Genomic DNA, 115343 nt, shown 5'->3' on the forward strand with positions numbered 1-115343 from the left:
GCAATGCTGATATCGAAGTAGTTGTGGTACACCACGTCAGTGCCGTCAATGGAAGCGTTCACTTCCGGGAAGCGTTTCAGCGCTTCAACCACCGCTTTGATGTAGAAGGACATGAAGCCCAGACGTACACCGTGGCGTTTTTCGAAGGCTTCACCGTACTGCTTGCGCAGGTCCATGATCGGCTGCATGTTGATTTCGTTGAAGGTAGTCAGCATCGCAGTGCTGTTCTTCGCTTCCAACAGGCGCTCAGCCACGCGCTTGCGCAGACGGGTCATCGGTACGCGTTTTTCACTGCGGTTGCTCAGACCTGGCTGCGGTGCGGCTTCAACTGCTGCTGCGGCCGGCTTGTCGGCTTTCTTGCCGTTAGCCAGATGCGCTTCCACGTCTTCGCGAGTGATGCGGCCACCCACGCCGCTGCCTTTGATGGCTGCAGCGTCGAGATCGTGTTCAGCAATCAGGCGACGGATCGCCGGGCTGAGTGCATCGTTGCTCTCTTCTTCCAGGCTGGCGGTTGCGCGCTGTGCCGGAGTGGCTTCTTTAGCCTGGTTTTTCTCTTCGGTCGGTTTGCCAGAGCTATCGCCCGGGCGAATACGGCCGAGGATCTGGCGAGAAAGCACGGTTGCGCCCTCTTCTTCCACGATCGCATCAAGAATACCTGCTTCGCTGGCCGGCACTTCCAACACAACTTTGTCAGTTTCGATTTCAACCAGAACTTCGTCACGCTGGACGCTGTCGCCTGGTTTCTTGTGCCAGGTGGCTACGGTCGCATCGGCAACCGATTCAGGAAGGTCAGGAACCAGAATATCTACGCTACTCATTTAGCTTTCCCTTAATCTTTATTCAATATTCAGCGCGTCATTAACCAGAGCCTGTTGCTGCTTCTGGTGTACGGACATATAACCGACCGCCGGCGAGGCGGAGGCTGGACGTCCGGCGTAACGTAAAGAAGCCCCGAACGGCACGACTTCACGGAAATTGTGTTGGCTGCAGTACCAGGCACCCTGGTTCAGCGGCTCTTCCTGACACCAGACGAAATCATGCACGTGAGCATACTTCTCCAGCACGGCCTGAACGGCCTGGTGCGGGAACGGGTACAGCTGCTCGATACGTACGATGGCCACGTCTTTCTGGTCGTTCTTGCGGCGCTGTTCCAGCAGGTCGTAATACACCTTGCCGGAGCACATCACCACGCGTTTGACCGCTTTCGGATCCAGCTCGTCGATCTCGCCGATCGCCGGCAGGAAGGTGCCGTTAGCCAATTCTTCCAGGGAAGAAATCGCCAGCGGATGACGCAGCAGGGATTTCGGTGACATCACCACCAACGGACGGCGCATACCGCGCAGCGCCTGACGACGCAGCATATGGTAAACCTGTGCCGGGGTGGACGGGATGCACACCTGCATATTCTGTTCTGCACACAGCTGCAGGTAACGCTCCAGACGCGCGGAGGAGTGCTCCGGACCCTGGCCTTCGTAACCGTGCGGCAACAGCATCACCAGGCCGCACATACGGCCCCATTTCTGCTCGCCGGAGCTGATGAACTGATCGATCACCACCTGAGCGCCGTTGGCGAAGTCGCCGAACTGCGCTTCCCAGATGGTCAGGGTGCGCGGTTCCGCAGTAGCGTAGCCGTATTCGAACGCCAGCACCGCTTCTTCAGACAACACGGAGTCCCAGACTTTAAACTCGCCCTGCCCGCTGTGCACATTCGCCAGAGGAACGTAGACCGAACCGTTTTTCTGGTTATGCACCACCGCATGACGGTGGAAGAAGGTTCCGCGCCCGGCATCTTCACCGGAGATACGAATCGGAATGCCTTCATCGACCATAGTGGCGTAGGCCAGCGTTTCAGCCGCGCCCCAGTCGAACGCTTTGTTGCCTGCGGCCATCTCTGCACGGTCGCCGTAGATTTTCGCTACGCGCGACTGCATTTCGATCGCTTCCGGTACGGTGCTGATGCGACGCGCCAGTTCCTGCAAGCGCTTCATCTCAACCTTGCTTGGGTACTCTTCGTCCCACTCGTGGTTCAGGTACGGCGACCAGGTAAAGGAATGCAGATTCATTGGACGCCACTCTTCAACCACGCAATCGCCACGATCGAGCGCATCGCGATACAGGTTGACCATTTCCGTGGCATCTTCCAGGCTCGCGACTTTCTGTTCGGTAAGAACGTCAGCATAAAGCTTGCGCGGCGTCGGGTGTTTTTTGATCTTCTGATACATCACCGGCTGGGTTGCACTTGGCTCGTCGGCCTCGTTATGCCCATGACGACGGTAGCAGACCAGATCGATCATCACATCGCGTTTGAAGGTGTTACGGAAATCCAGCGCCAGGCGGGTAACGAACGCCACCGCTTCCGGATCGTCAGCATTAACGTGGAAGATCGGCGACTGCACCATTTTGGCGATATCGGTACAGTATTGGGTCGAGCGCGCATCCAGCGGGTTGGAGGTGGTGAAACCAACCTGGTTGTTGATGACGATACGCACCGTGCCGCCCACTTCGTAACCGCGTGCCTGCGACATGTTCAGGGTTTCCTGAACCACGCCCTGGCCGGTAATGGCGGCGTCACCGTGAATGGTGATTGGCAGCACCATGTTGCTGCGCGCTTCGTCCAGACGATCGCGGCGGGCGCGTACGGAGCCCATAACCACCGGGCTGACGATCTCCAGGTGCGACGGGTTGAACGCCAGCGCCAGGTGAACCATGCCGCCTTCGGTTTCGACGTCGGAGGAGAAGCCCTGGTGATATTTTACATCACCGGTACCGAGGTGTTCTTTATGCTTGCCGGCAAACTCGTCGAACAGGTCGGCGGGCTTTTTACCCAGCACGTTGATCAACACGTTCAGACGGCCGCGGTGAGCCATACCCAGCACCACTTCGCGCGTGCCGTTCTTGCCGGCGTGGCGAACCATCTCTTTCAGCATGGGCACCAACGCGTCGCCACCTTCCAGCGAGAAGCGTTTCGCTCCCGGGAATTTAGCGCCGAGATAGCGTTCCAGACCTTCCGCTGCGGTCAGCTCGTTCAGGAAACGGCGTTTCTCTTCGTTAGTAAAGCTGGCGCGCCCCGCTACCGATTCGATGCGCTGTTGGATCCAGCGTTTCTCTTCGGTATTGGTGATGTGCATGTATTCCGCACCGATCGAACCGCAGTAAGTCTGTTTCAACGCGGCATACAGATCGCCCAGCTTCATGGTTTCTTTGCCGATGGCAAATGAACCCACGTTGAAGGTTTCCTGGAAGTCGGCTTCGGTCAGATTGTGGTAAGCGGGATCGAGATCAGCAACGGTCTCTTGTTGCCACAGGCCGAGCGGATCGAGGTTGGCATGCTGATGTCCGCGGAAACGGAAGGCGTTGATCAGCTGCAGTACCTTGACCTGTTTGGCGTCGGTGTCTGGATCGTTGATGGTGGTGTTGTAACGCGCAGAGTCTTTCGCCAGGCGGCGGAAGTAGTCGCGCGTTTGAGAGTGAAGCTGATCGGGTTTAACACCCGCGGTTGGTAGCTGTTGAAAAATGGAACGCCAGCTATCTTCAACGGAGCCCGGATCGGTTAAGAAGTCTTCATAGAGCTGTTCTATGTAAGACTGGTTCGCGCCCGCCAGATAGGAGGAATCCAGCCAGGCCTTCATTGCGCCGTTCTGCATCATGATCCCTTAAGCTTTGAAGCTTTAGTTTTCGCCGTGGTTAACATAATTACCGTGATGGATACGGTTTGCCGTAGAAACGGTTCACTCGACGTACTTAATACCCGTCGCCTTTCAAGCCGCAGCGTTGTTGCCTGCGTTCGCTCCCCCCAGTTACTTACTGAAGTAAGCGCCTGGGGACTCACGAACTGGTCGCCTAGCTGCAACTCGAAAGTCATAGGGTATGCCATTATGGCCTGATACGTTTTGTTATGGACCTTGCGGCCCCTTACAAGGAACCTCTAAAAACCGGCGGGCGAACCAGGCTGCATAGCGCCGCAGCCGCGGGTCAGTTTTTAGAGGTTCCCTCCTTTGTGATGTGCGCCGGGACCTGCCCGGCGCAGCATCTCGTTCCGCTTATGCGCCGCGTTGCAGCAGCATAGACTTGATATGACCGATCGCACGCGTCGGGTTCAAGCCTTTAGGGCATACACTGACACAATTCATAATGCTATGGCAGCGGAAAACACTGAAAGCGTCGTCCAGATCGTCTAAACGTTCTTGCGTTTCCGTGTCACGGCTGTCGATCAGGAAGCGGTACGCTGCCAACAGGCCGGCCGGCCCCACGAACTTGTCAGGATTCCACCAGAACGATGGGCAAGACGTCGAGCAACAGGCACACAGGATACATTCATACAAACCATCCAGTTTAGCCCGTTGTTCCGGCGATTGCAGGTGTTCACGCGCCGGAGGATTCTTGCCGTCGTTCAGCAGGTAAGGCTTGATCTTTTCATACTGGGTATAGAACTGGCCCATATCCACCACCAGATCCCGTACCACCGGCAAACCCGGCAGCGGGCGGATCACAATCTTGTTGTTGCCTTTGCGCAACGCCGAGATGGGGGTAATGCACGCCAGACCGTTTTTCCCGTTCATGTTCAGACCATCGGAACCGCACACGCCTTCACGGCACGAACGGCGGAACGACAGGGTCGGATCTTTTTCTTTCAGCTGGATTAACGCATCCAGCAGCATCATGTCCCGGCCTTCTTCCGCTTCCAGGGTGTAATCCTGCATATGCGGAGCGTCATCAACATCCGGGTTATAGCGATATATTGAGAATTCGAGTTTCATCAATCGATCTCCGCGATCAGTAGGAACGCACTTTCGGTGGGAATGCCGGGCGCAGCTTCGGTTGCATGTTCACTTCACGACGCGTCATGCTTTCCGATTGCGGCTGATACAGCGAGTGGCACAGCCAGTTGGCGTCATCGCGCTCCGGGAAGTCGAAGCGGCTGTGCGCCCCACGGCTTTCGGTACGGAAGTTGGCCGACACGGCGGTGGAAAACGCGGTCTCCATCAGGTTATCCAACTCCAGGCATTCGATGCGCTGGGTGTTGAATTCGCTGGAGGTATCGTCCAGGCGTGCGTTCTTCAGACGTTCACGGATCTCTTTCAACTCTTCCAGCCCTTTCGCCATGGCATCACCTTCACGGAATACCGAGAAGTTGTGCTGCATACAGGCTTGCAGCGCCTTGCGAATTTCAACCGGATCTTCACCCGAACGGGTGTTGTTCCAGCGATTCAGACGCTCCAGCGACGCATCCACATCCGATTCGCTGGCGTCACGGCTTTCGCCCTGCTCCGCGAGTGACTCCTGCAAATGCATGCCGGCAGCACGCCCGAACACCACCAGATCAAGCAGCGAGTTGCCGCCCAGGCGGTTGGCGCCGTGTACCGATACGCAGGCGATTTCGCCCACGGCAAACAGACCCGGGATCACCACGTCTTCGCCTTTCTCGTTCACGGTCAGTGCCTGGCCGGTCACCTTGGTCGGAATACCGCCCATCATGTAGTGGCAGGTCGGAATAACCGGGATCGGTTCTTTCACCGGATCGACGTGCGCGAAGGTGCGCGACAGTTCCAGAATGCCCGGCAGGCGGGATTCCAGTACCTCTTTACCCAGGTGATCCAGCTTCAGCTTGACGTGCGGGCCCCACGGGCCGTCACAGCCGCGGCCTTCGCGGATTTCAATCATGATCGAACGGGCAACCACATCACGGCCCGCCAGGTCTTTGGCGTTCGGCGCATAGCGCTCCATGAAACGCTCGCCGTGTTTGTTCAGCAGATAACCGCCTTCACCACGGCAACCTTCCGTCACCAATACCCCGGCGCCGGCGATGCCGGTCGGGTGGAACTGCCACATTTCCATGTCCTGCACCGGCACGCCGGCGCGCAGCGCCATGCCGACACCGTCACCGGTGTTAATATGCGCGTTGGTGGTGGACTGGTAAATACGGCCTGCACCGCCGGTCGCCAGCACGGTGGCTTTGGCTTTGAAGTACACGACTTCACCGGTTTCGATGCAGATAGCCGTGGTGCCTACCACCGCGCCATCCTGGTTTTTCACCAGATCCAGCGCATACCACTCGGAGAAAATAGTGGTGTGGTTTTTCAGGTTCTGTTGATACAGGGTGTGCAATAGGGCGTGACCGGTACGGTCAGCCGCCGCCGCGGTGCGTGCCGCCTGCTCGCCGCCAAAGTTCAGTGACTGGCCGCCGAACGGGCGCTGATAGATGCGGCCTTCATCCGTACGGGAGAACGGCAACCCCATGTGCTCCAGCTCCAGAACCGCTTCCGGGCCGGTTTTACACATATATTCAATGGCGTCCTGGTCACCGATATAATCGGAACCTTTCACCGTGTCATACATATGCCATTCCCAGTTATCTTCGTGGTTATTGCCCAAGGCTACGGTAATGCCGCCCTGCGCAGACACGGTATGGGAACGGGTCGGGAATACTTTGGATAGCAGGGCACACGTGGAGCCCGCTTGAGAAATTTGCAATGCCGCGCGCATACCTGCACCGCCAGCACCGATAACTACAGCATCAAACTCTCTGACCGGCAGTTTCATTTACACACCCCACACTACGATTGTTCCGTACAGTAAATAGACCAGCAACACGACAACGATCGCCAGTTGCAACACCAGACGCACCGCCAGCGGTTTGACGTAATCCGTCAGCACCTGCCACAAACCGACCCAGGCGTGAACCAGAATCGACAGCAGCGTCAGCAGCGTGAACACTTTCGTAATAGAGGTGGCGAAGAAGCCGCGCCAGATTTCATAGGTGAGATCCGGAGCCGTGACGAAGAAGCCCAGGATATACAACACGTACAGGGTGATGACGATAGCGGAAGCACGCAGTAACAACCAATCGTGTACGCCATTGCGGCCTAATGCAGAAACATTGTTTACCATACGAGGACTCCAGCCAGAACTGACAGCACGACGGTCAGACCGATCGCCACTTGGGCAGAACGGGTACCGGCGGCTAAACTCTCTTCGATATAGCCAAAATCCATTAACAAGTGACGGATGCCACCGCAAATGTGATAGGCCAACGCCGTGAGGATGCCCCAGAATATGAATTTGACGATGAAGCTATTCATGATGGCGGCAGCCTGCATGAAACCCTCTTGGGAAGAGAGAGACAGGCCCAGCAGCCAGAGGAGGATACCCACGGCAACGAAGGTAATTACGCCAGAGACTCGGTGTAAAATGGACGCTATCGCAGTTACGGGAAACTGAATCGTTTGCAGATCCAGGTTGACAGGTCTTTGTTTTTTCACGTTTTTGCCCACACAGCTCTTATTATTTTCCTTCCTCCGGGCCTGGGTGGGGATCAGACAGCGTTAAGAGCCAAAACCCTTACACGTCACGCGCTCAAACATCAACATCCTCTGTGCTTAAACGGCGCGCATTTATAACGCTGGGTGCTCCTACTTCAGGGTAATCCGGAGACCTGGCGGCAGTATAGGAGGATCACATTCTGATTACAATTCCCATACAATCTGTTTGGTAACATTTCCCCCGAACAGTGATTTAGATCACGGATTTCACAATTAGCACAAAATTAATTATCTGATTTGACAAGAGATCAACATTTCCATTACATATAGGGGCACAAACGGTCCTATGATGCGCTATAGGTCAGCGGATACACTTCCCCCAGTGTTCAAGATATGCAACAGTGTATTTGGCAGAACCTATCCCAATAACCGTTTTTGCCGGTCATGTTTGCAACAAATCACCGCAGGTAAAAGCAAATAAGACAAATAAAACAACTTATTGGGATAGGTTCATAAAACCCCCGAACACGTCGTAGGTACGATTAACAGAATATAACGAATTCCGATGAATCGTTAACAACTGGTCACCCGCCTCGTTCGCCTGGTTAGCACTCTGTACCCTACCCGCGCAATTGCGCAGTCGCTCACAGAGTTAGCGTCCGCTCCATTTTTTGCGGGCAACCTGCGGAGAATTAAGGTATTTCAGTTGTTAGAGGTTTTTAAAATAAGGCGCTAAGGAGACAGTAAATGACTGATAAGAAAGCGACGCTAACCATTAACGATGGTGAAGCTCCGATCGAACTGGGCGTATTATCCCCGACACTGGGCCCCGATGTCCTCGATGTCCGCGCTCTGGGCTCCAAAGGTTATTTCACATTTGATCCCGGCTTTACTTCTACCGCTTCCTGCGAATCCAAAATCACCTTTATCGACGGTGACAAAGGCGTACTGCTGCACCGTGGCTTCCCGATCGAACAGCTGGCGAAAGAGTCTTCCTATCTGGAAGTGTGCTACATCCTGCTGTACGGCGAGACCCCGACCGCAGAAGAGTTCGAGACCTTCAAAACGACCGTGACCCGCCACACCATGATCCACGACCAGATCACCCATCTGTTCCGTGGCTTCCGTCGCGACTCGCACCCGATGGCGGTGCTGTGCGGCGTAACCGGTGCGCTGGCGGCGTTCTACCACGACGCGCTGGATGTGAACAACGAGCGTCACCGCGAGATCACCGCGTTCCGCCTGCTGTCCAAAATGCCTACCGTGGCGGCGATGTGTTACAAATATTCCCTGGGCCAGCCGTTCGTTTACCCACGTAACGATCTGTCCTATGCCGGCAACTTCCTGCACATGATGTTCGCTACCCCGTGTGAAGAATACGTGGTGAACCCGGTGCTGGAACGCGCAATGGATCGCATCCTGATCCTGCACGCCGACCACGAGCAAAACGCGTCCACGTCTACCGTACGTACCGCAGGCTCTTCAGGCGCTAACCCGTTTGCCTGTATCGCGGCCGGTATCGCCTCCCTGTGGGGGCCGGCGCACGGCGGTGCCAACGAAGCCGCGCTGAAGATGCTCGAAGAGATCAAAACCGTTGAACACATCCCAGAGTTCATCAAGCGCGCGAAAGACAAGAACGATTCTTTCCGTCTGATGGGCTTCGGCCACCGCGTGTACAAGAACTACGATCCGCGTGCCACCGTGATGCGCGAAACCTGTCACGAAGTGCTGAAAGAACTGAACAAGAAGGACGACAACCTGTTGGAAGTGGCGATGGAGCTGGAACACATTGCGCTGAACGACCCGTACTTCATCGAGAAGAAACTGTACCCGAACGTCGACTTCTACTCAGGTATCATCCTGAAAGCGATGGGTATCCCTTCTTCCATGTTCACCGTTATCTTTGCCATCGCCCGTACCATCGGCTGGATTGCGCACTGGAACGAAATGCATGACGAAGGCATCAAAATTGCCCGTCCGCGTCAGCTGTATACCGGCTATGCCGAGCGTGATTTCAAATCCCAGCTGAAAAACAAATAACGCCGCTTTACCCTACATAAAGCAGCATAACGCCGCCCGATTGGGCGGCGTTTTTTTTGCTATTTTTGGCAACCGGGGCACCAATAAAACGGCCGCGACGACAGTTGGGTTCTGACAATCATCGCGCCGCAGCGCACGCAAGGGTCACCGCTGCGATGGAACACCTTAAAGCGGAACAGCGCGCCGTGATGACGATTCTCATCCACCAACCCACGCGTCTGGTAAGACAAGCGCGGCACCGCCAACAGAGCCTCCGCCAGCCGCTGTAACACTTCCGGTGCCAAATCCTGCGGCCGGTGCTGCGGCGCCAGTTCCGCCTGCCAAAGAATTTCGGCACGCAGGTAATTGCCCAAACCGGCAAGAAACGCCTGATCGAGCAGCATCCCTCCCAATTGCCGGCGGCGAAACGCCGGCGACAACAGCCGTTGTTCCACCGTTGTCGCCGTCAGCGACATATCCAGCACATCGGGCCCAATACGTTGCAGAAACGGGTGCTGCTCAATCTCTTCGCGTGGCCCCAGAGTGATCTCCGAGGCGCTGTACAATAAAATCGCCCGCTCCGCCGTTTCCAGCCGTACGCGCAAATCGCGCTTGGTATCTGGCGTATCCCCCGCCCTGACCACTTTCCACACGCCATACAACTGGTTATGGCTGTACATCGTCAGCCCGTTGGAAAAATGGGTCAACAGCGCCTTGCCGCGTGGCTCGATAGCAATAATGCGTTCACCGATTAACCGATCGCGGTAATGTTTAAGCTGGGGAAACGCAAACTCGACCTCGGTCAGCGGCCGATCGATCACCGCCGTAGCCAGCGCATCCGCCGCCCGGCGAATTTCCGGTCCTTCCGGCATGTCGCAACTCCTTGATTAACCGGGCCGCCGCGGGGGCGCCCCGGTAAAAAACACCAGTTAATGCGTCGCGCCACCCACGACTTTCATATCGTGCTCCACCTGCAATGCGACAGAGATCGCCAGTTCCAGAGCAAACAGCACCGTCTGGGACGCCATGCTGGGCGCACCAGGATGCGCGGCGGCCTGTTCCGGCAGGTAAGGGATATGAATAAACCCGCCCTTGATCTCTTGCTGGCCACTTAACCGGTGCAACAGGCCATACATCACATGGTTGCAAACGTAAGTCCCGGCGGTTTGCGATACCGAAGCGGGAATGCCGGCTTCACGCATCGAGTTGACCATCGCTTTGATCGGCAAGGTACTGAAATAGGCCGTCGGCCCGGTTTCAAGGATAGGTTCGTCGATCGGTTGCCGGCCCTGATTATCAGGAATGCGCGCATCATCAACGTTGATCGCCACCCGTTCGAGGGTAATATCGGTACGCCCACCGGCCTGGCCGATGGCCAGTACCATCACTGGCTGCACTTCATCAATCGCTGCGTTCAACGCCTCAAGCGCCACGCCAAATACGCAAGGCAGCTGGCGCGCAATAATGCGCGCGCCGACAAACTCCCTATCGTTCAGTTGCTTTACCACTTCCCACGAAGGATTAACTCGTTCTCCGCCAAAGGGCTCAAAGCCCGTGATCAATACCTTTTGCATGAGTTCTCCTACAGGAACATCAGGAAATACAGCAGGAACACGTTAACCAACAGCAACAGCACCCCGGTCGGCACCTGTGCCTTGATCACCGCATTCTTGTCCGGCAATTCCAGTAACGCCGCCGGCACAATATTAAAGTTAGCAGCCATTGGCGTCATCAGCGTGCCGCAATAGCCGGAAAACATGCCGATTGCCGCCATGACCGCCGGATTACCGCCATGTTGCAGCACCAGGATCGGGATGCCGATACCGGCAGTGACGATTGGGAAGGCGGCGAAGGCGTTACCCATCACCATGGTCAGCAGCGCCATGCCGATGGCGTAAACCGCCACGGCGATAAAGCGGTTGTCGACCGCCAGGTATTCCTGGGTCAGATGGGAAATCGCGGTACCGACGCCGGCAGCAGTGAACAGCAGCCCCAGCGTGGCCAGAATCTGCGGCAAAATAAACGCCCAGCCGACCGAATCCAACAGACGACGCGCTTCCTGTATCGGCTGCGAAAGAGTTTCGCGAGTCATTCGCACCGCAATAATGCCGCCCAGCACCACACCCAGCGCCATCGAGAACAGCGTAATCAACGTGGCGTGATTGCCGCTGCCGAACACCGCCTGCTGCAGAGCCGGAATATTGTTGAACAGCAACACGCCGGCTACCGTCACCACAGGAATAGCCAGTGCAGGAATAAACAGCCGGTTCCCCAACCGTTTGGCACTTTCTTCACGCTGCTGCGGAGTACGTTGATGGTAACTGCCAAGCCGCATCCCGCCGAAGCCGGCGATCAATGCCATCACTATCACCACTACGCCGACGATGATATGCAGCATGCGTTTCTCATTGCTGCCCTCGCCCAACACCTCACCCAGCAGGCTGTAGGTCCAGTCGCCGACCAAAAAAACCAGGCCGTACAGCGCCCAAAACAGCCCGGTGGTGATGCGGCGCGGGTTGGCGCGATCGCGGAACGACATCACCGCCACGATCAACAGCACCGCGCCGGCCAACCAGTAGAGATATTGTTGTTGAAAATTCATTGGACATCTCCTTTGGCCCGCAACGCCGCCTGGTTAAGCTGCGCCAGCTCGGCGCTGAGCTGTTTGTCCATCCGGTAAAGCCGGAAGGCATGGATCAGGAAAGCGAAAATGGCGGTCGGAATGCCCCATAAAGCGATATGCAACGGCTCGGTCTGGATACCGCCTGACTCCAGCATAAAGTTATGCATGAAAATGATCGCACCAAAGGCCACGAAGATGTCCTCGCCAAAGAACAACCCGACGTTATCGGTGGCGGCGGACATGGCACGCAGGCGATGCCGCGTGCGTTCCGGCAGCTCGCCGTAGCGGTTTTCGGTTGCCCCTTCCGCCATCGGCGCCAACAGCGGACGCACCATTTGCGGGTGCCCCCCCAGACTGGTCAGCCCCATGGCGGCAGTGATTTCACGCACAAACAGATAGACGATCAGCAACCGCCCTGCGGTGGCGCTCTTGATCTTGGCGATCCACGCCTGCGCGCGTTCTTTCAACCCGTGACGCTCCAGCAGACCGATCACCGCCAGCGGCAACAGCAGGATCAGCGGCAGATTCCGGGTATTGAGGAAGCCTTCACCCAGTTTTTCCAGAATGACATCCAGCGGCATCAGAGCCGCCAACCCGGTGATGATGCCGGCGGCAATGACCACCAGCACCGGGTTAAAACGCAAAACAAATCCAACCACGATGGCGGCAATGCCAATCAATGGCCAGAGATTAATGGCCTGTTCCATAATCTTCCCTCAGTAGTTTCTAATCGTTTTTTTATGAATGATGTTGTGTGTACTGCTATCAGTCTGCGCTGACGTTAATGCCTTCTACGGCGAAACGTTCGCGCAGCGTACGCGCGAAGCTCAACGCATGTTCACCGTCGCCGTGCAGGCAGACGGTTTCGGCCTGCACCGCAGCCCAAGTGCCTTCCAGAGTGCGAACCCGATGATGTCGCACCATTTCCAACGTTTGCTCCAGCGCCTGTTCGTCGCTGGTGATCAACGCACCCGGCTGTCCGCGCGGCACCAGCGTACCGTCAGCCTGATAGCCGCGATCGGCGAACACTTCCTGCCGTGTCGCCAACCCCAATTTTTCACCGGCGCGGATAAGCTCGCTGCCCGCCAATCCCACCAGCCGCAGAGCGGGATCGACCGCCTTCACCGCCCGGGCAATGGCCTCAGCCAATGCCGGTTCAACCGCGGCCTGGTTGTACAACATGCCGTGTGGCTTCACATGCACCATCACCCCGCCTTCGGCGCGGGCCATCGCTGCCACCGCCCCCAGCTGATACACCATCTGCGCATACACCGTTTCCGGCGGCAGTTGCATGCGGGTGCGGCCAAAGTTCTCGCGATCGGGGAAGCTGGGGTGCGCGCCAATCGCCACGCCATATTGCAGTGCCCAACGGATCGACTGACGCAGGGTTTGCGCATCACCGGCATGAAAACCGCAGGCAATATTGGCCGAACTGACCAGTTGCAGCAGCGCCTCGTCGTTGGCGCAGCCTTCGCCGAGATCGGCATTCAGATCAATGAGCATCTAACCCCCAGGCAATTTGTTGGATAAAGTGATCCTGCTCTGCCTTGGCGCGTTGCGCTTCCGCCAGGGTGCAGGGAACAAAGTGGATGGCCTCGCCCAGACGGATCTGCGCCAAATGGTAGAGATCGGCCTCGATCACACAGGCAATGCGCGGGTAACCGCCGGTAGTTTGCGCGTCGGCCATCAGCACGATCGGCTGGCCGTTATGCGGCACCTGCACCACGCCCGGCAGCAGGCCGTGCGACAGCATTTCGCGGTCGGTGGTTCGGCCCAGCGCATTGCCGCCGTGCAGGCGATATCCCATACGGTTGCTCTGCGGGCTGAGCTGCCAGGCGGTACGCCAGAAGGCTTCCTGCGCCTCGGGGCTGAACTCGGCATATTCCGGTCCCGGCAAGGCGCGGATGCGATTATTGAACAGCAGTTGCTTTACGCCACGGCTGTTTTGCGGCAGGGAACCCGGTTTGCCCAACGGCAGGCTGTCGCCGTCTTTCAGGTTGCGCCCTTCCAGCCCGCCAAAGGCAGCTTTGATATCCGTGCTGCGCGAGCCGAGCATTTCGGGCACGGCGATACCCCCGGAGAACGCCAGATAGCTGCGCATACCGCGTTTAGGCATGTTCATGATCAGTTGCTGGCCCGCTTTAACCGGGTAACGCCAGCCGGTCCACAGCGGTTTTTCGTCCAGTTTTGCATCGCAACCGGCCCCGGTCAGAGCGATCCATCCCGCCTGGGTGAATTCGACGCTGAATTGACCCAAGGTGATTTCCAACCCGGCGGCATCCGCTGAATTACCCACCAGCAGGTTAGCAATTTTCAGCGCCGGCAGGTCGAGCGCACCGCCCTGGCTAACGCCCAGACGGCGGAAACCATGACGGCCCGCATCCTGTACCGTGGTGTAAATGCCCGCACGCAGGATCTTCAACATACGCCCTCCTTCTGCGGCACGAAGCGCACGTTATCGCCAGGGCGCAGCAGCGTCGGCGGCATGTCATGTGGATTGAATAACGACAGCGGCGTGCGGCCAATCAACTGCCAGCCCCCCGGCGTGATCAGCGGATAAATGCCGGTCTGGCTGCCGCCGATGCCGACGGAGCCTGCGGCCACCGCCAGGCGCGGTTCGGCACGGCGCGGCGTCGCCAATTTTTCCGGCATGCCGCCCATATAAGAAAAGCCCGGCTGGAAACCAAGGAAATAAACCACATAGGCCGCAGAAGAATGGCATTCCACCACCTGCTGCGGCGTCATGCCGGTATGGCGCGCTACCTCGTCCAGATCCGGCCCATATTCGCCACCGTAGATCACCGGAATATCCACCTCGCGCAATTCCGGCACCAGGCTTTCCTCGCTGTCCCAGCCCTGCTGCAACAGTGCCAGCATCGCTTCGGCGTCAGCCTGCGGCGTATTCAGCAACAGCGTAAGATTGTTCATTCCCGGCACCACTTCCAGCACATCGGGATGATGATTCAGTTTTTCGGCCAGCGCCCAAATCCGCTGCTGACTTGGCAGCGTCACCGGTGGCGACAGCTCAAGCACTACCGCTCTTTCACCCAACAGGTAATATCGCGCTTGTTGCACCCTTATTCTCCTTATAACCCCCGTCTTTCAAGCCGCAGCGTTCTGCCCAACTCACCAGGGAGCGGCATGCAACGCCCCTACAATATTTGGGTATCAACGAACGGGTCGCCTGGCCACAACTTGAAATGCATAGGTATATTATTATTTGTAATAACACAGTTATGCGCGACGCAGCTCCGGCTGTCAATAAAACGCAACCATTGGGAAAATAAGGAATTAGCGACGTAGCAGGATTCAGCCGACATGTGAGCCGGGCTGAATCCCAGAAAGAAATCAGGCGGGGTTCGGGATATCGATAAAGGTCACTTCAAAGCCATGTTGCTGCGCCAACCATTCGCCCAGCGCCTTCACGCCGCCACGCTCGGTGGCATGATGACCGGCAGCGAAGAAGTGAACGCCCATTTCCCGTGCGGTGTGAATGGTTTGTTCCGATACCTCGCCGCTGATAAAGGCGTCTACACCGAAACGCGCCGCGCTATCGATGAAACCCTGGCCGCCGCCGGTACACCAGGCCACGCGGCGAATGTGCGCCGGCGCGTTATCGCCACAGTGCAGCACTGCACGGCCCAGGCGGCTCTCAATGCGCTGCTGCAGTTCAACGCCGGTCAGCGGTTGTTCAAACTCGCCGTGCGGCACCAGCGGCTCCACTTCGCCAATCACGCGAATGCCAAGCAAACGCGCCAGTTGCGCATTGTTGCCCAGCACCGGGTGGGCATCCAGCGGCAGATGATAGCCGTACAGGTTGATGTCATTGGTCAACAACGTTTTCAGCCGATTGCGCTTCATGCCGCGCACCGCCGGCGCTTCGTTTTTCCAGAAATACCCGTGATGCACCAGGATAGCGTCCGCCTGCTGCTCCACCGCCGCATCCAGCAGCGCCTGACAGGCCGTCACACCGGTGACGATGCGCTTTACGTGCGACCGCCCTTCTACCTGCAGGCCATTCGGCGCATAGTCCTGAAACGCGGCGGTGTTCAGTTCGTTGTTGATCAGATTTTCCAGATCGAGGTTACGCATAGTCTTCTCTCTTCAATTCAAAATGTCTGCCGGTCGCCCTGTTCCATCAGGATAAACTTCACGCCCAGATCGTTGCCCTGATCCAACTGCTGTTTAATGGTAGCGCGCACGTTCTCGCCCTGCTTCAGGCTGGGTTTGATGTGGCTGATCACTACCGGAAAATCTTTCAGCGAACCTTCGCCGCCGCTGTACCGGGCCAGATTTTTCAGCTCTTTCAGCAGCCACGCCGGCGTCAGGTGGCCGTACAGGTTTTTATCTTCAACGCCATTGGGATAAGAGGTTTCAATAATCATCCCCTTCAATTTTTTCTGTTCAATCAACGGCCCCAGTGCGCGCCAGGCGGTATCCAGATTGCGCGACTGCTCGAGTGCATCCGGCCCGGTGTCGCCGAAATAGGCGAAAGATCCGCTGCGATCGGACACCAGCAGCATCGAGGAAGGATAACGATCGTGGCTAAGCGGATACATTACGCCGCTCAGGCCGGTGACGCCCAGGGTAAAGCGCTGCTGCGGCCGCACCGTTTGCAACCGATAAGTGCCCAGCCGCGACCCGTTACCGGCGTCGGTGAAGTTTGGCCAGGCCTTCCAGTTAAAGTAATGATTACGCAAGGTCAGGATGGTATCGGCCTGGGCATAAATATTTTTCTTGCCGTCCTCCGGCGAACCGATAATCAACCCGGCCACGTGGTCCAGATGGCCGTGACTGATAAAGTAACCGCCGATCAGTTGCCGGAACACATAGCCCTGCGGGGTGTATGGCGCAGCCAGTTCGGGAGTCACCTGCGGGAAACTGCCTTTTTCCAGCCCTTTGGCAATGCCCGGCAACAGTGAGCCGGCATCGAGCGCCAGATACTGCGGCTGGTTGTCGCTGCGGATCAGATAAGATGTCAGATTACCGTCGCTGACGCCGCCGTCAACGCCGAGCGCCACGACGTCAAAACCGGCCAGCGCCAGGGCTGAATAGCCGCTCAGGCACAGGGCCAGCACCTTGTTCATCATTCTTTCGCTCCTTGCTGTTGCCTTAATAGTCCCCCCGCCTGGCCGCTTCAAAGGCCGCCAGCGTCTCCAACCGGGCCTGCTTGTGATCGACAATCGGCAGCGGGTAATCCAGCGTGCGTTGCTGTTTTTCCGCCCAGCGATGGGGTTGATGGAGAGCATTGTCCGGTACATCCGCCAGCTCGGGCAACCATTTACGGATAAAAGTGCCTTGCGGATCAAAACGTTCGCCCTGGGTGGTCGGGTTAAAGATGCGGAAATACGGCGCGGCGTCGGTGCCGGTTGAGGCCGCCCACTGCCAACCGCCGTTATTCGCCGCCAGATCGCCGTCCAACAGTTGCGACATGAAATAGCGTTCGCCGGCGCGCCAGTCGATCAGCAGGTCTTTCACCAAAAAGCTGGCGCTGATCATGCGTAACCTGTTGTGCATCCAGCCGGTTTTATTCAACTGACGCATGGCGGCATCGACGATCGGATAGCCGGTCTCGCCTTGTTGCCAGGCCAGTAACAGTGCGTCGTTATCCCGCCAGCGTACCTTATCCGTCCACTCGATAAAGGGACGGCGCCTGCATAACGCAGGATAGGCCACCATCAGATGCCGGTAAAATTCGCGCCAGACCAATTCGTTCAGCCAGCCAAAGGCGCCGCTGTCGCTGTTTTCCAGCACCTGCGGGCATTCGGCGCGCAGGCGGTTAAAACACTGGCGCGGCGACAGTACGCCAATCGCCAGATACGGCGACAGGCTGCTGGTGCCGGCAATAGCGGGAAAATCACGTTGTTGCAGGTAATCTTGCACCTGTTCACGGCAGAAAGCGCGCAGCCGTTGCAACGCCGCCTCTTCCCCGGCCGGAAAATCTGCGCCTACCTCGAACGATGGGTAATCGAACGCCGCCGGCGCAGCTGACACCGGCAACGCGCCGCCTTCGCGAGATTGGGGCGCCGGCAGGGAACGTACGTCGGATTCGGTCAGCCGCTGAATAAAAGCCTTGCGGAACGGCGTGTAAATTTTGTACATCTCTCCGCCACCGGTTTGTACGCTGCCCGGCGGCAACAGCAGGCTGTCATCGAAGCTTTGGCAAATCACCTGTCCGGATAAACGCCGCTCTGCCTGTCGGTCACGCTTTAGTTCATTGATCTCGTACTGGCGGTTATAAAACAGCGCATCCACCCGCTCTTGCGCGCAGTACGCCACCAGCCAGTCAACAGCGGCGGAAAAATCATCGCACTGATGGCAGACCAGCGGAATACCGCGATCCGCCAGCGCCTGCCGAACCCGCAGCAGGTTGGCATGAATAAACGCCGCCTGACGCGGTGCCATCTCATGCTGTCGCCACTGCCCAGGAGTAGCGATAAACACCGCCAGCACGCGGGCGGCGGGATCGCAACAGGCGGCGTGCAGCGCTTTGTTATCGGTTATACGCAGATCGTTACGCAACCAGACCAGATGAGTGGTCATAAAATTCCTCGTCGGTTAGTGGCCGTAACGCAGGCGCAACGCTTCGGGATAGGGTTCGAAATAACGTTGTTCGGCCAGATAGCTATCCGGGTATTCGGCCATGTAATGTTTGAGCAGGGTGATCGGCGCCAACAGCGGCTGCATTCCCTGGCGATAGCGGTCAATCAGTTGCGCCAACTCCTGCCGCTGAGCCGAACTGAGCTGGCGGCGGAAATAACCCTGCACGTGCATCAGCACATTGGTGTGATTGCGGCGCGTAGCCTTGTGCGCCAGCAACCTCATCAGGCGGCTGCGGTATTCAATGGCGAATGCCTCCAGCGACGCCCACTTTTCGATACCGGCGACAAAACGGCCCAGTTCGCGGTATTCCGGCTGCGAATGCGCCAGCAGAGAAAGCTTATAACGGCTGTGGAAAGCGATCAGCCCGCCACGGGTCAACCCTTTACGCCACAGCATATTCAGTTCATACAATGCATAAACCCGCTCGACAAAGTTTTCCCGCAGGGTGGCATCGTTCAGCCGCCCGTCTTCTTCTACCGGTAGCCACGGCATCTGGCGCAGCAGTTCGGCAGTGAATAGCCCGACGCCGTTTTTGCGCGACTCTTTTCCGTTTTCGCTGTAAACCCGCACTCGCTCCATGCCGCAGCTCGGGGACTTGGCGCAGACGATATAGCCGCACAGATGCCCCAGCTCCGCGACGCGTTGCTCTGAGAACTGCTGCATTTTGTCGGTCACGTCGACGCTGTCGTCGTTGCTGAAGCGCATTGCCGGCGACGGATGTGGCTGTTTGCTCAACCGCAGTGCCGGGCGTGGGGTGGGCAAGCCGATCGCCATTTCCGGGCACACCGATTCAAAACGCACATAGGGCGCCAGTTGCTCCACCGCAAAGGCCAGGCGTTTATGGCCGCCATCAAAACGCACCGCGTCGCCCAACAGGCAAGCACTGATCCCGACCGGAATTTTGTCACTCATGATGTGCCCCCATAATCCTCGATGATGCTAAAAGTGTAGAGGAATTCAGCCCGGGAAACGACAGTTAGCTGGGCAATGACCGGGCTGCGCACATAAAAAAACCCCCGCCGCGAGGCGAGGGTTTCAGGGGACGCTGGCGGCGATCAGTAAAAATCGCAGGACGCCAGTTCTGCCTGTTGCAACCAGACCGGCTTATCGCTGGTTTTAGACCAGACGCGGTGCAGATAGCTGTAAAAACGTGCCCGGTCGCTGCGGAACAACATAACCGGTAAAGCCAAAGTTCCTGCCAGGATCACTGCGCTGCGGCGCAGGAGAATCCGATGCAATGAATAAGCGTGATAAATAGACATGCGAACCTCCTCAAAAACGCCCGGCCGTTGATTTTCTTGAAACAGCGCTGGCGTAGACAATGTAAATGCGACAATTTGGTAACTGAACAAAATTTTAGCGCAACTGATGAAAGTTTACTACTCATCCGACCACTAAATCGTACAAAAAATCGCAAATAAATGCGCCATCCCGTAATTTTGTTACAACAAGGTTAATGGATAACTAACCATTGGTTATATTGTGGTTATTTACAGCCTGTTTACGCCCACCGCCTTCTCAGACAGGGCTGAACACAAGCTGAAACGCGCCACTCGCTCACAAAACCGCCGTTAAAAAGCCATTTTTTGCTGTAATTTCAGCCATTTTTATACTTTTTTTACACCGGCTCGCGCTATTTTTTCATCTTCTTTTTATTGCCCTCCCTACACTCGCAGTATCAAAAACTACACCTCTGGAGGTGTCCTGTGAGTATCAGCGTTATTGGTGGTGCGCTGTTGGTTCTGCTGCTATTGGGCTATCTGGTTTATGCCCTGTTCAACGCGGAGGATTTCTGATGGCGGCTTCAGCCTTTTTACTGATTGCCAGCTTCCTGCTGGTGCTTGTGCTGCTGGCCCGGCCTTTGGGCAGCTTTTTGGCACGCCTGATCGAAGGCGAACCGCTGCCCGCCCTGCGCCAGGTGGAAGCCACCGTCTGGCGCTGCTGTGGCAATGACACCGCCGAGATGAATTGGTGGCAATACGCGCTGGCGATCCTGTGGTTCAACCTGCTGGGTCTGGCACTGCTGTTCGCACTGCTGATGGGCCAGGGCTCGTTGCCGCTTAACCCGCAGGGTTTCCCTGGGCTGTCGTGGGATTTGGCGTTCAATACCGCCGTCAGCTTTGTCACCAATACCAACTGGCAGGCTTACAGCGGCGAAAGCGCCCTCAGTTACCTCAGCCAGATGGCCGGGCTGGCAGTGCAAAACTTCTTGTCCGCCGCCACCGGCATCGCAGTGGCCTTTGCGCTGATCCGTGCCTTCACCCGCCGCTCCAGCGCCACCATAGGTAACGCCTGGCTCGATATTTTCCGCGTGACGCTGTACGTATTGCTGCCGATTTCACTGCTGATCGCGCTGTTCTTCGTCAGCCAGGGCACGCTGCAAAATTTCCTGCCTTATCTGCACACCACTACGCTGGAAGGCGCGCAGCAGACGCTGCCGATGGGGCCGGTAGCCTCGCAGGAAGCGATCAAGATGCTCGGTACCAACGGCGGCGGCTTCTTTGGCGCCAACTCGGCGCATCCGTTCGAGAACCCGACCGTCCTGACCAACTTTGTCCAGATGCTGGCGATCTTCCTGATCCCTTGCGCACTGTGCTTCGCCTTCGGTCAGGTTGCCGGTGAGAACCGCCAGGGCCACGCGCTGATCTGGGCGATGGCGCTGATCTTCGTGGTGGCGGTGGTCGTGGTGATGTTCGCCGAACTGGCGGGTAACCCGCATCTGGGCGAACTGGGCAGCGCCAGTAACATCAATATGGAAGGCAAGGAATCACGCTTTGGCATTCTCGCCACCAGCCTGTTCTCTGTGGTGACTACCGCCGCCTCCTGCGGCGCGGTCAACGCGATGCACGACTCCTTCACCGCGTTGGGCGGCATGGTGCCGATGTGGCTGATGCAGATTGGCGAGGTGGTGTTCGGCGGCGTGGGTTCCGGTCTGTACGGCATGCTGCTGTTCGTGCTGCTGACGGTGTTTATCGCCGGGCTGATGATTGGCCGCACGCCAGAGTACCTGGGCAAAAAGATCGACGTCTATGACATGAAAATGACCGCGCTGGCGATCCTGGTCACGCCGACCCTGGTGTTGCTGGGCACGGCGCTGGCCATCGCCACCGACGCAGGCCGCGCCGGCATCCTTAACCCGGGCGCACACGGCTTCAGCGAAGTGCTGTATGCCCTGTCCTCTGCCGCCAACAACAACGGCAGCGCCTTTGCCGGCTTGAGCGTCAACACGCCGTTCTACAACCTGTTGCTGGCTTTTGCCATGTTCGTCGGCCGCTTCGGGGTGATCCTGCCGGTGCTGGCCATTGCCGGTTCGCTGTGCGCGAAAAAACGTCAGCCTGCAGGCAACGGCACCCTGCCGACCTACGGGCCGCTGTTTATCGGTCTGCTGATCGGCACAGTGTTGCTGGTAGGCGCATTAACCTTCGTACCGGCGTTGGCGCTGGGACCGGTAGCCGAGCACCTGCAGCTCTGGTTGGCAAACTAACAGACGTCATAGAGAGAGAATAAAAGATGACTCGCAAACAACGCGCACTGTTTGAACCGGCATTGGTCCGCACCGCGCTGATCGATGCGGTGAAAAAACTGGATCCGCGCACCCAATGGCGTAACCCGGTCATGTTCGTGGTGTATATCGGCAGTATTTTGACCACCGTCATCTGGCTGGCGATCCTGGCCGGCAAGACCGACGGCAGCGCTGCCTTTACCGGCAGCATCGCCCTGTGGCTGTGGTTCACCGTGCTGTTCGCCAACGTTGCCGAAGCGCTGGCCGAGGGGCGCAGCAAAGCGCAGGCAGAAAGCCTGAGGGGCACCAAGAAAACCAGTTGGGCGAAGAAACTGGCCGGGCCAGGTCGCGAGGGCGTTACCGAAAAAGTATCCGCCGAGAGCCTGCGCAAGGGGGACGTGGTGCTGGTGGAAGCCGGCGATACCATCCCTTGTGACGGTGAGGTGCTTGAAGGCGGCGCGTCAGTAGATGAAAGCGCCATTACCGGTGAGTCTGCGCCGGTGATCCGCGAATCCGGCGGCGACTTCTCGTCGGTGACCGGCGGCACCCGCGTGCTGTCCGACTGGCTGGTGGTACAGTGCAGCGTCAACCCGGGCGAAACCTTCCTCGATCGGATGATCGCCATGGTGGAAGGCGCCAAACGGCGTAAAACCCCGAACGAGGTGGCGTTGACCATTCTGCTGGTGGCGCTGACCATCGTGTTCGTGCTGGCGACCGCTACGCTGTTCCCGTTCTCGCAGTACAGCGTGGATGCCGCCAAAGGCGGCTCGGTGGTCAGCATCACCGTGTTGGTGGCGCTGTTGGTCTGCCTGATCCCAACGACTATCGGTGGCCTGCTGTCCGCCATCGGCGTGGCGGGGATGAGCCGGATGCTGGGCGCTAACGTGATCGCCACCAGCGGCCGTGCGGTGGAAGCTGCCGGCGACGTTGACGTGTTGCTGCTGGACAAAACCGGCACCATCACGCTGGGTAACCGTCAGGCCTCCGAGTTTTTGCCTGCACCTGGCGTGAAGGAGCAGGATCTGGCCGATGCGGCGCAGTTGTCTTCCCTGGCCGATGAAACGCCGGAAGGCCGCAGCATAGTAGTGCTGGCCAAGCAGCGCTTTAACCTGCGCGAACGCGACCTGCAGGCGCTGAACGCCACCTTCGTGCCCTTCTCCGCCCAGACGCGCATGAGCGGCGTCAACGTGCAGGACCGCATGATCCGTAAAGGGGCGGTGGATGCCATTCGCCGTCACGTGGAATCCAATCAGGGCCACTTCCCGCAGGCGGTGGACGATCTGGTGGCTAGCGTCGCGCGCACCGGCGGTACGCCGCTGGTGGTGGCCGAAGGGCCACGGGTGCTGGGCGTGGTGGCGCTGAAAGATATCGTCAAGGGCGGCATTAAAGAGCGCTTCGCCGAGCTGCGTAAAATGGGCATCAAAACGGTGATGATCACCGGCGATAACCCGTTGACCGCTGCGGCGATCGCCGCCGAGGCCGGGGTGGATGACTTCCTGTCGGAAGCCACGCCGGAAGCCAAACTGGCCTTAATCCGCCAGTACCAGGCAGAAGGCCGACTGGTGGCGATGACCGGCGACGGCACCAACGATGCGCCGGCACTGGCGCAGGCCGACGTGGCGGTGGCGATGAACTCGGGCACCCAGGCCGCCAAAGAGGCCGGCAACATGGTCGATCTGGACTCCAACCCGACCAAACTGATTGAAGTGGTGCATATCGGTAAACAGATGCTGATGACGCGCGGTTCTCTGACTACCTTCAGTATCGCCAACGACGTGGCGAAATATTTCGCCATTATCCCGGCGGCGTTCGCGGCAACCTATCCGCAGTTGAACGCGCTGAACGTCATGCACCTGCACTCCCCCGCTTCCGCCATTATGTCGGCGGTCATTTTCAACGCCCTGGTGATCGTATTCCTGATCCCGCTGGCGCTGAAAGGGGTGAGCTATAAACCCATGAGCGCTGCTGCGCTGCTGCGCCGCAACCTGTGGATGTATGGTGTGGGTGGTCTGCTGGTGCCCTTTGTCGGCATCAAGCTGATCGATCTGGTCCTGGTCGCCTTGCATATCGCCGGTTAAGAATTAAGAGGAAATGAACATGTCTTATTTACGACCTTCGCTGGTAATGCTGATTCTGCTGACGTTGATTACCGGCATTGTCTATCCGCTGCTGACCACCGGGCTGTCGCAGTTGCTGTTTTCCGGCGCGGCCAACGGCTCGCTGCTGTATCAGGGCGACAAGGTGATCGGGTCGGCGCTGATCGGCCAAAACTTTACCAAGCCGGAGTATTTCTGGGGTCGCCCTTCTGCCACCGGTGATTCAGCCTATAATGCCATGGCGTCCGCCGGCAGCAATCTGGCCGCCACCAACCCGGCGCTGGATAAGGCCATCGCCGAACGTGCAGCACAACTGCGGCAGGCCAATCCGGCGATGAAAGGCCCGATCCCGGTCGATCTGCTGACCGCCTCCGGCAGCGGGCTGGATCCGCAGATTTCCATCGCTGCGGCGCAATATCAACTGGCCAGAGTTGCCGCAGCGCGCCAACTGCCGCAGGAGCAAATCGCCAGGCTGATTGACGAAAACACCGATCAGGCAACCCCCAACTTTATGGGCGAATCGGTGGTTAACGTGCTGAAATTGAACCTGGCGCTCGACGCATTGCGATAATACGCCGCATTCAGCATAGTGAGAGGGTTCGGCGTGCCGAACCCATTTTTGCTTTGTTACGCAAGGAATTGTAATGGTCGAAGAAGAACAGCAGCGCCCCGATCCTGACAGCCTGCTGGCGGTAGCCAATGAAAAACCGCGCGGCCGGCTGAAGGTGTTCTTCGGCGCCTGCGCCGGGGTGGGCAAAACCTACGCCATGCTGCAAGAAGCGCAGCGCCTGCGCGGCCAGGGGCTGGACGTGCTGGTCGGCGTAGTAGAAACCCACGGACGCTGCGAAACCGCTGCGCTGTTGACCGGCCTGGACGTGCTGGCGAAAAAGCGTATCCAGTATCGCGGCCGGCTGGTGCAGGAGTTTGATCTCGATGCCGCGCTGGCGTGCCATCCGGCGTTGGTGCTGATGGACGAACTGGCGCACAGCAACGCCCAGGGTTCACGCCACCCGAAACGCTGGCAGGATGTGGAGGAGCTGCTGGACGCCGGTATCGACGTGCTCACTACCGTGAACGTGCAGCATCTGGAGAGCCTGAACGACGTGGTCGGCGGCGTAACCGGAGTGCGGGTGCGTGAGACCGTGCCCGACCACGTATTCGACGAAGCCACCGAAGTGGTGCTGGTCGATCTGCCGCCGGACGATCTCCGCCAGCGGCTAAATGAAGGCAAGGTGTATCTCCCCGGTCAGGCCGAACGCGCCATCGAGCACTTTTTCCGCAAGGGTAACCTGATCGCCCTGCGCGAGCTGGCGCTGCGCCGCACCGCCGATCGGGTCGATGACCAAATGCGCGCCTTTCGCGACACTCAGGGCCGAGAGAAAGTATGGCACACCCGCGACAGCATTTTACTGTGCGTCGGCCACAACAGCGGCAACGAAAAACTGGTGCGCATCGCCGCCCGACTGGCGGCGCGGCTGGGTTGCCACTGGCATGCGGTATATGTGGAAACGCCGAAGCTGCACCGGCTGCCGGAAAACCGACGCCGGGCAATACTGCGGGCGCTGCGGCTGGCGCAGGAGCTGGGTGCCGAAACCGCCACCCTGTCCGACCCTTCCGAAGAACGTGCGGTGCTGCGCTACGCCCGCGAGCATAACCTGGGCAAAATCATTATCGGCCGGCGTGGCGAGCAGCGCTGGAAACTGCGCGGCAGCTTCGCCGATCGTCTTGGCCGCTTGGGGCCGGATCTCGATTTGGTGATCGTCGCGCTGGAAAACGACAGCTTCCCGCAGCCCGGCAAAGAGCATGACAACCGCAACTTTACGGAGAAGTGGCGCATGCAATTGCGCGGCTGTGCCGTCGCCGTGGCGCTGTGCGCCCTGATCACCCTGCTCTCGCAATGGCTGCTGCCGGGTTTTGACCAGGCCAACCTGGTGATGGTGTATCTGCTCGGCGTGGCGATCGTCGCGCTGTTCTTCGGCCGCTGGCCGTCGGTGCTGGCGGCGGTGATCAACGTCGCCAGCTTTGACCTGTTCTTCGTTCAACCCGAATGGTCGTTTGCCGTCAGCGATATGCAATATCTGCTGACCTTCGGCGTCATGTTGATCGTCGGCATCACCATCGGTAACCTGACCGCGGGGGTGCGTTACCAGGCCCGGGTCGCACGCTATCGCGAACAGCGAGCCCGCCACTTGTATGAGATCTCACGCGGCCTGAGTCAGGCGCTGACCCCTGAAGATATCGCCAAGACCAGCCGCCATTTTCTCTCCAGCAGCTTCCAGGCCAAAACCGTGCTGCTGCTGCCCCAGGAGGATGGCAGGCTGCAACAGATGGTCGGCGAGACCGGCGGGCTGTTGTCGGTGGATGAGGCCATTGCCCGCTGGAGCTTTGACAAGGGTATGCCGGCCGGTGCCGGTACCGACACCCTGCCCGGCGTGCCTTATCAACTCCTGCCGTTAACCACGTCAAAGCAAACCTTCGGCCTGCTGGCTATCGAACCCAGTAACCTGCGCCAACTGATGGTGCCGGAACAACAGCGCTTGCTGCAAACCTTTACGGTGCTGATCGCCAGCGCGCTGGAGCGGTTGTACCTGGCGCGCAGCGCCCAGGAAGCCAAGCTGGACGCCGAGCGTGAACAACTGCGTAACTCTTTGTTGGCGGCACTGTCCCACGATTTACGCACCCCGTTGACGGTGCTGTTCGGTCAGGCGGAAATTCTGACGCTCGATCTGGCGGCCGAAGGCTCCAGCCATGCGCCGCAGGCCAGCCAGATCCGACAGCAAGTGCTGAGCACCACCCGGCTGGTGAATAACCTGCTGGATATGGCGCGTATTCAGTCCGGCGGCTTTAACCTGCGTAAAGAGTGGCAATCGCTGGAAGAGATCGTCGGCGCATCGCTGCACATGCTGGAACCGTTGCTGACCCAACACCAGATCAAGGTTGAGCTGCCGCCTGAGCTGGTGCTGGTCAATTGCGACGGCAGCCTGCTGGAACGCGTCTTCACTAACCTGTTGGAAAACGCCAATAAATACGCCGGCATCGATGCTATTATCGGCATTCGCGCCCATACTCTGCCGGAGTGGCTGGAAGTCGAAGTCTGGGACAATGGCCCCGGCATTCCCGAGGGGAAAAAACAGCTGATTTTCGATAAATTCTCTCGCGGCAATAAAGAGTCGGCAATCCCCGGCGTGGGGTTGGGGTTAGCGATTTGCCGTGCCATTATTGAAGTGCACGGCGGGCGCATCTGGGCGGAAAATGGCGCCAACGGCGGTGCCAGTTTCCGTTTTGTCCTGCCGCTGGAGAAACCGCCCGAAATTGACGGCGAATCCTTTGATCTGTAATCAAACCCTGGGAGCACTGTGAGCAGCACGCCAACCAATATTCTGATTGTCGAAGATGAGAAAGAGATCCGGCGTTTCGTGCGCATCGCATTGGAGAGCGAAGGTCTGCGGGTGTTTGAAAGCGAGACACTGCAACGCGGGCTGATTGAAGCCGGCACGCGTAAACCGGATCTGATTATTCTCGATTTAGGGTTGCCGGACGGCGACGGGCTGAACTATATCCGCGATCTGCGGCAGTGGAGCGCCATTCCGGTGATCGTCCTCTCGGCGCGCAATGCCGAAGAAGACAAGGTCGCCGCACTGGACGCCGGGGCAGACGACTATCTCAGCAAGCCGTTTGGCATCGGCGAGTTGCTGGCGCGGGTGCGGGTTGCCTTGCGCCGCCACTCCGGTAGCCAGCAGGAGAGCCCGCTGATCAGCTTTTCCGAAATCACCGTCGATCTGATCAACCGCCGCGTGCTGCGCAATGGCGAAGACTTGCACCTGACGCCGATCGAGTTTCGTCTGCTGGCCGAGTTGCTGGCCAACTCCGGCAAAGTGATCACCCAACGTCAGTTGCTGAGCCACGTCTGGGGGCCGAACTACGTCGAACACAGCCACTATCTGCGCATTTATATGGGACACCTGCGGCAGAAGCTGGAGGCCGACCCGGCGCGGCCGAAACACCTGCTGACCGAGACCGGCGTCGGGTATCGATTTATGCCTTGACGTTATGGGTGCCGCATGTGATTTAGCGAGCGCCACATGCGGCCTGAGCGGTTATTCCACCCCAATGAGAAACGCGCCTCTTTCCGGCCCGGCACCGACTACCAGCACGGCAATATCCTCACCGGAATGGAGTTTTTTCTCTTTCAAATCATCGTGAATAAGTTTTAGCGTACTCGGGATCACCAGGTTGCCATAACGCCGGGCGTGAGTACTGAATTTACCCTGCTCCACCTGGGTCTCATGACAGTATTGCTCAATATAGCTTTCGACCATATTAGGGCTGGCCTGATGGGTATAAATTCGCGCTACCTCATTGTAATAATTGCTATTATATTGAGCCAACCCCAGGTGATTCAATTTCATCCCTTTTGCATAGTAACGTTTGGTTTGATCGCCCGCCATCGCATAGCAAGCCAGTTCATCATTACGCTCCACACCGGGAGGATTCAATCCGCCGCCGCCGGGATAATGAATGAGCGGATCCTCAAACCCCGCTTCATCACCGAAGGACAGCGAGTCCCGGCTATAAAGACTGTAGCCTTGCGCATCGTCATGGTGTCTTAATACGATCGCCGCTATGCCGTCCGAAAATAGCGCCGGCGAAGCCCATAGCGAATCGCGCAACGGGTGCGCGCTGTTATAACGGTAAATGGGTGAAACCATGTACAGGCTCGAGATTTCATACGTCACTACCAGGATATTTTTCGCCTGCAAACGGGCGGCTAAAGACAGCGCTCGCCCCATACCGGCACAGCCGGCAGCCAATTGTAATGGCGGAATATGATCGGGGATCCCCAGCGCTCGCATCAGGCGAAAAGAGTCGTAATCCAGTTGAACCTCATACGGGGTGCTGCTGGCTACCATCACGACGTCAATATCGTTCGGGCCAAGCCCCGCTCCCTGCATCGCCTCTTTCGCTACACTGACGACATGAGTGAAATCGCGAAATAAATCCGGATCCCAGCTTTTGGACTCCACGGGGCCAATGATTTTTTGGATGTCCTTGCCGCTTAAGTATTGCCCCGGTTTTTTCCGGTGTGGAATTTTAAACGATTCAGCCCATTCATCCATTGATACCACCTGGCCAATCAACGTAGAGATGCCCGCCAGTTTATATTTGAAGGTCTGCCCTTGCTGCTCACCGTTCATATGCGCCTCACTTGATGTTTGTAGGATGAATTGCTGCGGAACTCTTTTGAGAAACCTGCTGGCGTCCAATGTGTTCCAGGATCCGATCGGCGCAGGTCAGCAACGGCGTACCAGGGCCAAAAATATCGGCCACACCGCAATCGAAGAGAAACGGGTAATCGGCAACAGGCAACACCCCGCCAACGAACACGGTGATGTCCTCTTTACCGGCCGCCGCCAGGGCCGCCATTAATGCCGGCACCAGCGTTTTATGCCCAGCCACCAGCGATGAGACGCCAATAGCATGGCAGTGGCTTGCGCCAGCCTGTTGCACCACTTCTTCCGGGGTCTGGAATAACGCGCCCAATACAACGTCAAAGCCCATGTCATGCAGACCGGCGGCCACCACCTTTGCCCCCCGATCGTGTCCGTCCTGCCCCATTTTTGCGATCAGCAATTTTGGCCTCTGGCCCAGTTGCCGGGTGAACGCGCCAATCTGCGCTTGCACTCTTTGCCATTGCGGGTCGTGCTTGAGCTCCTCGCCATAAACATGGGTGACAAACTGCGGCTTTGCCTGATAGCGCCCCCATACCTGCTCGAGCGCGGCGGTCACTTCACCGACCGTGGCCCGCAGACGCATTGCGTCGACTGCCGCAGCCAATAAATTGCCATCGCCCTCGGCACTGCGCGTCAATGCCGCCAATGCATGAGCCACCTGGGTGTCATTGCGTCGCTGGCGCAGCGACGCCAGCCGAGCTATTTGCTGAGCCCGCACTTTGCTGTTGTCAATAAAGCGAACCTCAAGCGGCCGCTCTCCAGGTAACTGATACTTATTGACGCCAACAATCACTTTTCTGCCGGAATCAATCTGCGCCTGGGTAATGGCCGAACAATGTTCAATTTGTTGTTTCACCCAGCCTTTTTCCAGAGCGGCCAGCATTCCACCCATGGCACTGATGTCGTTCATGATGTTTTGCGCCCCTTCCGCCATCGCCATCGTCAGCGTTTCCATCATGTAAGAGCCGGCCCAGGGATCGACCACGTCACAGATGGCGGTCTCCTCCTGCAAAATGAGTTGGGTATTGCGGGCGAGCCTGGCGGAGTTATCGGTTGGCAACCCCATGGCTTCATCGAATGCATTGGTGTGCAGAGACTGGGTCCCGCCGAAAACGGCGGCCATTGCTTCAATGGTGGTGCGTACCACATTGTTCAGCGGATCTTGCTCCGTCAGCGACCAGCCCGAAGTCTGGCAATGCGTACGCAGCAACAATGAGTTGGGCTTACTGGCGCCAAATGACTGCATGATTTGGCACCATAGCAGGCGGGCGGCACGCAGCTTGGCGATGTTGGCATAGAACTGCATGCCCATGCCGAAAAAGAAACTCAGCCGGCCGGCAAAATCATCGATTTTCAATCCGCGATCCAGAGCCGCCTGAACATAGGCTTTGCCATTAGCCAGCGTCAGCGCCAACTCCAGTACGTCAGGCGCGCCGGCCTCTTGCATGTGGTAACCCGAAATGGACAGTGCGTTGAATTTCGGCATGAACTCTGCGGTGTAAGCGAGAATATCGGTGACAATACGCATTGAAGGTACGGGAGGATAAATATAGGTATTACGAACCATGAACTCTTTCAAAATATCATTTTGCAGAGTTCCTTTAAGCTGTTCTGGCGCTACGCCGCTTTCTTCCGCGGCAACAATGTAGGCTGCCATAATCGGCAAAACGGCGCCGTTCATCGTCATCGATACCGAAACCTGATCGAGCGGGATACCGTCAAACAGGGCTTTCATATCCTCTGCGGAATCAATGGCGACGCCAGCCTTGCCGACATCGCCTTCTACACGAGGGTGGTCCGAGTCATACCCACGGTGCGTAGCCAGATCAAAAGCCACGGAAATCCCCTGCATTCCCCCCGCCAGCGCTTTACGGTAAAAAGCATTGGACTCTTGACTGGTAGAAAACCCGGCATATTGTCTTATGGTCCAGGGTTTTACCGTATACATCGTCGCATTAGGTCCACGAATATAAGGCGGCATTCCCGGCAAGGCATCCACGTAGGGAAATGGAGTGATATCTTCACGGCTATAAACCGCTTTTAGCGGAAAGTCATAATAATAACGGGGATTTTCCTCTGCCGGCACATTAGAATAAACTGCGTAATCAAAAGCATCGTTTTTTTTATTACTGCTAACGGATGTTTTTCTCATCACTCCCCCTTTCATGATAAAGCAGGCGCAGTACGGCTCGGCGTGAATTCATTTTCGAACCCACACCTAAAAGCAATCCTTTGAATATCAAGAAACTTTATCACCATCAATATAATGGCGGTAAGGGGAAATAAATAATGCCATTGTTAGCATTTAATTAATTAGGGTAATTATTATTTACTGTAGTTAATTACTGCAGAACAACTGATTTTATGGATTTTTTTAGTTTCAACAATCTTGAAATATCTATTAAATAGAATGGCAACCTATTACTTTGATAAAATGACCAGAGTTAATGATAGTTGCCATTGTGTTAAACGCAAACCCACTTCACGGGGCCTGTGCGACGCATCTATGAATGCGGCCCTTTCTTCAACCCCATCATGAATTCCTTGAACGCCTCGCGCAGAGGAGCGAAAACAGGATGCTTGCGGTTCTCGATCATCACTTCCGAGAACAGCTTCAAGCCGACGGCAAAGGCCGCACTTTTATCTTCGCCAAAATTCAGATCTTCACGCGCTTTGATTCGCTCGACGATGCCAAGAATATCGTCGTGATTTTCCACTTCAAAACTCAACGGCGCTTTATCGACCGGGTCGCCTTTGCGATCGTTAAGGGCTTCAACGGTGATACGGAAACGGTGGCCTGGCATCAGTCGTTCTCCTGCGCTGCTGGGCGAATGTTCATTTCGCTTTCGATAGTCGCCACTGCGGTGAGCAACGCCTGATTGATGCGTTCAACCTGCCGGGGAGAGAGATCGGCGCGCATCACGTTACCGCGCAGCAAACTGCGCAGGCGGTTCATGGCTTCGGAAATACCCTCCGCCAAATTGCCGTGATGGTGATGGCTGCGGCCGGCACCGGCTAAACGAGCAAGGATCAGCTCGACCGTGGCCTGGTGCTTTTGCAGTTCACTCTGGCCAAGCGCGGTGATTTGGTAGCTCTTGCGGCCGTTACCGGTGGTGATCGGTTCGAGGAAGTCTTGCTCTTCCAACAGCGTCAGAGTCGGATAAATAACGCCTGGACTTGGCACGTACAAGCCGGAGGAAGCCTCGTCGATCGCCTTGATCAGCTCATAGCCGTGACTCGGCTTGCGCGCCACCAGCGCCAGCAGCACCAACCGCAAATCGCCATGTTCAAACATGCGGTGACGCCCGCCACGGCCGCCGCGTCCATGTTCTTCGTCGCGCTCGCCGCCAAAGTGGTGGCGCCCGCCGCGCCGACGATGCTCGTGCCCTTCTTCGCCGTCATGGTGGCAACCGTGCAGGCGGTGTAAACCTAATCGATGGAACATAGGGTTTTACCTCTCAATGAATAGTCAGTCGACGAGGTGATTTAGATATATCTAATCCACTTCGATATATCTAATCTAGATCGATATATCTAAATGCGCAAACGGCCTTTGTAAATAGATATATCTAAATTACAGACATAAAAAAAGCGCTGTAAAAACAGCGCTTTTCATCAGGAAGAGGAGAGATTATTTGGCAGAAGCCAGCACTTCGCTGACGATCTCCACCGCTTCATGCTCGATTTTTTCGCGGTGTTCGGCGCCCAGGAAGCTTTCACAATAGATTTTGTAGGCTTCTTCGGTACCTGAAGGACGCGCAGCAAACCAGCCGTTGTCGGTCATCACTTTCAGGCCGCCGATAGAGGCTCCGTTACCCGGAGCCGCCGTCAGACGAGCAGTGATCGGGTCACCCGCCAACGTGTTGGCCTTGACCATTTCCGGCGACAGCTTGGCCAATGCGGCTTTCTGCGCATGGGTAGCCGGTGCCTGAATACGGTTATAGCTCGGTGCGCCGAAACGCTTGGCCAGATCTTCGTAATGATTCTGCGGGTTTTCACCCGTCACTGCGGTGATTTCCGCCGCCAGCAGGCACATGATGATGCCGTCTTTGTCGGTCGACCACGGAGTGCCATTGAAACGCAGGAACGAAGCCCCGGCGCTCTCTTCACCGCCAAAACCGAAGCTGCCGTCGAACAGACCGTCAACAAACCATTTGAAACCGACCGGCACTTCCACCAGCTTGCGGCCCAGATCGGCCACCACGCGGTCAATCATCGCGCTGGAAACCAGCGTTTTGCCCACGGCCACATCGGCGCCCCACTGCGGGCGATGCTGGAACAGGTAGTTAATGGCAACGGCCAGATAGTGGTTCGGGTTCATCAGGCCTTTAGGCGTCACGATACCGTGGCGATCGTAGTCCGGGTCATTGGCGAACGCCAGATCGAACTTGTCGCGCAGCGCCAGCAGGCCGGCCATCGCAGATTCTGACGAGCAGTCCATACGGATAATGCCGTCGTGGTCCAGGTGCATAAAGCGGAAGGTCTGATCGATGGAGTCGTTGACTAGCGTCAGATCCAGCTTGTAATGCTCGGCTATGCGCTGCCAGTAGGCAATACCTGAGCCGCCAAGCGGATCAACGCCCAGCTTCAGGCCGGCACGCTGAATGGCGGGCATATCAACCACGTCCACCAGCCCTTCCACATAAGGTTGCACCAAATCCTGCGCGTGCAGATGACCGCTGTTCCAGGCTTTGTCCAGCGACTGGCGCTGAACGCCTTTCAGCTGCTGCGCCAGCAGTTCGTTGGCGCGCTTTTCAATCACTGAGGTCAGGTTGGTGTCGGCCGGGCCGCCGTTGGTCGGGTTATACTTGATGCCGCCGTCTTCAGGCGGGTTGTGCGAAGGGGTAATGACGATGCCGTCGGCCAGCGCCCCGCCGTTGCGGTTGTGGCACAAAATGGCATGAGATATCGCAGGGGTTGGCGTAAAGCCGTTATTTTCCTGCACGATCACGTCTACGCCGTTGGCGGTCAGGACTTCCAGCACAGAAATAAAGGCCGGTTCCGACAGCGCGTGGGTGTCTTTACCGACGTAGCAAGGGCCGGTAACCCCTTGCTGGCGACGCACTTCTGCAATCGCCTGAGCGATAGCGAGGATATGGGCTTCATTGAAGCTGTGACGCAGGGCGCTGCCGCGATGCCCTGAAGTACCGAACTTCACCGCGTGTGCGGCGTTGCCCGCTTCCGGCTGCAGTACATAGTACTGCGACGTCAGCTGGGCCACGTTGATCAAATCGCTTTGCTGAGCCGGCTGCCCGGCACGTGGGTTGTTCGCCATCGACATATCTCCCTAATCCCTGTCCGGCAGCCGGGCAATATGTCGCTCACGGCCACCATGACGGGCTGTTCGCTAAATTAGATAGTGCCGCAAACTTTATCTGTCAGTTCCGCAGGGAACTGCATAGCCTGCATGATATGTTCAACCATGCTGCGTTTACGACCGGTGTTGGTATTGGTGATCACCCAGTAAGGCGTTCCCGGAACGTGCTTTGGCTTGGTATGCGTTCCGTTCGCCAGCAGGGTTTGCTGATCGCCGGCAAAATAGGTGCGGGTGCGGCCATGCAATGCATCGGTAGCTGCGGCAAAGCCCGCCGCATCGAGAGTATACAAGGTCGAAAGTACCAGCATAAAACGATTAACCGCTCTGCTCTGTTCGGCATATTCGTCCGACAGCAACAGCTCGCGCACCGCGCGTACACGATCGCGAGGACGCTGCGCGGCGACGGCTTTATCCTGCTCGGCGCTCTGAGCACTGGTGACAGGCGCGACGCGCAATGGCTGGCCTGCGGTAAACTTCAACATACGGCGCAAAATATCGGACGCGCTCTCACCAATATGTTGCGTGTGGCTGGCAATATAACGGTAAAGCTCTTCGTCGACTTCAATAGTTTTCATCTTTATCCAGTACTGTTTTTTTCTACTTAGAACCTGAAGCCAGATCCTGCATTCAAGCCATGGGATTATAAGGTTAAAAACGCAAGAGCGAACACAACTATGTGTCTGCGGGCGGAAAATGCAGACTAATACCTATAGTCGGCGCTGCCAAGCCCGAACCTCGAGAAATCCGCGTTATACCCTCCGGATTGCAAGTTGCCGCTAACAACGCTGCTGCTTGAAAGGCGACGGGCATATTCGTCGTGTGTTTTAATCATGATACCCTAATCTGAATCTCTCTCAGTATGAACTTCGCCATGAAATTACATTATCAACTGCTGGCCACCGAGTCCGCCGCCCTGCCGGTAGTGCTGATCCACGGGCTGTTCGGCAATCTGGACAATCTGGGCGTGCTGGCGCGCGATCTGAATCAACAGCACAGCGTGATTAAAGTCGATCTGCGCAACCACGGCCTTTCGCCGCGTTCTGCGGTAATGACCTATCCCGAGATGGCGCAGGACCTGCTGGCTCTGCTCGATGAGTTGCAGTTGGAGAAGGCGATTGTGATCGGCCACTCCATGGGCGGTAAAGCCGCGATGGCGCTGACGGCGATCGCCCCGGAACGGGTTGAAAAGTTGATCGTTATCGACGTGGCGCCGGTGGATTACCGCACTCGTCGCCACGACGAGATTTTCGCCGCCTTGACAGCGGTGAGCGCGGCCGGCATCACCCAACGCCAGCAGGCGGCGGAATTGATGCGCGACTACCTGCAGGAAGAAGGCGTGATCCAGTTTCTGCTGAAGTCCTTTCATCAGGGCGAGTGGCGCTTTAATCTGCCGGTGCTGATCGACCAATACGAAAACGTCACCGGCTGGCAGGACGTTCCCGCATGGCCGCACCCGACGCTGTTTATCCGCGGCGGCCTGTCACCCTATGTTCAGGACAGCTACCGTGAAGATATCGCGCGTCAGTTCCCGCAGGCGCGAGCGCACGTGGTTGCCGGCACAGGCCACTGGGTTCACGCGGAAAAACCGGAGGCGGTACTGCGCGCCATCCACCGTTTTCTCGACGAAGCCTGAACAAAAACCACCCGCTGGCGAAAAAACGCGCTAAAGATAACGGCTTAGCGCGTTTTCGGTTCAGTTAAACATTGTCGTTGCTCTATCTGCTGGGGTAATATGGCGCGCTATAATTTTACCGCCCTGCTCAGCGTGTTTAGTAACGTCAGGCTGGGGGTGAATTTGGGTTAGGGTTTATTGGCCCGAAGTGTGTTAACCGAACCGTCCGGAAGCGTATACGCTTTTTGATGCAAACTCCCTTGCAGTACCGCTACCTATGGCAAAAGAACAAACGGATCGCACGACGCTGGATCTGTTCGCAGATGAACGCCGTCCGGGGCGCCCGAAAACCAACCCGCTATCCCGAGATGAACAGCTTAGAATCAATAAGCGTAATCAGCTTCGACGCGATAAAGTCCGTGGCTTACGGCGTGTGGAACTGAAAATCAACGCGGATGCGGTGGACGCCCTGAACAAACTGGCGGAACAGCGTAATATCAGCCGCAGCGAGCTTATTGAGCAAATGCTGCTGGCACAACTGGCGGATGAACAGCCGGAACATTGATCTTTGCAGCCGCACATGCGGCACGGTGTTATGGATGACACCCAACACCGTTTTATTCCTCCCGGCATCGCATAAACGCGATAAAACCCCGGGGTAAATCTCTGGCATGATACGCACTTACCGGTAAGAGGCAGATTCTTGCCATGTCATCATTTTAATCGGTGTTATCGCGTTCAGCGCTAACATCGTGCAATGCAATTAATTGAATTTAAAGGTTATACGCGATATGGCTAATGTAGGCATTTTCTTTGGCAGCGACACTGGCAATACCGAAAACATTGCCAAGATGATCCAGAAAATTCTTCAGCAGCAGTTTGGTCCAGAGGTGTCGGAAATCCGCGACATCGCCAAAAGCAGCAAAGAGGACCTAGAAGCTTTCGACATCCTGCTGTTGGGTATTCCTACCTGGTACTACGGCGAAGCCCAGTGCGATTGGGATGATTTCTTCCCGACGCTGGAAGAAATCGATTTCAACGGCAAGCTGGTTGCGCTGTTCGGTTGCGGCGATCAGGAAGACTACGCGGAATATTTCTGTGATGCGATGGGCACCATCCGCGACATCATTGAGCCACGCGGCGCCGCGATTGTCGGTCACTGGCCGACCAAGGGTTACCACTTCGAAGCATCGAAAGGTTTGGCGGATGACAATTTCTTCATCGGCCTGGCGATTGACGAAGATCGTCAACCGGAATTGACCAACGATCGCGTCGCAGCCTGGGTGAAGCAGATCAGCGAAGAACTGAGCCTGGCCGATATCGTCGGCTAACCCGCAAAGGTTGAACAAAAGCCCTGCAAAGTGCATAGTGTTGCCAGCAGGGCCGTTCATCGGTAGCACGGATTTCTGCAATAGAAGCTACATGTTTGTAACTTCCCACATCGTCAAGGTAGACTGAGATATCGGTTTATCCCATCCATCAAGACGTTGCGTGTGTAACATGCAATTGTGCCATGATATCTTTGTTAACAACCGGCGGTTTCCATTTAGGGCAACCGGTTCTATAATGACACGCAATTAACTCTTTGTGCCGACCGATGCCACAGGCAAGAATGCCTCAACTTGATTAGCATAGTAACAGGACTGAATCCGCATGACTGACAACAACACCGCATTGAAGAAGGCCGGCCTAAAAGTCACGCTTCCGCGACTCAAAATCCTGGAAGTACTGCAAAATCCGGAATGCCATCACGTCAGTGCGGAAGATTTGTACAAAAAACTGATCGACATGGGCGAAGAAATTGGCCTGGCGACAGTTTACCGCGTACTGAACCAGTTTGATGATGCCGGCATTGTGACCCGTCACAACTTCGAAGGCGGCAAGTCCGTGTTCGAATTGACCCAACAGCATCACCACGATCACCTGATTTGCCTGGACTGCGGCAAAGTGATCGAATTCAGCGATGAGTCTATCGAAGTGCGTCAGCGTGATATCGCCAAGCAACACGGCATCAAGCTCACCAACCACAGCCTGTACCTGTATGGTCACTGTGAAATCGGTGATTGCCGTGAAGACGACACCTTGCACGACAAAAAATAATGCCCTAAACCGGCATTGAGAACCGCCTTAACGGCGGTTTTTTTATGCATCAAATAAGGGACAAAAAAATCCCCGGACAGGCCCGGGGAAAATCACATCTGAAAGACAACAATTGCAGCGGCACTTCTCCGCGGTACTTCTCTCACTACCCACTTACACTCACTTCACCGTCAACTCACCCGCCGACACGCGGATGGGTAAACTCGTCACAATACATATTCAAGAAACAGCAGCCGATCGAAGAAAATCGGCCAGGCATAGTCGAAAACGCCGCGAACGCGGAACCCTTTGTTCAGGTAGATTTGGCAGGCATCGCTGCTTTGCCATGCGCACAGCACGATATGTTTTGCCCGCCGCTGCTGTGCGCGCTGCTTAATAAGGGAAAACAACGGGTTAAAATAGCCCTGTCCGCGGAACCGGCTCTCGATGGCCAGGCTGCAGATAAAGTAATCGTCCTCCATGCTTTGTGTTCGCACAAAATCGTCGTAGGCCTCATCAAGCGGCTTTATTTCATCGCGATACAGATAACTCGCCTCAACGCCATACAATTCGTCAACGCTCGCCGCAGTGAAAAATCCGACAAACGCCCCGCACCGATCGTAAGCCAGGGTGATCAGGTCCAGATAGGGGTCGATATTTTGCGCCTGCTGCAGAGACACCAGATCCATCCCGGCCGGGTTGCCGACAGAACAATATTCCAGATAGCTGGTGGCAAAAATCAGCTTCGCCATGCGGGTCTTGTCCGCTTCGTCCGCCTGCCGCCCCGGCAGAAAATGCAGCCCCCTCTGCGCTAGCGGCAATCCCCTATCGACCGCTCCGACGGTTGGCCGCCAGTAATTGCCTTCGTCGATCTGCCGTCGGTTATCGGCTATCAGATACTCGCCGAAAAGCTGGTTCACTCGATCCAGCGCGCGATCATGGGACAGCACCGAATAGTAATGGTAGTGATCGATATCGGACCTTATCTGCGCCGGGTAGGCCATGCGCGGCACCTCATCGACGGTAAATATTTCCGCATGCCGCGCCAGTTCAGCCGGTTGCTCAAGCTGCCAATCCACCCGCTCCAGCCGACTAATGCATTGCCGATAGCTGTGCAGTTCGTCCTCCCCCAGCGGCAACGTCTCATTGGTGATCACATCTTCCAACAGGCGCATACCGCGGATACCGCAGGTCACCGCCTGCGGAACAGCGTCATAATGAACCCCGTGATCCTTGCAGAAACTATCGTGGCTGAGGAGAGTCCTGCCGATGTGGCGGCTCCACAACAGATAAAACTCATCGAACAACTTTCTTTCATAAACAGGGTTTTTATCCGGCACTTCACCGGTTTGCGCCGCATAGATCTGATCCAGACCCGCCAATATTTCGCACAACGACCTATCGCCGCTGCAACCAACGATCATCCCGGTTTCATCAAGAAACAAATTCAACCCGCTGACGTGACTGACTTCGCCATTAGGCAGGAGCTGAAGGTAATCCGGCACTTCCGGCTTCAGCAGAAAAAACGTCGCTGAACGGTGCGGAAGGGTGTCGATATCCATATACATTCCCCCCATTTCGATCAGGATCAAAAAGCGAAAGTAGTCAGAAAGCGTGGCGTAATAGCGCTTATCATGGAGTGCGTGGATAAAACCCAGGTTGCCGCCGACCCTTTTTTGCGCCAGCTCGCTCAGCGAATGCACCTGCAACCGGTGGTTGCCGGCATCGAACTCCCCCAAAAGCCCACCTTTCACTTCCGCCGCTGGGGTAAAATACGCCTCGTTTCTGAGTTGCCGCGCATCCCATACCCAGAGTATCCCGACCCATTCGTCGGCGGTTGCATGGTGAACAGCCTGCTGCGCATCTCCCCATTGGGAGATAACCTCTCTGGCATCGTCTGGAATGGCGCCGCCCAGCCAGATGCGGTGCAGCAATTTTTGCTGCGCGGCCAACTGGCGCGTAGGAACGCAGAATAATGAGGAGCACTGCGCGGCATCGAATAAACGCCCCTGATCAGCCAGCCACGCTCTCAGCTGGCTAACCCCTCGCTGGTACTGCCCCAGTAATGCCGGGGAAAGCTGGCGCTGATATTTCACGAACGCTAACTTCAGGTTATTAATCCAGGCCTCATAGTCGGCGCGAAACAGGTCGCGCTGCATCAATTCCAAACGCTCGTCGTTAAGTTTCACGTCACCCCCCCACCAGCGGTGCACAAGATCCGTATCCCTGTGGATTTTTGCTCTGCCAATGCCAGGCGTCGCGAACCATTTTTTCCAGGCTTCTTTTGGCTTGCCAACCTAATTTTTCCGCCGCCAGCGTCGGATCGGACCAACACTCGGCAATATCTCCCGCACGGCGCGGGTTAATTTGATAGGCGATTTTAAATCCGCAGGCGCGCTCAAATGCCTGGATAATCTCCAGTACCGAATAGCCTTTGCCGGTGCCCAGGTTATACACATTAAAACCCGGCCGCAGATTATCCAGCGCTTTCAAATGCCCTTCGGCCAGATCCATAACGTGAATGTAATCCCGCACCCCAGTGCCATCGCTGGTGGGATAGTCATTGCCATACACCGGCAACACCGCAAGTTTGCCAATAGCCACCTGTGCCAGGTAAGCCAGAAGATTATTGGGAATGCCTGCGGGATCTTCACCGATCAACCCCGACTCGTGCGCCCCGGCCGGGTTAAAGTAACGTAGCGCGGTGATCGCCATCTGCGGCGCGGTTCTGGCAAACTCCGCCAGGATTTGCTCCACAATCAGCTTGGAAGTGCCGTAAGGATTCGTCGTCTGCCCGACGCGGCAACTCTCCGTCAGCGGGGTATATTCCGCCGGCCCGTAAACGGTGGCTGAAGAGCTGAAAATAAATTGCCGCACACCGGCATGTCGCATTCTGTCCAGCACGATCAGCGAACCGGAAATGTTATTTTGATAATACTTCAGTGGCTCTTCAGTAGACTCTCGAACCGACTTTAACCCGGCAAGATGAATAACCGCATGAATATCATGCTGGCGAAAGAGATGATCCAGTAAATGATGCTCTTGAATATCCCCCTGATAAAAGATCACTTTTTTACCGGTCAGCCTCTCCACCCGAAAAAGCGATTCCGGTGAACTGTTGGACAAGTTGTCTAACACGACAACGCCCTCTCCCCTTTCCAGTAATGCCAATACGGTATGCGAACCGATATAACCGGCACCGCCCGTCACTAATATAGCCATCATGTATCCTTGTTTGTGTTTAAAAATAAACGACTCACTCAGAAACCACTAAACTTCCCGAACTTTACACCCCACGGGCAAAGCAATTAAAAGCAGTAACACGGCTAACAGATAAACGGAGGAATGCGGCCCGAACTCGGTCAGAACCCCTTGTAATATACCGGCCAGGATCACGCCGGTTGAAATACTGTTGGTAAACAACGTGGTGGCCATTCCGGCTCGATCCGGCATCAGATCCTGAAAATAGAGCATGCCGACGGTGGCGATAATGCCGATAAATATCGCGTTAAACGCCTGCAGAGCCAGCAACCCGCCAGCGGTGGTAAACCACAGCATGCCGGCATAAAACAGTATGCCGGCCACGATTGCGCCCGCCATCATCGGGCGCTTGCCCACTCGGTTCACATAACGACCGGCCAGAATCATGATCGGGATCTCGATCGCGGCGGCAACGCCCATGATCCAACCGGTCAGGCTCTGCGACAACCCCAACTCGGCGCTGATATACAGCGGCACATCGATCAGATACAGGGCGCTGCAGGTCCACATCAATACCGATGCGCAAAACAGCAGGCCAACGTCTTTATCGAAGGCCCCTTTTTGCCGCAACGGCGGATCAATAGCAACGTTGCCATCTTCGGTTCGCACCACGCAGGGCAATACCCGCCAGGCCAACAGCGTGACCAACAGGAATATCCCAGCGGCAAACATAAACATTGCCGTAAAGCCGTAATTCATCACCAGCATAAAGGCCAATGGCGGACCAAATACCCAGGCAAGCGAAAGCTGGGCGCGCATAATCGCGCTGAACATCGCCACGTTATGCGATGTTTTCTCCCCATACTCGCGCGCGAGCGCAAATAATTGCGGTATCGCCGTATTGGCGATGGCGGTTAACAGCACGCCCGCCGTAATTAACGTCAAATAATTGCGGTTAAACGCAAACAGCAGACAGTTGCCCGCAGCCAATAAATAACAGCTTATAATCAGATTGCGCCGATCACGCTGGCGATCGGATTTTTTTGCCAGCAAGAAACTGACCGCGATGCCCGTCCCGGCGTTAACCGCATAAAAAAAACCGACCCATAACGACGTGACCTGCACTTCAGTAGTAAGGAACAGGCTCAGCGTCGGTATTTGCAGTGCGCCGGCAATACCGGAGCAAAAAGCGACCACCATAAACGTCAGCCGTATCGAATTCATGATTGATTACCGCCGAACGTTACCGTTGAAAAAAATGGCCCGCCTGCAATCAGACGGGCCACGGTTAAGGCTTACACTTTCTCTGCACGGCTATAACGCTTGCCATCCGGGCTTACTGCCCGGATGTGTACGTCGCCGGTTACCGCAGGTTTGGCTTTGGCGTCATACCGCTGCCAATGTTTGCCGCCATCGACGGAATACTCAATGCCCAGGCCCGGCAGCGAGATATTGGCTTCCAGCTTGCCGCTCACCACACGAGCGCCCGGAACCGGCAAGCGATAGCTCACCCCGCCCTTGTCCAGTTTCGCCAATTCGCGCTGCCCCAGAATATTGGCAAAGCGCAGCCAGTCCTGATCCAGTTTCTTGCTGTCGACAAAGTGGGTTTCCCCGCCTTTATACTCACGCCCCGCCTGGTAATCCTGTTCCCAGCCGGCGCGGTGCCATGCGCGTTCAGCCACCGACAACGAGCGTGGGAAGATCATGTATTCCATTTGCGGATCGGTGCGTTGGGTTTCACTCCACATCTGCGCAGAGATGCCGTAAGCCCCCGGCCAGAGTTTGTCGCTCTTGGCGGTAAAATGGTTGCCGTCGCGGTCAACCGAGGTTTCGGCGTTCTGAGGCAGGTTATTCGGTGCGAAACTGAACATTTTCCGTTCGTCGCTGAAGCGTGTCCCCCAGTAGTAGCCGCGCTCGTCCGGGTTCACCTCATACGGGAAGTCCATGTAAACGTAATCCGGGTTGGAAAGGATAACTTCGTAGCCTTTGTTCGCCCAATCGTTCGCGCTATCAAAACCGCCCCAATACAGGGTATCCCAGAAGTTCACCCCAACGCGTTGCGTGGCGAATGCCTTGGCGTCTTTCGCATCTTTCAGACCATCCTGCCAAGCCTGCATTCTGTCAATGCCGTGCGCCTTCACCAGTTGGCTGACCTCCAGCCCGAAGTAGCTTGGCAAGTGCTCCATATCGGCCACTTTGCCTTCTTTAATCATCGCTTGGCACACCTGAGATTTCGCCCAAGGTTTGTCTTCCTTGCTCTGATCGATGATACCTTTTCCCGCCTCCGGCTTGGTCAAATTGGTATAGCCCGCACCCAGACGAATGTTTTTCGCTTCATCGCCGCCAAAGTGCCAGGTGCGCAGCGGTTGCCCGGCCTCTTTGTGCATCTGGGCAATTTCGCCGATCACCTTATCGACAAAGCGCCTGGATGAATCCAGACAGGGGTTCAGGTAGCTTTGACGGTTAAAGTACTGCACCGAAGTGGTGTTCGAGGTATCTGTCGGGTCCACCAGACGGAACTCGTCCGCCTCTTTCTCTTTCCCGGCGGCATGCAGCTTTTTGTAGCGCGCCTCCATCGATACCACCGCCGCACGGGCATGCGCCGGCATGTCGATTTCCGGGATCACCTCAATCTGGCGCGCCTGGGCATATTTGATAATGTCGATGTAATCCTGACGCGAGAAGAACCCGCCGTACACGTCAGGCCCCTGACCGTATTGCGGCAGCAGGCAGGTGGTTTCGCTCAGGTCGTGACAACGTTGCCCCCCGACTTCGGTCAACTCCGGCAGGCCCGGGATTTCAATGCGCCAGCCTTCGTCATCGCTCAGGTGGAAGTGAAATTTATTGAGTTTGTAAGCCGCCATCTGATCCAGCAGGCGCAGCACCGCATCTTTCTGGTGGAAATTGCGCGCCACGTCCAGGAAGATGCCGCGATACTGGAAGCGCGGTGCATCTTTCACGTCCAGCGTGGCGATGTTGGCGCTGCCGTCTGTCGGGACAAGCGACAAAATAGACTGCAGGCCATAGAACACCCCGGCCTGATCGAAGCCGATAACCCGCGCTTCCTTATTGCCAATCTTCAGCTCATAAGCGCCCGGCACCGCCAGCTCTCCTTTAAATTTACCCGGTTGGATATCGGTTTTTATTGGATAGCCGCCCGCATTCTTGGTCACCCCCAGCAGCGCAAAGCGTTCAGCTGCCGCGTCGGCAGCCGGCTTGCTCAACGCGCTCAGTTCAAGCGCCACGCCTTTGCTCAGATCCACATCCTGCGGGTGCACTTTCACTTCCAGCGGCGTCGGCACGATTTGACCTCGCAGCGACGCGGCCGGTAAGGTTTTCAGCTCGGCGTTTTTAGTGAAACGAGAGGCCGGGGTCATCAGGATATTGTTGTCATCCTTGGTGCGCTTCCACTGATCACCGGTAAAGGGCGCAACAAACCGGTTTAGATCTTCGGTATCGGTATTGAGCAGAATTTTTGGCTTGGCATCGCCGGAGGTCGCGTACCAGCGCGGTACGAAGTCGGTTTTAAACAGTTGCCAGTATTCCGCAATAATCGGAATTTCCACCGTTTTACCGGCAGGGAACCCGGTAAATTTATCGGTCGGCGCCAGTTTGTACAGATCCCCGGTCAAATGAGAGACGGTAAACTGGTCGTTATCCACTCTCATAGTCTGGCGGGCACTGTGAAAATAGATCGCCCAGTCTTGGCCGTTAATATCCTGATTATCGTTGGTCAGGCCGATCAGGACTTTATTGCAGGCTGCCCAATCGGCGCCCAACTTGCCGCAATCCAGGCCGCTGTCGGCCGCGCGGTTGTCCACCATCTTTAAATTCAATTTTAACTGGCTCAGTTGATCCACCAGCTGTTGATCGGCCATTACGTTCCCCACGCCGCCAAACAATCCAACGGTCGCCGTCAGGACGGCAAGCGCGTTCAATTTAAATTTGTTCATCGTTAACATCGTCCTTAATTAATTGTTATTTTCGCGGATCTCTTTCCAAATCTTGCCGCATTTGGCGTCGTAGGCCTGGCCGTTACCGCTGTGGGCTGCCTGAATGCAGCTTTGATAATCCATCACGCGCACCGATTCCTGCGCGGCAAACTGTTGGTGCTGCTTTTCTTGCCGCAGCACGTTCAGCACCGCCTGGCACGACTGCAGTTTTTCCGGCGAACCTTCCGCAGTGTTAATGCAGGCGCTGTACGCCTGTTTCAATTTGGTATCTTCCGGCGGTGCGGGAGGTTGCACACAGGCATTCAGCGCGACGACGGCGGCCAACGTCAGCATCATTTTTTTCATTGTCATGTCCCTTTTAAGCTTCCCCGGCGTCATCGCCGGGGAGGGCATCAGAAGATGGTGAATGGCGCGATAACCATGAATTTGACGTCTTTCTCATCCTGGAAGATGTTGCCGTAACCGCCGCTCCAGCTTGGGATGTTGGTGTGATTGTCATACTGGGTGTAATGCAGTTTCAGCAAGGTGCCTTTGGCGCGGCCTTCCTGCACGGTGTACATGGCGTCCAGGCTCCAGGCGCTCTCTTTCAGACGCTGGCCCTGATCGTAGATCGGGTTGGTGCTGGGTTTGGCATCCCAGGCATACACGTAAGAACCGCCCACCGCCATGCCCGGAATATTCCAGTTGCTCAGGTCGTACATCACGCCGGCATAAACGGCTTTCTCGCCGTTGGCGTTGAAGTCGGAGCGGTTATCCCACCACACGTCGAGGCGACCATTGGAAGAGGCGTAGGTTGGCGTCATACGCTGCAGGAAGAAGCCCTGATTGCCTTCGGCTTTCACCATGGTGCCTTCCAACCGCCAGTTGAACTGACCGGTGGTGTAGCCGAAGGTCAACGCCTGCAGCCAGGCCAGACCGTCGTAAATGCTGTTGGCATCGTTTTTGTCGCTGATGCGGTCTTCCGCACCGTAGAACTGGTAGCTGGTAGTTAACGGGTTACCCAACAGATCGAACTTATAAGACGCCTTGGTGAAGTACTGATTTACATAGCCCTGGGCCTGGCCGAACGCCGCTTCCAGCACCAGATCATTTTTGAAGTCGTACTTGGCGCCTAATGAGTGCAGGTAGGACACGCCGGTTTTTTTATCGTTTTGGCGGAAGTCGTCCATCTCGATATGCCAAGGCGCCTTGTACTTGTTGGTCCACATGTAGGAGAAGCTCAACGCGCCGGCATCGCCGTAGTCAAACTTGGCCCCGGCCTCGGCCCCCTGATAGGTGCCAGGCATAAAACTCCAGTGCGGCGCCAGCAGCGTCTGACCGCTTGGCTGGATATAACCGGCACGCGCCCAAAGCGGGCCATATTTGAACTTGCCGGCCGCTTTATACAGGCTGATGCCGCCTTTGTCGCCGGTATAATCTTCATCATAGGTACGGTTTTTCGAGGAGAACGCGATTTCGTTCGGGTGGCCACTGGCACTGGATTCGGCCAGTTCGATGGCGGTAAACGCGCCCACGTCCAGACCGAACATATCCCAGGCATAGCCCGAAGCGAAATCCAGGCTCAGGTTGGCCGTCGAGTGCGACAGGTTGGTGGTGTATTTATTGTAATCGTCACTGGTCGGATTGAGATCTTTACGGTCGCGCTCACGTTGCCAGTAATAAATACCGCCGGTCAGCGTGGAATCATCGACAAACCCTGCGGCTTTCGCCTCAGGAGCCATGGCAAACCCTGTTCCCAACAGCGCACCCGCGATAGCGAGCGCCAGCGTTTTACGCTGAGCACCGTGCGTACCCATAATGAAATTCCTCTTTGACTTAACTTTAAAAGTTGCAGCCGCCCGTGTTCACCACTGCCCTGCACGACTGCCAATAAAAAACCCAACCGGGTAAAAAAATATTGCGGCGGGGTGAAATCCCCACAGCACTTATTGCTACAGCTAGACTATTTTTCGCGACGCGAATTATCAAATGAAAAATGAGGGAGATTTGTCAAAGTATGACAAAGAGCACATATCGATGAGATTGCGTTACGTCGCTGTGCAAAGAGGAGTCTGAATAAAAAATTCAATAAAATCAGAATAAATATTGATACGAGGTCAACCAGAGACGATTAATGGTTTCAGCTTGACGAAAACCATCAGCCAGAAAGGAAAAAATGAGAGCGCTCTCCAAATGACATTAATTCGCATCACGAATATATAAGGTAGTGTTAACTGAATGAAACCTTATATCAAGAAATTGATGATGGAAGGGTGTGATGAAAATCTAAAATGAGGTTGATGAAAAAGGTATGAGCAAAGGGGAACCCGGTGAATGTCGTAAAAAAAGCGCAACCTGAGTTGCGCTTTTATCCGTCAGCGGTATATCACTCTCAGACGTCGATTTTAGCCCAGGTGTCACGCAGACCAACGGTGCGGTTAAACACCAGATGCTCAGCCGAAGAATAGCGGCTGTCGGCGCAGAAATAACCTTCACGTTCGAACTGGTAAGCTTTTTCCGGCTGTGCAGCAGCCAGGCTTGGCTCCACGAAGCCATGCTTGATAACCAGCGACTCCGGGTTGATGGTAGAGAGGAAATCCTCTGCCGCCGCCGGGTTCGGCACGTTGAACAGGCGATCGTACAGACGGATTTCCGCCGGCAGCGCATGCGCAGCGGAAACCCAGTGGATCACGCCCTTCACCTTGCGGCCATCGGCAGGATCCTTGCTCAGCGTATCCGCATCGTAGCTGCAGAAGATGGTGGTGATCTCGCCCTCGGCGTCCTTCTCGACGCGTTCGGCCTTGATCACATACGCATTGCGCAGACGCACTTCCTTGCCCAGTACCAGACGCTTGTATTGCTTGTTGGCTTCTTCGCGGAAGTCGGCACGGTCGATATAAACCTCGCGGCTGAACGGCACTTCGCGGCTGCCCATTTCCGGCTTGTTCGGGTGGTTAGGCATGGTGACCATTTCCACACCTTCCGCCCGGTTCTCGATGATCACTTTCACCGGATCCAGCACCGCCATCGCACGCGGTGCATTCTCGTTCAGATCTTCACGGATGCAAGCTTCGAGCGCCACCATTTCGACGTTGTTATCCTGCTTGGTCACGCCGATACGCTGGCAGAATTCGCGGATGGATGCAGCGGTATAGCCACGACGACGCAGACCGGAAACGGTCGGCATACGCGGGTCATCCCAGCCTTCAACGATCTTCTCGGTCACCAACAGGTTCAGCTTACGCTTCGACATGATGGCGTACTCAAGATTGAGACGCGAGAACTCATACTGACGCGGATGACAAGGAATGGTGATGTTGTCCAGCACCCAGTCATACAGACGGCGGTTGTCCTGGAACTCCAGCGTACACAGCGAATGGGTGATCCCTTCCAGCGCATCGGAAATGCAGTGGGTGAAATCGTACATCGGGTAAATGCACCACTTGTTGCCGGTCTGATGGTGTTCCGCGAATTTAATACGGTACAGCACAGGATCGCGCATCACGATGAACGGTGAAGCCATGTCAATTTTGGCTCGCAGGCAAGCGGTGCCTTCGGCAAACTCGCCATTGCGCATTTTCTCGAACAGCGCCAGGTTCTCTTCCACGCTGCGGCCGCGATACGGGCTGTCTTTGCCGGGTGCAGTCAGGCTGCCGCGATATTCGCGGATCTGCTCAGGCGACAGTTCGTCGACGTAGGCCAGACCTTTGTTGATCAGCTCAACCGCATAGTGGTGCAGCTGATCGAAGTAATCCGAGGAGTAACGGACATTGCCGCTCCACTCAAAGCCCAGCCACTCGACGTCGTGCTTGATTGACTCAACGAATTCGATGTCTTCTTTGACCGGGTTGGTATCATCGAAACGCAGGTTGCACTGGCCCTGGTAATCCTGGGCGATGCCAAAGTTCAGGCAGATGGATTTGGCATGGCCGATATGCAGATAGCCATTTGGCTCCGGCGGGAAACGGGTATGTACCGACGCGTGTTTCCCTGAAGCCAGATCTTCATCGACGATCTGACGGATAAAATTGGTTGGGCGGGCTTCAGCCTCACTCATTTGACTATTCCTCAATGCAAAGCGCTACACATAACCGCCTATGATCCAACAAGCCACGCCCGGAAACAACCGTTTGTTTCACGAAAAATGCGGGGCTCTGCACCGCAATAGACCACAGCACCACAACGGGGCAAATTGCGCCCATAAAAAAGCGGGAAAAGATCGCTCTCTTCCCGCCAAAGGTAGGGTGTGTTCCGTCATGACTCGTTAAACACCCTGGGTACTACTCAGGTAAAACAGTTTACTTCTGGATGTCGAACAGCTTGGTCTGGCCTGCGACCACGGAACCGGTCGCCAACGCAGCCAGGCCGGCGTAATCGTCAGAGTTGCTCACCACCACCGGGCTTATCATCGAGCGGGCATTGGCGTTCAGGAAGTCCAGATCCAACTCAAGAATCGGCTGGCCGGCTTTCACCTCAGCGCCCTCTTCGACCAGACGTTTGAACCCCTGGCCGTTCAGCGCCACGGTGTCGATGCCCATATGCACCACGATCTCCGCGCCCTTGTCGGTTTCCAGACAGAAAGCGTGGTTGGTATTGAAGATTTTCACGATGGTGCCGTCTGCCGGTGCCACCACGGTTTTGTCGGTCGGGCGGATCGCCAGGCCATCACCCACCGCTTTGCTGGCAAAGGCTTCATCAGGAACCTGATCCAACAACACCACTTCACCGGTTACCGGTGCCACCAGCGTCTCAAAAGCCACCTTCGTCGCATTAGGTACCGCCTGCGGCTTGGTTTCGGCTACAGGGGCTGCGGCAGGCGCTACGGTAGCGGCAACCGGGCCTGCGGCGACCACGTTGCGCATGGCGCTGGCAATCAGCTCCGCACGGGTGCCGACGATAACCTGTACGCTTTGTTTGTTCAGGCGGATCACGCCGGAAGCACCCAAACGTTTCGCCACCGCGTCGCTCACCAGCGCAGAGTCTTTCACGTTCAGACGCAGACGGGTGATACAGGCGTCGATGCCGGTCAGGTTGTCAGAACCGCCGATGGCGCCCACGTAACGGCGTGCCAGGGTAGTGGTTTCGTTTTCGTCTTTACCCGCGTCGGTCCCGACGTTGACGTCATAACCGTCGGTTTCGTCACCGGCAACCGCCAGTTCGCGCCCTGGGGTCATCAGGTTGAACTTGTTGATGGTGAAACGGAACACCACGTAGTAAATGGCGAAGAACACCAGGCCCTGCGGGATCAGCATGAACCAGTGGGTCGCCAATGGGTTGCGTGACGACAGCACCATATCCACCAGACCGGCACTGAAGCCGAAACCGGCAATCCAGTGCATGCTGGCGGCGATGTATACCGAAATACCGGTCAGTATCGCGTGGATCACATACAACACTGGGGCCACGAACATGAAGGAGAATTCCAGCGGTTCGGTGATCCCGGTAAAGAAGGCGGCAAAGGCGCCCGCCATCATGATACCCAAGACCTTGGCTTTGTTTTCCGGACGTGCGCAGTGATAGATAGCCAGCGCCGCACCCGGCAGACCGAACATCATGATAGGGAAGAAGCCCGCCTGATAACGACCGGTGATGCCGACAACCGCTTTACCGGCTTCGATAGACTGCTGGCCACCGAGGAAGTTAGGAATGTCGTTAATGCCGGCCACGTCGAACCAGAATACCGAGTTCAATGCGTGGTGCAGGCCGACCGGGATCAGCAAACGGTTGAAGAATGCGTAGATACCTGCGCCGACAGAACCCAATTTCTGGATCTGCTCACCGAAGCTCACCAGACCGCCGAAAACCATCGGCCAGATGTACATCAGAATGAAAGCCACCAGGATCATCAGGAAGGAGATCAGGATAGGCACCAGACGGCGGCCGCTGAAGAACGACAGCGCTTTCGGCAGCTCAACGCTGCTGAAACGGTTGTAGACTTCTGCAGAGATGATACCCACCAGAATACCGACGAACTGGTTCTCAATCTTGCCAAACGCGGCAGGGACCTGGTCGAGGGGGATCTTCTGAATCATCGACACGGCGGCCGGTGAACAGAGAGTGGTTAATACCAGGAAGCCGACAAAACCGGTCAAGGCAGCGGAGCCGTCCTTGTCTTTGGACATGCCATAAGCCACACCGACGGCGAACAGCACCGACATGTGTTCGATAATGGCAGAGCCGGATTTAATAAAGAAAGCAGCGAGAGCGTTGGAGGCGCCCCAACCCGTAGGGTCAATCCAGTACCCGACACCCATCAAGATCGCGGCGGCGGGCAGCGTGGCAACCGGCACCATCAAGGCGCGGCCCACTTTTTGCAAATAACTAAGAATGTTCACCTTTTCCCCCTATGTTGTCCGCGGACGGACCCTATTAGTAGTTTATTTAACTCTCTCACTACCTTTTAGAAATAACGCATGGCACGTATCACTCATGCGGAGTGTAAAAAAATTATTTCGTATCGCAAATTAAAAGCTCCTTTTTTGTGATTTATATCACCAAAAAGTAGTCTTAAGCTGCCACATTGCTAGCCATCACACAAAACTTATTTTATCATTCAAAAAATCATCGGGGCTGGCGCTTCACGTGAGAATCATAAAGTTGGATTACGCTTAGACTCTTATTCAGACCCGTAACAGTATAGCTTTAGTTTACTTACCCAAAGAGGTGTTAGATGAGACTTATCCCACTGAAAGATACTGCACAAGTCGGCAAATGGGCCGCCCGCCATATCGTCCAGCGCATCAACGCATTCAAGCCTACTGCGGAGCGCCCGTTTGTGCTTGGCCTGCCAACCGGCGGGACGCCACTCGAAGCCTACAAACATCTGATTGCGATGCACAAAGCAGGTGAAGTAAGCTTTAAGCATGTTGTGACTTTCAACATGGATGAATACGTTGGCCTGCCGCAGGAACACCCGGAAAGCTATCATACCTTCATGTACCGTAACTTCTTTGATCACGTTGATATTCCAAGTGAAAATATCAACTTGCTGAATGGCAATGCGCCGGACGTGGACGCCGAATGCCGTAAATACGAAGAAAAAATCAAGTCTTACGGTAAAATCCATCTGTTTATGGGCGGCGTTGGCGTTGACGGTCATATCGCGTTTAACGAGCCGGCTTCATCACTGGCGTCGCGTACCCGCATCAAAACGCTGACTGAAGATACCCGTATCGCCAACTCTCGCTTCTTCGGCGGGGATGTTAGCCTGGTGCCGAAATACGCGCTGACCGTGGGCGTGGGTACGCTGCTTGACGCAGAAGAAGTGATGATTCTGGTGACCGGCCATGCCAAGGCACAGGCTCTGGAAGCTGCAGTGGAAGGCAATATCAACCATATGTGGACCATCAGCTGCCTGCAGCTGCATGCCAAGGCGGTTGTGGTGTGCGACGAACCTTCCACCATGGAACTGAAAGTCAAAACCGTTAAATACTTCCGCGAATTAGAAGCGGAAAGCGTTAAGAGTCTTTAATTTTTGCAGGGGGCTACGATGTTCGCTTTAACCCAATGCCGGATTTTCACCGGCCACGACGTGCTTGACGACCATGCGGTAATCATCGCTGATGGACTGATTGAACGAGTCTGTCCGCTGGCTGAACTGCCGGCCGACATTGAAACGCGCGATCTGGGTGGCGCTATCCTGGCCCCCGGTTTGATCGACGTGCAGCTTAACGGCTGTGGCGGCGTACAATTTAACGATTCACTGGACGCCATTTCGGAAGAGACGCTGGAGATCATGCAGCGCGCCAACGAAAAATCCGGCTGCACCAGCTATCTGCCTACGCTGATCACCAGCAGCGACGAATTTATGAAGCACAGCATCGATGTGATGCGTGCTTATCTGAAAAAACACCCGAATCAGGCGCTTGGCCTGCATCTGGAAGGGCCGTACCTCAGCCCGCTGAAAAAAGGCACCCACAACCCGGCGTTTATCCGCAAACCGACCAGCGAGATGATCGACTATCTGTGCGCCAACGCCGATGTGATCACCAAAGTCACGCTGGCGCCGGAAATGGTAGAACCGCACTTTATCAAGCAGCTGACCGCAGCGGGCATTGTGGTTTCCGCCGGCCACTCTAACGCCACTTACGATCAGGCCCGCACCGGCTTTGCCGCCGGCATCACCTTTGCGACCCATCTGTATAATGCCATGCCGTATATCACCGGGCGCGAACCTGGCCTGATGGGGGCGATTTTCGATACGCCTGAAGTGTATACCGGCATCATTGCCGACGGCCATCACGTGGCCTGGGCGAGTATCCGTAACGCCAAACGCATGAAAGGTGATAAATTGGTGCTGGTTACCGATGCCACCGCTCCAGCGGGCGCAGAGATTGACCAATTTATTTTTGCCGGTAAAACAATATACTATCGCGACGGGCTGTGCGTGGATGAGAACGGCACCCTGAGCGGCTCGGCGCTGACCATGATCGACGCGGTGAAAAACAGCGTTGAGCACATCGGTATTGCGCTGGACGAAGCACTGCGCATGGCAACGTTGTATCCGGCACGCGCCATCGGCGTAGACCATCTGTTAGGCACAATCGAAGCCGGCAAGGTGGCGAACCTGACCGCATTTACCCGTGATTTTAATATCACCAAAACGCTCGTTAACGGTAACGAGGTTTAACTTAATGAACAGCGAGTAAAATTATTGATGAGTACTGGCGGACAGGCACAAATAGGGAACGTTGACTTAGTCAAACAACTCAACGGCGCAGCAGTGTATCGCCTGATCGACCAGCAGGGTCCGATCTCGCGCATTCAGATAGCCGAACTCAGCCAGCTAGCGCCCGCCAGTGTCACCAAGATTACTCGCCAGCTGTTGGAGCGCGGGCTGATCAAGGAAGTCGATCAGCAAGCCTCCACCGGCGGCCGTCGTGCCATTTCCATTGTCTCCGAAACCCGGCACTTCCACACCGTGGCGGTGCGTCTTGGGCGTCACGACGCCACCATCACCCTGTACGACATGAGCGGCAAATCGCTCGGTGAAGAACACTACCCGCTGCCGGAACGTACCCAAGAGACGCTGGAAAATGCGCTGTTCAACGCCATTGCGCAGTTTATCGAAAGCTACCAGCGCAAGCTGCGCGAACTGATCGCCATTGCGGTGATCCTGCCGGGCCTGGTTGATCCGGCACTGGGCGTGGTGCGCTATATGCCGCACATCAGCGTCAACCACTGGCCGTTGGTAGATAACCTGCAGCAACGTTTCAACGTCACCAGCTTTGTCGGGCACGATATCCGCAGCCTGGCGCTGGCGGAGCATTACTTTGGCGCCACCCGTGACTGCGAAGACTCTATTCTGGTGCGTCTGCACCGGGGTACCGGTGCCGGCATTATCGTCAATGGGCAGATTTTCCTCGGCAATAACGGCAACGTCGGCGAAATTGGCCACATTCAGATCGATCCCTTGGGTGAGCGCTGCCACTGCGGCAACTTCGGCTGTCTGGAAACCGTGGCCGCCAACGCCGCCATTGAACACCGCGTGCGCCAGTTGCTGACCCAGGGTTATCCAAGCAAGCTGACGCTCGACGATTGCAGCATCGCCGCCATCTGCAAAGCGGCCAACCGTGGCGATCTGCTGGCCAGCGAAGTGATCGAACACGTTGGCCGCTACCTCGGCAAAGCGGTGGCTATCGCCATTAACCTGTTTAATCCGCAAAAAGTGGTGATCGCCGGGGAAATTACCGAAGCCGAAAAAGTGCTGCTGCCGGCGATCCAAAGCTGCATCAATACTCAGGTGCTGAAGGACTTCCGCAAAAATCTGCCGGTGGTTACTTCCGAACTCAATCATCGCTCGGCGATAGGCGCTTTCGCCCTGGCCAAGCGGGCGATGCTCAACGGCGTGCTATTGCAGCGATTGCTGGAAAGTTGATCCGCCGCTTCAGGCAGGTGTGCATCTTCGCGTTTTTGCCTGCCGTAAATCATGAGAAACAGCAACGATGACAATCAAGAACGTTATATGTGATATCGACGGCGTGCTGCTGCATGACAACACGCCGGTCCCCGGCGCCGATCTTTTCCTGGCGCGCATTCAGGAACAGGGCATGCCGCTGGTGGTGCTGACCAACTACCCGTCACAAACCGCGCAGGACCTGGCGAACCGCTTCGCCGCCGCCGGATTGGAAGTGCCGGAGAGCGCGTTTTATACCTCTGCGATGGCCACCGCCGATTTTCTGCGCCGCCAGGAGGGTAAAAAAGCCTACGTGGTCGGTGAAGGCGCGTTGATTCACGAACTCTATAAGGCCGGTTTCACCATTACCGACATCAACCCGGACTTCGTGATTGTCGGCGAAACCCGCTCCTACAACTGGGATATGATGCATAAGGCCGCCTACTTCGTGAACAACGGTGCCCGCTTTATCGCCACCAACCCGGATAGCCATGGTCACGGCTTTACGCCTGCCTGCGGTGCGCTTTGCGCGCCTATCGAAAAGATCACCGGCCGCAAGCCGTTTTACGTCGGTAAGCCAAGCCCGTGGATCATTCGCGCCGCGCTGAACAAGATGCAAGCGCACTCGGAAGAAACGGTGATCGTCGGCGACAACCTGCGCACCGACATTCTGGCGGGCTTCCAGGCCGGTCTGGAAACCGTGCTGGTGCTGTCCGGCGTCTCGACGCTTAACGATGTCGAAACCATGCCGTTCCGCCCGAGCTATATTTTCCCTTCCGTGGCCGACATCACCATTTTTTAAGTCCTGCGGCGGCCTCAATGGCCGCCTCTCCCCTCCCCTCAATAATAAAACCTTCGCCAACGTGAATTTAATTTATTCATGAGCGCAAAAGGTTTCAGCCTGCCCTCGTTAAAAAACCGCACTATGTATTTACACCCCGCCAATCACTGAATTGTCGGCGAGTGAAAATACCCTTACTTAAAAATAACGAGGCCACCATGAGCACGAATAACATTATCAATGCACAAACCGCAGATGCCGCTGCCACGATGCCAGACCTGAGCGGAAAAAAAATTCTGATGGGCTTTTGGCATAACTGGCTGGCCGGTGCCAGCGATGGTTACAAACAAGGTAAATTCACCAACATGGATCTGACCGATATTCCACCTGAATATAATGTGGTGGCGGTCGCCTTTATGAAAGGTGAAGGCATCCCTACCTTCAAGCCTTATAATCTGTCCGACGCCGAGTTCCGCCGCCAGGTTGGCGTGCTTAACAGCCAGGGTCGGGCGGTGCTGATTTCACTCGGCGGCGCAGACGCGCACATCGAGTTGAAAACCGGCGATGAAGACAAATTGGCCAATGAGATTATCCGTCTGGTGGAAACTTACGGTTTCGATGGCCTGGATATCGATCTTGAACAGGCAGCAATTGGCGCAGCCAATAATAAAACCGTATTGCCGGCCGCATTGAAAAAAGTGAAAACACATTACGCCGCCGAAGGTAAAAACTTTATTGTCAGCATGGCGCCTGAATTCCCTTATTTACGCACCAATGGTACTTACCTGGATTATATTACTGCGCTCGAAGGCTACTACGACTTTATTGCACCGCAATATTACAATCAGGGTGGCGACGGGATCTGGGTTGATGAAGCCAATGGCGGTAAAGGCGCCTGGATCACCCAGGATAATGACGCGATGAAAGAAGACTTTCTCTATTATCTGACCGAGAGCCTGGTCACCGGTACCCGTGGTTATACCAAAATCCCGGCGACGAAATTCGTTATCGGCCTGCCAAGCAACAACGACGCCGCCGCCACCGGTTATGTAGTTAACAAGCAGGCAGTGTATAACGCCTTCGCACGGCTCGACACCAAAGGGCTGTCGATCAAAGGGCTGATGACCTGGTCGGTCAACTGGGACAATGGCAAAAGCAGCGCGGGCGTTGCCTATAATTGGGAATTCAAAACGCGCTATGCGCCGTTGATCCAGGGTGGAGTCACCCCACCTCAGCCGGGAAAGCCTGATGCGCCCACGGCGCTGAACGCCACCGCACTGACCTCAACGTCATTGACGCTAAACTGGACCGCAGCAGGCAGCACTTATCCGATCAGCCACTATGCGGTTTACCGCAACGGCAACGCCATCGGCCAGACCGGCGGCCTTTCGCTGCAGGACAGCGGCCTGCTCCCATCGACTCAATACAGCTATTTCGTTACCGCAACCGACAGCCAGGGCAATACCTCATTGCCCAGCAGTGCGCTGGCGGTGAAAACGGCTGACGGCGGCACGCCGCCCGATCCGGGCGTGACCGAGTGGCAAAGCAATCACGGCTACAAGGCAGGCGATGTGGTGACCTATAAAGGCAAAAAATACATCTGCCTTCAAACACACACCTCGAATACCGGCTGGACACCGGATGCAGCCTTCACCCTGTGGCAGCTGACCGCCTGATAGTCAGCAATGAGTCGCCGGTAAAATTGCCCGGCGACTCGCTCATTCACCAAAAAATTAAACATTCATTAATTAAAAGCGACAAAAACTGAATATCCGCTAAAAATCGACATACCCCAAACAACTATTTTTCTGCGTAACGCTAAAACGCTTGCATCCCCTGCCGGTTTTGACGCATTTTCATAAACACAACGCAGCAAAACCGCGTCATCACTGATGAACCGGCCGCGCCGCCCATAACAGCAAAACAACATCACAGTCTAAAAAAGTCGTTAGGAGAGTCGTTATATGTGTTCTATTTTCGGTGTGCTCGATCTGAAGTCCGATCCCGTTGAACTGCGTAAGAAAGCGCTGGAGTTGTCTCGTCTGATGCGCCATCGCGGCCCGGACTGGTCCGGCGTTTATGCCAGCGATAAAGCCATTCTGGTGCATGAGCGCCTGTCGATTGTCGACGTCAACAATGGTGCCCAACCGCTGTACAACGCCGCGCACACCCACGTTCTGGCCGTAAACGGTGAGATCTATAACCACCAGGCACTGCGCCAACAGCTGAGCGATCGTTACGAGTTCCAGACCGGTTCCGACTGTGAAGTGATCCTGGCGCTGTATCAGGAGAAAGGCGTCGACTTCCTTGACGATTTACAAGGCATGTTCGCCTTCGCCCTTTATGATTCAGAGAAAGACGCTTACCTGATTGGCCGCGATCACTTGGGTATTATCCCGCTGTACATGGGCCATGACGAATTCGGCAACCTGTATGTCGCCTCCGAAATGAAAGCGCTGGTGCCGGTCTGCCGCACCATCAAAGAATTCCCGGCGGGCAGCTATCTGTGGAGCCAGGACGGCGAGATCCGCGAATATTACCAGCGCGACTGGTTCGATTACGACAATGTTAAAGACAACGTGACCGACGCCAACGCACTGCGCAACGCATTGGAAGATTCCGTGAAAAGCCACCTGATGTCCGACGTGCCGTACGGCGTACTGCTGTCCGGCGGCCTGGATTCTTCAGTAATCTCCGCAATTACCAAAAAATACGCCGCACGCCGAGTGGAAGATCAAGAGCGCAGCGAAGCCTGGTGGCCACAGCTGCACTCCTTCGCCGTCGGCCTGGAAGGCTCACCGGATCTGCGCGCCGCGCAGGAAGTGGCCAACCATTTGGGCACCGTGCACCATGAAATTCACTTCACCGTGCAGGAAGGCCTGGATGCCATCCGCGACGTGATTTATCACATCGAAACCTACGACGTCACCACCATTCGCGCCTCCACGCCAATGTACCTGATGTCGCGTAAAATCAAGGCGATGGGTATTAAGATGGTGCTGTCCGGCGAGGGTGCGGACGAAGTGTTCGGCGGCTATCTGTATTTCCATAAGGCGCCGGATGCGCGTGAGTTTCACGACGAGACCGTGCGTAAGCTGTTGGCGCTGCATATGTTTGACTGCGCGCGCGCCAACAAGGCGATGTCCGCCTGGGGCGTGGAAGCTCGCGTCCCCTTCCTGGACAAGAAATTCCTCGACGTGGCGATGCGCATCAACCCGAAAGATAAAATGTGCGGCAACGGCAAAATGGAAAAACACATCCTGCGCGAGTGTTTTGAATCCTATCTGCCGGCCAGCGTGGCCTGGCGCCAGAAAGAGCAGTTCTCCGACGGCGTGGGCTATAGCTGGATCGACACGCTGAAAGAAGTCGCTGCGAAGCAAATCAGCGATCAACAGCTCGAAACCGCACGTTTTCGTTTCCCGTACAACACGCCGAGCTCCAAAGAAGGCTACCTGTATCGCGAAATCTTCGAAGAACTGTTCCCACTGCCAAGCGCGGCCGAGTGCGTACCAGGCGGCCCTTCAGTGGCTTGCTCTTCAGCGAAAGCCATCGAATGGGATGAATCCTTCAAAAAGATGGACGACCCTTCTGGCCGTGCCGTCGGTGTCCACCAATCCGCCTACAAGTAATCAGGCGGGTTTTATATCAAGGGCGGGCCTCATGGCCCGCTTTTTTGTTGATGTTTTCAACCAGTAATCACCTGAATTGATGCTTTTATCGCCATACTGTTCACAACCCAAACAAACAACACATCCAGCCGCTTTTTCGGGAAAAAACTTGTTGACGCAAAACGGCCATATACGCATAATGCGCCCCGCAACGCCGATGAAGGTTGCGCGAAAAAAGATGGCTACGTAGCTCAGCTGGTTAGAGCACATCACTCATAATGATGGGGTCACAGGTTCAAATCCCGTCGTAGCCACCATCTTTTTGCGGGAGTGGCGAAATTGGTAGACGCACTAGATTTAGGTTCTAGCGCCGCAAGGTGTGCGAGTTCAAGTCTCGCCTCCCGCACCATTTCTTTTCATCGTCGAGCAGGCAGCAGGTGGGGTATCGCCAAGCGGTAAGGCACCGGTTTTTGATACCGGCATTCCCTGGTTCGAATCCAGGTACCCCAGCCATCTTTTTTAGGATGGGGATGTTGCAAAAAAGGTTTACGTGTTGATGGGGTATCGCCAAGCGGTAAGGCACTGGTTTTTGATACCAGCATTCCCTGGTTCGAATCCAGGTACCCCAGCCATACCGACACTGTTGACTTTTAAGGTAAAATATCGAAAAATGGCTACGTAGCTCAGCTGGTTAGAGCACATCACTCATAATGATGGGGTCACAGGTTCAAATCCCGTCGTAGCCACCATATTTTACTGTTATACCATTGGGGTGTCGCCAAGCGGTAAGGCTCTGGTTTCTGATACCAGCATACCCAGGTTCGAATCCTGGCACCCCAGCCACATTTAGAAAAGCCCGCTTCGGCGGGCTTTTTGCTATTCTGCATTCGTTGAAGTCTCGTCAAAGCGGGCGCAGTCTGTTGCGCCCGTACCAAGAAAATCCCCCCCCGCCTACAATCCTAATGCGTATTTCAGCGCATGTTCTTTCAGCTTGCCCGCCCGCTGGGCCGCCATCAGCGCAATATTGCGCGCTACGTTCAGCGGCGCCAAATTATTGCTGAAAGCGGTATAAAACAAATCCATGCCACTTTGCATCAGCAGGTTATCGGTGCGACGACGGCGTTGATAGCGCATCAGCACCGCTTCACTGCTCCAGTCCTCGCCCTGCTCCCGCGCGTCACTCAGTACCGCCAGCAGCGCTTCCACATCGCGATAGCCCAGGTTCACTCCCTGCCCCGCCAACGGGTTGATGGTATGTGCTGCATCACCGAGCAACGCCAGCCCCGGCAGCACATAGCGCTGTGCGTGGCGGCGCGCCAGCGGAAAAGCCCCGGCGGCATGCACTTTTACCGCCCCCAGGCGAGCCGGAAACGCTTCGGCGATTTCCCGCTCAAGCTGTGCCGGCGGCATCGCTTGCAACTGACGGATACGCTGCGGGTTGTCGTACCATACCAGCGAAGCCCATTGATCATACAACGGCAGGAAAGCGCGCGGCCCGGAAGGGAAAAATTGCTGCCAGGTCACATCCTGCTGCGGCGCGCCGGTATCGACGGTGATCAACATGCAGGATTGGCGATACTGCCAACCGCTGGTGCCGATGGCCGCCAGATTACGCACCTGCGAATTAGCGCCGTCGGCGCCCACCACCAGCCGCGCCTGCAGCCTCTCAGAGGAGTCCAGCTCCAGTTGCCAGTAGTCATCCTCCCGTTGCAGCGAACGCAGCCTGGCGGGGCAACAGAGCGTCAAATTGTCGCACTGTTCCATTTGCTGCCACAGCGCCAATTGTAAAATCCGATTTTCCACCATAAAGCCCAGCTCAGGCAGCCCCAGCGAAGCCGCGTCAAACGCCACGCGTGAAGACGCCCACTCCCAGGTTTCCAACCGGCGGTACGGTGCCACACGCATGCCCGCCACCGCTTGCCAAACGCCAAGCTGCTTGAGCAGCCCCACCGAGGTGCAGCCAATTGCGGAAATACGCAGATCCGGCGGGCTTTGCACATCGAACGCCTGCGGGGCCTGATGTTCCAACAGCGCCACCGACCAACCGGCCTGCGCCAATCCCAACGCCGCCGCTGCGCCGACCATCCCGCCGCCTACCACTACGGCGTCATACCTTTTTTGAGATGTGTTCATTTTGGCCATGTTTTGTTAGTGAATTATCGCCATCCCAGCGGGCACGGCATTTGGCATCAGTGTACCGGATTTTTAATTGCGCATCAGGTCACATGCCGTTTTCCCCGCGCTGGTCACAACGGCGCCAAATGATTACAATACGCATTCTGCATGTCGCGTAACGCAACTTTCGCTCCGCACTGAGTAATGGCAAGTCAATGACGAAAAAACTACATATCAAAACCTGGGGCTGCCAGATGAATGAATACGATTCATCGAAAATGGCCGACCTGTTGAACAGCACGCATGGCTTCGAGTGGACCGAAAACGCCGAAGAAGCGGACGTGCTGCTGCTGAACACCTGCTCAATTCGTGAAAAGGCGCAGGAAAAAGTTTTCGCCATGCTCGGGCGCTGGAGATTGCTGAAAGAGAAAAACCCGGCGCTGATCATCGGCGTGGGCGGCTGCGTCGCCTCTCAGGAAGGCGAATTGATCCGCACTCGCGCGCCCTGCGTTGACGTAGTGTTCGGCCCGCAGACCCTGCACCGCCTGCCGGAAATGATCAACCACGTGCGCGGCACTCGCAGCCCAATCGTCGACATCAGCTTCCCGGAGATCGAGAAGTTCGACCGCCTGCCGGAACCGCGTGCCGAAGGCCCGACCGCCTTTGTTTCCATCATGGAAGGCTGCAACAAATACTGTACCTTCTGCGTGGTGCCTTATACCCGCGGCGAGGAAGTGAGCCGCCCAAGCGATGACGTGCTGTTCGAAATCGCCCAACTGGCGGCACAGGGCGTACGTGAAGTGAACCTGCTCGGCCAGAACGTCAACGCTTACCGTGGCGCCACCTACGATGGCGGTATCTGCTCGTTTGCCGAACTGCTGCGCCTGGTGGCGGCGATTGACGGCATCGACCGCATCCGTTTCACCACCAGCCATCCGATTGAATTCACCGACGACATCATCGCGGTGTATCAAGACACGCCAGAGCTGGTCAGCTTCCTGCATCTGCCGGTACAGAGCGGCTCAGACCGCATACTGACCATGATGAAACGCGCGCACACCGCGTTGGAATACAAAGCGATCATTCGCAAACTGCGCAAGGCGCGGCCAAACATACAGCTCAGCTCTGACTTTATCATCGGCTTCCCGGGGGAAACCCAGGCCGACTTCGAACAGACCATGAACCTGGTCGCCGAGATCAACTTCGACGCCAGCTTCAGTTTTATCTATTCGTCACGCCCAGGCACCCCGGCGGCCGATATGGTGGACGACGTCAGCGAAGACGAAAAGAAACAGCGTCTGTATATCCTGCAGGATCGCATCAACCAGCAGGTGTTGCAGTTCAGCCGCCGCATGCTCGGTACCGTGCAACGTATTCTGGTGGAGGGCACCTCGCGCAAAAGCCTGATGGAGCTGGCCGGTCGCACCGAATGCAACCGTATGGTGAACTTTGAAGGCACACCGGATATGATCGGCCAATTCGTTGATGTGGAAATCACCGAAGTAATGACCAACACACTGCGTGGTGCAGTGGTGCGTACCGAACAGCAGATGGATCTGCGCGTACATGAATCCCCGCAGTCGGTGATCGCCCGTACCCGCAAAGAAAATGCGCTGGGTGTCGGCACTTACCAGCCCTGACGCCGTTTCCGCATTGCCGTAAGCCGTGGCGCCCGTCGCCACGTTAACCTTTATCCTTAATTATTTCTCCGCCGGGCGCTTGCGTCCGGTGATGTTCTTTTTTCTATTTTAAGAGGCGACATAGCATGCAACTCCCACACTGCCCGAAGTGCAACTCCGAATACACCTATCAGGACAATGCGATGTTTATCTGCCCTGAGTGCGCCCACGAGTGGAGCGATAACGCGCCGGCAGAGGACAGCGATGCGCTGATCGTCAAAGACGCCAACGGCAATCTGCTGGCCGACGGCGATGCCGTGACCGTGGTGAAAGACCTCAAAGTGAAAGGCAGCTCTTCGATGCTGAAGATTGGCACCAAGGTGAAAAACATTCGCCTGGTGGAAGGCGACCACAACATTGACTGTAAAATCGATGGTTTTGGCCCGATGAAGCTGAAATCCGAGTTCGTGAAAAAGAACTGATCCCCGCGCAATTACGCGGCTGTTTTTGCCGCGTTTTTTCCTCACCCAGCCCTTGAATTACACCGCCGGCGCACAGATAGATCATGGGTAAACTTGCGCCAGTACGGCGCACCATGAATAATTCAAGATAGAAACTTCAGGGTTTGCCCTGAATGCGCGTACCGAAAATCAACCAGGCCCGATATGAGCCTTGAGGAATAGTTTGAACGTCGCAACACAAGAAATTCTGTTAGAGCCGGCAGACAATAAGCGATTGCTCAGCCTGTGCGGCCCGTTTGATGACAATATCAAACAACTCGAACGCCGGTTGGGGATTGAGATCAACCGCCGCGACAACCGTTTTAAACTGGTTGGCAAAAACCCGTGCGTGGTTGCCGCCGCCGATATCTTGCGCCACCTGTACGTGGACACCGCGCCCATTCGCGGCGTGATCCCGGATATCGACCCGGAACAGATCCATCTGGCGATCAAAGAGAGCCGGGTGCTTGAGCAGGTAGCCGACAGCGTGCCGGATTACGGCAAAGCGGTAACCATCAAGACCAAGCGCGGCATGGTGAAACCGCGCACGCCGAATCAGGCGCAGTACATCGCCAATATTCTCGATCACGACATCACCTTCGGCATTGGGCCGGCGGGGACCGGGAAGACCTATCTGGCCGTCGCCGCCGCGGTAGATGCCCTGGAGCGCCAGGAAATTCGCCGCATTCTGCTGACGCGCCCGGCGGTTGAAGCCGGTGAAAAATTGGGCTTCCTCCCGGGGGATCTAAGCCAAAAGGTCGATCCTTACCTGCGCCCGCTGTACGACGCCCTGTTCGAAATGCTGGGCTTTGAGCGCGTGGAGAAGCTGATCGAACGCAACGTGATTGAGGTTGCGCCGCTGGCCTATATGCGCGGCCGCACGCTGAACGATGCGTTTATCATTCTCGATGAAAGCCAGAACACCACCATCGAACAGATGAAGATGTTCCTGACGCGCATCGGCTTCAACTCGAAGGCGGTGATTACCGGCGACGTTACCCAGATTGACCTGCCGCGCAACCAGAAATCCGGCCTTCGCCATGCGATAGAAGTCCTGTCGGATGTCGAAGAACTGAGCTTCAACTTCTTCCATAGCGAAGACGTGGTGCGTCACCCGGTGGTAGCCCGCGTGGTTATCGCCTATGAAGCCTGGGAAGCCGCCGAACAAAAACGCAAAGACGCGATTGCCGAACAACGTAAGCACGAGGCCATCATCGCCTCTGGGCAGGAGACACTATGAGTCAGGTGATTTTGGATCTGCAGATTGCCTGTGCAGACAGCAATGGCCTGCCGGACGAAGCCACCTTCCAGCGCTGGCTGGAGGGCGTGCTGCCGCAGTTTCAGGAAGAGGCCGAGGTCACCGTTCGCCTTGTGGACGAAGCCGAGAGCAACGAGCTGAACCTGACCTACCGCGGGAAGGACAAGCCAACCAACGTGCTGTCCTTCCCGTTCGAAGCTCCGCCGGGCATCGAGTTGCCGCTGCTCGGCGATCTGATCATCTGCCGTCAGGTCGTTGAACAGGAAGCGGTTGAGCAAGACAAGGCGCTGGAAGCGCACTGGGCGCATATGGTTGTCCACGGCAGCCTTCATCTGCTAGGGTATGACCACATCGAAGACGATGAAGCCGAAGAAATGGAGTCTTTGGAAACCGAAATCATGCACGGCCTGGGCTATCCGGACCCGTACCTGGCGGAAAAAGACCCCATCTGACGTCAGCTGATTCCCCCGCAGCCCCTGTAAGGGGCTGTCGCTGACGCCCCTAACTCTTACATGAGTGATATTAACTAAAACGCCATGAGCGACGACCATTCACAAAGCAATGACAGCCCCAGTCCCAAGAAGGGGTTCTTTACTCTCATCCTTAACCAGCTGTTCCACGGCGAACCGAAAAACCGTGGCGATCTGGTAGAGCTGATCCGCGACTCCGAGCAAAACGATCTGATCGACCCCGATACCCGAGACATGCTGGAAGGCGTGATGGATATCGCCGAGCAGCGCGTGCGCGATATCATGATCCCGCGATCCCAAATGGTCACGCTCAAGCGTAACCAGACGCTGGAAGAGTGCCTGGACGTGATTATTGAATCCGCCCACTCGCGCTTCCCGGTGATCAGCGAAGATAAAGATCACATCGAAGGCATTCTGATGGCCAAGGATCTGCTGCCGTTTATGCGCGCAGAGTCTGAGCCGTTCAGCATCGACAAGGTGCTGCGCACCGCGGTGGTGGTGCCCGAAAGCAAGCGGGTTGATCGGATGCTGAAGGAGTTCCGCTCCCAGCGCTATCACATGGCGATTGTCATTGACGAATTCGGCGGCGTTTCCGGCCTGGTCACCATCGAAGACATTCTGGAACTGATTGTCGGCGAAATCGAAGACGAATATGACGACGAAGAAGATCTGGACATCCGCCAACTCAGCCGCCATATGTATACCGTGCGGGCGTTGGCGCCGATTGAAGACTTCAACGAAGCCTTCAATACGCACTTCAGCGACGACGAGGTCGACACCATCGGTGGCCTGGTGATGCAGGCCTTCGGGCATCTGCCCGCGCGCGGGGAAACCATTGAAATCGAAGGTTACCTATTTAAAGTTGCGATGGCCGACAGTCGACGTATCATCCAGGTTCATGTAAAAATTCCGGACGATTCTCCGCAACCGAAACTGGAAGACTAAATCCAACATGGCTAAAGCCTCTTTCCTTGAACGCCAGCGGGTTCGCGCCCTGCTGGCGCTGTTGTCTGGTGCCGGCGGCGCGCTGGCGTTTTCTCCTTACGATATATGGCCTGCGGCCATTGTTTCCCTGTTCGGCCTGCTGGCCGTTACCCTGAACCGCACCACCAAACAATCCGCCCTGCTCGGCTTCTGCTGGGGATTCGGTCTGTTTGGCGCCGGCGTCAACTGGGTTTACGTCAGCATTGCCGACTTCGGCGGCATGCCGTTTGCCGTCAATATTTTCCTGGTCGCGCTGCTGGCCGCCTACCTGGCTTTGTATACCGGGCTGTTCGCCGGTTTGCTGGCGCGCCTGTGGCCGACCACCAGTTGGTACCGCCTGGCGATTGCCGCACCGGTGCTGTGGCAAGTGACCGAGTTTCTGCGCGGTTGGGTGTTGACCGGCTTCCCCTGGTTGCAATTCGGCTACAGTCAGCTCAATGGCCCGCTGAAAGGCGTCGCGCCGCTGCTGGGGGTTGATGCCATCACCTTTATGCTGATGGCGATCGCCGGGTTGCTGGTGTATGCCATCAATCAACGCCGGGTTGCCTCTGCGGTCGTTGCCATCGCACTGCTGTTGTTACCCTGGCCGCTGCGTCAGTTGCACTGGTTTACCCCGCAACCGGAGAAAGCGGTGAATGTCGCCATGGTACAAGGCAACATTGCTCAATCGATGAAGTGGGATCCGAAAGCGCTGGTCAGCACGCTGCAAACCTATCTGGATGAAACCCGTCCTTATATGGGCAAGGCGCCGATCATCATCTGGCCGGAATCCGCCATCCCGGATTACGAAGCCAGCCAGAACGGCTTCCTGACCATGATGGACGACCTGATGCGCGCCAAAAACAGCAGCCTGATCACCGGTATTGTTGATGTACGCGCCACCCCGCAGGGCCAGCAAATCTATAACAGCGCCATTGTATTGGGTGAACAGACGCCGTACGTCTACCCGGCCAAAGACCGCTATAACAAGCATCATCTGGTGCCGTTCGGCGAATTTGTGCCGCTGGAAACGTTGTTGAGACCATTGGCGCCGTTCTTCGATCTGCCAATGTCATCCTTCAGCCGTGGCGATTACGTTCAACCGCAGTTGAGCGTGAAGGGGTATAACCTGACGGCGGCGATCTGTTATGAGATTGTCCTCGGCCAGCAGGTGCGCGATAACTTCCGCCCGGACACCAACTTCCTGCTGACCCTCTCCAATGACGCCTGGTTCGGCCATTCCATCGGTCCATGGCAACACTTCCAGATGGCGCGCATGCGTGCGCTGGAATTGGGCCGCCCGCTGTTACGCAGCACCAACAACGGCGTAACCGCCGCTGTTGACGCCAACGGTGAGGTGATAGCCGAGATCCCGCAGTTCACCCGCAGCGTGCTCGAGGTGAAAGTCACCCCGACTACCGGCATTACGCCATACGCCCGCTTTGGTGCCACGCCGTTGTGGATCATCACCCTGCTGCTTGGCGGCATGGCGTTGATGCTGGGTCTGCGTCGCAAGTAATCTTACCCGGTGCGCAGTTCACTGAACTGCGCACCGCGTCCTTCCCCCGTCAAATGCCCCATCAAATCAACGCTTCTGGCACACTCCTTGCTTTAATTACTCTGTGATTTAAAGCCGATTTACTTTTACTGACGTTTTGTCGCACTTACGCACAACTTGAGAGCATCACCGGCACCGGAAAGGTGCATCGGGGTTTTGTTGCATTAATTTGGTGCGCGTGGCGTCTCAAAAAATGAAACATTTTAGTTTCATTGCATTCACAATCGGCTATTTTCTAACGGTTATCTGTTCCAAGACTATCTTTATATCTTGAGTAAGAGATCCCTGTTTTACACCTGACGCTCTTTCGTCAGAACCACGACAACAGCAAAGGAGCTGGACCATGCAAATGCGTAAATTGGCGTTATCGTTACTGCTGATCGGTATGGCGGGTAACGTAGCCCATGCGGAAGAACTGACCGGTACGCTGAAGAAAATCAAAGACAACGGCGTGATCGTTGTCGGCCACCGCGAATCGTCAGTGCCGTTCTCCTACTACGACAACCAGCAGAAAGTTGTGGGCTACTCCCAGGACTACTCCAACCAAATCGTTGAAGCTGTTAAGAAAAAACTCAACATCCCCGATCTGCAAGTAAAAATGCTGCCGATCACCTCGCAGAACCGTATCCCGCTTCTGCAGAACGGCACCTTTGATTTTGAATGCGGTTCAACCACCAACAACATTGAACGTCAAAAACAGGCGGCCTTCTCCGACACCATCTTCGTGGTAGGTACCCGCCTGCTGGTGAAAAAAGGCTCTGACGTCAAAGACTTCAAAGACCTGGCCGGCAAACCGGTGGTAGTCACCTCCGGCACCACGTCAGAAGTGCTGCTGAACAAACTGAACGACAGCGGCAAGATGAACATGCGTATCATCAGCGCCAAAGACCACGGTGACTCGTTCCGCACCCTGGAAAGCGGCCGTGCCGTAGCCTTCATGATGGATGACGCGCTGCTGGCGGGCGAACGAGCCAAAGCGAAGAAGCCGGATCAATGGGAAATTCTCGGCACACCGCAGTCGAAAGAAGCTTACGGCTGTATGCTGCGTAAAGACGACGCCGAGTTCAAAAAACTGGTCGATGACACCATCGCTCAGGCCCAAACCTCCGGTGAAGCGGCAAAATGGTTTGATAAATGGTTCAACCAGCCCATTCCACCAAAGAACCTCAACATGAACTTCGCCCTGTCAGACGACATGAAGCAACTGTTCAAAGAACCGAACGATAAAGCACTGAACTAATAGAAAAAGAGCTGGGGCGGCCGCCAGGCCAAACCAGCCCTGTTGATGGCTGGGACAGACAGGAATGAGGGGGGCCGTTCCCCTCCCTCATTTTCCCCCTAACTCACAACCGATATCCGCGCGCATAAGCCAGCCTGACTGGCCGCGATTCGATCGGCGCTGAATGGTCATCAATCTTTAGGCGCTCTGCGCCCGCTTAACGGAGTTTGTTATGTCAATAGATTGGAACTGGGGTATCTTCCTGCAGCAGGCCCCGTTTGGGAATACCACCTACCTCGGCTGGATTTGGTCCGGCTTCCAGGTTACGGTAGCCCTCTCCGTCTGTGCTTGGATTATCGCTTTCTTTGTCGGTTCGCTGTTCGGTATTTTGCGTACCGTACCAAACCGTTTTCTTTCCGCTCTCGGTACCTGTTACGTCGAATTGTTCCGTAATGTGCCGCTGATTGTGCAATTCTTTACCTGGTATCTGGTGGTTCCGGAACTGCTGCCGGCCAATCTGGGTATGTGGTTCAAAACCGAACTCGATCCTAACGTGCAGTTCTTTATCTCCTCCATGCTTTGCCTTGGGCTGTTTACCGCTGCCCGCGTATGCGAACAGGTGCGCGCCGCTATTCAATCCCTGCCGCGTGGCCAACGCGCCGCCGGGCTCGCCATGGGCTTGACGCTGCCGCAAACCTATCGCTACGTGCTGTTGCCGAACGCCTACCGGGTGATTGTGCCGCCGATGACCTCGGAAATGCTCAACCTGGTCAAAAACTCCGCCATCGCTTCAACCATTGGTCTGGTGGATATGGCCGCTCAAGCCGGTAAACTGCTGGATTACTCCGCGCATGCCTATGAATCCTTTACCGCCATTACGCTGGCCTATATCGGCATCAACGCCGTGATCATGCTGTTTATGCGTCTGGTAGAGAAGAAAGTGCAGTTGCCTGGCAATATGGGGAGTAAATAATGTACGAATTTGACTGGGCATCCATTGTCCCAAGCTTCCCTTACCTGCTGCAAGGGTTGGCCATCACGCTGAAGATCACCGTGACCGCCATCGTTTTCGGCATCCTCTGGGGCACCATTTTGGCGGTCATGCGCCTGTCGCCAATCAAGCCTATCAGCTGGTTTGCCACGCTCTACGTCAACCTTTTCCGTTCCGTACCGCTGGTGATGGTGCTGCTGTGGTTCTACCTGGTGGTTCCAAGCTTATTACAACAAGTTCTGGGGCTGTCGCCGAAAACCGATATTCGCCTGATCTCGGCTATGGTAGCCTTTTCCCTGTTTGAAGCGGCCTATTACTCGGAAATTATCCGCGCCGGCATTATCAGTATTTCCCGCGGCCAGTCTTCCGCCGCGCTGGCGTTGGGTATGACCCACTGGCAGTCGATGAAGCTGGTGATCCTGCCGCAGGCGTTCCGCGCAATGGTTCCGCTGCTGCTGACTCAGGGCATCGTACTGTTCCAGGATACTTCGCTGGTCTACGTACTGAGCCTGGCCGACTTCTTCCGTACCGCCTCAACCATCGGTGAGCGCGACGGCACACAGGTTGAAATGATCCTGTTCGCCGGCTTTGTCTATTTTGTTATCAGTCTCGCCGCCTCGGCGCTGGTAAGCTATTTGAAGAAAAGGACTGTTTGATGATATCCCTGAAAAATGTTTCTAAGTGGTACGGTCACTTTCAGGTTCTGACCGATTGCACCACAGAAGTAAAAAAAGGCGAGGTGGTGGTGGTCTGCGGTCCTTCAGGCTCGGGCAAATCTACCCTGATCAAAACCGTCAACGGTCTGGAGCCGATTCAGCAAGGCGATATCCTGGTGAACGGCACGGCGGTCAACAACAAGAGCACCAACCTGGCGCAGCTGCGTTCCAAAGTGGGCATGGTATTCCAGCACTTTGAGCTGTTCCCGCACTTGTCGATCATCGACAATCTGACGCTGGCGCAGGTAAAAGTGCTCAAACGCGATAAAGCCGCCTCCCGCGAGAAAGGCCTGAAGTTGCTGGAACGCGTCGGCCTGACCGCCCACGCCAACAAGTTCCCCGGGCAGCTTTCCGGCGGCCAGCAGCAGCGTGTGGCCATCGCTCGTGCGCTATGCATGGATCCGATCGCCATGCTGTTCGATGAACCGACCTCAGCGCTTGATCCGGAAATGATCAACGAAGTGCTGGACGTCATGGTCGAGTTGGCGCAAGAAGGCATGACCATGATGGTGGTAACCCACGAAATGGGCTTTGCCCGTAAGGTGGCCCACCGGGTGATCTTCATGGACGAAGGCAAAATCGTCGAAGACCGCAACAAAGACGACTTCTTCAACAACCCGGAGTCCGAACGCGCCAAAGACTTCCTGGCCAAGATCCTGCATTGATTAATTGACACTATGCGCCCCACCCGGGGCCGCATTCTCACGCCCCCCTTCCCGGCACTAAAAGCGCTTGTTTCTCTCCGATTTTGATCCGATGCTCGCTGGATAACAACAAAGGAGATAAACATGCCCCGCCCTATCATTATCGATTGCGACCCCGGCCTGGACGACGCCATTGCCCTTGCCATGGCGCTGCGCTCGCCGGAACTGGACGTCAAGGCCATCACCACCTCTGCCGGCAACCAGACGCCGGAGAAAACCCTGCATAACGCGCTTGGCCTGCTGACGCTGATGAAACGCGAAGATATTCCCGTCGCTGCCGGTGCTGCAACGCCGCTGATGCGCGCGCTGGTGATTGCCGATCATGTCCACGGTAAAACCGGCATGGGCAATACTCATCTGCCAACGCCAAGGATAAAGCCGGCCGCGCAAACCGCCGTGGAACTGATAGCCGGGCTGCTGCGCACCAGTCCGCAGCCGATCACCCTGGTGGTTACCGGCCCGATGACCAATATCGCCCTGTTACTGGCCCAGCACGCCGAGCTGAAAGGCAACATCGAGCGCATTGTATTTATGGGCGGTGGCATGAATGCCGGCAACGCCACGCCGGTGGCGGAATTCAATATCTTCGTCGATCCCGAAGCCGCAGAAATAGTGCTGAAGTCCGGCGTACCGCTGACCATGGCCGGGTTGAACGTTACCCATCAGGCACTGGTGCTGCCGAAGGATATCGAACGTATCCGCCAGATTGACAACCCGGTGGCGCAGGCGGTCGCAGAGATGCTCGATTTCTATCTGCCGCTGTACCTCCGCCACCCGCGCGGGTTGTCGGGTGCCGCGATGCACGATCCCTGTACCATTGCCTGGCTGCTGGCACCGCAGCTGTTTACCGGCATCGAACGCTGGGTCGGCGTGGAAACCAAAGGGGAATATACCCTCGGCATGACGGTGGTGGATGACTTCCAGCAGAGCGGCAAACCGGCCAACGTTCAAGTGCTGACCGGTATTGATCGCGAAGGATTTATCGAGCTGCTGATTGAACGCGTGGCACGCTACTGATCCGTCGGGGCGCCCATTGCGCCCTGATACATTCAATTTTTTTGATTTAACTCAGCGAATTTTTACGCTATCACCGGCTGCAGCTTGCCTCTAAGATGCTTTACACACACAGCATCACTTATCCCTTAGAGTAAGCCCGGAGATAGCCTAATGAGTCGCATACTGGTCCTGAAATCAAGTATTCTGGGCGATTTTTCCCAGTCTGGAAAATTAGTCGATTTTTTTGTTGAACAGTGGCGCAAAGCGCATCCGGATGACACCTTTACCGTTCGTGATCTGGCCAACCCAACTCTGCCCGAACTGGATGGCGAAGTGATTGGCGGTTTTAACGCCGGTGATAACCCCTTGACGCCGCACCAAAAAGAGACGCTGGCGCTTTCCGATTAGCTGATTGCTGAATTGAAATCGCACGATACCATTATCATCGGTGCCCCGATGTACAACTTCAATATTCCCACTCAACTGAAGATCTACTTCGATCTGGTGGCCCGCGCCGGCCAAACCTTCCGTTACACCTCTGAAGGCGCGGAAGGCCTGGTTACGGGTAAAAAAGCGGTGGTGATCTCCAGCCGCGGCGGTATCCACGCCGATACGCCAACCGATCTGATCACCCCTTATCTGAAGTTGTTCCTCGGGTTTATCGGCATCACCGACGTAGAATTCGTGCTGGCGGAAGGTTTTGCCTATGGGCCGGATGCCGCTGAAAAAGCCGCGCAAGACAGCCGCGTCGCCGTGACGCAAAAGGTGCCGGTCAGGGTACAGTTAGCCCCAGTAACCCAGCCTGCGGCGCTACAGGCCCCGGCGAACGGCGGTTTTCTGAGTAATCTGATGAAAAAGCTTTTCGGCTGATCGCCTCCCCTCATTCTGACTTGCCGGGCAAAAAGAATGAGGGGGAAAACTCAAGGTTCGAAAGGCCGACGCTGGAACTGGTCATGGCCGCACTTAGGGCAGAGCGGCAGCACTTCCGGCGTGTAAAACGCCAAATGATGGTGGCACTGTTCGCACACCAGATTACCCAGCCCGACCACCTCACCGCTGTGGTAGACGCCGTGATGGCTGACGTCTTTAAACACTTCTCGCCATTCCAACTGGGTTTTATCCGTAATGTCCGCCAGTTCCTGCCACAGGCTCTCCTTGATGACCCGCATAAAGACGCTGTCGGTAAACTCACCCTTGCTTTCCTGGTAACTGCGGGCGAACTCTTCCAGGTCGCGCCGTACCGCCTGGATCACCTGCTCCACCTCACCACGCGTCAATTCGCCCGCTTCGTTCAGCCGTTTTTCGGCACCGGCGACCAATTCGTCAATATCACGCTCTCCATTTTTCAGGCGTTCGGTCAGAGATGCCACCAATTCGCGGTAATACTGAGCAACCTTGTTCATATTCTCTCCTCGATGAACTTACGTGACAGGGCTTATCTCCCAAAACTATCTCTTATCATTTTAGTCGTAAATTGCTGATGTCACTTGGCAAGGCACGGGATCCTCAAGATGTGAGTCATATCATGGCGGGGATTTTTTAAATACGCTGAGTCGGGCGCTTGGTGTTGTTGCCGGGAGGTCTTATCAGCTATGCTATGCGGATCTACGAATACTAAATCTTCATTGCGTTATCTCTGACTGAGGTAACGGTTTACACCTACAGGACCACCGGCCGCCATGCAAGAGCAATACCGTCCAGAAGACATAGAATCGAACGTACAGCTTCACTGGCAAGAGAAGCAAACTTTCAAGGTTACCGAAGACGCGAGCAAGGAAAAGTACTACTGCCTATCCATGCTGCCCTACCCATCAGGCCGTCTGCACATGGGACACGTTCGTAACTACACTATCGGCGACGTGATCTCGCGCTATCAGCGCATGCTGGGCAAAAACGTGCTGCAGCCCATCGGCTGGGATGCGTTCGGCCTGCCGGCGGAAGGCGCCGCGGTGAAGAACAACACCGCACCGGCCCCGTGGACCTACGACAACATCGAATACATGAAGAACCAGTTGAAGCTGCTGGGCTTCGGCTATGACTGGGATCGCGAGATCGCCACCTGCGATCCGGATTACTACCGTTGGGAACAGTGGTTCTTCACCAAGCTGTACGAAAAAGGCCTGGTCTACAAGAAAACCTCTGCGGTCAACTGGTGCCCGCACGATCTGACCGTACTGGCCAACGAACAGGTTATCGACGGCTGCTGCTGGCGCTGCGACACCAAGGTCGAGCGTAAAGAGATCCCGCAGTGGTTTATCAAAATCACCGACTACGCCGATCAGTTGCTGAACGATCTGGATACGCTGGAAAGCTGGCCAGAGCAGGTGAAAACCATGCAGCGCAACTGGATTGGCCGTTCTGAAGGGGTGGACATCACCTTTGACGTGGCGGGCAGCGACGAGAAGCTGACCGTTTACACCACCCGCCCGGATACCTTCATGGGCGCCACCTATGTGGCCGTCGCTGCGGGCCATCCGCTGGCGCAACAGGGTGCGGTGAATAACCCGGCGCTGGCTGAATTTATCGAAGAGTGCCGCAATACAAAAGTGGCCGAAGCCGACATGGCGACGATGGAGAAGAAAGGCATGCCGACCGGCCTGTTCGCCATTCATCCGCTGTCCGGCGAGAAAGTGCCGGTTTGGGTTGCCAACTTCGTCTTGATGGAATACGGCACCGGCGCGGTGATGGCGGTTCCGGCTCACGATCAGCGCGACTGGGAGTTCGCCACCAAATATGGCCTGCCGATCAAACCGGTCGTGCTGACGCTCGACGGCAGCCAGCCGGACGTACACGCTGAAGCGATGACCGAAAAAGGCACGCTGTTCAACTCCGGCGAGTTCGATGGCCTGGATCACGAAGCCGGTTTCAACGCCATTGCCGACAAACTGGTCGCCAAGGGCGTGGCCCAACGCAAGGTCAACTACCGTCTGCGCGACTGGGGTGTCTCTCGTCAACGTTACTGGGGTGCCCCGATCCCGATGGTGACGCTGGAAGACGGCACCGTGATGCCAACACCGGAAGACCAACTGCCGGTGATCCTGCCGGAAGATGTAGTGATGGACGGCATTACCAGCCCGATCAAAGCCGATCCCGAGTGGGCGAAAACCACCGTTAACGGCCAGCCGGCACTGCGTGAAACCGACACCTTTGACACCTTTATGGAGTCCTCCTGGTACTACGCGCGCTACACCTGCCCGCAGTACGACCAGGGCATGCTGGACCCGGCCGCCGCCAACTACTGGCTGCCGGTCGATCAGTATGTCGGCGGTATCGAACACGCCATCATGCACCTGATGTATTTCCGCTTCTTCCACAAGCTGTTGCGTGACGCAGGCCTGGTCGATTCCGACGAGCCGGCAAAACGCCTGCTGTGCCAGGGCATGGTGCTGGCGGACGCCTTCTACTACACCGGCAACAGCGGCGAGCGCGTCTGGGTTTCCCCGGTCGATGCCACCGTTGAACGCGACGACAAAGGCCGCATTGTTAAAGCCACCGATCCACAAGGCCGCGAACTGGTCTATGCTGGCATGAGCAAAATGTCGAAGTCGAAAAACAACGGCATCGATCCGCAGGTGATGGTCGAGAAATACGGCGCGGATACCGTGCGTCTGTTCATGATGTTCGCTTCACCGGCAGAAATGACGCTGGAATGGCAGGAATCCGGTGTGGAAGGGGCAAACCGCTTCCTGAAACGCGTTTGGAAACTGGCCTACGAACACCTTGAGAAAGGCGCAGTCCAGCCGCTGAACGTCGCGACGCTGAACGAAGATCAGAAAGCGCTGCGCCGTGATCTGCATAAGACCATCGCCAAAGTGACCGATGATATTGGCCGTCGTCAGACCTTCAACACCGCCATTGCGGCCGTGATGGAGCTGATGAACAAACTGGCCCGCGCTCCGCAGGAAAGCGAGCAGGATCGCGCTCTGCTGCAGGAAGCGTTGCTGTCCGTCGTTCGTATGCTGTATCCGTTTACCCCGCACGTTTGCTTCTCGCTGTGGCAGGCGTTGGGCGGCGAAGGCGATGTAGATACCGCAGCCTGGCCGCAGGCTGACGAACAAGCGATGGTCGAAGACTCCAAGCTGGTTGTCGTGCAGGTAAACGGCAAAGTTCGCGCTAAAATCACTGTGGCAGCAGATGCAACCGAAGAGCAGGTACGTGCGCGTGCCGCTGAGGAACATCTGGTCGCTAAATATCTGGACGGGGTTACGGTTCGTAAAGTGATCTATGTTCCGGGCAAATTGCTTAACCTGGTTGTGGGTTAACACAAGGAGGAGTTGTGCGACATCGTATTCTGACGCTGTTGCTGGGGTTGGCGGTGCTGGTCACCGCCGGCTGCGGTTTTCACCTGCGTGGCACCACGCAGGTCCCTTCGGAAATGAAAACGCTGATACTGGACAGTGGGGATCCTTATGGTCCGCTGACCCGTGCAGTGCGTGAGCAATTGCGTCTGAATGACGTGACAATCGTCAAGGATCCGAAACGTAAGGATATTCCTTCCCTGCGTATCATCGGTTCCAGCGAAAGCCAGGACACCGCCTCGATCTTCCAGGACGGCAAAACCGCTGAGTATCAGATGGTGCTGACCGTTCAGGCTCAGGTGCTGATCCCGGGTCATGATCTGTATCCGCTGAACGTGAAAGTCTTCCGTTCGTTCTTCGATAACCCGCTGACCGCGCTGGCAAAGGACTCCGAACAGGATATTATTCGCCAGGAAATGCGTGATCAGGCCGCCCAGCAACTGGTGCGCAAACTGCTCGCCGTACACGCGGCGGAAGAACAAGCTCAGCAAAAAGCTGCCGCCGCCGGTGAAAAAGCGGAAAGTCTGTCAGCGCAATGATCCGTATTTATCCTGAACAACTTGCCGCGCAGCTCCGAGAGGGGCTGCGCGCTTGTTATTTATTGAGTGGCAATGAACCGTTACTGCTGCAGGAAAGCCAGGATCTGATCCGGCAGGCCGCGCAACAGCAGCAGTTCACCGAGCACTACAGCATTGCTCTCGACGCCCATACCGACTGGGACGCCATTTTCAGCATCTGTCAGGCCATGAGCCTGTTCGCCAGCCGCCAGACGCTGCTGCTGATCTTCCCGGAAAACGGCCCGACCGCCCCCCTAGGTGAACAACTGATTAAGCTGGCGGCTCTGCTGCATGACGACATCTTGCTGATGCTGCGCGGCCCTCGCCTGACCAAAGCGCAGGAAAACAGCGCCTGGTTCAAGGCGCTTAGCCCGAATGGCGCTTACGTCAGTTGCCAGACGCCTGAACAGGCGCAGCTGCCGCGCTGGGTGGCGCAACGAGCCAAAAGCATGAAGCTCGAGTTGGACGATGCGGCCAACCAGCTGCTGTGTTACTGCTACGAAGGCAACCTGCTGGCGTTATCACAGGCACTGGAAAGACTGTCTCTGTTGCATCCGGACGGCAAACTCACGCTGCCGCGCGTTGCACTGGCGGTCAATGACGCCGCTCACTTTACGCCATTTCACTGGCTGGACGCCCTGCTGGCGGGCAAAAGCAAGCGCGCCTGGCATATCCTGCAGCAAATGCAGCAGGAAGATGTCGAACCGGTGATCCTGTTGCGCACCCTGCAACGCGAGCTGTTGCAACTGCTGAACCTGCAACGACGCATGGCCTCGGTGCCGCTGCGCACGCTGTTCGATCAATACAAGGTCTGGCAAAACCGTCGTAACCTGGTGACTCAGGCGCTGCAGCGGCTGTCCGGCGCTCAATTGCAGCAAGCGGTTCATCTGCTGGCGCAAATTGAAATCACCCTTAAACAGGATTACGGTCAGTCGGTGTGGCCGGAACTGGAAACCCTGTCGATGCTGCTGTGCGGCAAACCCCTGGCCACGAGTTTTTCAGATGCCCACTAATCCGCAAAGCGCGACAATCCTGCATGCCCTGTTCGGCGGCACCTTTGATCCTATCCATTACGGCCATTTGCGGCCGGTGGAAGCGCTGGCCGCAGAAGTCGGCCTGAACCAGGTCACGCTGCTGCCAAATCACGTCCCCCCCCACCGCCCGCAGCCTGAGGCCAATGCCCAACAACGGCTGAAGATGGTGGAGCTGGCGATCGCCAATAACCCGCTGTTCGCCGTTGACGATCGTGAACTGCACCGCACGGCGCCTTCCTATACCATTGAGACGTTGGAAACCCTTCGTAAAGAACGAGGACCCACGTTGCCGTTGGCGTTTATTATTGGTCAGGATTCACTGTTGACGCTGCACAAATGGCACCGTTGGCAGGCGTTGCTGGATGTCTGCCATCTGTTGGTGCTGGCCCGCCCTGGCTACAATGACCAAATGGATACGCCGGAACTGCAACAATGGCTGGAGCGCCATCGGGTCACCGACGCCGCGCTGCTCAGCCAACGGCCGCAGGGGCATATTTATCTGGCCGATACGCCGTTGTTGGAAATTTCCGCCACGGAAATCCGCCACCGCCGCCATCAGGGCATCAGCTGTGACGATCTGTTGCCGCGCTCAGTACAGCGCTATATCGAGTTACAGGGTTTATATCGCTAGCCGAAGTCACGTGATATACTGCGCCGCTATTTTTCAGGTATTCGCTGAAAACCCCGGAAACCTTAGCTGGCCGGGCAATTACCAGCTGGCTTTCAGCGGCATCCTGCCGACATTATCATTGATTCAGGCCGCATGCGGGCATTTGCCTGCCGCAGTCGAACAAACAGAACACACCCGAGGGGGAACCTTTGCAAGGTAAAGCGCTCCAAGATTTCGTCATCGATAAAATTGATGACCTGAAAGGCCAAGACATTATCGCTCTGGATGTACAGGGCAAATCCAGCATCACCGATTGCATGATCATCTGCACCGGGACCTCTACCCGCCACGTGATGTCTATCGCCAACCACGTAGTGCAGGAAGCCCGCTCCGCAGGTATGGAACTGTACGGCATGAAAGGTCAGGAAGCCTCCGACTGGGTCGTCGTCGATTTGGGCGATGTGATCGTACATATCATGCAGGAAGAAAGCCGTCAGTTGTATGAGCTGGAAAAACTCTGGAGTTAAGCGGTGAAACTGCAACTGGTAGCGGTCGGCACTAAGATGCCAGACTGGGTGCAGACCGGTTTTATGGATTATCTGCATCGTTTTCCGAAAGACATGCCGTTTGAGCTGACCGAAATCCCGGCAGGCAAGCGCGGCAAGAATGCCGACATCAAACGCATTCTGGAAAAGGAAGGCGAGCAGATGCTGGCTGCGGTGGGCAAAGGCAACCGCATTGTCACGCTTGATATCCCCGGTACGCCGTGGGAAACGCCGCAGTTGGCGCAACAGCTCGAACGCTGGAAGCAGGATGGCCGCAACGTCAGCCTGCTGATTGGCGGCCCGGAAGGGCTGGCACCGGCCTGTAAAGCCGCTGCCGAACAAAGCTGGTCGCTCTCTCCATTGACATTACCGCATCCTTTAGTGCGCGTCCTGGTGGCTGAAAGCCTCTATCGCGCCTGGAGTATTACAACAAATCATCCTTACCACCGGGAATAACCGATGGTGACAGTGACAGAGTGAAATAAAGCAGCGGGATGAAAATAGAACGTAACCCTTTTCGCGACTATACGGCTGAATCTGCCCTGTTTGTACGCCGCGCCCTGGTGGCGTTTTTGGTCATTCTGGTGCTGAGCGGCACCCTGATCGCCAATCTGTATAATCTGCAAATTGTCCGCGTTGAGGATTACCGCACCCGCTCCAACGAAAACCGCATCAAGCTGGTGCCCATCGCCCCCAGCCGCGGCATTATCTACGATCGTAACGGCACCCCGCTGGCGCTCAACCGCACCATCTATCAGTTGGAACTGATGCCGGAAAAGATCGATGACCTGAAAGCGACGCTGCAGGCGCTGCGTTCGGTGGTCGATCTGACCGATGACGACATCGCCAACTTCGAGAAAGAGCGCAAGCGCTCACGCCGTTTCGTTTCCATCCCGGTGAAAACCGCGCTGAACGAAGTTCAGGTCGCCCGCTTTGCGGTCAATCAGTTCCGCTTCCCCGGCGTGGAAGTGAAAGGTTACCAGCGCCGCTATTATCCTTATGGCTCCGCCCTCACCCACGTTACCGGTTACGTCTCGAAGATCAACGATCGCGACGTCGAACGGCTGGACAAAGACGGCAAACTGGCTAACTACGCCGCCACCCACGATATCGGCAAGCTGGGTATCGAGCGCTATTACGAAGACACCCTGCACGGTAAAACCGGCTATGAAGAGGTCGAGGTCAACAACCGCGGCCGGGTAATCCGTCAGTTGCACGAACAGCCGCCTTCCGCCGGTCAGGACGTTTACCTGACGCTGGATCTCAACCTGCAACGCTATATCGAGCAATTGCTGGTGGGCAGCCGGGCGGCGGTGGTGGTGAGCGACCCGCGTACCGGCGGCATTCTGGCTATGGTCTCCAACCCCAGCTACGACCCGAACCTGTTCGTGGACGGCATCTCCAGCAAAGAGTATCAGGGGCTGCTGAACGATCCGAATAGGCCACTGATCAACCGCGCCACGCAAGGGGTTTACCCACCCGCGTCGACGGTAAAACCCTATATTTCCGTCTCGGCGCTCAGCGCCGGGGTGATCACCAAAAACACCATCGTGTTCGATCCCGGCTGGTGGCAGTTGCCCGGTTCGGAAAAACGTTTCCGCGACTGGAAAAAATGGGGCCATGGCCGCCTGAACGTCACCAAGGCGCTGGAAGAATCGGCGGATACCTTCTTCTATCAGGTGGCGTACGATATGGGCATCGATCGCTTGTCGACCTGGTTGACCAAATTCGGCTACGGCCAGTACACCGGCATCGATCTTTCCGAAGAACGTTCCGGCCTGATGCCGACTCGCGACTGGAAATTCAAACGCTATAAAAAACCCTGGTACCAGGGCGATACCATCCCGGTGGGCATCGGCCAGGGCTACTGGACCGCAACGCCGATCCAGATGTCCAAGGCGCTGAACACCCTGATTAACGACGGTAACGTCAAAACGCCGCATCTGCTGCAGAGCACCCGAGTCAACGGCGCGCTGGTGCCTTTCCGTCAGGAAGAGAGCACGCAGATCGGTGATATTCATTCCGGCTTCTGGGAAATTGCCAAAGACGGCATGTACGGTGTCGCCAACCGCCCTAACGGGACGGCGCGTAAGTATTTCTCAGATGCACCCTACAAAGCCGCGGCAAAATCGGGTACCGCACAGGTATTCGGCTACGAAACCTACAACGCCCACAAACTGGCAGAACACCTGCGTGACCATAAGCTGATGACCGCCTTTGCGCCGTACAATAATCCTACGGTGTCGGTCGCCATCATTTTGGAAAACGGCGGTGCCGGTCCGGCGGTCGGGACGATTACCCGTCAGATCCTCGACCACATCCTGCTGGGCGACAACAATACGCAATTACCAGCCGAGGCCCCACTGCCGCCTGGTGTAGAAGGTGATTAAGGTAGAACATGACTGAAAGCCAACAAAAAGGCTCGATCTGGACCAAAATCCATATCGATCCCACTTTCCTGTTATTCATTCTGGCCCTGCTGGTCTACAGCGCATTCGTGATGTGGAGCGCCAGCGGCCAGGATATCGGCATGATGGAACGCAAAATCGGCCAGATCGTCATGGGCCTGATCGTGATGGGCGTAATGGCTCAGATCCCGCCGCGGGTCTATGAAAGCTGGGCACCCTATCTGTACATCTTCTGCGTGATCCTGCTGATTATGGTCGACGCGTTCGGGCAGATCAGTAAAGGCGCTCAGCGCTGGCTGGATCTCGGTTTTGTGCGCTTCCAGCCGTCGGAAATCGCTAAAATCGCCGTCCCGCTGATGGTCGCGCGCTTTATGAACCGCGACGTCTGCCCGCCTTCACTGAAGAATACCGGCATTGCGCTGGTGCTGATTTTCCTGCCGACGCTGCTGGTTGCCGCGCAGCCGGACCTGGGCACGTCGATTTTGATCGCCGCCTCCGGCCTGTTCGTGCTATTCCTTTCCGGAATGAGCTGGAAGCTGATCGCCGTCGCCGCCGTAATGCTGGCGGCCTTTATTCCGGTGCTGTGGTTCTTCCTGATGCACGGCTATCAACGCGACCGCGTAATGATGCTGCTCGATCCGGAAAGCGATCCGCTCGGCGCCGGCTACCACATCATTCAGTCGAAAATCGCCATCGGTTCCGGCGGCCTGTCCGGCAAGGGCTGGCTGCATGGCACCCAGTCGCAGCTGGAGTTTTTGCCGGAGCGCCATACCGACTTCATCTTCGCGGTATTGGCCGAGGAGCTGGGGCTGATTGGGGTACTGGTGCTGCTGGCGCTGTACCTGCTGGTGATTATTCGCGGGCTGATGATCGCCGCCAAGGCGCAAACGACCTTCGGCCGCGTCATGGTCGGCGGCCTGATGCTGATTTTGTTCGTTTATGTGTTTGTTAACATTGGCATGGTCAGTGGCATTTTGCCGGTAGTTGGCGTACCTTTGCCTCTGGTCAGTTATGGGGGTTCGGCGCTGATCGTACTTATGGCTGGGTTCGGCATCATCATGTCGATCCACACGCATCGGAAAATGCTGTCTAAAAGTTTATAAGAGGTGAGTAATGCGTAAGGAATGGCTTTGGGTCGGCGTAGTGGCTGTGTTGCTTTCCGCCTGTACCTCCCCGACCACGGAACAGCAGGCACCGCCGCAGCAGCCGTATAATGGGCCGGTGGTGGAAATCGGCGGCGTTGAGCCTCAATATGAACCCTATAACCCTGGCACCCTGCAGGATTATAAGGTTAATGGCGACACTTACCGCATCGTGAAAGACCCGCAGAACTTCTCGCAGACCGGTCTGGCCAGCTCCTATGGCGAAGAAGCCCGGGGCAACACCACCGCGCTGGGCGAGCAGTTCGATCCTAACGGCCTCACCGCCGCGCACCCTACTCTGCCGATCCCAAGCTATGTGCGTGTCACTAACCTCGCCAACGGCCGCCAACTGGTGGTGCGCGTTAACGATCGCGGGCCTTACACCAACGGCCGCATTATCGATCTGTCAACAGCCGTTGCCAACCGCCTGAACCTGTCCAACAACACCAAGGTTAAAGTTGATTTCATCAACGTGGCGCCGGATGGCACTCTGAGCGGCCCCGGTACCATAGGTACGACCGTCGCCAAGCAAAGCTACGCCCTGCCGTCGCGCCCGGATCTCGGTTCGAGCAGCATGGGGACGCCCGTGCAACAGGAAGCCCCTGTCGCCAGCGGCGCCGCAGTGCGTCCAATCGATAACAGCAGCCTGAACGCCGATGACAACGCACCGGCCGCCGCTGCCGGCAACGCGCGCACCGGTTTCCTCGGCGCCCCAAGCCAGGTTCCGGCCGGAGTACTGGAAGGTTCAGAACCTGAACCGGCCGTCAGCGCCGCAGCCATTGCGGCCCCCGTTGCCGCCACCGCAGCCGTTGCTGCCGGAGCGTCTTCCACCGGGAGTTATGTCGTGCAGGTTGGCGCTCTCAGCAGTGCCGAACGCGCACAAACTTGGCAACAGAGCCTGAGCCAGCAATTTGGCGTGCCTGGCAAGGTTGCCGCCAGCGGCGGCGTTTACCGCGTGCAATTAGGCCCGTTCGGCGATCGCCAGCAGGCGACCCAGCTGCAACAGCGCCTGGCAGCAGAAGCTCAACAACAATCTTTTGTCACTGCCGCACCCTAAACAGAGATACCCGATCAATTTCAAGTTGCAGCCAACCGCGCTGCAACTTGGAAAGGTCAAAAACATGAAGCCCCGGCGAGCGATCGCGACTGATAAGCGTTTCTCTAGCTGAAACATTTTCTTTCAGCAAAATGTCCGTAAAGCGCTATGAGTCAGATGAATGGATAATGCCTGCCGGAATCTCATCTGTTATAGTGTGGCTCGTTTTTAACTTTACCCTCATGGATGTTGTCCTCTCGATCATGAAACAAGTAACTTCTTTTCGCTTAATCAAGAGCATAGCGCTCGGCTCCGTTATCGCGATGAGCGCAGTTTCCGTTGCGCAAGCCGATGACGTTAATATCAAGACCATGATCCCAGGGGTCCCGCAGATCGATGCGGAAGCCTATGTCCTGATTGACTACAACTCCGGTAAAGTTTTGGCGGAAATGAACGCCGACGCGCGCCGCGATCCAGCCAGTCTGACCAAAATGATGACCAGCTACGTCATCGGCCAGGCGCTGAAAGCAGGCAAAATCGGCCAGGAAGACATGGTTACCGTAGGGCAAGACGCCTGGGCAACCGGCAACCCGGTATTCAAAGGTTCCTCGCTGATGTTCCTGAAGCCAGGCGATCGTGTGCCGGTTTCCAAACTGACCCGCGGCATCAACCTGCAATCCGGTAACGACGCCTGTGTGGCGATGGCCGATTACGTAGCCGGCAGCCAGGACGCGTTCGTTAACCTGATGAACACTTACGTCAGCAAGCTGGGCCTGCAGAACACCCACTTCCAGACGGTACACGGCCTCGACGCACAGGGCCAGTACAGCTCGGCGCGCGATATGGCGCTGATCGGCCAGGCGCTGATCCGCGACGTGCCGGACGAATACGCGATTTATAAAGAAAAAGAGTTCACCTTCAATAACATCCGTCAGATGAACCGTAACGGTCTGCTGTGGGATACCAGCCTGAACGTGGACGGCATCAAAACCGGCCATACCGATTCGGCGGGTTACAACCTGGTGGCTTCCGCCACTGAAGGCCAGATGCGCCTGATTTCTGCGGTACTGGGCGGCCGGACTTACAAAGGCCGTGAAACCGAAAGCAAAAAACTGCTGACCTGGGGCTTCCGCTTCTTCGAAACCGTTGCACCGCTGAAAGTGGGCAAAGAGTTTGCGTCTGAACCTGTTTGGTTCGGCGATGCAGATCGCGTTGAGCTGGGCGTGGACAAAGACGTCTACCTGACCATCCCACGCGGCCGGATGAAAGATCTCAAAGCCAGCTACGTGCTGAACACTCCGGAGATTCATGCACCACTGGCGAAAAACCAGGTTGTCGGCAGCATCAACTTCCAGCTGGATGGCAAAACCATCGATCAGCGTCCTCTGGTGGTGATGAACGAAGTGAAAGAAGGCGGTTTCTTCAGCCGCATCGTGGATTATATCAAACTGATGTTCCACCACTGGTTCGGTTAACAGTTGAAACGGGCAAAATTGCCCCCATATACTGATTAACATTAACTCCCGCTCCGGCGGGAGTTATAATTTATAGATTCGCTATGTTGATAGCAGCACTCTGGAGCGCACATGAAAACTAAACTGAACGAACTGCTCGAATTCCCTTGCTCGTTTACCTACAAGGTAATGGGCCTGGCACAACCAGAGCTGGTAGACCAGGTGGTGGAAGTGGTACAGCGCCATGCGCCCGGGGATTACAACCCGGAAGTTAAACCGAGCAGCAAAGGCAATTACCACTCCGTTTCCATCACCATCAACGCCACCCATATCGACCAGGTGGAGACGTTATATGATGAATTGGGCAACATTGAAATTGTCCGCATGGTGCTGTAATTACAGCATAAAACCCTGCTTACCAACCCGGGCCAGAGGATCGTCTGCCCGGGTTGCGCATTTTTGGTCAGCTAAATGCTGGTCGCCGGCCAGAGCGCCCGGTATAATGGCATTACCACTTCTGTAACCTGACGATGACTCTTTTGCAACCAGACAAGATCATTTTGCGTCAGCTGGGGTTGCAGCCCTACGAGCCTGTATCCCAAGCCATGCACAACTTCACCGATCGCAGAACCGAAGCCACGCCCGATGAGCTGTGGTTGGTTCAGCATCAGCCCGTGTTTACTCAGGGCCAGGCCGGTAAAGCGGAGCACTTGTTAATGCCGGGTGATATTCCGGTGATCCAGAGCGATCGCGGCGGCCAGGTGACCTATCACGGTCCGGGGCAACAGGTGATGTACGTGATGGTCGATCTGAAACGCAACAAGGTTGGCGTTCGCCAACTGGTCACGGCTATCGAAGATACCGTTATTAATACCCTCGCCCACTTTCGTATCGAATCGCGCGCCCGCCCGGATGCGCCCGGTGTTTACGTGGGGGAACAAAAAATCTGTTCGTTGGGTTTGCGGATCCGCAAAGGCAGTTCATTCCACGGCCTGGCACTGAATGTGGCCATGGATCTCAGCCCCTTCCAACGTATCAACCCTTGCGGTTACGCCGGCATGCAAATGGCGCAGGTCAGCGCGCTGGCGCCCGGCGTAGGCATAGAAGACGTACACCCAATCCTGGTACAGGAATTTGTTCATTTACTCGGCTACCCCAAGGTCGAGCTTCGTAACTGGAACCTGCACGATTATGAGTAAACCAATTCAGATGGAACGCGGCGTTAAATACCGCGATGCAGACAAAATGGCGTTGATCCCGGTTAAAACGGTGGTCACCGAACGGCAGGAGCTGTTACGTAAACCCGAGTGGATGAAGATAAAACTGCCTGCCGACTCTACGCGCATTCAGGGCATTAAAGCCGCCATGCGTAAAAACGGTCTGCATTCGGTGTGCGAAGAAGCTTCCTGTCCGAACCTGTCTGAATGTTTTAACCACGGCACCGCCACCTTTATGATCCTGGGTGCCATCTGTACCCGCCGCTGCCCGTTCTGCGACGTGGCCCACGGCCGCCCGGTCGCCCCGGATGCCAACGAGCCGGAAAAACTGGCCCAGACCATCGCCGATATGGCGCTGCGCTACGTGGTGATCACCTCGGTTGACCGTGACGATCTGCGCGACGGCGGTGCTCAGCACTTTGCCGACTGTATCGCCGCGATCCGCGCCAAAAACCCGACCATCAAAATTGAAACGCTGGTGCCGGATTTCCGCGGTCGTATGGATCGCGCGCTGGAAATTCTGACCGAGACGCCGCCGGACGTGTTCAACCACAACCTGGAAAACGTGCCGCGCGTTTACCGGCAGGTTCGTCCGGGCGCCAACTACGAATGGTCGCTAAAACTGCTCGAGCGGTTTAAAGAAGCGCATCCGCACATCCCAACCAAATCCGGTCTGATGGTCGGGCTGGGGGAAACCAATGCGGAAATCGTTGAAGTCATGCGTGACCTGCGCCGCCACGGCGTCACCATGTTGACCCTGGGCCAGTACCTGCAGCCAAGCCGTCATCACCTGCCGGTACAGCGCTATGTCAGCCCGGCCGAATTTGATGAAATGAAAGAAGAAGCGATGGCGATGGGCTTTACCCATGCAGCCTGCGGCCCGTTTGTCCGTTCTTCCTACCATGCCGATTTGCAGGCAAAAGGGATGGAAGTGAAGTAAACGCCGTAATAATTTGTTACGCTTCCTCTGGCGGAAACGCCAAAAACGGATGTCCTTGCGGCATCCGTTTTTTATTGCTGCGCAGAAAAAGTAATTACTGGTCTTTCTTTTCGACGCTTTGCGGATTGGATTGGCTTTCTGCCGCATTGTTTGCCGGCGGTGGCGTAGTGTCATCGCCCACGGCCTTTTTAAAGCCCTTCAGCGCAGCGCCCAGATCGGCGCCCAGAGTACGCAGTTTGCTGGTACCGAACAGCAAGATGATCAACACCGCAATCACCAGAAGTTTGGTAATACTGATACCTTCCATACTCACCTTCTTATTCATATAGCGCTGCAGACGCAGCGAAAAAACAAACCTTGCCTGAGGTTATTTACCTACTTTCGCTAAACCAAGACAACAGCAACATGTAACAGAGTGAGATCACTGCGCCGATACCTCTTTTAAATGCATTGAGCATTAATCAGACTATTCTGAGTTGTCGCACTGCATGGTACGCTGTCGTTACACCTATCAGGGAGCCGCAGGATGTATGCACCATCAGTTATCGATACCAGACGATCCGGCCTCAGCTTCGCCAGACGTACCTATCTGCCACGCATCGTCGGCCTGGGGATCGGTTTTCTCTGTGTGTTCTCGGTGCTCTATTCGCAGCAGCCTGGCCCCTGGGTGTGGGGGCTGCTGATTTTTCACGGTTTTATTTGGCCGCATATCGCTTACCAATGGGCATGCCGCTCTGCCATGCCCTTCAAGGCGGAAACCCGCAATCTGCTGATCGACTCGTTTTTTGGCGGTCTGTGGGCAGCCATGATGGCTTTCAATGCCTTGCCGTCGGTGGTCATTCTGTCGATGATGGGCATGAACAACATTGCCGCAGCCGGTAAGTCACTGTTCTTTAAAGGGCTGGCTGCCCAGTTGGCCGGAGCCCTGATGGTCAGCGCCCTGTTGGGCTTTCCCTTCCAACCGCAGAGCACGCCGCTGCAGATCTATCTGTGCCTGCCGATGATTTATCTCTACCCGGCGCTGCTGGGGTTAGTCACGTACCGCACCGCCAAGCGGTTAGCGCAGAAAAAACAAGAGCTGCTGCGCATCAGCATGCGCGACGGCCTGACCGGGCTGTACAATCGCCGCCATTGGGAGCATTTACTGCATCACCAATTCGACAGTTGCCGCCGTTACCAACACACCGCGACCCTGATCCTGATAGACATCGATCGTTTTAAAACCATCAATGACACCTTTGGCCATGCGCTGGGCGACGAGGCGCTGGCGGTGCTGGCAGAAGAGCTGTTAATTGGCCTGCGCGCCGTGGATATCGTTGGGCGCTACGGCGGTGACGAATTTGGCGCCGTGCTGCCGAACACCAGTGCCGAGCAGGCCAGCATTGCGCTACTGCGTATCCAGAAACGTCTGAATGACATTATTTTTCGCGAAGCGCCGCAGTTGCGGCTGAACATCAGCGCCGGTATAGCCGATTACCACGGTGAAATGGGCGGCTACCTGGACTGGCTGAAAGCCGCCGACAATGCGCTGTATCGGGCAAAAAACAATGGCCGCAACCGTCTGGAGCTGGCGGTGCCCGGCAGCTGACGCCGACGTTAACAATTTCAACCGCCTCTCTACTACAAAACAGGCATGACCGGGTGTAAGATCCAGCCTGCACTGCAAAAAGCGGTGCCGAACAACGGAGATGACATTCCTCCATAACCGCCTTCACAGGCTGATGATGTCTACGTAACCTCTCAAAGGGGTGCGTAGCGTTGCGCCTGACCCTTTCTGAGCCTTGGTTTCCCCTTTTAGTGAAAGGTATTTCAACCATGTTGAGTTCTTTACTGGCAGTCTTTATTGGCGGTGGTGTCGGCAGCGTGTTGCGTTGGGCCGTAAGCATGAAGATGAACCCGCTTAACGCGCATATCCCTCTGGGCACACTGGCGGTGAATCTGGTGGGCGGTTTTGTCATCGGGCTGGCCATCGCGATATTTACCCGCATGACGCACCTGGACCCCACCTGGAAATTGCTGATTACCACGGGTTTCTGCGGCGGTTTGACGACCTTCTCCACCTTTTCGCTAGAGGTCGTGTATTTGCTGCAAGATGGCCGCTTCGCCTGGGCGCTGGCCAATATGTTGCTCAATCTGGCCGGCTCACTGGCAATGACCCTGCTGGCGTTTATGCTGGTCGTCTGGGTTAACGGGCAATAGCTAATTTGGTTCTCTTAATGTTTCCTTAATCTGCCGCACGCATAATCTCATCCAGGATCCCCAACTGGATGAGAACTCTAATGTTTAACCTGCCCAAAACCGCCGCTGAAGCGATCGCCACCCTGCTGTGCCTGCTGATTGTCGCCGCGTTTATCAAGGTTTATCTGTTCGCCTGACGCTTCGCCCCCCAGGATCCTGCTTTAGAGTTCCCCTTCTGCCGTTCTTGCATTACAATTGAGAATGAACGTTCGCACCCAAACCGCGAACCCCTCTCTTGGTAAAGGATCGGGAAATGATATCCACCAGCGATAGCAGGCAAGCCAAAGCTCAGGCCCGCCGCGATCAAATCGTCGATGCGGCGAAACTCTGTTTTCGTCAGCATGGTTTTCACGCCGCCAGCATGGCGGAAATCGCCCAGGGTTCGCAGCTCAGCGTCGGTCAAATCTACCGCTATTTTGCCAATAAAGACGCGATCATCGAAGAAATCGTCAATCGCATCATCGCCAGTAAAATGCGTCGCCTGGAGGATCTTGGCGGTCACATTAACCTGATTGCCGGCACTCTGGCGGCTCGCACCCTGTTCCAACAACCGGGTGAAAACGAAACTGACCATATGCTGATGCTGGAGGTCACCGCCGAAGCCACACGCAACCCGGTGGTGGCGAAAATGCTCAGCGATGCGGAAACGCGGCTGTTTCGTCATGTCTGCCAGAATCTGCAGCGGATGTATCCGCATTTCACCGCGCAGGAAATCGCCGCGCGAGTGGAATTTATCGCCGTATTGAGCGAAGGCACCGGTTATCGCATCCTTACCACGCAAAAAGCCGATGTCAGCTTGCTGAGCGGTTTATATCAACAAGCTATCTCTCACCTGTTCAGGAAACCCTGATTCCCTATGACCAGACAATTATCCAGACAACGTCTGGTGTACGCGGTGGTGCTTGGCCTGCTGGCCGCACTCGGGCCGCTGTGCACCGATCTCTACCTGCCCGCCCTGCCGGAAATGGCCGGCGAGTTGAATACGTCCACCGCCACGGCGCAGCTCAGCCTGACCGCCGGCCTGCTCGGGCTGGGCGTGGGCCAACTGATTTTTGGCCCCTTCAGCGACAAGCTCGGCCGCATGAGGCCGCTGCTGCTGTCGCTGGTACTGTTGTTGGCCGCCTCTGTGTGGTGCGCGCTGGCGCCGAATATCGACCAGTTGCTGATTGCCCGTCTGTTGCAGGGGCTGGCCGGTGCAGGCGGTGCGGTGATCTCCCGCGCCATCGCGCGCGATCTCTATGCCGGGCATGAACTGACGCGCTTCTTCGCTCTGCTGATGCTGGTTAACGGCCTCGCGCCGATTATTGCCCCGGTGCTGGGCGGCGCCATGCTGCAATTGATGGACTGGCGCGGGATCTTCGGTGTACTGGCGGCCATTGCCGTACTGCTGTTTACTCTTTCGAGCCTAAAGTTGCGCGAATCGCTGCCCGTGGAACGCCGCAGCCAGGGCGGCATTTTGGCGATGCTGATGTCGCTGGGCGGATTGCTGACCCAGCGTCAGTTTATGGGGCTGTGCCTGACGCAGGGGTTCGTCATGGCCGGGATGTTCGCCTACATAGGCGCATCTCCCTTCGTATTGCAGCAGATTTATGGCCTCAGCCCGCAGATGTTCAGCCTGTGCTTTGCGGTTAACGGCGTAGGTTTGATTATTTCTGCCCAACTTGCCAGCCGCCTGAGCGCGCGTTGGGGGGAAAGGAAAGTGCTGAAAGGCGGCTTGACATTGGCGGCCGTCGCCTCACTGCTGTTGCTGCTGGCAGGCAGCCTGCACGCGCCGCTGGCGCTGTTGCTGGTCCCGTTGTTCTTTTCGGTGGCGGTGATCGGCATTGTCGGCCCAACGGCGTCATCATTGGCGATGCAAAGCCAGGGCGACAAAGCGGGCAGTGCCTCGGCATTGATCGGTGTGTGCATGTTCGCGCTCGGCGCGTGCAGCGTGCCCATCACCGGGCTGGGTGGCACTTCCAGCATATCGATGGCGCTGACCATTGTCGGCTGTTATGCCATCGCCATCCTGCTGTTCACCCTGCTGGTGCGCAAACCACAGGCGTAAGCTACCGCCGAAAAGGCAATAAAAAACCCGCTCAAGGAGCGGGTTTTAAGAATTTTGGCTACTGTAGCTTAGATAGCGATAACGTTAGCAGCAGATGGCCCTTTGGCACCGTTCGTGATTTCAAATTCTACACGCTGGCCTTCAGCAAGAGTTTTGAAACCATTGCTAGCGATGGCAGAGAAGTGAACGAAAACGTCCTTGCTACCATCTTCCGGAGTAATGAAGCCGAAGCCTTTGGATTCATTAAACCACTTAACGCTACCTTTAATCTTAGACATCAAACTTACCTTTAACGTGAATGTAAGACACAAAATGTGTGTCCAATACAGTACAGCAATTAGACCGGATTTTGTCCACAACCTGGATCACAGAAAACCGATAAAAAGTGAAAAAATCGGTATCGCCCGCTGTAAATCTGTTGCACCACTCGCCGTTGCCGATCTTGACAGCTCAATCCTCTTTAATCCCCGGCGAACAACGGCCGAACGCCTGTCTCGGCCCTCAACAGCGCGCATTACCGGCATGATGCAGACATAATCGCTATGAAATATAACCAGATAGTCTTTTTGCTTCCGGCCGCCCTGCACTAGGGTTAGAGCTTATTAACCACTGTGAGCCAAGACTATGACCAGCCAACTGGCCGAGAAGATCGTCGCCTACCGCCGTGAACTGCATCAGAACCCTGAGCTGTCCAATCACGAATTTGCCACTACCGCGCGCCTCACCCGCTGGCTGGAAGAGGCCGGTATCCGTATTCTGCCGCTGGAATTGAAGACCGGCGTGGTCGCCGAAATCGGCAGCCGCAAGGGCCCGATCATTGCGCTGCGCGGCGATATTGACGCCCTGCCGATAGAAGAAATCTCCGGCGTTCCCTTCAGCTCGCAAAATAGCGGCGTAATGCACGCCTGCGGGCATGATTTTCATACCTCGGTGATGCTAGGCGCAGCGCATTTGCTGAAAGCGCGCGAGGCGACACTCCCCGGCACGGTGCGTATTTTCTTCCAACCGGCGGAGGAAACCTTCAACGGTGCCCAGCATCTGATCGACGCCGGCGCTCTGGATAACGTGGCTGCGGTATTCGGCCTGCACAATGCGCCGGAGCTGCCGACGGGCACCTTCGCCACCCGCGCCGGCGCGTTTTACGCCAATGTAGACCGCTTCCAGATCCTGATCACCGGTAAAGGCGCACACGCCGCCAAACCGGAGCAAGGCGTAGACACCATTGTTACCGCCAGCCAAATTGTCAACGCACTGCAAACCCTGCCCAGCCGCAGCTTTAGCTCGCTGGAGTCGCTGGTGGTAAGCGTGACGCGCATCGAGGGGGGCAACACCTGGAACGTATTGCCGCAGACCGTAGAACTGGAAGGAACGGTGCGCACCCACAACGAGAAAGTCCGTCTTCAGGTCCCGGACAAAATCCGCCAGGTCATTAACGGCGTGGCCGCATCGCTTGGCGCCCAAGCGGAACTGCGCTGGCAGCCTGGCCCCCCGGCAGTGATCAATGATGCCCGCTGGGCCGCCTTCAGCAAAACCGTCGCCGCCGAAGCCGGCTATCGGGTGGAGGAAGCGGACCTGCAGATGGGCGGCGAGGATTTCGCGCTTTATCTGCACCACGTGCCGGGCGCTTTTGTCAGTATCGGTTCAGCCAGTGAGTTCGGCTTGCACCATCCGCGCTTTAACCCGGATGAACAGGCGATCTTCCCGGCCTCGCAATATTTCGAGCTGCTCGCTGAACGCACGCTGCAACAATTAGCCACCGCGCCGGAAAAAATCACCAGCAAGGCGTAAAAATCACCTCATTATTATTTCGCGGCGCAGCCTGTTCTGCGCTGCGAATTATTATTTCCCTGTTATCCATACCCGCCACGATATTTGCTATTTTCAACATTTGAATATGCTGTTTTGTTGTTTTACATCCTGAGGGCGCTCATCAATAGTGGGGACTCGACAGATAGCGCCACAGCGGCACTTAACAGGGTGGAAGCAATGAGCAACAGTGCGAAAAACAAACGGCAATTGCGTCTTGGCGCCATTTTGCATGGCGCATCGGGAAATATGTCTGCCTGGCGGCATCCGGACGCCACCGCCGACGCCAGCATTAATCTCGATTTTAATATTGCCACGGCGAAAAAAGCCGAACAGGGTAAATTGGATTTCGTGTTTGTTGCCGACGGCTTATATATCAATGAGAAATCCATTCCGCACTTCCTTAATCGTTTTGAACCCCTGACCCTGCTTGCCGCCCTGTCCGCCGCCACCGACAAAATCGGGTTGGTGGGCACGCTGTCCACGTCATACAGCGATCCCTTTACCGTCGCTCGCCAGTTCGCCAGCCTGGATCACCTGAGCAAAGGCCGGGCGGGCTGGAACGTGGTGACGTCACCGCTGGAAGGGTCGGCAAAGAATTTCTCGCGCACCGAACACCCGGAGCACAGCCTGCGTTATCGCATCGCCAGTGAATATCTCGATGTCACCAAAGGGCTGTGGGACTCGTGGGAAAGTGACGCCTTTGTGCGGAACAAAAACAGCGGCGAATTTTTCAGCGCCGGCAAACTGCATACCCTGAACCACCAGGGGGAGTTCTTCTCGGTGCAGGGGCCGCTGAATATCGGCCGCACGCCCCAGGGCCGCCCGATCCTGTTCCAGGCCGGCGCGTCGGAAGACGGCAAGCAGTTGGCGGCAAAACACGCCGATGCCATTTTCACCCACCATGAAACCCAGCAGTTGGCACAGACGTTTTATCAGGACGTAAAAAACCAATTGGTGGAACAGGGCCGCGAACCGGACGATCTGCGAATTTTCCAGGGCGTCAGCGTGATCGTCGGCGACGACAATGAAGACGTGGAACGCCAATATTGGGAAACCGCACGCCTGGTCAGCATCGAAAACGCACTCAACTACCTTGGCCGCTATTTCGAGCATTATGACTTTTCCCGCCATCCGCTGGATGAGCCCTTCCCGGACATCGGCAATTTGGGGCAAAACAGCTTCCGCAGCACCACCGATGCCATCAAACGCAACGCCAGCGAGCGCAATCTGACGCTGCGCGAAGTGGCGCTGGAAGCTGCCTCGCCGCGCCCGGTGTTCGGCGGCACGCCGGAGGCGGTAGCGGACGGCCTGCAAAACTGGTTCGATACCCAGGCCGCCGACGGTTTCATCATCAGTGGCGGCACGCCGAACTCCTTCGGCCACTTTATTGACCGCGTAGTGCCTATCCTGCAGCAACGTGGCCTGTTCCGTAGCGATTACAGCGGCGATACGCTGCGCGACCACCTGGGCCTGAAGCAACCGCTGAACCAATTTACGCAATAAAAATACTTTTTTTCAGGGATATTCCGCTATGCGAAAAACCGTTACCGGCCCCGGCATCAATGTAAAAGCCATCAAAATCCGTCTCCACGTGGCGAAAAACCAGCAAATTCTGGGCGACTAGGAGCATACCTATGGCAAACGACGTCTTCATTCAAACGCTGCCGGACGACCCGCTGGTCGAGCCGGTGATTCAAGGACTGTTCGGCGAGTACCGTCAACGTTACGGCGATTATTTTGGTGACCAGGAACAAGAAACGCTGGATCTGTACGCCCCGCCACAGGGCGCATTTATCGTGCTGTTGCGCGCCGGAGAGCCGATCGCCATGGGCGCGTTCAAACGCTACGATCCGCACACTGCCGAACTGAAACGCATCTGGACGCGAACCGACCTGCGTCGCCAGGGGCTGGCGCAAAAGGTCTTGCAGCAACTGGAGGCGCTGGCACTGGAGCAAGGTTACCGCCAGCTCTACCTGACCACCGGTTTTCGCCAGCCGGAGGCGGTGGGCCTGTACCTGAGCAACGGCTATCAGCCGCAGTTCGATCCCACCGTCGACAGTGAAGTTTACAGCCGCCCGCCCTACGACGGTCGGTTGCCGTTTCGCAAGAGCCTGATAACAGCAGGCGCACTCTGTTGCGCGCCGGAAAGGAAGATTGCCTAGGGGCGCCTGCCCCCTCCCTTTATCTGTTTCAGGAGCAATACGATGTCCAAACAAGAAGTGTTGAAAGTGGTTCCCGCACGCTACCCGCTGCGGCTGGTGGGTGCGCTGTTTTCGGTGTTTATTCTGGCGGCGATCGTCCAGTCGGTGGCGGCCAACGAGCGTTGGGAATGGGGCGTGTTTGCCGAATGGTTCTTCGCGCCGGCGGTGCTTTCCGGCCTGGGGCAAACCCTGCTGCTGACGCTGCTCGGCACGCTGTTCAGCATTATTTTCGGTACCTTGCTGGCGCTGGCGCGGCTGTCGCGCTCTTATTTGCTGGCGTCGCTGGCCTGGGGCTACATCTGGCTGTTCCGTTCGCTGCCGCTGATTCTGGTGCTGATCATCTTGTATAATTTTTCTTACCTGTATGATTCCATCTCGCTGGGCATTCCCTTTACCTCGCTGGTGTTCGCCAGCTACCCGACCATCGATATCCTCAGCCAGTTTTCCGTCGCGGTGCTGGGGCTGACCCTGGTGCAATCGGCCTATACCGCAGAAATCATCCGCGGCGGCATTCTCGGGGTGGAATACGGCCAGCATGAGGCCGCCGCGGCGCTCGGCCTGCCGGGCTATCGCCGCACCTTCCGCATCATTCTGCCGCAGGCGCTGCGCTCAATCGTTCCCACCGGCTTCAACGAAATCATCAGCCTGGCCAAGGGCACCTCGATCGTTTACGTGCTGGCGCTACCGGAGCTGTTCTACACCATTCAGGTCATCTATAACCGCACGCAGCAGGTGATACCGCTGCTGATGGTCGCGACCGTCTGGTACCTGTTCATCACTACCGCACTGTCGGTGATCCAATACTACATTGAACGCTATTTCGCGCGGGGCGCAGTGCGCGAACTGCCGCCGACACCCTGGCAGAAACTGGCCGGCTGGATAAAACGTTAGGAGGATTTTATGTCCGAAGCTATTGATTACTATGCCCTGCGCGAAGCGCCGGTGCGCAACATCGTTCCGGTGCCGGCGCGTGGCCTGATTGAAATCAGCAACGTGAGCAAGTTTTTCGGCAAGCACAAGGCACTGGACGACGTCAGCCTGACGCTTGAACCGGGTACGGTCACGGTGATTCTCGGGCCGTCCGGCTCGGGCAAATCCACCCTGCTGCGCGCCATCAACCACCTGGAACGCGTCGATGAAGGCTTTATCCGCATCGACGGCGACTACGTCGGCTACCGGCGTAAAGGCGATAAACTGTATGAACTGAAAGAGAACGCCATTCTCAAGCAGCGCATCAACGTCGGCTACGTGTTTCAGAATTTCAATCTGTTCCCGCATCTCACCGTGCTGGAGAACATCATTGAAGCACCGGTGGTGCATGGGATCTACTCACGTACTCAGGCTAAAGAGGTGGCTTATCAGTTGCTGGATACCGTCGGCCTGCGCCACAAGGCCGACGCCTATCCGCGCCACCTGTCCGGCGGCCAGCAGCAGCGTATCGCCATTGCGCGTGCGTTGGCGTTGAATCCGAAGGTCATTTTGTTCGATGAACCCACTTCGGCACTCGATCCGGAGCTGGTCGGCGAAGTGCTGGACGTGATCAAGGGGCTGGCGGATCTGGGCGTAACGCTGGTGGTGGTCACCCATGAAATTGGCTTTGCGCGTGAAGCGGCGGATCGGATCGTGTTTATGGTCGACGGACAGATCGTCGAGCAGGGTAGCGCCCGGCAGGTGCTGAACCATCCGCAGCACCATCGCACCATTAACTTCCTCAACAAAGTACTGTGACTCACGGGGCGCAACCGCGCCCCGTCCGTTAGTCTTATCCCTCCGCGAAGCGGCGTTTCTCGGCAGCGAAATCCAGCGGCTTGATGCCGCGCTGATTGCGATCCTGCTCGGTCAGCAGCGCCGGCGGAATAAACCAGGTCACTTCAAACAACAACCCATCAGGATCGTGACCGTAGATGCTCTTGTGCACACCGTGATCCTCCTCCAGCCCGAGAATACCGCGCTGCGCCAGCTGATCGCGAATGCGTTCGAGTTCATCCAGGCTATCGACTTCCCACGCCAGATGGTACAACCCGGCCGGTGGCTCGTTTTCCGCCGGCGGTTCACCGTTGGCACGGAACACTCCGGCCCGCTGTTGCCCGAGATTTTTGCTGAACAGCGCCAGATCGTGATCGTTATCCGAGTCGGCCGCCTGGGTAAACACCGCTTTGTCGGGGCTGCCCGAAGGTTTTAGCTTAAACCCCAGCACCTGATGATAAAAATTCGCGCTTTGCTGCACATCGCTGACATACAGCACCGCGTGGTTAAGCCGTTTAATTCCCATCGATTTTCCCTTTCCGCTTTGAATACAGTCAGCTTGAAAATAGCATGTGGCCGGAAACCCGCTAAATGCCGTTATCGCATTATCAAAACCGGAGTGCGTAACCTGTCACTGCAAGGCATTCCGCGCTATCATATCCCTGTCGCCTTTCAAGCCGCAGCGTTGTTGCCTGCACTCGCGCCCCCCGGTTACTTGCTTAAGTAAGCGCCTGGCGTGAGCGAGCCGTCGTCTAGCTGCAACTTGAAATTCACAGGGGATAAATATTGTATTGAACGAATTAACGAGAATGATGATGAACGGCAAAATAACGACTTTTTTTGAAGACAAAGGCTTCGGCTTTATTACCGATGAGAACGGGGAAAATCGTTATTTTCACGTGATTAAAGTGCAAAACCCGGAGCTGATTAAGAAAAACGCGGCGGTGACCTTCGAACCGACCAACAACACCAAAGGCCCTTCGGCGTATGCGGTCAAGGTGCAGGCGGCGAGCAAATACATCATCATCGCCAACGAAAGAATCAAGATCACCAGCATCAAGTCCTTCAATACCTTCACCAAAGAAGTGCCGGTGAAAGCGGACGTCGACAAAGAAAACACCGTACTCTCGGTGGGCCTGCTGATGAACCGTATCCGTCCGCAGTCCGAAGAAGCGCCGCAAACCATGCAGACGTTGCGCATGCTGACCATCACCACTTTCCAGAACGCGACCCATACCTTCTCCGAACAGGAGATCGACATGGATGAAACGCTGAAAGTGCTGAAAAGCCTCTAATCACCGCCTAACGCCTCTACCCCATGAATTTCGAGTCGCAGCCAACAACGCTGCGGCTTGAAAGGCGGCGGGTATAAAACAATCGAAGCAATTTGATATCACCTGTGCTAGCGTGGGTTTTCACCTGACACAGGCCGTGCTATATGACCGATTCCAGCAGCGTTAAAGGCTTTATCAACCGCTCCACCAATATTGCCTGCCCCAAATGCGCCTACGTCACCAGCCAAAAATGCGCGACGCTACGGCAAAACGTTATGCTGATCTGCCCAAACTGCGGTACCCGATTTGAACCCAGGCAGAACTGAAGCCCTTATCTGAACATAATGTGCCCGACGCTGTTGCCACTCACCACGTTAAACGACTCTACGCGATTGCGCCCCTGAGATTTGGCGCGATAAAGCGCAATGTCCGCCATATTCATCAGCTGTTCCAGCGACTTCACTTCATTCATTGCCAGGCTGGCGACGCCTACGCTGATGGTGATTTTCAGCGGCGTTTTGCCGCCGGGATACAGATCGGTTTTTTGCACCAGTTGCCGCAAATGCTCCGCCAAAGCCACCCCCTGCGCCGCCAGCGCACGCGGTAGCATAATCGCAAACTCTTCCCCGCCGAGACGGCCAAACAGCTGATCGTGCCGCAGTTCACGCCTGACGATGTGGGCGAAGGAAGCCAATACCTGATCGCCCACTACGTGGCCGTGAGTGTCGTTAATCAACTTGAAATGGTCGATATCGATCAACAGCAGCGACACCGCCTCCTTCGATTTATATTTGTGCTCCAGCAGTTCGCCGGCCTTTTGCGTCAGCGCACTGCGCGCCAGCACCCCGGTCAGGAAATCGTGATTGGCGCTGTGTTCCAGCCGGCGCATCAGCTTGCGGTTGACGGCTATCGAACTGGCGAGGATCAACGGCCCCATCACCAGCATGGCGATCCCCAAGCGGGCGGACATCAGGGTATCGAGGAATGCGTTGTGGTTGTTCGGCGTTTCATACAGCATCAGGTTGGCGGAGATACTGCTGATTTCGGTCATGCCGGTCAACAGCGTCAGCAAGGTCACGGTGAACAACTGGTAGCGGACCGCACACCACAGCAACGCCGGGATCGGGAAGGCAATCGCCCCCGGGCCGCCGATGTACACGCTGAATATCAAGGAAAACAACAGCGCCAACAGCGGCATGCCGGCCCGCAGCGGCCAGTTGATCGGCATGCGCAGCAGTTGCTTCAGCCGCGGCGCCGCCAGGAACACCGGCAACAGCAGCAGGTTAGTGGAGAATTGTTCACTGAACCATGCCAGCCAGGCCGTGATCACGGTATTATTGTACAGGCTGTCACTGCGCAGTATCGACAGGGTCGATGCCACCGCCGCGCCAATCAGACTGGCGGTAAACATATAGAGTATCGCCTGTGGCTTGCCCATTCTGCGCTGCGACTGCGGTAACAGCAGCATCACGCAGTAACCGGTGGCGATCAGCGACATATTGCAGGCATTCAACCACATCGCCAAAGGCAGCGCTTCGCCGGTCGTCAAATCGGCGGCAATCATGCCAAGGTAAGTGGTTAGCCAGCCCAGCGGCGTGGCATAGGCGGGTTTGCGCAAGAGCAGGCCGAGTAAAATCGCATTCACCGGCCAAAACAGGGAAAGGGATCCAATCGGACGAGTAAATATACCCAGCAAGGAAAGCAAAAACGCCAGCAGAAAAAGAGTGATCAGCTGGAGAGTAACAGGCAGGCCATGTTTGGCATTTATTCTGGCGTTCATCACCTTACCCATACATTCATAATAACCAGAGCAATTGTCTGCATATTCCCTCGCCCGGCATGATAAGGAGGACAAAAAACCCGTTCTCAACCAGTAAATACAGATGTATCAAAAACAAAGAGACATTCATTTTTATTTAACAGAATGTTCTTAACACCACGGCCATCAGCACAACTCCGTGTGAAACGCATTCACACCGATCCGCAGAATAATGTTCAACGATATCTATCAGCATAGCCTAAGCCGCTGCGGATCCGCACAAACCTAAAAACCACAATAATAAAATGGATATTTTCATTTACCCTATTGTGCCGCAGATTATTTTCCAGCAAGTCACACGGAAGCGCAATTAGAACCGGAAACATAAAAAAAGCCCGCAGAGCGGGCTCGCTTGAAGAGCAGCAAATTGACAGTTACGACACAGCCATTGCATGCCTGTGCTGCTGTTCATGATATCGACGGAAGCTTAAGCGGACCTTAGCAACAAAAAACCCGGTCTAGGAACCGGGAATATTTGTCCGAAATGCAGTGTTAGCCCAAGCAGGCTAATAACACTTCGCAGTTTACACGCCAAATGTGCAGAAAAAATGAACGGCGCGTTCCTCCCATCGGCGTGATGGGGAGCAGGATCACGCCAGTTTGGCGGCAATGCTCGCGACGCGCTGACCATACAATTTGGCGGTTTCCAAATCCCCCGACAGCATTTCATCTACGCCGGCATCGGCAGGCGTCTGTACCAGCAGGCCAACAGAGCCGCCCAGATTGTTCACATCGGTACGCTGCGCCGCTTTGCTGTTGGCCGGCGGCAGCCCCAGGCTGACCCACAAACCGCCATGCTGTGAAGCCAGCGTTTGCAGGGCGATCAGAGTAACCTGCTTGTCGCCGTTCAGGCTGGCGCTGTTGGTGAAACCACCGAACACCTTGTCCTGCCATTTGCGCGTGAACCAGGCTTTCGAACTGGCGTCGGCAAATTTCTTGAACTGCCACGACGGGCCGCCCATGTAGGTTGGCGAACCAAAGATGATGGCATCGGCCTCATCCAGTTTTTGCCAGGCTTCTTCGCTGATATTGCCGTCTTGATCGATAGCGATCAGCTCAGCGTCTGCGCCTTCGGCCACAACGCGCGCCAAACGCTCGGTGTGGCCGTAGCCGGAATGAAAAATCACCACTGTCTTCGCCATAAGGAACTCCCAGGTAGTTGCATCGGGGTGCCGGCGGCACCCGTAAATACGCTGATCCAATCTACTCAAGCGGCCGCAAGGTGAATACCCAATTTATCTGACGGAGTTATTCAAAAAACCGGATGCTGTTTTACGCGCCGCTGCCTTGCGTGCCCTGCTGCCGGGCGAAATCGATAAACGCGCGCAGCGGGCGCGGCATTTGTCGGTTGGCGGGGTAGTAAAGGTAAAAACCGGGAAAAGGCGGCGTCCAGGCATCCAACAGCGGCACCAGCCGGCCGTCGGCCAGCGCGGCGGCTACCTGATGCTCAAACAGATAAGCGATGCCCACGCCGTCCAGCGCCGCCCGCACCAGGATCTCCGGTTCGTCGACGATCACCGGCCCTTCTACCGCGATATCCAACTTTTCCCCATCGCGCTCAAACTCCCAGCGGTAAAGATTGCCATTGGTCGGCCAGCGAAAATTCAGACAAAGGTGTTGACGCAGCTCGCGCGGCGCCTGCGGTTGGCCATGACGAGCCAGATACGCCGGGGAGGCGACTACCCGCATCCGAAGGTCTCCGCCAAGCTTGATCGCCACCATGTCCTTTTCCAGCTTTTCATGCAGACGCACGCCGGCATCGAAACCGCCGGCGACAATGTCCACCAGCCGATCTTCCACGTTGAGATCGAGGAGGATATCCGGGTACTGCCGATGAAACGGCGCAATCAACGGCGCCAAAAAATGCATGGCGGCGATCCGCGTAATATTGAGCCGCAAACGCCCGGTGGGTAGCTGGCGTTGGTTGACCGCCACGGCTACCGCCGCATCGATTTCGGCGATAGCCGGCAACAGCCGCGCCAACATCTGCGCCCCGGCGTCGGTGGGTGCCACGCTGCGGGTAGTGCGGTTCAGCAGCCGCAGCCCCAAACGGCTTTCCAGATTGCGCAGCGTCTGGCTAAGCGCGGAAGCGCTCATGCCCAGGTGCACGGCGGCGCGGGCGAAACTGCCGTGTTCAACAATGGCGGCAAAAGCGCGCAGCTCTGCAAATTCACTTCCTCTCATTATGCCTCCATTACTTAATAATTCATGAAGATTATAGCGTATTCCGTGAATAGCCCGCCGGGTCTATCTTGAAATCAACATCAACAGGAGAACGCCCATGAACACATCCTTATCGCTGGACAGTTATCGCCTGCTGGGCCGCTCCGGCCTGCGCGTCTCGCCGCTGGCGCTCGGCACCATGACCTTCGGTGCCGACTGGGGCTGGGGAGCGGAACAGGACGAGGCCCGCCGCCTGTTCGACACCTATGTCGACCACGGCGGCAACTTTATCGATACCGCCAACCGCTATACCGAAGGCAGCGCCGAACGCTTTGTCGGCGAATTCGCCGCCGGGCGCCGCGATCGCCTGGTGATCGCCACCAAATACACCTTGCCGATGCAGCCCGATAACCCGAATTCCGGCGGCAATCACCGCAAAAGCATGGTGCGATCGGTGGAGGATAGCCTGCGGCGCCTGAACACCGACTATATCGACCTGCTCTATTTGCACGCCTGGGACTACACCACCCCGGTGGAGGAAATCATGCGCGCGATGGACGATCTGGTGCGCGCCGGCAAGGTGCTGTACCTGGCGGTATCGGATCTCCCGGCCTGGCAGGCATCCAGAATGCAGATGCTGGCGGATTTGCGCGGCTGGTCGCCGTTGATCGGTCTGCAGATCGAATACAGCCTGCTGGAACGCACGGTGGAGCGCGAATTGATCCCGATGGCGCAAGAGTTGGGGTTGGGCGTGATCCCCTGGTCGCCGCTCGCGGGCGGTGTGCTGAGCGGCAAATACCGGCGGCAGGATCTGCATCCCGAAGGGGATGAAACAGGTACCCGACGCGAGGTCGTACGCACCAAAGGAACGCTGACCGCCCACAACCTCGACATTACCGATGCCGTGAGCGATATCGCCCGCGAAGCCGGTTACACGCCCGCCCAAGTGGCGCTGGCCTGGACGCTGCGCAACCCGGCGGTGACCGCCCCGATTATCGGCGCACGCACGCTGACGCAACTGGATGACAACCTCGGCGCGCTGGCGGTCAGGCTGGCGGAAGATCAGTGGCAACGGCTGGATGCGCTTAGCGCGATTGAATTGGGCTTCCCGCATGATTTTCTGACGCTATCGACCACTCGCAACATCATGTTCGGCGGCCTGAATATCGCCGGGCGCAGATAAAAAAAATCCCGCACGAGGCGGGATAAACTTAACAGGGATGGGGTAATACACTACAGGGACTAACACACAACATCATCGGGTAGAACTACCTTACCAATCCCTATGTATAGAATTGTCATTCCTGCGTAAGGTTGCTCCGGCAGATGTAACGCCGGATGGAAATGTGACATGTTGACCTTGGCCCGGCGCTCAGGGACGGGCGTAGCGCCTTATCCACTTCACACAACCGACTAATAAATAATCGATTCAGGGCTATTGAAAGCGCCGGGTGGTATACTGATAACCCCTACATCTACCCGGTGAAAGATATGTCTATCTTTGATGCCCTTAAGATGTTCAGCGCCACATCCGTAAAAGTGACTTGCCCAAAATGCGCTTACGTCTCAGAACAAAGCAGCAGCAAGATGCGCAAAAATATCACCATGATCTGCCCTAAATGCGGGCACTATTTCCGCCCTGGAGAAGAAAAGTAACCCCCTCCGTCAATGCGCCAACTGTGTGGTGTAGTTGGCGGCTATCCAACGGTAGCCTTTTCCCTCGGCCTTCACATGCCCCAGCCCGGGGAATGAAATATGGGCCGCGGCCACCCAGTCCCCTTCACGCGCAACCTGCGCCAGAATGCGCTCGCGCGTTTGTACCGCCTGTTGCTGGTTGACGTCGAAATGAATCGCCACCTCAGGGTCCGGCATCTGCACCGCCTTGGCGTGGATAATATCCCCCCACAGCACCAGCGTTTGCCCTTCGCTTTCTACCCGGTAGACCACGCTACCCGGCGTATGGCCCGGTGCCGGGAGCGCGCGGATACCCGCTATCACCGTTAGCGGCGCCGTGAAAGTTTTCAGTTTGCCGGCGGTGATAACCGGGTTCAGCGCCTCTGCCGACTCCTTAAAGGTGTGCTTTTGGCCGTCTTCAACCCGGCCGATATTGGCGGGGTTCAGCCAGAAATCCACATCTTTTTTATCGACATACACCTGCGCATTAGGGAACGCCGGTTTACCGTTCAGCGATACCCCGCCGGAGTGATCGCCATGCACGTGCGTCAACAGCACCGCGTCTATCGTTTCCGCCGGATAACCTGCCGCGCGCAGATTTGCCAACAGATGCCCGCCCGCCTTACCGAACAGCGGCCCGGCGCCGGTATCCACCAGCACCCGCTGTTTACCGGTATCGATCACGAAGGTGTTGATCGAGGTCTCCGCCTGCGGCGTCATCGACTCTTCCGCCATGCGCTGCTTCAGCACGTGCGACGAAACGCGGGTAAGCAGTGTATCAAGCGGGATGGTCACGGTGCCGTCGGACACCGCAGTAACGGTAAACTTGCCCAGCGGCATACGGTAATAGCCAGGTGCCTGAACCAAAGTATCCGCCGCAGCGACGGTGGTGAACAGTAAGCCGGCGAGTACCAGTGCACGAAATCGTTTCATAACATCCCCTTCAATAAGAAATTGCGTCGCCTTTAACGCTGACGGGGATTATGGTAGTGCCAGGTAACATCATTCAAATCGATTGGAATGATTATGAACATCAGAGAAAATGATTTTAGCCGTATCGACCTGAACCTGCTGACGGTATTGATGGTGCTGTTTCGCGAACGCAGCGTCTCGCGCGCGGCGCAAAAGCTGTACCTGGGGCAACCGGCGGTGAGCGGAGCATTGGCGCGCCTGCGCGATATGTTCGATGACCCGCTGTTTGTCCGCAGTTCGCAGGGCATGGAGCCGACCCCCAGGGCGCAAGCACTGGTACTGGCCCTGACGCCGCTGATGGAAAACATGCAACAGGTGCTGTTCCAGCCACCCGGTTTTGTCCCCGCCACTGCACACCACAGCTTTCGGCTGGGTATGGCCGATTGGGTCGAAATGTGGCTGATGCCGTCACTGATGGTGGCACTGAAACAACAGGCACCCGGCATCACTCTGAATGTTATCGCCACCGATCCGTTCCAGGACAGTGATGCGCTGGAGAAGGACCGCATAGACCTGGCGCTTTCCGTTGCGCCCGACGGCCCGCACTGGCTAAAACGTGAGGTGTTGACCCGCATGCGCTTTTGCACCCTGTGGCACCCGGCGCAATTGGCCCTTCCCACACCGCTGTCGCTGGCGGATTACACTGCCAACGACCATTTGCTGGTTTCTTACCGTGGCGCGAACGCCAGCGTGATTGACCAACAGCTTGCCGCTGAGGGGTTGCAACGCAAGGTACGCTACACCACCCCGCACTTTGCCGCGCTGCCGCCCATACTGCAAAACACCCCGGTATTCGCCACCGTGCCCGCAGGGCTTGCCGAAAGCTGGAGCAAGAATTACGGCCTGAAACGCAGCGAACTGCCGCTCGAGATCCCGCCCTTCGAGGTAGCAATGCTGTGGCACCACAAACGCAGTCAGGATCCGGCCTTATTGTGGTTGTTGGAGGTGGTGCGGGGATTGCCCGCCACGCTGATTCAACGGAGTAGGTAACGCAGGCGAGGGAGAAAAAGAAAGAAGAGCTGTGCTGCCCGACAGCCATTATCCAGGCTATCGGGCACTCCCGACAAGAATGGCGCCGGTTAAGGTTGAAGCGGAGCCAGATGCGCCAACACCAGATCTATGCCCTCCCCCGGGCGGCGCAGCGGGTTATGCCCCAGCCCCTGGGTTTTCACCAGACAGGCGGCAGGCCAGGCTTGGGACAGGCATTCGGCTTCCACGTCCAGCACGATATCGTCGGCGCTGTCATGGATGATTAACGCCGGTTGCTCGATCTGCCGCAGCCCCTCATAGGCGTTGAAACGCTGCCAAACAGCCTCCCCAATGCCAAAGTAACGCTCAATGTAGCCCCGTAAACGTTGCTGCTGGCGCGCCGGCAAATTGAGGATAGAAGCATACTTGGTCACCAGGCCGCTAAAATGCGTGGGCGCGCCGACAATCACCAAGGCTTTGGTACGCAGCCCGGCTTTCACCGCGTTGATCACCGACAGGCCGCCGAAGGAGTGGGCCACGATCGCGTCAAACCCGCCTTCTTGCCGCTCCAGTTGCTGAATGATTTCAATAAACTCGACAATGCTGCTTTGGTCACCTTCCGCATCCCCGTGTGCAGGCGCGTCAAAGCCGATAACCTGGAAGCCTCGCTCCAGCAATACCTGGATCAAACGCGAGAAATGCGATGCCCGCGACTCCCAACCGTGCGCCAACAGCACCTTTGGCCCCTGTTGCCCCCAGTGATAGACCACCGCCTGCTTATCGTTGCTCAGGGTGATGTACGTAACGCTGCTCGCCATCCCCATCGTCTGTTTATCGCTTTCACGCATCGGGACGCGGCGTGGGGTGAAAAAACGTTTGCCAAGGTAAGCGGCCGTTGGGCCAGGCACCACAAAATCCATCAACCTAATACCCATTTTAATGCAGGATACGGCCGGTGAACGCATATAAGCCGGCCCACGATACTGCCGGTAGGCTTGTTCGATAAGTTGGTCAAAGTGTTCACTCATTGTACTCTCCAGAATGGCGGGTAACGTTAGATTTGCGCGGGCGCATCTTGCGCCGCTTGACGTTTATCGAGCTGCCGAACAAGGGCCCTTTCAGCCTCCGTCGCGACATGCCGATCCCAATACGCCAGTTTTACGTCCATGCGTTTAAACCACAGCGGCGGCACCAACGCATACAGGATATGCGCCACGTAGCCATGATCGATCCCCACCGCATAGCTGTGCGCTTGCAGCTTCCAGTATTCCCGACGTGGATTCGTATGGTGATCCGAGTGGCGCGTCAGATTCAACAGGCCGGCAGAAGAAGCCTGATTGTTGCAATCCCAGCTGTGTCTTGGCTCAACGCGGGTGTTGGGAACCCGGATTAAACCGTAATGCTGGATATAGTTGACGGTTTCAAACAAGAACTTGGAGACCAGCATGGCCACCAGGCAAGCGAGTAATCCGCGCCCCGCCGCCGCCGCATAACAGGCGGCCAGGATCATCAAGCTCATGATGACGCCGCGAATCACCCTATTGCCCAACGTAATACTCCGCTTGCCCTGGCCTTTTAGCCGTTGCTGTTCCACCTGCCAAGACTCGCGGTACTGCGACAGTGAAGAGCGGATGAAGAAACGGTAAACATGCTCGCCACGGCGTGCCGTAGCCCCATCGGCATAGGTCGCCACATTGGGGTGATGCGAGTACACGTGGGAAATGGAAAACTGCGCGTCCGCAACCAATGCCAGTAACCAGCGCCCAACGGTCATCGCCAACAGGCTCTGGGTTTTGTGGATAAGCTCGTGAGCCACCACCGTATTGGTGCTCAGCGTATAACCGGTGGATACGGCGGCCAACAGCAATTCTGGCGTCCGCATACCGTGCAAGGCCGACACATCCCACCCTGTCGCCGCCGAGATCCCGGCCCCAAACCCCAACAAATCGCCCGGCGCCGCCTGCCAGATCAACGTAAACAATGCCAGCAAGGCGGCAGGCAGTTGCAGATAGGGGAGCAGCGCCAGCAAAGCGGTGAACCTATACTGGTGATCGGCAGTATCTACTTTGGTCAGGTTATCGAAGATCAAATAACTTAAGGATACGCACAGCATGGCGGCCAGTATCCACCCGCCACCGAGCACATTGGCCGCAGCAGTCATGGGCAAAAACACCAGTGGCACCAAGGCAAACCTTAGGTAACTCAACATACTAACTCCTTATTATTCGAGATTTTTTGCTCAGCGCTGGCGGGAGAAAAACAGTCTGTCTGGATATGTTGCGCCATCACCCCGGACGCAAGCAGCCCCCGTTGGCACGCCTGCGCCAACCCCGGGTTACCGCAGATCAACACCCGCCAGCCGTGAGCCCCCAGCCCGTACTTTTGGTGCGGGTAGAGACTGCGCCACTCCTCCAGCCAGGAGGTAAAGCGCCCGGCAAGCTCGTGCGCGTGCCCTTCGCTTTCTTGCGATAGCGCATGCAGGTAATGGAAGCCCTGATGTTGTTGCTGCAACCGCTGCAGCTCGGCAACGTCGAACTTGTCCTGCCGTTTGCGAATGGCATGCACCAGCATCACCGCCCGATAGGGATTACGCGCCAGGGCCGCGCGAACCAGCCCCAGCGTGGTCCCTAAACCTGAACCGCTGGCTATGGCCAGCAACGGCCCTTTCCCGTCATCCGCTTGCCCGAAATGCCCGCTGCCGGCAGAAAGCCACAGGGTGCGCCCGATGTTGTTCTGACCGCATAAAAAGGGAGAGAGGCGTCCCTGCTCTCTCAGCGTGACATCCACGACAATCTCCCGCGCGCTACTGAGCCAGCTCACCGAATAACTGCGGACATCCGTGTCCGGCTGGTGGCAAAGCTGGAAAAACTGGCCGGGCAGGAAGGGCATAGCCTGCTCGGGCGACAGGGTGATCCGCCATACCAAGGCTGACAAAGGGGTAGCCTGCTTTATCTGAGCAGGCACCCAATGCGTCACTACGGCAGCCGGCATCAGGGTTAAATCCGATTGGGGCAGGCACTGGCAAGCCAACACATGGCCGGCCGCAATTTCTTCGGCACTGAGCAAATAGCCGAGATCCACCAGCGAACGCACTTCACCGCTGACCACCCGGCACAGGCAGGATTTGCAAGATCCCACCTGGCAGTTATAAGGCAAGGCCACGCCGGCTTTCAGTGCGCTTTCCAGCACCGTTTCCCCCGCAGCCAAGGTGAACGTTTGCCCCTCCAGCATCCCCTGGAAGGTGCGACGGCGTGAGAACCATCTCTTCAGCATGTTATCGCTCTCCGCACATCAGCAATCCATCGTCGAATACGCTGCCCATCAGGATTTGTCCGTCGAACGGGGCCGCCACGCTGATCGCCGCCAGCGCCTGCCCGTGGCTCTGGTAAAAAATCTGTGAGCGCTCAACCGCGCCCTGCGGGCCTAACGCCAATCGCCAGACCAATGATGGCGAGCGCTCTTGCGCATCCTTTTGATAGGCGGATAATTTCAACAGTTTCGGATGCGCTGCCACCAACAGACCATCGCCCTCGGGCATGATATTGTCGACGCCGTGCAACCCGGTGAACCGCCCCAGCAAAACGGGTGACGCCTCACCCGGTCGCCATGCCCAACTGCTCACGGCGCCGCTGGTGGTTTCCGCCACATACAGTCGCTCCCGTTGCGGGTTGTAGTAAATGCCGTTGGCAAAGTGCAGCCCATCAAGCAGCGTATGCTCCCCCGCGTCGTCGACCAGCAAGACGCTGGCGAGAGGCAGGCGCAGATAGTCTTCCGCACGCCCAAGTCCCCCGGCATAGGCGTGGTCGCGCGTCAGCAGCCAACGGGATTGATCAATAACGCTGATGTCATTGATATTCTTGCCGACGCTGCGCGACAGCTCAGGCTGATAAACCAGCCGCATCACCGCCCGCTCAAAACGGAAGGTTTCGATGCGATCCCCCTGAGAGCCGTGGCTCACTGCATAAACCCACGTCTCTGCATCCTTTTGCCACACATCGATGCCATGCGGGTAAAACTCAGGCGGATAGTCGCCGGGCAAACGCAGGGGCGCTTGCCCCTGCTGGAGGTAATAGAGCGCGCCCGGCGCCTTATCGTGGCGATTCAGGCTGCTGGCCAGCGCGCCCCCCTCCTTCAGCGGCGCGATATCCTCCGCCCCGCTGATCCCCGAGATTTTTCGGCATTGCTGCAGGTTAATATCCTGAACGCGGTAGAACGCGCCTGCGTCAAACAGCAGATTGATTACATACGCCAGCACAGCGACAGCCAGTGCTATACCCATCAACTTTTTCATCATGCTTCCACGGCAACCGGTGAATAAAACTGCTGATTTATGGTGCTCACACCTTGCTCGGCCAGAACCGCGATCGCAGCCAGATACTGCTCCAGCAGCGCTGAAGCGGCTTTCTCGGTGAAATAGCGCGCTTGATAATCAAGTTCAATCGACAGCCCATCGGCCATTTCCACCACGTTCATCATCAAGGGGAATTCGACCGCGTTGACCGGCAACATTGACAGGCTGGCCTGCCATTGGCGCATTTCCGCCAACGGCGCGGGCGGCTCGACATTGAACGTGGCAAGCAGAGGCAGAGGCGCCTGCTCGCCATGGAAACAGCGGGACGGCAATGCCGGCGCGTCACGCTGCGCCAGTACCGCCTGATGCACCTTAACGACAAATTCAGGCCACGAAGCGCTCTCGGCACTGTTGAAGCACAACGGCAACAGGCTGACGCATTGGCCGACCAGCCCTTCGCTGTTCTCGAAGTCACGCCCGGCATCCGGCACGGCGACCGGCAACAGAGAGCCGCCAATGAACTTCTCGAGCGTCGAGACAAACAGCGCGTTCAACATCACAAAGCGGGTCGTGCGCAGTTCCGCGGCAACTTTACGCAGTTGGGCCGACAAGTTCGGGTAAGCCAGGATCTGTTTCAAACGCCGGCCTTGGTACGGCGCGACTTGCAAAACCACCGGCAGCGCATTGGCGGGATCAAAACGATGCGGTGGTATAGCGGCCAGCCGCAGAGCAACCTCTGCGTCATTGGCCTTCTTTTCAGCACGCATAAAGCGCTGATAGCTCGGCGCCGCCGACAGCTCAGGGCAAAACCCTGCCGCCAGCGCATCGTAGATATGCAGCAGTTCACGCAGCATCACCATGAATGACCAGCCATCCGCCACCGTATGGTGCGCCGTCAACGCCAGGGCCGTTTGGCCGGGCTGGCTCAGCAACAAGACGCGCGCCAGCGGCGCTGCCGTCAATGCGAAGGGTTTTGCGGCAAACTCGGCCAGCCTTGCGGCAACATCTGCCGACTCGTTGCGTTCTTCAATAAAATCGACGGTGATCCCGCCCGGAACCACCCGCAACTCCCCCGCGTCATTGAACTGCATACGCAAGGAATCATGACGTTCGCTCAGCAGCGCCCAGGCTTCGGCCAGAAGTGAGCCCTCGATTACACGCGCCGTTTCCACCACGCAGCCAATGTTGCCCGCGCACAGCCCGCTTTCGTCTTTGGCGGCCAGCAGCATAAAGCGCTGCTGGCTGTCGGCGGCCGGGTAAGGCGTATCGGGGTGCAAACCGGCATCACCGAAGAAACCGTCGACGCGCATGGCATTAACGCTCTCTTTTACCGCCGCGATAAAGTGCTCGATGTCTTGCGAAGAGTGTGCGGTGGACACGAAGCAGTTGCGGCCTTCCCAAATAAAGATGCCGCGCAGCATCAGGTGGTGGAACAGAATGTCGTAGTTACCGCTGAATTTGAAACGGAACAAACTGCCCGCCGAGACGATTTCGATCGGCGTGCCGGTCGTGGCAAACCAGGTATTGAGCGTCTGCGCGAGGTAATGCGTCTTTTGGTTGATGTCGTCATACAGCCCGGGGTGGCTCTTGATATAATCGAGCACCGCTTTGCTGGCCGCCATGGTCAGAGGATGTTTTGAGAAGGTCCCGGCAAAGAAAATCAGTTCGGATTGCGGCCAGGACTCATCGCCGTATTGCCAGAAACCGCCATCAATACTGTCCATAAAGCGCGCCGAACCCGCAATGGCGCCTATCGGCATGCCGCCGCCGACAATCTTGCCGTAGGTGGCAATATCGGCCTGGACACCGTAATACGCCTGAGCGCCGCCGGCAGCCAGGCGGAAACCGGTAATCACTTCATCGAACATCAAGGCGATATTGCGCTCGGCCGTCAGCTTACGCAGCGCATGCAAATAGTCGCGCGGCTGATGATCGGGATAGCGGCTTTGTATCGGCTCCACGATGACCGCAGCCAGTTGATCGGCATAGTGGGCGATCAAAGCCAGGCTCTCTTCGCTGCCGTAGTCGAGCACCAGCAGATCCTCGACCAGAGACGCCGTCGTCCCTGCGGCAATCGGCACTGCCCGCTCCGGCGTTTCGCCCCCCTGTTGGCGCCCCAGAATGCCATCGAAAACGCCGTGATAAGAGCCACTGAACAACGCCACTTTATTCTTGCCCGTTACGGCGCGCGCCAGGCGCACCGCGCTCATGACGGCTTCAGAACCGGAGTTACAGAAAGCCACGCGCTGCTGGCCCGTCAGTTCCGCTATCAATGTCGCAACCTCGCCGGCCAGAGCGCTCTGCGGCCCGATTTGCATGCCTTGCGCCAGCTGTGCGGCAACGGCCTGTTGCACACACTCCGGTGCATGCCCCAACAGGTTGGCGCCGAACCCCATGGTGAAATCAACGTACTCGTTACCGTCGGTATCCCAAATGCGGGAACCTTGCGAACGTACGCCCACCAGGGGATACAGCATTTCCTTGGTGGATAAACGAAAACCCGCCGATGCCCGGTTATCTGCCAGCACAGCGCGGTACTGCTGCGCATTGTGCTTGGAGCCGGCAGTTTTGCTGACAAACTGCTGCGTCAACTGTTGTATGTGTTTATCGCGCTCGGCCCCTAATGAGGTCTTCTTGGTTTCCTTTTTAAACCAGCTACTGTGGGCGCCGGCTTTGGCCGGTGCAGCGGTGCCCACCACGTTATTCGCCACGGCCGGTGCAGGAAGTGCCTCTACCGGCGCGCTTGCCGGTACCGAAGGCAACGCGGGTGCTGAAAGCGGTTGAGCATGGCCGCCGCCTAACAGGCGCAACTGTTGCGACATCACCTCCAATTGCCGCGCAATCACCCCTTGCAACGCGGCCGGGGCCGCTGCCGGCATGGCCCATTCGTGTTCGAGCACGGTGGGCTGCACGGGTGCCGCCGCGGCTTCGGCTTGCGGCACTACCGTCACAACCCGGCTTTCACTGGCGACCGGTTCAGGCTCCGCCACTTGCGCACGCTCCACAACGTAATGGATCACCGCCTCCAGCGTGTTCAACTCTTCAAACAGCGATCTCAGCGGGATCACCACGCCATAGCGATCCTTGATGGTATTGATCGCATCCAGCAAGACCAGCGAATCGGCCCCCATTTCCAGGAAGGGCAGATCATCATCCAGCGTCTCAGGCGGTGCTCCCAAATACCCGGCAATGATCGCTTTGATTTCGGCGCGTAATTGATGTTGTTTTGACATAGCGTCCTCATATGAAGATGGTGGCAGCGTTGGCTTTTCATCGGCCAACCAATAGGTTTTCCGACAGAATTGGATGGCCGGCAGCGTCAACGCCTCGCGGCTTGTTGCGCGATACAGCCTGGACCAGTCGATGTCATGCCCTTGCTGCCACAACGAACCCAGCAGCGTCAGCAGTGATTGGTATTCATGGCGATGATCAGCGGCCGCCAAAATCGGTTGGCTGCGATCGGTGGCGGCGACAAACTTGCCCAGCGAACTGTCGGCGCTCAGATCCACAAAGGTGTATTTCCCGTCCTCCCGCAGCGCCTGTATGCCTTGCAGGAAATGAACGGGCTGCCGGATTTGTTGGCTCCAGTAGTCGGCATCGGTATACCGACGCGGCAACGCGTCCAGATTGCTGTAGAAAGGGATATTCCCCTCAGCAAAATCAATATGCTGCGTCAACCAGAGGCGATACGCCGGCAAGATGGGATCCATCAGGTGAGAATGGAATGCGTTGGTGGTTTTGATCCGTCTGGCATGGCCGCCTTGCGCTGAAATCGCCTGCAGGCAGGCATCAATCGCCGGCGAACTGCCGGTGATGGTGGTCAGCGTCGGCGTATTGAACGCGGCAATATCAATATCGTCGGCCCAGGGGGCGATACAGCGGCGAACCTCGTTTTCGCCGCTGAACACCACCGCCATCGCGCCCTGCTGCTCCAGGTTGCTCATCAGGAGTGCGCGCTGATGAACCATCGCCAGCCCTTGATCCAGCGAAATCTGGCCTGCAATCACCGCAGCGCAATACTCGCCCAGACTA

The 115343-nt window shown here is 56.5% G+C and carries 100 protein-coding genes, 6 tRNA genes, 2 pseudogenes and 1 riboswitch (2 of these 109 running past the window's edge); of the genes and pseudogenes, 62 read left to right on the forward strand and 46 right to left on the reverse strand.

The window, feature by feature from the left end; all coding sequences use genetic code 11:
- The 6 genes from odhB to sdhC form a co-directional block, all read right to left on the reverse strand.
- On the reverse strand, positions 1 to 818 hold the 5' portion of the coding sequence (gene odhB, locus QZQ97_RS11640; RefSeq protein WP_311993557.1) for a 2-oxoglutarate dehydrogenase complex dihydrolipoyllysine-residue succinyltransferase. Its footprint begins 403 nt before the window's first position; only the first 818 of its 1221 coding nucleotides appear in the window; the start codon lies at positions 816 to 818; the stop codon falls past the left edge of the window.
- 18 nt (positions 819 to 836) lie between these two features.
- On the reverse strand, positions 837 to 3644 hold the full coding sequence (sucA, locus tag QZQ97_RS11645; protein ID WP_311993924.1) for a 2-oxoglutarate dehydrogenase E1 component: 2808 nt from the start codon (positions 3642 to 3644) through the stop codon (positions 837 to 839).
- Between the two features lie 396 nt (positions 3645 to 4040).
- On the reverse strand, positions 4041 to 4757 hold the full coding sequence (locus QZQ97_RS11650) for a succinate dehydrogenase iron-sulfur subunit (RefSeq protein ID WP_065505963.1): 717 nt from the start codon (positions 4755 to 4757) through the stop codon (positions 4041 to 4043).
- Positions 4758 to 4773: 16 nt separating this feature from the next.
- Entirely contained in the window at positions 4774 to 6540 is a 1767-nt protein-coding gene (sdhA, locus tag QZQ97_RS11655; protein ID WP_311993558.1) for a succinate dehydrogenase flavoprotein subunit, read from the reverse strand.
- Positions 6541 to 6888, reverse strand: a complete 348-nt coding sequence (gene sdhD / locus QZQ97_RS11660) for a succinate dehydrogenase membrane anchor subunit (RefSeq protein ID WP_004949748.1) — start codon at positions 6886 to 6888, stop codon at positions 6541 to 6543.
- Complete coding sequence (sdhC, locus tag QZQ97_RS11665; protein WP_065505961.1) at positions 6882 to 7271, reverse strand: succinate dehydrogenase cytochrome b556 subunit; 390 nt, start codon at positions 7269 to 7271, stop codon at positions 6882 to 6884. The genes sdhD and sdhC overlap by 7 nt, the downstream gene beginning before the upstream one ends.
- Before the next feature lie 735 nt (positions 7272 to 8006).
- Here sdhC and QZQ97_RS11670 point away from each other — a divergent pair.
- Entirely contained in the window at positions 8007 to 9299 is a 1293-nt protein-coding gene (locus QZQ97_RS11670; protein WP_004949745.1) for a citrate synthase, read from the forward strand.
- 59 nt (positions 9300 to 9358) lie between these two features.
- Here the strand turns inward: QZQ97_RS11670 and nei are convergent, their stop codons facing one another.
- From nei to QZQ97_RS11730, 12 genes are all read right to left on the reverse strand, one after another.
- Complete coding sequence (nei, locus tag QZQ97_RS11675; protein ID WP_311993559.1) at positions 9359 to 10150, reverse strand: endonuclease VIII; 792 nt, start codon at positions 10148 to 10150, stop codon at positions 9359 to 9361.
- A gap of 57 nt (positions 10151 to 10207) precedes the next feature.
- Positions 10208 to 10852 (reverse strand): pyroglutamyl-peptidase I, encoded by a 645-nt coding sequence (gene pcp, locus QZQ97_RS11680; protein WP_311993560.1) that lies wholly within the window; start codon positions 10850 to 10852, stop codon positions 10208 to 10210.
- Between the two features lie 8 nt (positions 10853 to 10860).
- Entirely contained in the window at positions 10861 to 11880 is a 1020-nt protein-coding gene (locus QZQ97_RS11685) for a DUF979 domain-containing protein (protein WP_065505958.1), read from the reverse strand.
- A complete protein-coding gene (locus tag QZQ97_RS11690; protein WP_311993561.1) occupies positions 11877 to 12608 on the reverse strand; it encodes a DUF969 domain-containing protein in 732 nt (243 codons plus the stop codon). Before QZQ97_RS11690 ends, QZQ97_RS11685 begins: the two co-directional genes overlap by 4 nt.
- Positions 12609 to 12666: 58 nt before the next feature.
- The gene (pxpA, locus tag QZQ97_RS11695; protein ID WP_311993562.1) at positions 12667 to 13404 is read right to left on the reverse strand and encodes a 5-oxoprolinase subunit PxpA; all 738 of its coding nucleotides are present in this window, start codon (positions 13402 to 13404) and stop codon (positions 12667 to 12669) included.
- A complete protein-coding gene (pxpC, locus tag QZQ97_RS11700; RefSeq protein WP_311993563.1) occupies positions 13394 to 14326 on the reverse strand; it encodes a 5-oxoprolinase subunit PxpC in 933 nt (310 codons plus the stop codon). The genes pxpA and pxpC overlap by 11 nt, the downstream gene beginning before the upstream one ends.
- Positions 14320 to 14976, reverse strand: coding sequence for a 5-oxoprolinase subunit PxpB (gene pxpB, locus QZQ97_RS11705; protein WP_311993564.1), 657 nt, complete (start codon positions 14974 to 14976; stop codon positions 14320 to 14322). The genes pxpC and pxpB overlap by 7 nt, the downstream gene beginning before the upstream one ends.
- Positions 14977 to 15249: 273 nt before the next feature.
- Positions 15250 to 15993 carry a type 2 GTP cyclohydrolase I gene (locus QZQ97_RS11710; RefSeq protein WP_311993565.1) on the reverse strand — a complete coding sequence of 248 codons (744 nt, stop codon included), beginning with the start codon at positions 15991 to 15993 and terminating at the stop codon, positions 15250 to 15252.
- A gap of 17 nt (positions 15994 to 16010) precedes the next feature.
- Positions 16011 to 16991: an MBL fold metallo-hydrolase gene (locus QZQ97_RS11715; RefSeq protein ID WP_311993566.1), complete on the reverse strand. Its 981-nt coding sequence runs from the start codon at positions 16989 to 16991 to the stop codon at positions 16011 to 16013.
- Between the two features lie 22 nt (positions 16992 to 17013).
- The gene (gene phrB, locus QZQ97_RS11720; protein WP_311993567.1) at positions 17014 to 18444 is read right to left on the reverse strand and encodes a deoxyribodipyrimidine photo-lyase; all 1431 of its coding nucleotides are present in this window, start codon (positions 18442 to 18444) and stop codon (positions 17014 to 17016) included.
- A 15-nt stretch (positions 18445 to 18459) separates the two neighbouring features.
- Positions 18460 to 19416 carry a YbgA family protein gene (locus QZQ97_RS11725; RefSeq protein WP_311993568.1) on the reverse strand — a complete coding sequence of 319 codons (957 nt, stop codon included), beginning with the start codon at positions 19414 to 19416 and terminating at the stop codon, positions 18460 to 18462.
- A 143-nt stretch (positions 19417 to 19559) separates the two neighbouring features.
- Positions 19560 to 19766, reverse strand: a complete 207-nt coding sequence (locus QZQ97_RS11730; RefSeq protein ID WP_006319981.1) for a YbfA family protein — start codon at positions 19764 to 19766, stop codon at positions 19560 to 19562.
- Between the two features lie 444 nt (positions 19767 to 20210).
- Between QZQ97_RS11730 and QZQ97_RS11735 the strand changes: the two genes are divergently transcribed.
- The 6 genes from QZQ97_RS11735 (at position 20211) to kdpE (ending at position 28148) form a co-directional block, all read left to right on the forward strand.
- Positions 20211 to 20300: a K(+)-transporting ATPase subunit F gene (locus QZQ97_RS11735; protein ID WP_004949718.1), complete on the forward strand. Its 90-nt coding sequence runs from the start codon at positions 20211 to 20213 to the stop codon at positions 20298 to 20300.
- Positions 20300 to 21988, forward strand: coding sequence for a potassium-transporting ATPase subunit KdpA (gene kdpA, locus QZQ97_RS11740; protein WP_311993569.1), 1689 nt, complete (start codon positions 20300 to 20302; stop codon positions 21986 to 21988). Before QZQ97_RS11735 ends, kdpA begins: the two co-directional genes overlap by 1 nt.
- A gap of 26 nt (positions 21989 to 22014) precedes the next feature.
- Positions 22015 to 24084: a potassium-transporting ATPase subunit KdpB gene (kdpB, locus tag QZQ97_RS11745; protein ID WP_311993570.1), complete on the forward strand. Its 2070-nt coding sequence runs from the start codon at positions 22015 to 22017 to the stop codon at positions 24082 to 24084.
- Between the two features lie 19 nt (positions 24085 to 24103).
- Positions 24104 to 24673, forward strand: coding sequence for a potassium-transporting ATPase subunit KdpC (gene kdpC, locus QZQ97_RS11750; protein ID WP_311993571.1), 570 nt, complete (start codon positions 24104 to 24106; stop codon positions 24671 to 24673).
- A 73-nt stretch (positions 24674 to 24746) separates the two neighbouring features.
- Positions 24747 to 27440, forward strand: a complete 2694-nt coding sequence (gene kdpD / locus QZQ97_RS11755) for a two-component system sensor histidine kinase KdpD (RefSeq protein WP_311993572.1) — start codon at positions 24747 to 24749, stop codon at positions 27438 to 27440.
- 18 nt (positions 27441 to 27458) lie between these two features.
- The gene (kdpE, locus tag QZQ97_RS11760; RefSeq protein WP_311993573.1) at positions 27459 to 28148 is read left to right on the forward strand and encodes a two-component system response regulator KdpE; all 690 of its coding nucleotides are present in this window, start codon (positions 27459 to 27461) and stop codon (positions 28146 to 28148) included.
- 51 nt (positions 28149 to 28199) lie between these two features.
- Here kdpE and QZQ97_RS11765 read toward each other — a convergent pair whose 3' ends face one another.
- From QZQ97_RS11765 to seqA, 6 genes and pseudogenes are all read right to left on the reverse strand, one after another.
- Positions 28200 to 29366 (reverse strand): 3-oxoacyl-[acyl-carrier-protein] synthase III C-terminal domain-containing protein, encoded by a 1167-nt coding sequence (locus QZQ97_RS11765; RefSeq protein WP_311993574.1) that lies wholly within the window; start codon positions 29364 to 29366, stop codon positions 28200 to 28202.
- A pseudogene (gene scpA / locus QZQ97_RS11770) lies at positions 29305 to 31377 on the reverse strand (methylmalonyl-CoA mutase); the annotation flags it as partial. The gene QZQ97_RS11765 and the pseudogene scpA, both read right to left, overlap by 62 nt.
- 460 nt (positions 31378 to 31837) lie before the next feature.
- Positions 31838 to 32137, reverse strand: coding sequence for a DUF3861 domain-containing protein (locus QZQ97_RS11775; RefSeq protein WP_126480922.1), 300 nt, complete (start codon positions 32135 to 32137; stop codon positions 31838 to 31840).
- Positions 32137 to 32778 (reverse strand): PadR family transcriptional regulator, encoded by a 642-nt coding sequence (locus QZQ97_RS11780; protein ID WP_311993575.1) that lies wholly within the window; start codon positions 32776 to 32778, stop codon positions 32137 to 32139. Before QZQ97_RS11780 ends, QZQ97_RS11775 begins: the two co-directional genes overlap by 1 nt.
- A 186-nt stretch (positions 32779 to 32964) precedes the next feature.
- Entirely contained in the window at positions 32965 to 34608 is a 1644-nt protein-coding gene (pgm, locus tag QZQ97_RS11785) for a phosphoglucomutase (alpha-D-glucose-1,6-bisphosphate-dependent) (RefSeq protein WP_311993576.1), read from the reverse strand.
- A 77-nt stretch (positions 34609 to 34685) separates the two neighbouring features.
- Positions 34686 to 35225, reverse strand: a complete 540-nt coding sequence (seqA, locus tag QZQ97_RS11790; RefSeq protein WP_311993577.1) for a replication initiation negative regulator SeqA — start codon at positions 35223 to 35225, stop codon at positions 34686 to 34688.
- A gap of 284 nt (positions 35226 to 35509) precedes the next feature.
- Here seqA and ybfF point away from each other — a divergent pair, with 284 nt between their 5' ends.
- The 4 genes from ybfF (at position 35510) to fur (ending at position 38362) form a co-directional block, all read left to right on the forward strand.
- Complete coding sequence (ybfF, locus tag QZQ97_RS11795) at positions 35510 to 36283, forward strand: esterase (RefSeq protein ID WP_311993578.1); 774 nt, start codon at positions 35510 to 35512, stop codon at positions 36281 to 36283.
- 256 nt (positions 36284 to 36539) lie between these two features.
- Positions 36540 to 36827: a LexA regulated protein gene (gene ybfE, locus QZQ97_RS11800; RefSeq protein WP_004949692.1), complete on the forward strand. Its 288-nt coding sequence runs from the start codon at positions 36540 to 36542 to the stop codon at positions 36825 to 36827.
- A gap of 226 nt (positions 36828 to 37053) precedes the next feature.
- Entirely contained in the window at positions 37054 to 37593 is a 540-nt protein-coding gene (gene fldA / locus QZQ97_RS11805; RefSeq protein ID WP_311993579.1) for a flavodoxin FldA, read from the forward strand.
- Between the two features lie 322 nt (positions 37594 to 37915).
- Complete coding sequence (gene fur / locus QZQ97_RS11810; RefSeq protein ID WP_004949689.1) at positions 37916 to 38362, forward strand: ferric iron uptake transcriptional regulator; 447 nt, start codon at positions 37916 to 37918, stop codon at positions 38360 to 38362.
- Between the two features lie 206 nt (positions 38363 to 38568).
- On the opposite strand, the gene QZQ97_RS11815 is transcribed toward fur, so the two are convergent.
- The 8 genes from QZQ97_RS11815 to nagE form a co-directional block, all read right to left on the reverse strand.
- A complete protein-coding gene (locus QZQ97_RS11815) occupies positions 38569 to 40530 on the reverse strand; it encodes a glycosyltransferase (protein ID WP_311993580.1) in 1962 nt (653 codons plus the stop codon).
- Between the two features lies 1 nt (position 40531).
- Positions 40532 to 41563 (reverse strand): UDP-glucose 4-epimerase GalE, encoded by a 1032-nt coding sequence (galE, locus tag QZQ97_RS11820; RefSeq protein WP_311993925.1) that lies wholly within the window; start codon positions 41561 to 41563, stop codon positions 40532 to 40534.
- A 48-nt stretch (positions 41564 to 41611) separates the two neighbouring features.
- Positions 41612 to 42766: an MFS transporter gene (locus QZQ97_RS11825; protein WP_311993581.1), complete on the reverse strand. Its 1155-nt coding sequence runs from the start codon at positions 42764 to 42766 to the stop codon at positions 41612 to 41614.
- Positions 42767 to 42837: 71 nt separating this feature from the next.
- Positions 42838 to 45495 (reverse strand): beta-N-acetylhexosaminidase, encoded by a 2658-nt coding sequence (locus tag QZQ97_RS11830; protein WP_311993582.1) that lies wholly within the window; start codon positions 45493 to 45495, stop codon positions 42838 to 42840.
- Positions 45496 to 45513: 18 nt separating this feature from the next.
- Positions 45514 to 45840 carry a ChiQ/YbfN family lipoprotein gene (gene chiQ, locus QZQ97_RS11835; RefSeq protein ID WP_311993583.1) on the reverse strand — a complete coding sequence of 109 codons (327 nt, stop codon included), beginning with the start codon at positions 45838 to 45840 and terminating at the stop codon, positions 45514 to 45516.
- A gap of 47 nt (positions 45841 to 45887) precedes the next feature.
- Complete coding sequence (gene chiP / locus QZQ97_RS11840) at positions 45888 to 47291, reverse strand: chitoporin ChiP (RefSeq protein ID WP_311993584.1); 1404 nt, start codon at positions 47289 to 47291, stop codon at positions 45888 to 45890.
- A gap of 575 nt (positions 47292 to 47866) precedes the next feature.
- The gene (gene glnS, locus QZQ97_RS11845; protein WP_311993585.1) at positions 47867 to 49531 is read right to left on the reverse strand and encodes a glutamine--tRNA ligase; all 1665 of its coding nucleotides are present in this window, start codon (positions 49529 to 49531) and stop codon (positions 47867 to 47869) included.
- 241 nt (positions 49532 to 49772) lie between these two features.
- Positions 49773 to 51809 (reverse strand): N-acetylglucosamine-specific PTS transporter subunit IIBC, encoded by a 2037-nt coding sequence (gene nagE, locus QZQ97_RS11850; RefSeq protein ID WP_311993586.1) that lies wholly within the window; start codon positions 51807 to 51809, stop codon positions 49773 to 49775.
- Positions 51810 to 52144: 335 nt separating this feature from the next.
- Here nagE and nagB point away from each other — a divergent pair, with 335 nt between their 5' ends.
- From nagB to QZQ97_RS11910, 12 genes are all read left to right on the forward strand, one after another.
- Positions 52145 to 52945: a glucosamine-6-phosphate deaminase gene (nagB, locus tag QZQ97_RS11855; protein ID WP_006324089.1), complete on the forward strand. Its 801-nt coding sequence runs from the start codon at positions 52145 to 52147 to the stop codon at positions 52943 to 52945.
- A gap of 18 nt (positions 52946 to 52963) precedes the next feature.
- Positions 52964 to 54103 carry an N-acetylglucosamine-6-phosphate deacetylase gene (nagA, locus tag QZQ97_RS11860; RefSeq protein WP_311993587.1) on the forward strand — a complete coding sequence of 380 codons (1140 nt, stop codon included), beginning with the start codon at positions 52964 to 52966 and terminating at the stop codon, positions 54101 to 54103.
- A gap of 27 nt (positions 54104 to 54130) precedes the next feature.
- Positions 54131 to 55351, forward strand: coding sequence for a DNA-binding transcriptional regulator NagC (gene nagC, locus QZQ97_RS11865; protein ID WP_311993588.1), 1221 nt, complete (start codon positions 54131 to 54133; stop codon positions 55349 to 55351).
- Between the two features lie 67 nt (positions 55352 to 55418).
- Positions 55419 to 56171: an HAD-IIA family hydrolase gene (locus QZQ97_RS11870; RefSeq protein ID WP_004949656.1), complete on the forward strand. Its 753-nt coding sequence runs from the start codon at positions 55419 to 55421 to the stop codon at positions 56169 to 56171.
- 197 nt (positions 56172 to 56368) lie between these two features.
- Entirely contained in the window at positions 56369 to 57826 is a 1458-nt protein-coding gene (locus tag QZQ97_RS11875; protein WP_311993589.1) for a carbohydrate-binding protein, read from the forward strand.
- Between the two features lie 288 nt (positions 57827 to 58114).
- Positions 58115 to 59779: an asparagine synthase B gene (asnB, locus tag QZQ97_RS11880; RefSeq protein WP_311993590.1), complete on the forward strand. Its 1665-nt coding sequence runs from the start codon at positions 58115 to 58117 to the stop codon at positions 59777 to 59779.
- Positions 59780 to 59998: 219 nt separating this feature from the next.
- Positions 59999 to 60075 (forward strand) — tRNA-Met (locus QZQ97_RS11885).
- A 7-nt stretch (positions 60076 to 60082) separates the two neighbouring features.
- Positions 60083 to 60167, forward strand: a tRNA-Leu gene (locus QZQ97_RS11890).
- 29 nt (positions 60168 to 60196) lie between these two features.
- A tRNA-Gln gene (locus QZQ97_RS11895) sits at positions 60197 to 60271 on the forward strand.
- A gap of 44 nt (positions 60272 to 60315) precedes the next feature.
- A tRNA-Gln gene (locus tag QZQ97_RS11900) sits at positions 60316 to 60390 on the forward strand.
- Positions 60391 to 60430: 40 nt separating this feature from the next.
- Positions 60431 to 60507, forward strand: a tRNA-Met gene (locus tag QZQ97_RS11905).
- A 19-nt stretch (positions 60508 to 60526) separates the two neighbouring features.
- Positions 60527 to 60601: transfer RNA gene (locus QZQ97_RS11910), tRNA-Gln, on the forward strand.
- Between the two features lie 108 nt (positions 60602 to 60709).
- Here QZQ97_RS11910 and ubiF read toward each other — a convergent pair.
- Positions 60710 to 61891 carry a 3-demethoxyubiquinol 3-hydroxylase gene (gene ubiF, locus QZQ97_RS11915; protein WP_311993591.1) on the reverse strand — a complete coding sequence of 394 codons (1182 nt, stop codon included), beginning with the start codon at positions 61889 to 61891 and terminating at the stop codon, positions 60710 to 60712.
- Positions 61892 to 62088: 197 nt separating this feature from the next.
- On the opposite strand from ubiF, the gene miaB reads away from it, so the two are divergent.
- The 12 genes and pseudogenes from miaB to QZQ97_RS11975 all read left to right on the forward strand — a co-directional run.
- Positions 62089 to 63513: a tRNA (N6-isopentenyl adenosine(37)-C2)-methylthiotransferase MiaB gene (gene miaB, locus QZQ97_RS11920; protein ID WP_311993592.1), complete on the forward strand. Its 1425-nt coding sequence runs from the start codon at positions 62089 to 62091 to the stop codon at positions 63511 to 63513.
- 125 nt (positions 63514 to 63638) lie between these two features.
- Positions 63639 to 63974 carry a zinc ribbon domain-containing protein YjdM gene (locus QZQ97_RS11925; RefSeq protein WP_006319916.1) on the forward strand — a complete coding sequence of 112 codons (336 nt, stop codon included), beginning with the start codon at positions 63639 to 63641 and terminating at the stop codon, positions 63972 to 63974.
- A 202-nt stretch (positions 63975 to 64176) separates the two neighbouring features.
- A complete protein-coding gene (locus tag QZQ97_RS11930; protein ID WP_006319915.1) occupies positions 64177 to 65232 on the forward strand; it encodes a PhoH family protein in 1056 nt (351 codons plus the stop codon).
- Positions 65229 to 65702, forward strand: coding sequence for an rRNA maturation RNase YbeY (ybeY, locus tag QZQ97_RS11935; RefSeq protein WP_311993593.1), 474 nt, complete (start codon positions 65229 to 65231; stop codon positions 65700 to 65702). Before QZQ97_RS11930 ends, ybeY begins: the two co-directional genes overlap by 4 nt.
- 84 nt (positions 65703 to 65786) lie before the next feature.
- The gene (gene corC / locus QZQ97_RS11940; RefSeq protein ID WP_006319913.1) at positions 65787 to 66665 is read left to right on the forward strand and encodes a CNNM family magnesium/cobalt transport protein CorC; all 879 of its coding nucleotides are present in this window, start codon (positions 65787 to 65789) and stop codon (positions 66663 to 66665) included.
- Positions 66666 to 66672: 7 nt separating this feature from the next.
- Positions 66673 to 68202, forward strand: a complete 1530-nt coding sequence (gene lnt, locus QZQ97_RS11945) for an apolipoprotein N-acyltransferase (RefSeq protein ID WP_311993594.1) — start codon at positions 66673 to 66675, stop codon at positions 68200 to 68202.
- A 382-nt stretch (positions 68203 to 68584) separates the two neighbouring features.
- Entirely contained in the window at positions 68585 to 69481 is an 897-nt protein-coding gene (locus QZQ97_RS11950) for an amino acid ABC transporter substrate-binding protein (protein ID WP_311993595.1), read from the forward strand.
- A gap of 211 nt (positions 69482 to 69692) precedes the next feature.
- Complete coding sequence (locus tag QZQ97_RS11955) at positions 69693 to 70433, forward strand: amino acid ABC transporter permease (RefSeq protein WP_004949619.1); 741 nt, start codon at positions 69693 to 69695, stop codon at positions 70431 to 70433.
- Entirely contained in the window at positions 70433 to 71107 is a 675-nt protein-coding gene (gene gltK, locus QZQ97_RS11960; RefSeq protein ID WP_311993596.1) for a glutamate/aspartate ABC transporter permease GltK, read from the forward strand. The genes QZQ97_RS11955 and gltK overlap by 1 nt, the downstream gene beginning before the upstream one ends.
- Complete coding sequence (locus QZQ97_RS11965; RefSeq protein WP_006319906.1) at positions 71107 to 71832, forward strand: amino acid ABC transporter ATP-binding protein; 726 nt, start codon at positions 71107 to 71109, stop codon at positions 71830 to 71832. The genes gltK and QZQ97_RS11965 overlap by 1 nt, the downstream gene beginning before the upstream one ends.
- A 123-nt stretch (positions 71833 to 71955) precedes the next feature.
- Positions 71956 to 72888 (forward strand): pyrimidine-specific ribonucleoside hydrolase RihA, encoded by a 933-nt coding sequence (gene rihA / locus QZQ97_RS11970; RefSeq protein ID WP_311993597.1) that lies wholly within the window; start codon positions 71956 to 71958, stop codon positions 72886 to 72888.
- Between the two features lie 150 nt (positions 72889 to 73038).
- Positions 73039 to 73635, forward strand: a pseudogene (locus QZQ97_RS11975) (FMN-dependent NADH-azoreductase); the annotation flags it as partial.
- A gap of 152 nt (positions 73636 to 73787) precedes the next feature.
- Here the strand turns inward: QZQ97_RS11975 and QZQ97_RS11980 are convergent.
- Complete coding sequence (locus tag QZQ97_RS11980) at positions 73788 to 74270, reverse strand: zinc ribbon-containing protein (protein WP_004949608.1); 483 nt, start codon at positions 74268 to 74270, stop codon at positions 73788 to 73790.
- Between the two features lie 276 nt (positions 74271 to 74546).
- Here QZQ97_RS11980 and leuS point away from each other — a divergent pair, with 276 nt between their 5' ends.
- From leuS to lipA, 13 genes are all read left to right on the forward strand, one after another.
- Positions 74547 to 77129, forward strand: coding sequence for a leucine--tRNA ligase (gene leuS, locus QZQ97_RS11985; protein ID WP_311993598.1), 2583 nt, complete (start codon positions 74547 to 74549; stop codon positions 77127 to 77129).
- A 14-nt stretch (positions 77130 to 77143) separates the two neighbouring features.
- Positions 77144 to 77704, forward strand: coding sequence for an LPS assembly lipoprotein LptE (lptE, locus tag QZQ97_RS11990; RefSeq protein ID WP_311993599.1), 561 nt, complete (start codon positions 77144 to 77146; stop codon positions 77702 to 77704).
- Positions 77701 to 78735 (forward strand): DNA polymerase III subunit delta, encoded by a 1035-nt coding sequence (holA, locus tag QZQ97_RS11995; protein ID WP_311993600.1) that lies wholly within the window; start codon positions 77701 to 77703, stop codon positions 78733 to 78735. Before lptE ends, holA begins: the two co-directional genes overlap by 4 nt.
- Positions 78725 to 79387, forward strand: coding sequence for a nicotinate-nucleotide adenylyltransferase (nadD, locus tag QZQ97_RS12000; protein WP_311993601.1), 663 nt, complete (start codon positions 78725 to 78727; stop codon positions 79385 to 79387). Before holA ends, nadD begins: the two co-directional genes overlap by 11 nt.
- A gap of 188 nt (positions 79388 to 79575) precedes the next feature.
- The gene (rsfS, locus tag QZQ97_RS12005) at positions 79576 to 79893 is read left to right on the forward strand and encodes a ribosome silencing factor (protein ID WP_004949598.1); all 318 of its coding nucleotides are present in this window, start codon (positions 79576 to 79578) and stop codon (positions 79891 to 79893) included.
- Positions 79894 to 79896: 3 nt separating this feature from the next.
- A complete protein-coding gene (gene rlmH / locus QZQ97_RS12010; protein WP_004949595.1) occupies positions 79897 to 80367 on the forward strand; it encodes a 23S rRNA (pseudouridine(1915)-N(3))-methyltransferase RlmH in 471 nt (156 codons plus the stop codon).
- A gap of 38 nt (positions 80368 to 80405) precedes the next feature.
- Positions 80406 to 82301: a peptidoglycan DD-transpeptidase MrdA gene (gene mrdA / locus QZQ97_RS12015; RefSeq protein WP_311993602.1), complete on the forward strand. Its 1896-nt coding sequence runs from the start codon at positions 80406 to 80408 to the stop codon at positions 82299 to 82301.
- Positions 82302 to 82309: 8 nt separating this feature from the next.
- Positions 82310 to 83422, forward strand: coding sequence for a peptidoglycan glycosyltransferase MrdB (mrdB, locus tag QZQ97_RS12020; protein WP_311993603.1), 1113 nt, complete (start codon positions 82310 to 82312; stop codon positions 83420 to 83422).
- Between the two features lie 10 nt (positions 83423 to 83432).
- Positions 83433 to 84518, forward strand: a complete 1086-nt coding sequence (gene rlpA / locus QZQ97_RS12025) for an endolytic peptidoglycan transglycosylase RlpA (protein ID WP_311993604.1) — start codon at positions 83433 to 83435, stop codon at positions 84516 to 84518.
- Between the two features lie 242 nt (positions 84519 to 84760).
- Entirely contained in the window at positions 84761 to 85972 is a 1212-nt protein-coding gene (dacA, locus tag QZQ97_RS12030; protein WP_311993605.1) for a D-alanyl-D-alanine carboxypeptidase DacA, read from the forward strand.
- A 111-nt stretch (positions 85973 to 86083) separates the two neighbouring features.
- A complete protein-coding gene (ybeD, locus tag QZQ97_RS12035) occupies positions 86084 to 86347 on the forward strand; it encodes a DUF493 family protein YbeD (protein WP_004949579.1) in 264 nt (87 codons plus the stop codon).
- A 134-nt stretch (positions 86348 to 86481) separates the two neighbouring features.
- Positions 86482 to 87150: a lipoyl(octanoyl) transferase LipB gene (lipB, locus tag QZQ97_RS12040; protein WP_311993606.1), complete on the forward strand. Its 669-nt coding sequence runs from the start codon at positions 86482 to 86484 to the stop codon at positions 87148 to 87150.
- Positions 87143 to 88108, forward strand: coding sequence for a lipoyl synthase (gene lipA / locus QZQ97_RS12045; RefSeq protein ID WP_006319875.1), 966 nt, complete (start codon positions 87143 to 87145; stop codon positions 88106 to 88108). Before lipB ends, lipA begins: the two co-directional genes overlap by 8 nt.
- 94 nt (positions 88109 to 88202) lie before the next feature.
- Here the strand turns inward: lipA and tatA are convergent, their stop codons facing one another.
- Positions 88203 to 88415 carry a Sec-independent protein translocase subunit TatA gene (gene tatA / locus QZQ97_RS12050; RefSeq protein ID WP_311993607.1) on the reverse strand — a complete coding sequence of 71 codons (213 nt, stop codon included), beginning with the start codon at positions 88413 to 88415 and terminating at the stop codon, positions 88203 to 88205.
- 219 nt (positions 88416 to 88634) lie between these two features.
- Here tatA and QZQ97_RS12055 point away from each other — a divergent pair, with 219 nt between their 5' ends.
- The 4 genes from QZQ97_RS12055 to QZQ97_RS12070 all read left to right on the forward strand — a co-directional run bounded on the left by QZQ97_RS12055 (position 88635) and on the right by QZQ97_RS12070 (position 92393).
- Positions 88635 to 89696: a diguanylate cyclase gene (locus QZQ97_RS12055; RefSeq protein ID WP_311993608.1), complete on the forward strand. Its 1062-nt coding sequence runs from the start codon at positions 88635 to 88637 to the stop codon at positions 89694 to 89696.
- Positions 89697 to 89783: 87 nt separating this feature from the next.
- Positions 89784 to 89846: riboswitch (Fluoride riboswitch) on the forward strand.
- Positions 89847 to 89923: 77 nt separating this feature from the next.
- Positions 89924 to 90307, forward strand: coding sequence for a fluoride efflux transporter CrcB (gene crcB, locus QZQ97_RS12060; protein WP_006319870.1), 384 nt, complete (start codon positions 89924 to 89926; stop codon positions 90305 to 90307).
- 292 nt (positions 90308 to 90599) lie between these two features.
- Positions 90600 to 91196: a TetR/AcrR family transcriptional regulator gene (locus tag QZQ97_RS12065; RefSeq protein WP_311993609.1), complete on the forward strand. Its 597-nt coding sequence runs from the start codon at positions 90600 to 90602 to the stop codon at positions 91194 to 91196.
- 6 nt (positions 91197 to 91202) lie between these two features.
- Positions 91203 to 92393: a multidrug effflux MFS transporter gene (locus tag QZQ97_RS12070; protein ID WP_311993610.1), complete on the forward strand. Its 1191-nt coding sequence runs from the start codon at positions 91203 to 91205 to the stop codon at positions 92391 to 92393.
- Between the two features lie 68 nt (positions 92394 to 92461).
- Here the strand turns inward: QZQ97_RS12070 and cspE are convergent, their stop codons facing one another.
- A complete protein-coding gene (cspE, locus tag QZQ97_RS12075) occupies positions 92462 to 92671 on the reverse strand; it encodes a transcription antiterminator/RNA stability regulator CspE (protein ID WP_002210315.1) in 210 nt (69 codons plus the stop codon).
- 346 nt (positions 92672 to 93017) lie between these two features.
- Between cspE and QZQ97_RS12080 the strand changes: the two genes are divergently transcribed.
- The 5 genes from QZQ97_RS12080 to QZQ97_RS12100 all read left to right on the forward strand — a co-directional run bounded on the left by QZQ97_RS12080 (position 93018) and on the right by QZQ97_RS12100 (position 98131).
- On the forward strand, positions 93018 to 94181 hold the full coding sequence (locus QZQ97_RS12080; protein WP_311993611.1) for a M20 peptidase aminoacylase family protein: 1164 nt from the start codon (positions 93018 to 93020) through the stop codon (positions 94179 to 94181).
- A gap of 198 nt (positions 94182 to 94379) precedes the next feature.
- On the forward strand, positions 94380 to 95705 hold the full coding sequence (locus QZQ97_RS12085) for an LLM class flavin-dependent oxidoreductase (RefSeq protein ID WP_311993612.1): 1326 nt from the start codon (positions 94380 to 94382) through the stop codon (positions 95703 to 95705).
- Positions 95706 to 95836: 131 nt separating this feature from the next.
- On the forward strand, positions 95837 to 96364 hold the full coding sequence (locus QZQ97_RS12090; RefSeq protein ID WP_311993613.1) for a GNAT family N-acetyltransferase: 528 nt from the start codon (positions 95837 to 95839) through the stop codon (positions 96362 to 96364).
- A gap of 42 nt (positions 96365 to 96406) precedes the next feature.
- Positions 96407 to 97294, forward strand: coding sequence for an amino acid ABC transporter permease (locus QZQ97_RS12095; RefSeq protein ID WP_006319863.1), 888 nt, complete (start codon positions 96407 to 96409; stop codon positions 97292 to 97294).
- Positions 97295 to 97303: 9 nt separating this feature from the next.
- Positions 97304 to 98131 (forward strand): amino acid ABC transporter ATP-binding protein, encoded by an 828-nt coding sequence (locus QZQ97_RS12100; RefSeq protein WP_311993614.1) that lies wholly within the window; start codon positions 97304 to 97306, stop codon positions 98129 to 98131.
- Positions 98132 to 98165: 34 nt separating this feature from the next.
- On the opposite strand, the gene QZQ97_RS12105 is transcribed toward QZQ97_RS12100, so the two are convergent.
- The gene (locus QZQ97_RS12105; protein ID WP_311993615.1) at positions 98166 to 98675 is read right to left on the reverse strand and encodes a VOC family protein; all 510 of its coding nucleotides are present in this window, start codon (positions 98673 to 98675) and stop codon (positions 98166 to 98168) included.
- Positions 98676 to 98964: 289 nt separating this feature from the next.
- Between QZQ97_RS12105 and QZQ97_RS12110 the strand changes: the two genes are divergently transcribed.
- Positions 98965 to 99444 carry a cold-shock protein gene (locus QZQ97_RS12110; RefSeq protein ID WP_126486273.1) on the forward strand — a complete coding sequence of 160 codons (480 nt, stop codon included), beginning with the start codon at positions 98965 to 98967 and terminating at the stop codon, positions 99442 to 99444.
- A gap of 143 nt (positions 99445 to 99587) precedes the next feature.
- Complete coding sequence (locus tag QZQ97_RS12115) at positions 99588 to 99749, forward strand: YnfU family zinc-binding protein (RefSeq protein WP_164713297.1); 162 nt, start codon at positions 99588 to 99590, stop codon at positions 99747 to 99749.
- Between the two features lie 5 nt (positions 99750 to 99754).
- Here the strand turns inward: QZQ97_RS12115 and QZQ97_RS12120 are convergent, their stop codons facing one another.
- The 3 genes from QZQ97_RS12120 to QZQ97_RS12130 form a co-directional block, all read right to left on the reverse strand.
- The gene (locus QZQ97_RS12120) at positions 99755 to 101203 is read right to left on the reverse strand and encodes a GGDEF domain-containing protein (protein WP_311993616.1); all 1449 of its coding nucleotides are present in this window, start codon (positions 101201 to 101203) and stop codon (positions 99755 to 99757) included.
- Positions 101204 to 101832: 629 nt separating this feature from the next.
- A complete protein-coding gene (locus QZQ97_RS12125; protein ID WP_311993617.1) occupies positions 101833 to 102384 on the reverse strand; it encodes a flavodoxin family protein in 552 nt (183 codons plus the stop codon).
- 130 nt (positions 102385 to 102514) lie between these two features.
- Complete coding sequence (locus QZQ97_RS12130) at positions 102515 to 103426, reverse strand: LysR family transcriptional regulator (RefSeq protein WP_311993618.1); 912 nt, start codon at positions 103424 to 103426, stop codon at positions 102515 to 102517.
- A 97-nt stretch (positions 103427 to 103523) separates the two neighbouring features.
- Between QZQ97_RS12130 and QZQ97_RS12135 the strand changes: the two genes are divergently transcribed.
- Both QZQ97_RS12135 and QZQ97_RS12140 read left to right on the forward strand, forming a co-directional pair.
- Positions 103524 to 104588, forward strand: coding sequence for an aldo/keto reductase (locus tag QZQ97_RS12135; RefSeq protein ID WP_311993619.1), 1065 nt, complete (start codon positions 103524 to 103526; stop codon positions 104586 to 104588).
- 308 nt (positions 104589 to 104896) lie between these two features.
- Positions 104897 to 105061, forward strand: coding sequence for a YnfU family zinc-binding protein (locus QZQ97_RS12140; RefSeq protein WP_311993620.1), 165 nt, complete (start codon positions 104897 to 104899; stop codon positions 105059 to 105061).
- Between the two features lie 9 nt (positions 105062 to 105070).
- Here the strand turns inward: QZQ97_RS12140 and QZQ97_RS12145 are convergent, their stop codons facing one another.
- Complete coding sequence (locus tag QZQ97_RS12145) at positions 105071 to 106012, reverse strand: MBL fold metallo-hydrolase (RefSeq protein WP_311993621.1); 942 nt, start codon at positions 106010 to 106012, stop codon at positions 105071 to 105073.
- A gap of 87 nt (positions 106013 to 106099) precedes the next feature.
- On the opposite strand from QZQ97_RS12145, the gene QZQ97_RS12150 reads away from it, so the two are divergent.
- The gene (locus QZQ97_RS12150) at positions 106100 to 107041 is read left to right on the forward strand and encodes a LysR family transcriptional regulator (protein WP_311993622.1); all 942 of its coding nucleotides are present in this window, start codon (positions 106100 to 106102) and stop codon (positions 107039 to 107041) included.
- Positions 107042 to 107130: 89 nt separating this feature from the next.
- Here QZQ97_RS12150 and QZQ97_RS12155 read toward each other — a convergent pair whose 3' ends face one another.
- The 5 genes in view from QZQ97_RS12155 to QZQ97_RS12175 are tightly spaced (at most 26 nt apart) and all read right to left on the reverse strand, a layout consistent with a single transcriptional unit that may run on beyond the window.
- Positions 107131 to 108048 (reverse strand): alpha/beta fold hydrolase, encoded by a 918-nt coding sequence (locus QZQ97_RS12155; protein ID WP_311993623.1) that lies wholly within the window; start codon positions 108046 to 108048, stop codon positions 107131 to 107133.
- A gap of 26 nt (positions 108049 to 108074) precedes the next feature.
- Complete coding sequence (locus tag QZQ97_RS12160) at positions 108075 to 109229, reverse strand: fatty acid desaturase (RefSeq protein ID WP_311993624.1); 1155 nt, start codon at positions 109227 to 109229, stop codon at positions 108075 to 108077.
- Positions 109223 to 110293 (reverse strand): 2Fe-2S iron-sulfur cluster binding domain-containing protein, encoded by a 1071-nt coding sequence (locus QZQ97_RS12165; protein ID WP_311993625.1) that lies wholly within the window; start codon positions 110291 to 110293, stop codon positions 109223 to 109225. The genes QZQ97_RS12160 and QZQ97_RS12165 overlap by 7 nt, the downstream gene beginning before the upstream one ends.
- A gap of 1 nt (position 110294) precedes the next feature.
- Positions 110295 to 111311: an arylesterase gene (locus QZQ97_RS12170; RefSeq protein WP_311993626.1), complete on the reverse strand. Its 1017-nt coding sequence runs from the start codon at positions 111309 to 111311 to the stop codon at positions 110295 to 110297.
- Positions 111311 to 115343: the 3' portion of an aminotransferase class III-fold pyridoxal phosphate-dependent enzyme gene (locus QZQ97_RS12175; RefSeq protein WP_311993627.1), read on the reverse strand. 3806 nt of this gene lie beyond the right edge of the window; the window shows 4033 of its 7839 coding nt (coding positions 3807-7839); its start codon lies off the right edge, out of view — the gene reads right to left on this strand; the stop codon is at positions 111311 to 111313. Before QZQ97_RS12175 ends, QZQ97_RS12170 begins: the two co-directional genes overlap by 1 nt.

Source organism: Serratia sp. root2, from assembly GCF_031931805.1.
Classification (GTDB): Bacteria; Pseudomonadota; Gammaproteobacteria; order Enterobacterales; family Enterobacteriaceae; genus Serratia; species Serratia inhibens.

What these genes read in the sequence shown, in the direction of transcription:
- lnt (WP_311993594.1), top strand. Translation starts at nt 66,673, where the DNA reads ATGGCTAAAGCCTCTTTCCTTGAACGCCAGCGGGTTCGCGCCCTGCTG.
- phrB (WP_311993567.1), bottom strand. Translation starts at nt 18,444, where the DNA reads ATGACCACTCATCTGGTCTGGTTGCGTAACGATCTGCGTATAACCGAT.
- seqA (WP_311993577.1), bottom strand. Translation starts at nt 35,225, where the DNA reads ATGAAAACTATTGAAGTCGACGAAGAGCTTTACCGTTATATTGCCAGC.
- QZQ97_RS12130 (WP_311993618.1), bottom strand. Translation starts at nt 103,426, where the DNA reads ATGAGAGGAAGTGAATTTGCAGAGCTGCGCGCTTTTGCCGCCATTGTT.
- leuS (WP_311993598.1), top strand. Translation starts at nt 74,547, where the DNA reads ATGCAAGAGCAATACCGTCCAGAAGACATAGAATCGAACGTACAGCTT.
- pcp (WP_311993560.1), bottom strand. Translation starts at nt 10,852, where the DNA reads ATGCAAAAGGTATTGATCACGGGCTTTGAGCCCTTTGGCGGAGAACGA.
- ybeY (WP_311993593.1), top strand. Translation starts at nt 65,229, where the DNA reads ATGAGTCAGGTGATTTTGGATCTGCAGATTGCCTGTGCAGACAGCAAT.
- nadD (WP_311993601.1), top strand. Translation starts at nt 78,725, where the DNA reads ATGCCCACTAATCCGCAAAGCGCGACAATCCTGCATGCCCTGTTCGGC.
- QZQ97_RS11710 (WP_311993565.1), bottom strand. Translation starts at nt 15,993, where the DNA reads ATGCGTAACCTCGATCTGGAAAATCTGATCAACAACGAACTGAACACC.
- QZQ97_RS11825 (WP_311993581.1), bottom strand. Translation starts at nt 42,766, where the DNA reads ATGAATTCGATACGGCTGACGTTTATGGTGGTCGCTTTTTGCTCCGGT.
- sdhA (WP_311993558.1), bottom strand. Translation starts at nt 6,540, where the DNA reads ATGAAACTGCCGGTCAGAGAGTTTGATGCTGTAGTTATCGGTGCTGGC.
- QZQ97_RS11685 (WP_065505958.1), bottom strand. Translation starts at nt 11,880, where the DNA reads ATGAATTTTCAACAACAATATCTCTACTGGTTGGCCGGCGCGGTGCTG.
- ubiF (WP_311993591.1), bottom strand. Translation starts at nt 61,891, where the DNA reads ATGAACACATCTCAAAAAAGGTATGACGCCGTAGTGGTAGGCGGCGGG.
- QZQ97_RS12065 (WP_311993609.1), top strand. Translation starts at nt 90,600, where the DNA reads ATGATATCCACCAGCGATAGCAGGCAAGCCAAAGCTCAGGCCCGCCGC.
- QZQ97_RS11830 (WP_311993582.1), bottom strand. Translation starts at nt 45,495, where the DNA reads ATGAACAAATTTAAATTGAACGCGCTTGCCGTCCTGACGGCGACCGTT.
- sdhD (WP_004949748.1), bottom strand. Translation starts at nt 6,888, where the DNA reads ATGGTAAACAATGTTTCTGCATTAGGCCGCAATGGCGTACACGATTGG.
- crcB (WP_006319870.1), top strand. Translation starts at nt 89,924, where the DNA reads ATGTTGAGTTCTTTACTGGCAGTCTTTATTGGCGGTGGTGTCGGCAGC.
- QZQ97_RS11875 (WP_311993589.1), top strand. Translation starts at nt 56,369, where the DNA reads ATGAGCACGAATAACATTATCAATGCACAAACCGCAGATGCCGCTGCC.
- QZQ97_RS11775 (WP_126480922.1), bottom strand. Translation starts at nt 32,137, where the DNA reads ATGCCAGGCCACCGTTTCCGTATCACCGTTGAAGCCCTTAACGATCGC.
- nagC (WP_311993588.1), top strand. Translation starts at nt 54,131, where the DNA reads ATGAGTACTGGCGGACAGGCACAAATAGGGAACGTTGACTTAGTCAAA.
- QZQ97_RS12105 (WP_311993615.1), bottom strand. Translation starts at nt 98,675, where the DNA reads ATGGGAATTAAACGGCTTAACCACGCGGTGCTGTATGTCAGCGATGTG.
- QZQ97_RS11870 (WP_004949656.1), top strand. Translation starts at nt 55,419, where the DNA reads ATGACAATCAAGAACGTTATATGTGATATCGACGGCGTGCTGCTGCAT.
- QZQ97_RS12085 (WP_311993612.1), top strand. Translation starts at nt 94,380, where the DNA reads ATGAGCAACAGTGCGAAAAACAAACGGCAATTGCGTCTTGGCGCCATT.
- QZQ97_RS12165 (WP_311993625.1), bottom strand. Translation starts at nt 110,293, where the DNA reads ATGCTGAAGAGATGGTTCTCACGCCGTCGCACCTTCCAGGGGATGCTG.
- miaB (WP_311993592.1), top strand. Translation starts at nt 62,089, where the DNA reads ATGACGAAAAAACTACATATCAAAACCTGGGGCTGCCAGATGAATGAA.
- QZQ97_RS12140 (WP_311993620.1), top strand. Translation starts at nt 104,897, where the DNA reads ATGTCTATCTTTGATGCCCTTAAGATGTTCAGCGCCACATCCGTAAAA.
- QZQ97_RS11780 (WP_311993575.1), bottom strand. Translation starts at nt 32,778, where the DNA reads ATGTTCCATCGATTAGGTTTACACCGCCTGCACGGTTGCCACCATGAC.
- kdpD (WP_311993572.1), top strand. Translation starts at nt 24,747, where the DNA reads ATGGTCGAAGAAGAACAGCAGCGCCCCGATCCTGACAGCCTGCTGGCG.
- QZQ97_RS11925 (WP_006319916.1), top strand. Translation starts at nt 63,639, where the DNA reads ATGCAACTCCCACACTGCCCGAAGTGCAACTCCGAATACACCTATCAG.
- sucA (WP_311993924.1), bottom strand. Translation starts at nt 3,644, where the DNA reads ATGCAGAACGGCGCAATGAAGGCCTGGCTGGATTCCTCCTATCTGGCG.
- QZQ97_RS12055 (WP_311993608.1), top strand. Translation starts at nt 88,635, where the DNA reads ATGTATGCACCATCAGTTATCGATACCAGACGATCCGGCCTCAGCTTC.
- QZQ97_RS12080 (WP_311993611.1), top strand. Translation starts at nt 93,018, where the DNA reads ATGACCAGCCAACTGGCCGAGAAGATCGTCGCCTACCGCCGTGAACTG.
- ybfE (WP_004949692.1), top strand. Translation starts at nt 36,540, where the DNA reads ATGGCAAAAGAACAAACGGATCGCACGACGCTGGATCTGTTCGCAGAT.
- QZQ97_RS11730 (WP_006319981.1), bottom strand. Translation starts at nt 19,766, where the DNA reads ATGTCTATTTATCACGCTTATTCATTGCATCGGATTCTCCTGCGCCGC.
- rihA (WP_311993597.1), top strand. Translation starts at nt 71,956, where the DNA reads ATGCCCCGCCCTATCATTATCGATTGCGACCCCGGCCTGGACGACGCC.
- mrdA (WP_311993602.1), top strand. Translation starts at nt 80,406, where the DNA reads ATGAAAATAGAACGTAACCCTTTTCGCGACTATACGGCTGAATCTGCC.
- corC (WP_006319913.1), top strand. Translation starts at nt 65,787, where the DNA reads ATGAGCGACGACCATTCACAAAGCAATGACAGCCCCAGTCCCAAGAAG.
- gltK (WP_311993596.1), top strand. Translation starts at nt 70,433, where the DNA reads ATGTACGAATTTGACTGGGCATCCATTGTCCCAAGCTTCCCTTACCTG.
- fur (WP_004949689.1), top strand. Translation starts at nt 37,916, where the DNA reads ATGACTGACAACAACACCGCATTGAAGAAGGCCGGCCTAAAAGTCACG.
- QZQ97_RS12115 (WP_164713297.1), top strand. Translation starts at nt 99,588, where the DNA reads ATGACCGATTCCAGCAGCGTTAAAGGCTTTATCAACCGCTCCACCAAT.
- ybfF (WP_311993578.1), top strand. Translation starts at nt 35,510, where the DNA reads ATGAACTTCGCCATGAAATTACATTATCAACTGCTGGCCACCGAGTCC.
- pxpA (WP_311993562.1), bottom strand. Translation starts at nt 13,404, where the DNA reads ATGCTCATTGATCTGAATGCCGATCTCGGCGAAGGCTGCGCCAACGAC.
- lipB (WP_311993606.1), top strand. Translation starts at nt 86,482, where the DNA reads ATGACTCTTTTGCAACCAGACAAGATCATTTTGCGTCAGCTGGGGTTG.
- cspE (WP_002210315.1), bottom strand. Translation starts at nt 92,671, where the DNA reads ATGTCTAAGATTAAAGGTAGCGTTAAGTGGTTTAATGAATCCAAAGGC.
- kdpA (WP_311993569.1), top strand. Translation starts at nt 20,300, where the DNA reads ATGGCGGCTTCAGCCTTTTTACTGATTGCCAGCTTCCTGCTGGTGCTT.
- mrdB (WP_311993603.1), top strand. Translation starts at nt 82,310, where the DNA reads ATGACTGAAAGCCAACAAAAAGGCTCGATCTGGACCAAAATCCATATC.
- QZQ97_RS12125 (WP_311993617.1), bottom strand. Translation starts at nt 102,384, where the DNA reads ATGGCGAAGACAGTGGTGATTTTTCATTCCGGCTACGGCCACACCGAG.
- QZQ97_RS12160 (WP_311993624.1), bottom strand. Translation starts at nt 109,229, where the DNA reads ATGTTGAGTTACCTAAGGTTTGCCTTGGTGCCACTGGTGTTTTTGCCC.
- QZQ97_RS12145 (WP_311993621.1), bottom strand. Translation starts at nt 106,012, where the DNA reads ATGAAACGATTTCGTGCACTGGTACTCGCCGGCTTACTGTTCACCACC.
- QZQ97_RS12070 (WP_311993610.1), top strand. Translation starts at nt 91,203, where the DNA reads ATGACCAGACAATTATCCAGACAACGTCTGGTGTACGCGGTGGTGCTT.
- QZQ97_RS11650 (WP_065505963.1), bottom strand. Translation starts at nt 4,757, where the DNA reads ATGAAACTCGAATTCTCAATATATCGCTATAACCCGGATGTTGATGAC.
- rlpA (WP_311993604.1), top strand. Translation starts at nt 83,433, where the DNA reads ATGCGTAAGGAATGGCTTTGGGTCGGCGTAGTGGCTGTGTTGCTTTCC.
- QZQ97_RS12095 (WP_006319863.1), top strand. Translation starts at nt 96,407, where the DNA reads ATGTCCAAACAAGAAGTGTTGAAAGTGGTTCCCGCACGCTACCCGCTG.
- pgm (WP_311993576.1), bottom strand. Translation starts at nt 34,608, where the DNA reads ATGGCGAACAACCCACGTGCCGGGCAGCCGGCTCAGCAAAGCGATTTG.
- QZQ97_RS12135 (WP_311993619.1), top strand. Translation starts at nt 103,524, where the DNA reads ATGAACACATCCTTATCGCTGGACAGTTATCGCCTGCTGGGCCGCTCC.
- QZQ97_RS11965 (WP_006319906.1), top strand. Translation starts at nt 71,107, where the DNA reads ATGATATCCCTGAAAAATGTTTCTAAGTGGTACGGTCACTTTCAGGTT.
- lipA (WP_006319875.1), top strand. Translation starts at nt 87,143, where the DNA reads ATGAGTAAACCAATTCAGATGGAACGCGGCGTTAAATACCGCGATGCA.
- holA (WP_311993600.1), top strand. Translation starts at nt 77,701, where the DNA reads ATGATCCGTATTTATCCTGAACAACTTGCCGCGCAGCTCCGAGAGGGG.
- QZQ97_RS11715 (WP_311993566.1), bottom strand. Translation starts at nt 16,991, where the DNA reads ATGATGAACAAGGTGCTGGCCCTGTGCCTGAGCGGCTATTCAGCCCTG.
- kdpB (WP_311993570.1), top strand. Translation starts at nt 22,015, where the DNA reads ATGACTCGCAAACAACGCGCACTGTTTGAACCGGCATTGGTCCGCACC.
- nei (WP_311993559.1), bottom strand. Translation starts at nt 10,150, where the DNA reads ATGCCGGAAGGACCGGAAATTCGCCGGGCGGCGGATGCGCTGGCTACG.
- QZQ97_RS12120 (WP_311993616.1), bottom strand. Translation starts at nt 101,203, where the DNA reads ATGAACGCCAGAATAAATGCCAAACATGGCCTGCCTGTTACTCTCCAG.
- QZQ97_RS11670 (WP_004949745.1), top strand. Translation starts at nt 8,007, where the DNA reads ATGACTGATAAGAAAGCGACGCTAACCATTAACGATGGTGAAGCTCCG.
- fldA (WP_311993579.1), top strand. Translation starts at nt 37,054, where the DNA reads ATGGCTAATGTAGGCATTTTCTTTGGCAGCGACACTGGCAATACCGAA.
- glnS (WP_311993585.1), bottom strand. Translation starts at nt 49,531, where the DNA reads ATGAGTGAGGCTGAAGCCCGCCCAACCAATTTTATCCGTCAGATCGTC.
- asnB (WP_311993590.1), top strand. Translation starts at nt 58,115, where the DNA reads ATGTGTTCTATTTTCGGTGTGCTCGATCTGAAGTCCGATCCCGTTGAA.
- QZQ97_RS12150 (WP_311993622.1), top strand. Translation starts at nt 106,100, where the DNA reads ATGATTATGAACATCAGAGAAAATGATTTTAGCCGTATCGACCTGAAC.
- QZQ97_RS11950 (WP_311993595.1), top strand. Translation starts at nt 68,585, where the DNA reads ATGCAAATGCGTAAATTGGCGTTATCGTTACTGCTGATCGGTATGGCG.
- QZQ97_RS12100 (WP_311993614.1), top strand. Translation starts at nt 97,304, where the DNA reads ATGTCCGAAGCTATTGATTACTATGCCCTGCGCGAAGCGCCGGTGCGC.
- pxpC (WP_311993563.1), bottom strand. Translation starts at nt 14,326, where the DNA reads ATGTTGAAGATCCTGCGTGCGGGCATTTACACCACGGTACAGGATGCG.
- QZQ97_RS12090 (WP_311993613.1), top strand. Translation starts at nt 95,837, where the DNA reads ATGGCAAACGACGTCTTCATTCAAACGCTGCCGGACGACCCGCTGGTC.
- QZQ97_RS12110 (WP_126486273.1), top strand. Translation starts at nt 98,965, where the DNA reads ATGAACGGCAAAATAACGACTTTTTTTGAAGACAAAGGCTTCGGCTTT.
- QZQ97_RS12170 (WP_311993626.1), bottom strand. Translation starts at nt 111,311, where the DNA reads ATGAAAAAGTTGATGGGTATAGCACTGGCTGTCGCTGTGCTGGCGTAT.
- chiQ (WP_311993583.1), bottom strand. Translation starts at nt 45,840, where the DNA reads ATGAAAAAAATGATGCTGACGTTGGCCGCCGTCGTCGCGCTGAATGCC.
- tatA (WP_311993607.1), bottom strand. Translation starts at nt 88,415, where the DNA reads ATGGAAGGTATCAGTATTACCAAACTTCTGGTGATTGCGGTGTTGATC.
- chiP (WP_311993584.1), bottom strand. Translation starts at nt 47,291, where the DNA reads ATGGGTACGCACGGTGCTCAGCGTAAAACGCTGGCGCTCGCTATCGCG.
- nagB (WP_006324089.1), top strand. Translation starts at nt 52,145, where the DNA reads ATGAGACTTATCCCACTGAAAGATACTGCACAAGTCGGCAAATGGGCC.
- galE (WP_311993925.1), bottom strand. Translation starts at nt 41,563, where the DNA reads ATGGCTATATTAGTGACGGGCGGTGCCGGTTATATCGGTTCGCATACC.
- nagA (WP_311993587.1), top strand. Translation starts at nt 52,964, where the DNA reads ATGTTCGCTTTAACCCAATGCCGGATTTTCACCGGCCACGACGTGCTT.
- ybeD (WP_004949579.1), top strand. Translation starts at nt 86,084, where the DNA reads ATGAAAACTAAACTGAACGAACTGCTCGAATTCCCTTGCTCGTTTACC.
- kdpC (WP_311993571.1), top strand. Translation starts at nt 24,104, where the DNA reads ATGTCTTATTTACGACCTTCGCTGGTAATGCTGATTCTGCTGACGTTG.
- QZQ97_RS11955 (WP_004949619.1), top strand. Translation starts at nt 69,693, where the DNA reads ATGTCAATAGATTGGAACTGGGGTATCTTCCTGCAGCAGGCCCCGTTT.
- dacA (WP_311993605.1), top strand. Translation starts at nt 84,761, where the DNA reads ATGAAACAAGTAACTTCTTTTCGCTTAATCAAGAGCATAGCGCTCGGC.
- QZQ97_RS11980 (WP_004949608.1), bottom strand. Translation starts at nt 74,270, where the DNA reads ATGAACAAGGTTGCTCAGTATTACCGCGAATTGGTGGCATCTCTGACC.
- QZQ97_RS11725 (WP_311993568.1), bottom strand. Translation starts at nt 19,416, where the DNA reads ATGAGTGACAAAATTCCGGTCGGGATCAGTGCTTGCCTGTTGGGCGAC.
- QZQ97_RS12155 (WP_311993623.1), bottom strand. Translation starts at nt 108,048, where the DNA reads ATGAGTGAACACTTTGACCAACTTATCGAACAAGCCTACCGGCAGTAT.
- QZQ97_RS11690 (WP_311993561.1), bottom strand. Translation starts at nt 12,608, where the DNA reads ATGGAACAGGCCATTAATCTCTGGCCATTGATTGGCATTGCCGCCATC.